This is a genomic window from Novosphingobium piscinae (assembly GCF_014230355.1).
Lineage (GTDB): Bacteria > Pseudomonadota > Alphaproteobacteria > Sphingomonadales > Sphingomonadaceae > Novosphingobium > Novosphingobium piscinae.
Map to the genome: position 1 here is coordinate 343,314 of NZ_JACLAX010000001.1, position 114,926 is coordinate 458,239.

95 protein-coding genes and 4 pseudogenes (2 of these 99 cut by a window edge) are annotated in these 114,926 nt (G+C 67.4%); 53 read left to right on the plus strand and 46 right to left on the minus strand.

Annotated elements, in window-relative coordinates; genetic code table 11:
- From H7F53_RS01440 to H7F53_RS01455, 4 genes are all read left to right on the plus strand, one after another.
- Window positions 1-1,334, plus strand: partial view of an ABC transporter permease gene (locus tag H7F53_RS01440; RefSeq protein ID WP_185677677.1) — the 3' portion only. Its footprint begins 112 nt before the window's first position; 1,334 of the gene's 1,446 nt are visible here — the last part of the coding sequence; its start codon lies off the left edge, out of view; its stop codon occupies window positions 1,332-1,334.
- Entirely contained in the window at window positions 1,334-2,611 is a 1,278-nt protein-coding gene (locus tag H7F53_RS01445; protein ID WP_221773505.1) for a DUF3526 domain-containing protein, read from the plus strand. Before H7F53_RS01440 ends, H7F53_RS01445 begins: the two co-directional genes overlap by 1 nt.
- 123 nt (window positions 2,612-2,734) lie before the next feature.
- Window positions 2,735-3,049, plus strand: coding sequence for a hypothetical protein (locus tag H7F53_RS01450; RefSeq protein ID WP_185677678.1), 315 nt, complete (start codon window positions 2,735-2,737; stop codon window positions 3,047-3,049).
- Window positions 3,046-3,258 (plus strand): hypothetical protein, encoded by a 213-nt coding sequence (locus H7F53_RS01455; RefSeq protein WP_185677679.1) that lies wholly within the window; start codon window positions 3,046-3,048, stop codon window positions 3,256-3,258. The genes H7F53_RS01450 and H7F53_RS01455 overlap by 4 nt, the downstream gene beginning before the upstream one ends.
- Window positions 3,259-3,287: 29 nt before the next feature.
- On the opposite strand, the gene H7F53_RS01460 is transcribed toward H7F53_RS01455, so the two are convergent.
- From H7F53_RS01460 to H7F53_RS01470, 3 genes are read right to left on the minus strand one after another with little or no spacing between them, the layout of a single operon-like run.
- Window positions 3,288-5,420: a TonB-dependent siderophore receptor gene (locus H7F53_RS01460; RefSeq protein ID WP_185677680.1), complete on the minus strand. Its 2,133-nt coding sequence runs from the start codon at window positions 5,418-5,420 to the stop codon at window positions 3,288-3,290.
- Window positions 5,417-5,635 (minus strand): hypothetical protein, encoded by a 219-nt coding sequence (locus H7F53_RS01465; protein ID WP_185677681.1) that lies wholly within the window; start codon window positions 5,633-5,635, stop codon window positions 5,417-5,419. Before H7F53_RS01465 ends, H7F53_RS01460 begins: the two co-directional genes overlap by 4 nt.
- On the minus strand, window positions 5,632-6,756 hold the full coding sequence (locus H7F53_RS01470) for a PepSY-associated TM helix domain-containing protein (RefSeq protein ID WP_185677682.1): 1,125 nt from the start codon (window positions 6,754-6,756) through the stop codon (window positions 5,632-5,634). The genes H7F53_RS01465 and H7F53_RS01470 overlap by 4 nt, the downstream gene beginning before the upstream one ends.
- A gap of 273 nt (window positions 6,757-7,029) precedes the next feature.
- Here H7F53_RS01470 and H7F53_RS01475 point away from each other — a divergent pair, with 273 nt between their 5' ends.
- Window positions 7,030-9,345, plus strand: a complete 2,316-nt coding sequence (locus H7F53_RS01475) for a TonB-dependent receptor (protein ID WP_185677683.1) — start codon at window positions 7,030-7,032, stop codon at window positions 9,343-9,345.
- A complete protein-coding gene (locus H7F53_RS01480) occupies window positions 9,345-10,769 on the plus strand; it encodes an alkaline phosphatase family protein (RefSeq protein ID WP_185677684.1) in 1,425 nt (474 codons plus the stop codon). The genes H7F53_RS01475 and H7F53_RS01480 overlap by 1 nt, the downstream gene beginning before the upstream one ends.
- Before the next feature lie 100 nt (window positions 10,770-10,869).
- Here the strand turns inward: H7F53_RS01480 and H7F53_RS01485 are convergent.
- A pseudogene (locus H7F53_RS01485) lies at window positions 10,870-11,334 on the minus strand (nuclear transport factor 2 family protein); the annotation flags it as partial.
- 175 nt (window positions 11,335-11,509) lie between these two features.
- On the minus strand, window positions 11,510-13,672 hold the full coding sequence (locus H7F53_RS01490) for a PKD domain-containing protein (protein ID WP_185677685.1): 2,163 nt from the start codon (window positions 13,670-13,672) through the stop codon (window positions 11,510-11,512).
- 272 nt (window positions 13,673-13,944) lie between these two features.
- Between H7F53_RS01490 and H7F53_RS01495 the strand changes: the two genes are divergently transcribed.
- Together H7F53_RS01495 and H7F53_RS01500 are read left to right on the plus strand one after the other, a co-directional pair.
- A complete protein-coding gene (locus tag H7F53_RS01495; RefSeq protein ID WP_185677686.1) occupies window positions 13,945-14,379 on the plus strand; it encodes an MAPEG family protein in 435 nt (144 codons plus the stop codon).
- A gap of 4 nt (window positions 14,380-14,383) precedes the next feature.
- Entirely contained in the window at window positions 14,384-15,256 is an 873-nt protein-coding gene (locus H7F53_RS01500; RefSeq protein WP_185677687.1) for an SDR family NAD(P)-dependent oxidoreductase, read from the plus strand.
- Between the two features lie 99 nt (window positions 15,257-15,355).
- Here the strand turns inward: H7F53_RS01500 and H7F53_RS01505 are convergent, their stop codons facing one another.
- From H7F53_RS01505 to H7F53_RS01535, 7 genes are all read right to left on the minus strand, one after another.
- Window positions 15,356-15,856 carry a MarR family winged helix-turn-helix transcriptional regulator gene (locus H7F53_RS01505; RefSeq protein ID WP_185677688.1) on the minus strand — a complete coding sequence of 167 codons (501 nt, stop codon included), beginning with the start codon at window positions 15,854-15,856 and terminating at the stop codon, window positions 15,356-15,358.
- Window positions 15,857-16,058: 202 nt separating this feature from the next.
- Window positions 16,059-17,399: a DUF1552 domain-containing protein gene (locus H7F53_RS01510; protein WP_185677689.1), complete on the minus strand. Its 1,341-nt coding sequence runs from the start codon at window positions 17,397-17,399 to the stop codon at window positions 16,059-16,061.
- A gap of 18 nt (window positions 17,400-17,417) precedes the next feature.
- Window positions 17,418-19,103: a DUF1592 domain-containing protein gene (locus H7F53_RS01515; protein WP_185677690.1), complete on the minus strand. Its 1,686-nt coding sequence runs from the start codon at window positions 19,101-19,103 to the stop codon at window positions 17,418-17,420.
- Window positions 19,100-20,284 (minus strand): hypothetical protein, encoded by a 1,185-nt coding sequence (locus tag H7F53_RS01520; RefSeq protein WP_185677691.1) that lies wholly within the window; start codon window positions 20,282-20,284, stop codon window positions 19,100-19,102. The genes H7F53_RS01515 and H7F53_RS01520 overlap by 4 nt, the downstream gene beginning before the upstream one ends.
- A 12-nt stretch (window positions 20,285-20,296) precedes the next feature.
- Window positions 20,297-21,106, minus strand: a complete 810-nt coding sequence (locus H7F53_RS01525) for a COG4315 family predicted lipoprotein (RefSeq protein WP_185677692.1) — start codon at window positions 21,104-21,106, stop codon at window positions 20,297-20,299.
- A 2-nt stretch (window positions 21,107-21,108) separates the two neighbouring features.
- Window positions 21,109-21,564: a cytochrome c gene (locus H7F53_RS01530; RefSeq protein WP_185677693.1), complete on the minus strand. Its 456-nt coding sequence runs from the start codon at window positions 21,562-21,564 to the stop codon at window positions 21,109-21,111.
- Between the two features lie 109 nt (window positions 21,565-21,673).
- Window positions 21,674-22,453: a sulfite exporter TauE/SafE family protein gene (locus tag H7F53_RS01535; protein ID WP_185677820.1), complete on the minus strand. Its 780-nt coding sequence runs from the start codon at window positions 22,451-22,453 to the stop codon at window positions 21,674-21,676.
- A gap of 186 nt (window positions 22,454-22,639) precedes the next feature.
- On the opposite strand from H7F53_RS01535, the gene H7F53_RS01540 reads away from it, so the two are divergent.
- A complete protein-coding gene (locus H7F53_RS01540; protein WP_221773506.1) occupies window positions 22,640-23,530 on the plus strand; it encodes an MBL fold metallo-hydrolase in 891 nt (296 codons plus the stop codon).
- Here the strand turns inward: H7F53_RS01540 and H7F53_RS01545 are convergent.
- Complete coding sequence (locus H7F53_RS01545) at window positions 23,527-26,685, minus strand: autotransporter domain-containing protein (protein WP_185677694.1); 3,159 nt, start codon at window positions 26,683-26,685, stop codon at window positions 23,527-23,529. The genes H7F53_RS01540 and H7F53_RS01545 overlap by 4 nt on opposite strands.
- Before the next feature lie 242 nt (window positions 26,686-26,927).
- Between H7F53_RS01545 and H7F53_RS01550 the strand changes: the two genes are divergently transcribed.
- The 3 genes from H7F53_RS01550 (at window position 26,928) to H7F53_RS01560 (ending at window position 29,401) form a co-directional block, all read left to right on the plus strand.
- A complete protein-coding gene (locus H7F53_RS01550) occupies window positions 26,928-27,551 on the plus strand; it encodes an RNA polymerase sigma factor (RefSeq protein ID WP_185677695.1) in 624 nt (207 codons plus the stop codon).
- Window positions 27,548-28,228 carry a hypothetical protein gene (locus H7F53_RS01555; protein ID WP_185677696.1) on the plus strand — a complete coding sequence of 227 codons (681 nt, stop codon included), beginning with the start codon at window positions 27,548-27,550 and terminating at the stop codon, window positions 28,226-28,228. The genes H7F53_RS01550 and H7F53_RS01555 overlap by 4 nt, the downstream gene beginning before the upstream one ends.
- A gap of 231 nt (window positions 28,229-28,459) precedes the next feature.
- Complete coding sequence (locus tag H7F53_RS01560) at window positions 28,460-29,401, plus strand: DUF808 domain-containing protein (protein WP_185677697.1); 942 nt, start codon at window positions 28,460-28,462, stop codon at window positions 29,399-29,401.
- Between the two features lie 60 nt (window positions 29,402-29,461).
- Here H7F53_RS01560 and H7F53_RS17595 read toward each other — a convergent pair whose 3' ends face one another.
- A complete protein-coding gene (locus tag H7F53_RS17595) occupies window positions 29,462-31,696 on the minus strand; it encodes an SDR family NAD(P)-dependent oxidoreductase (protein WP_246438388.1) in 2,235 nt (744 codons plus the stop codon).
- 377 nt (window positions 31,697-32,073) lie between these two features.
- On the opposite strand from H7F53_RS17595, the gene H7F53_RS01570 reads away from it, so the two are divergent.
- Both H7F53_RS01570 and H7F53_RS01575 read left to right on the plus strand, forming a co-directional pair.
- A complete protein-coding gene (locus tag H7F53_RS01570) occupies window positions 32,074-33,663 on the plus strand; it encodes a SulP family inorganic anion transporter (protein ID WP_185677699.1) in 1,590 nt (529 codons plus the stop codon).
- Between the two features lie 27 nt (window positions 33,664-33,690).
- Window positions 33,691-34,329, plus strand: coding sequence for a carbonic anhydrase (locus tag H7F53_RS01575; protein WP_185677700.1), 639 nt, complete (start codon window positions 33,691-33,693; stop codon window positions 34,327-34,329).
- Between the two features lie 129 nt (window positions 34,330-34,458).
- Here the strand turns inward: H7F53_RS01575 and H7F53_RS01580 are convergent, their stop codons facing one another.
- Entirely contained in the window at window positions 34,459-35,856 is a 1,398-nt protein-coding gene (locus tag H7F53_RS01580) for a M20/M25/M40 family metallo-hydrolase (protein ID WP_185677701.1), read from the minus strand.
- 186 nt (window positions 35,857-36,042) lie between these two features.
- Window positions 36,043-37,578 carry an LVIVD repeat-containing protein gene (locus tag H7F53_RS01585; RefSeq protein WP_185677702.1) on the minus strand — a complete coding sequence of 512 codons (1,536 nt, stop codon included), beginning with the start codon at window positions 37,576-37,578 and terminating at the stop codon, window positions 36,043-36,045.
- 107 nt (window positions 37,579-37,685) lie between these two features.
- Here H7F53_RS01585 and H7F53_RS01590 point away from each other — a divergent pair, with 107 nt between their 5' ends.
- Window positions 37,686-38,231 (plus strand): MarR family winged helix-turn-helix transcriptional regulator, encoded by a 546-nt coding sequence (locus H7F53_RS01590; RefSeq protein WP_185677703.1) that lies wholly within the window; start codon window positions 37,686-37,688, stop codon window positions 38,229-38,231.
- Here H7F53_RS01590 and H7F53_RS01595 read toward each other — a convergent pair.
- The 3 genes from H7F53_RS01595 to H7F53_RS01605 form a co-directional block, all read right to left on the minus strand.
- The gene (locus tag H7F53_RS01595) at window positions 38,228-39,040 is read right to left on the minus strand and encodes an SDR family NAD(P)-dependent oxidoreductase (protein WP_185677704.1); all 813 of its coding nucleotides are present in this window, start codon (window positions 39,038-39,040) and stop codon (window positions 38,228-38,230) included. The genes H7F53_RS01590 and H7F53_RS01595 overlap by 4 nt on opposite strands.
- Window positions 39,041-39,106: 66 nt before the next feature.
- A complete protein-coding gene (locus H7F53_RS01600; RefSeq protein ID WP_185677705.1) occupies window positions 39,107-39,943 on the minus strand; it encodes a 23S rRNA (adenine(2030)-N(6))-methyltransferase RlmJ in 837 nt (278 codons plus the stop codon).
- Window positions 39,944-40,259: 316 nt separating this feature from the next.
- Window positions 40,260-41,336, minus strand: a complete 1,077-nt coding sequence (locus tag H7F53_RS01605) for a helix-turn-helix transcriptional regulator (protein ID WP_221773507.1) — start codon at window positions 41,334-41,336, stop codon at window positions 40,260-40,262.
- 253 nt (window positions 41,337-41,589) lie between these two features.
- Between H7F53_RS01605 and H7F53_RS01610 the strand changes: the two genes are divergently transcribed.
- A complete protein-coding gene (locus tag H7F53_RS01610; protein WP_185677707.1) occupies window positions 41,590-43,749 on the plus strand; it encodes a TonB-dependent receptor in 2,160 nt (719 codons plus the stop codon).
- A 74-nt stretch (window positions 43,750-43,823) separates the two neighbouring features.
- Window positions 43,824-45,536 (plus strand): amidohydrolase, encoded by a 1,713-nt coding sequence (locus tag H7F53_RS01615; RefSeq protein ID WP_246438390.1) that lies wholly within the window; start codon window positions 43,824-43,826, stop codon window positions 45,534-45,536.
- Between the two features lie 198 nt (window positions 45,537-45,734).
- Here the strand turns inward: H7F53_RS01615 and H7F53_RS01620 are convergent, their stop codons facing one another.
- From H7F53_RS01620 to H7F53_RS01640, 5 genes are all read right to left on the minus strand, one after another.
- On the minus strand, window positions 45,735-47,159 hold the full coding sequence (locus tag H7F53_RS01620) for a TolC family protein (RefSeq protein WP_185677709.1): 1,425 nt from the start codon (window positions 47,157-47,159) through the stop codon (window positions 45,735-45,737).
- A 14-nt stretch (window positions 47,160-47,173) separates the two neighbouring features.
- Window positions 47,174-50,224, minus strand: coding sequence for an efflux RND transporter permease subunit (locus H7F53_RS01625; protein ID WP_185677710.1), 3,051 nt, complete (start codon window positions 50,222-50,224; stop codon window positions 47,174-47,176).
- A gap of 27 nt (window positions 50,225-50,251) precedes the next feature.
- Complete coding sequence (locus tag H7F53_RS01630) at window positions 50,252-51,313, minus strand: efflux RND transporter periplasmic adaptor subunit (protein WP_185677711.1); 1,062 nt, start codon at window positions 51,311-51,313, stop codon at window positions 50,252-50,254.
- A gap of 126 nt (window positions 51,314-51,439) precedes the next feature.
- On the minus strand, window positions 51,440-52,090 hold the full coding sequence (locus H7F53_RS01635) for a TetR/AcrR family transcriptional regulator (RefSeq protein ID WP_185677712.1): 651 nt from the start codon (window positions 52,088-52,090) through the stop codon (window positions 51,440-51,442).
- A gap of 353 nt (window positions 52,091-52,443) precedes the next feature.
- Window positions 52,444-53,055 (minus strand): lysophospholipid acyltransferase family protein, encoded by a 612-nt coding sequence (locus H7F53_RS01640; RefSeq protein ID WP_185677713.1) that lies wholly within the window; start codon window positions 53,053-53,055, stop codon window positions 52,444-52,446.
- 518 nt (window positions 53,056-53,573) lie between these two features.
- Here H7F53_RS01640 and H7F53_RS01645 point away from each other — a divergent pair.
- The 4 genes from H7F53_RS01645 (at window position 53,574) to H7F53_RS01660 (ending at window position 57,544) form a co-directional block, all read left to right on the plus strand.
- On the plus strand, window positions 53,574-54,113 hold the full coding sequence (locus tag H7F53_RS01645; protein ID WP_185677714.1) for a heme NO-binding domain-containing protein: 540 nt from the start codon (window positions 53,574-53,576) through the stop codon (window positions 54,111-54,113).
- Complete coding sequence (locus H7F53_RS01650; protein ID WP_343061848.1) at window positions 54,110-56,098, plus strand: putative bifunctional diguanylate cyclase/phosphodiesterase; 1,989 nt, start codon at window positions 54,110-54,112, stop codon at window positions 56,096-56,098. Before H7F53_RS01645 ends, H7F53_RS01650 begins: the two co-directional genes overlap by 4 nt.
- A gap of 106 nt (window positions 56,099-56,204) precedes the next feature.
- The gene (locus H7F53_RS01655) at window positions 56,205-56,681 is read left to right on the plus strand and encodes a RidA family protein (RefSeq protein WP_185677716.1); all 477 of its coding nucleotides are present in this window, start codon (window positions 56,205-56,207) and stop codon (window positions 56,679-56,681) included.
- A gap of 101 nt (window positions 56,682-56,782) precedes the next feature.
- Window positions 56,783-57,544 carry a YkgJ family cysteine cluster protein gene (locus H7F53_RS01660; protein WP_221773508.1) on the plus strand — a complete coding sequence of 254 codons (762 nt, stop codon included), beginning with the start codon at window positions 56,783-56,785 and terminating at the stop codon, window positions 57,542-57,544.
- A gap of 61 nt (window positions 57,545-57,605) precedes the next feature.
- Here the strand turns inward: H7F53_RS01660 and H7F53_RS01665 are convergent, their stop codons facing one another.
- From H7F53_RS01665 to H7F53_RS01695, 7 genes are all read right to left on the minus strand, one after another.
- A complete protein-coding gene (locus H7F53_RS01665) occupies window positions 57,606-58,454 on the minus strand; it encodes a 3-keto-disaccharide hydrolase (RefSeq protein ID WP_185677718.1) in 849 nt (282 codons plus the stop codon).
- Window positions 58,455-59,033: 579 nt separating this feature from the next.
- Complete coding sequence (locus H7F53_RS17600) at window positions 59,034-59,435, minus strand: c-type cytochrome (protein WP_185677719.1); 402 nt, start codon at window positions 59,433-59,435, stop codon at window positions 59,034-59,036.
- Entirely contained in the window at window positions 59,432-61,018 is a 1,587-nt protein-coding gene (locus tag H7F53_RS01675; RefSeq protein ID WP_185677720.1) for a flavin monoamine oxidase family protein, read from the minus strand. The genes H7F53_RS17600 and H7F53_RS01675 overlap by 4 nt, the downstream gene beginning before the upstream one ends.
- A gap of 237 nt (window positions 61,019-61,255) precedes the next feature.
- Complete coding sequence (locus H7F53_RS01680; protein WP_185677721.1) at window positions 61,256-61,567, minus strand: ArsR/SmtB family transcription factor; 312 nt, start codon at window positions 61,565-61,567, stop codon at window positions 61,256-61,258.
- Entirely contained in the window at window positions 61,564-64,776 is a 3,213-nt protein-coding gene (locus H7F53_RS01685; protein WP_185677722.1) for an efflux RND transporter permease subunit, read from the minus strand. Before H7F53_RS01685 ends, H7F53_RS01680 begins: the two co-directional genes overlap by 4 nt.
- On the minus strand, window positions 64,773-65,741 hold the full coding sequence (locus H7F53_RS01690) for an efflux RND transporter periplasmic adaptor subunit (RefSeq protein ID WP_343061851.1): 969 nt from the start codon (window positions 65,739-65,741) through the stop codon (window positions 64,773-64,775). Before H7F53_RS01690 ends, H7F53_RS01685 begins: the two co-directional genes overlap by 4 nt.
- Before the next feature lie 26 nt (window positions 65,742-65,767).
- Window positions 65,768-66,109, minus strand: a complete 342-nt coding sequence (locus H7F53_RS01695; RefSeq protein WP_185677724.1) for a rhodanese-like domain-containing protein — start codon at window positions 66,107-66,109, stop codon at window positions 65,768-65,770.
- A gap of 154 nt (window positions 66,110-66,263) precedes the next feature.
- Here H7F53_RS01695 and H7F53_RS01700 point away from each other — a divergent pair, with 154 nt between their 5' ends.
- The 7 genes from H7F53_RS01700 (at window position 66,264) to H7F53_RS01730 (ending at window position 72,043) form a co-directional block, all read left to right on the plus strand.
- On the plus strand, window positions 66,264-67,538 hold the full coding sequence (locus H7F53_RS01700; RefSeq protein WP_484549415.1) for an NAD(P)/FAD-dependent oxidoreductase: 1,275 nt from the start codon (window positions 66,264-66,266) through the stop codon (window positions 67,536-67,538).
- Between the two features lie 12 nt (window positions 67,539-67,550).
- A complete protein-coding gene (locus H7F53_RS01705) occupies window positions 67,551-67,754 on the plus strand; it encodes a YgaP family membrane protein (RefSeq protein ID WP_185677726.1) in 204 nt (67 codons plus the stop codon).
- Window positions 67,755-67,771: 17 nt separating this feature from the next.
- Complete coding sequence (locus H7F53_RS01710; protein WP_185677727.1) at window positions 67,772-69,043, plus strand: TolC family protein; 1,272 nt, start codon at window positions 67,772-67,774, stop codon at window positions 69,041-69,043.
- Window positions 69,044-69,068: 25 nt separating this feature from the next.
- Window positions 69,069-69,425 (plus strand): carboxymuconolactone decarboxylase family protein, encoded by a 357-nt coding sequence (locus tag H7F53_RS01715; RefSeq protein WP_185677728.1) that lies wholly within the window; start codon window positions 69,069-69,071, stop codon window positions 69,423-69,425.
- A 121-nt stretch (window positions 69,426-69,546) separates the two neighbouring features.
- Window positions 69,547-70,941 (plus strand): cytochrome ubiquinol oxidase subunit I, encoded by a 1,395-nt coding sequence (locus H7F53_RS01720; protein WP_185677729.1) that lies wholly within the window; start codon window positions 69,547-69,549, stop codon window positions 70,939-70,941.
- Complete coding sequence (gene cydB, locus H7F53_RS01725; protein ID WP_185677730.1) at window positions 70,938-71,936, plus strand: cytochrome d ubiquinol oxidase subunit II; 999 nt, start codon at window positions 70,938-70,940, stop codon at window positions 71,934-71,936. The genes H7F53_RS01720 and cydB overlap by 4 nt, the downstream gene beginning before the upstream one ends.
- Complete coding sequence (locus H7F53_RS01730; protein WP_185677731.1) at window positions 71,936-72,043, plus strand: DUF2474 family protein; 108 nt, start codon at window positions 71,936-71,938, stop codon at window positions 72,041-72,043. The genes cydB and H7F53_RS01730 overlap by 1 nt, the downstream gene beginning before the upstream one ends.
- Before the next feature lie 172 nt (window positions 72,044-72,215).
- On the opposite strand, the gene H7F53_RS01735 is transcribed toward H7F53_RS01730, so the two are convergent.
- Window positions 72,216-72,857, minus strand: a complete 642-nt coding sequence (locus H7F53_RS01735) for a TetR/AcrR family transcriptional regulator (RefSeq protein ID WP_185677732.1) — start codon at window positions 72,855-72,857, stop codon at window positions 72,216-72,218.
- 148 nt (window positions 72,858-73,005) lie between these two features.
- Between H7F53_RS01735 and H7F53_RS01740 the strand changes: the two genes are divergently transcribed.
- From H7F53_RS01740 to H7F53_RS01755, 4 genes are all read left to right on the plus strand, one after another.
- On the plus strand, window positions 73,006-74,145 hold the full coding sequence (locus H7F53_RS01740) for an ABC transporter permease (RefSeq protein WP_185677733.1): 1,140 nt from the start codon (window positions 73,006-73,008) through the stop codon (window positions 74,143-74,145).
- Window positions 74,142-74,849 carry an ABC transporter ATP-binding protein gene (locus tag H7F53_RS01745; RefSeq protein WP_185677734.1) on the plus strand — a complete coding sequence of 236 codons (708 nt, stop codon included), beginning with the start codon at window positions 74,142-74,144 and terminating at the stop codon, window positions 74,847-74,849. The genes H7F53_RS01740 and H7F53_RS01745 overlap by 4 nt, the downstream gene beginning before the upstream one ends.
- 3 nt (window positions 74,850-74,852) lie before the next feature.
- Window positions 74,853-75,845 (plus strand): HlyD family secretion protein, encoded by a 993-nt coding sequence (locus H7F53_RS01750; protein WP_185677735.1) that lies wholly within the window; start codon window positions 74,853-74,855, stop codon window positions 75,843-75,845.
- 110 nt (window positions 75,846-75,955) lie between these two features.
- Entirely contained in the window at window positions 75,956-77,290 is a 1,335-nt protein-coding gene (locus H7F53_RS01755) for an efflux transporter outer membrane subunit (protein WP_185677736.1), read from the plus strand.
- Between the two features lie 123 nt (window positions 77,291-77,413).
- On the opposite strand, the pseudogene H7F53_RS01760 reads toward H7F53_RS01755, so the two are convergent.
- Together H7F53_RS01760 and H7F53_RS01765 are read right to left on the minus strand one after the other, a co-directional pair.
- A pseudogene (locus H7F53_RS01760) lies at window positions 77,414-77,562 on the minus strand (integrase core domain-containing protein); the annotation flags it as partial.
- Window positions 77,563-77,594: 32 nt separating this feature from the next.
- Window positions 77,595-78,554 carry a LysR family transcriptional regulator gene (locus H7F53_RS01765; protein ID WP_185677737.1) on the minus strand — a complete coding sequence of 320 codons (960 nt, stop codon included), beginning with the start codon at window positions 78,552-78,554 and terminating at the stop codon, window positions 77,595-77,597.
- A 349-nt stretch (window positions 78,555-78,903) separates the two neighbouring features.
- On the opposite strand from H7F53_RS01765, the gene H7F53_RS01770 reads away from it, so the two are divergent.
- The 9 genes from H7F53_RS01770 (at window position 78,904) to H7F53_RS01810 (ending at window position 90,511) form a co-directional block, all read left to right on the plus strand.
- Complete coding sequence (locus H7F53_RS01770; protein ID WP_185677822.1) at window positions 78,904-80,508, plus strand: GMC family oxidoreductase; 1,605 nt, start codon at window positions 78,904-78,906, stop codon at window positions 80,506-80,508.
- A 50-nt stretch (window positions 80,509-80,558) separates the two neighbouring features.
- The gene (locus H7F53_RS01775; RefSeq protein ID WP_246438395.1) at window positions 80,559-82,979 is read left to right on the plus strand and encodes a TonB-dependent receptor; all 2,421 of its coding nucleotides are present in this window, start codon (window positions 80,559-80,561) and stop codon (window positions 82,977-82,979) included.
- Between the two features lie 65 nt (window positions 82,980-83,044).
- On the plus strand, window positions 83,045-84,508 hold the full coding sequence (locus tag H7F53_RS01780) for an aldehyde dehydrogenase (protein ID WP_185677738.1): 1,464 nt from the start codon (window positions 83,045-83,047) through the stop codon (window positions 84,506-84,508).
- Window positions 84,509-84,543: 35 nt separating this feature from the next.
- Window positions 84,544-84,942 (plus strand): carboxymuconolactone decarboxylase family protein, encoded by a 399-nt coding sequence (locus H7F53_RS01785; protein ID WP_185677739.1) that lies wholly within the window; start codon window positions 84,544-84,546, stop codon window positions 84,940-84,942.
- Window positions 84,939-85,814 carry an NAD(P)-dependent oxidoreductase gene (locus H7F53_RS01790; protein ID WP_185677740.1) on the plus strand — a complete coding sequence of 292 codons (876 nt, stop codon included), beginning with the start codon at window positions 84,939-84,941 and terminating at the stop codon, window positions 85,812-85,814. The genes H7F53_RS01785 and H7F53_RS01790 overlap by 4 nt, the downstream gene beginning before the upstream one ends.
- Entirely contained in the window at window positions 85,811-87,289 is a 1,479-nt protein-coding gene (gene nov2, locus H7F53_RS01795; RefSeq protein WP_185677741.1) for a lignostilbene-alpha,beta-dioxygenase NOV2, read from the plus strand. The genes H7F53_RS01790 and nov2 overlap by 4 nt, the downstream gene beginning before the upstream one ends.
- Before the next feature lie 23 nt (window positions 87,290-87,312).
- Window positions 87,313-88,242, plus strand: a complete 930-nt coding sequence (locus tag H7F53_RS01800) for an NAD(P)H-binding protein (protein ID WP_185677742.1) — start codon at window positions 87,313-87,315, stop codon at window positions 88,240-88,242.
- Between the two features lie 59 nt (window positions 88,243-88,301).
- Complete coding sequence (locus H7F53_RS01805; protein WP_185677743.1) at window positions 88,302-88,811, plus strand: DUF3237 domain-containing protein; 510 nt, start codon at window positions 88,302-88,304, stop codon at window positions 88,809-88,811.
- On the plus strand, window positions 88,811-90,511 hold the full coding sequence (locus H7F53_RS01810) for an acyl-CoA dehydrogenase family protein (protein WP_185677744.1): 1,701 nt from the start codon (window positions 88,811-88,813) through the stop codon (window positions 90,509-90,511). The genes H7F53_RS01805 and H7F53_RS01810 overlap by 1 nt, the downstream gene beginning before the upstream one ends.
- A 12-nt stretch (window positions 90,512-90,523) precedes the next feature.
- Here the strand turns inward: H7F53_RS01810 and H7F53_RS01815 are convergent, their stop codons facing one another.
- The 4 genes from H7F53_RS01815 to purU form a co-directional block, all read right to left on the minus strand.
- A complete protein-coding gene (locus H7F53_RS01815; RefSeq protein WP_246438397.1) occupies window positions 90,524-90,997 on the minus strand; it encodes a Saro_0803 family transcriptional regulator in 474 nt (157 codons plus the stop codon).
- Window positions 90,998-91,095: 98 nt separating this feature from the next.
- A complete protein-coding gene (locus H7F53_RS01820; RefSeq protein WP_185677745.1) occupies window positions 91,096-92,607 on the minus strand; it encodes an aldehyde dehydrogenase family protein in 1,512 nt (503 codons plus the stop codon).
- A 107-nt stretch (window positions 92,608-92,714) separates the two neighbouring features.
- Window positions 92,715-93,116: a dihydroneopterin aldolase gene (locus tag H7F53_RS01825; protein ID WP_185677825.1), complete on the minus strand. Its 402-nt coding sequence runs from the start codon at window positions 93,114-93,116 to the stop codon at window positions 92,715-92,717.
- 2 nt (window positions 93,117-93,118) lie between these two features.
- Entirely contained in the window at window positions 93,119-93,973 is an 855-nt protein-coding gene (gene purU, locus H7F53_RS01830) for a formyltetrahydrofolate deformylase (protein WP_343061854.1), read from the minus strand.
- Between the two features lie 136 nt (window positions 93,974-94,109).
- Here purU and ligM point away from each other — a divergent pair, with 136 nt between their 5' ends.
- The 3 genes from ligM to folD all read left to right on the plus strand — a co-directional run bounded on the left by ligM (window position 94,110) and on the right by folD (window position 97,396).
- Complete coding sequence (ligM, locus tag H7F53_RS01835; RefSeq protein WP_185677747.1) at window positions 94,110-95,519, plus strand: vanillate/3-O-methylgallate O-demethylase; 1,410 nt, start codon at window positions 94,110-94,112, stop codon at window positions 95,517-95,519.
- Window positions 95,520-95,630: 111 nt separating this feature from the next.
- On the plus strand, window positions 95,631-96,506 hold the full coding sequence (locus tag H7F53_RS01840) for a methylenetetrahydrofolate reductase (RefSeq protein ID WP_185677748.1): 876 nt from the start codon (window positions 95,631-95,633) through the stop codon (window positions 96,504-96,506).
- Between the two features lie 20 nt (window positions 96,507-96,526).
- A complete protein-coding gene (folD, locus tag H7F53_RS01845) occupies window positions 96,527-97,396 on the plus strand; it encodes a bifunctional methylenetetrahydrofolate dehydrogenase/methenyltetrahydrofolate cyclohydrolase FolD (RefSeq protein WP_185677749.1) in 870 nt (289 codons plus the stop codon).
- A 54-nt stretch (window positions 97,397-97,450) separates the two neighbouring features.
- Here folD and H7F53_RS01850 read toward each other — a convergent pair whose 3' ends face one another.
- The gene (locus tag H7F53_RS01850; protein ID WP_185677750.1) at window positions 97,451-97,864 is read right to left on the minus strand and encodes a hypothetical protein; all 414 of its coding nucleotides are present in this window, start codon (window positions 97,862-97,864) and stop codon (window positions 97,451-97,453) included.
- 174 nt (window positions 97,865-98,038) lie between these two features.
- Here H7F53_RS01850 and H7F53_RS01855 point away from each other — a divergent pair, with 174 nt between their 5' ends.
- The 6 genes and pseudogenes from H7F53_RS01855 (at window position 98,039) to H7F53_RS01880 (ending at window position 104,102) form a co-directional block, all read left to right on the plus strand.
- On the plus strand, window positions 98,039-98,494 hold the full coding sequence (locus H7F53_RS01855) for a hypothetical protein (protein WP_185677751.1): 456 nt from the start codon (window positions 98,039-98,041) through the stop codon (window positions 98,492-98,494).
- Window positions 98,495-98,600: 106 nt separating this feature from the next.
- A pseudogene (locus H7F53_RS01860) lies at window positions 98,601-99,723 on the plus strand (IS3 family transposase).
- A 734-nt stretch (window positions 99,724-100,457) separates the two neighbouring features.
- Entirely contained in the window at window positions 100,458-101,957 is a 1,500-nt protein-coding gene (locus H7F53_RS01865; RefSeq protein ID WP_185677752.1) for a flavin-containing monooxygenase, read from the plus strand.
- A gap of 33 nt (window positions 101,958-101,990) precedes the next feature.
- The gene (locus H7F53_RS01870; protein WP_185677753.1) at window positions 101,991-102,851 is read left to right on the plus strand and encodes an SDR family NAD(P)-dependent oxidoreductase; all 861 of its coding nucleotides are present in this window, start codon (window positions 101,991-101,993) and stop codon (window positions 102,849-102,851) included.
- A gap of 145 nt (window positions 102,852-102,996) precedes the next feature.
- Window positions 102,997-103,635 carry a TetR/AcrR family transcriptional regulator gene (locus H7F53_RS01875; RefSeq protein ID WP_185677754.1) on the plus strand — a complete coding sequence of 213 codons (639 nt, stop codon included), beginning with the start codon at window positions 102,997-102,999 and terminating at the stop codon, window positions 103,633-103,635.
- A gap of 56 nt (window positions 103,636-103,691) precedes the next feature.
- Entirely contained in the window at window positions 103,692-104,102 is a 411-nt protein-coding gene (locus H7F53_RS01880; RefSeq protein ID WP_343061855.1) for an acyl-CoA thioesterase, read from the plus strand.
- A 66-nt stretch (window positions 104,103-104,168) separates the two neighbouring features.
- On the opposite strand, the gene H7F53_RS01885 is transcribed toward H7F53_RS01880, so the two are convergent.
- From H7F53_RS01885 to H7F53_RS01905, 5 genes are all read right to left on the minus strand, one after another.
- Window positions 104,169-105,140: an alpha/beta hydrolase gene (locus H7F53_RS01885; protein ID WP_185677755.1), complete on the minus strand. Its 972-nt coding sequence runs from the start codon at window positions 105,138-105,140 to the stop codon at window positions 104,169-104,171.
- Between the two features lie 32 nt (window positions 105,141-105,172).
- Entirely contained in the window at window positions 105,173-106,141 is a 969-nt protein-coding gene (locus H7F53_RS01890; RefSeq protein ID WP_185677756.1) for an alpha/beta fold hydrolase, read from the minus strand.
- Window positions 106,138-106,962: an SDR family NAD(P)-dependent oxidoreductase gene (locus H7F53_RS01895; protein WP_221773509.1), complete on the minus strand. Its 825-nt coding sequence runs from the start codon at window positions 106,960-106,962 to the stop codon at window positions 106,138-106,140. Before H7F53_RS01895 ends, H7F53_RS01890 begins: the two co-directional genes overlap by 4 nt.
- Window positions 106,959-109,661: an alpha-L-rhamnosidase gene (locus H7F53_RS01900; protein ID WP_221773510.1), complete on the minus strand. Its 2,703-nt coding sequence runs from the start codon at window positions 109,659-109,661 to the stop codon at window positions 106,959-106,961. The genes H7F53_RS01895 and H7F53_RS01900 overlap by 4 nt, the downstream gene beginning before the upstream one ends.
- A 270-nt stretch (window positions 109,662-109,931) precedes the next feature.
- Window positions 109,932-112,190 (minus strand): TonB-dependent receptor, encoded by a 2,259-nt coding sequence (locus H7F53_RS01905; protein WP_221773511.1) that lies wholly within the window; start codon window positions 112,188-112,190, stop codon window positions 109,932-109,934.
- 243 nt (window positions 112,191-112,433) lie between these two features.
- On the opposite strand from H7F53_RS01905, the gene H7F53_RS01910 reads away from it, so the two are divergent.
- From H7F53_RS01910 to H7F53_RS17780, 3 genes are all read left to right on the plus strand, one after another.
- Window positions 112,434-113,114: a TetR/AcrR family transcriptional regulator gene (locus tag H7F53_RS01910; protein WP_185677758.1), complete on the plus strand. Its 681-nt coding sequence runs from the start codon at window positions 112,434-112,436 to the stop codon at window positions 113,112-113,114.
- Window positions 113,115-113,513: 399 nt separating this feature from the next.
- Window positions 113,514-113,870 (plus strand): AMP-binding protein, encoded by a 357-nt coding sequence (locus H7F53_RS17885; RefSeq protein ID WP_246438398.1) that lies wholly within the window; start codon window positions 113,514-113,516, stop codon window positions 113,868-113,870.
- Complete coding sequence (locus tag H7F53_RS17780) at window positions 113,770-114,132, plus strand: AMP-binding protein (protein WP_343061856.1); 363 nt, start codon at window positions 113,770-113,772, stop codon at window positions 114,130-114,132. Before H7F53_RS17885 ends, H7F53_RS17780 begins: the two co-directional genes overlap by 101 nt.
- A gap of 314 nt (window positions 114,133-114,446) precedes the next feature.
- Here H7F53_RS17780 and H7F53_RS17785 read toward each other — a convergent pair.
- Together H7F53_RS17785 and H7F53_RS17960 are read right to left on the minus strand one after the other, a co-directional pair.
- A pseudogene (locus H7F53_RS17785) lies at window positions 114,447-114,677 on the minus strand (transposase); the annotation flags it as partial.
- Window positions 114,678-114,695: 18 nt separating this feature from the next.
- On the minus strand, window positions 114,696-114,926 hold the final stretch of the coding sequence (locus tag H7F53_RS17960) for a transposase family protein (protein ID WP_185677759.1). The gene runs 270 nt beyond the window's last position; only the last 231 of its 501 coding nucleotides appear in the window; the start codon falls outside the window, past its right edge — the gene reads right to left on this strand; its stop codon occupies window positions 114,696-114,698.

A 114,926-nucleotide genomic window follows, 5' to 3' on the forward strand; every position in this document is an offset into this window, starting at 1 on the left:
CCGCCGTGGCCCACCGTGACGACAGCAATGCCCTGCGCGCCCGGTTCCAGCAGCAGGCCGACCGGGCCTTCGACGGCCAGCCCGCGCGCCACCCGCACCGCATGGTGCATTACGGGCACTTCGTGTTTCGTCCCCTCCCCGCGCTGGCGGGATTCGACCCGGGGGTCGACGGCTTCACCGGCAACACCATCTTTCTTGAGGGCCATCGCCAGAACAGCGCCAATTTCGGCGATGTGCGCCAGTCCTCGCTGCTCGCCCGGTTCGGCCAGCTCACCCCGGCCTTCGTGCTCCAGGCGCTGGCGCCGCTGGTGCTGATCTTCGTGGGTTTCGGACTGATCGCCAACGAACGCGAGCGGGGCACGCTGCGCCTGCTCCGGGTTCATGGCCGCTCCGCCGCCGAGGTGCTCGGCGGCAAGCTGCTCGCCCTGGGCGGGATCGCCGCCGTGCTGCTGACCCCGGCGCTGGCGGCGCTGATCTGGCTGGTCGCCAGCGCCCGCGCCGAGCCGCTCGCCGCCGGCTTGCTGGCGCTCGGCTATATTGGCTATCTCGCCCTGTGGGTGCTGGGGATCGTGATCGTCTCGGCCCTCGTGCGGTCCGCCCGCGGCGCGCTGATCGCGCTGCTCGGCCTGTGGACCCTGACCACCATCCTGGTGCCGCGGATCGGACCCGACATCGCGCTGCGGCTCGAACCCCAGCTGACCCGGCTCGAGACCGATATCGCCATCCAGCGCGACCTGCAGCGCCTGGGTGACAGCCACAATCCCGACGACCCGCATTTCGCCGCGTTCAAGGCGAGGATCCTGGCGCAGTACGGGGTCTCGCGGGTGGAGGATCTCCCGCTCAACTACCGTGGGCTCGTCGCGCTCGAGGGCGAACGCCTGACTGCGAGCCTGTTCGACCGCTACGCCACGGCCCAGTTCGCGCAGCAGCGCCGGCAGGGCACGATTGCCACCAGGCTCGGCCTGCTGAGCCCGGCCGTGGCGATCCGCAGCCTGTCGATGGCCCTTGCCGGGACCGACCTCGAGGGCCACCGGCGATTTCTCCAGCAGGCCGAAGCCTATCGCTACGGCATCGTCCAGCGGCTCAACCGGCTGCAGGCCGAAACCGTGACCTATGTCGACGACGGCAACCGCAACCGCGATCCCGAGGCGGCCCGCCGCGTGCGGATCGATCCGCGGCACTGGCAGGAGGTGCCCGACTTCACCTACCGGCCCGCCAGCCTGGCCGAACGGCTCGCCGCGGCGGCGCCGGGCGCCGGGATCCTGCTGGTCTGGCTCGGGTTGGCTGCGGCCGCGGCTGTCGCCGCGATCCGCCGTCTCGAGGAGACGGTCTGATGGGGCCGGGGGTGATCGGACTGTGGCGCCACGAACTGCGCCTGTTCCTGCGCCAGCCGATGGCGCTGCCGCTGCTGCTGCTGGTCGTGCTGCTGTCCGCGGGCAGCGTCTGGGCCGGGCTGGCCGAGGTCGCTCACCAGCGCGAGGTGATTGCCCGCATCCAGCCCCAGCAGGCCGCGGACGTGGCGGCGGTGGCGGCCTCGGCGGCGGCCGACGGCGATCCCGGCAACGCGGCCTACTACACGCACCATGTCACCTGGGACCCGCCATCGGACCTGGCCTTCATCGCGCTTGGCCAGCGTGACGTCGCGCCCTTCGTGCTGCGCGTCCGCGCGCTCGCGCTGGAGGGCCAGATCAACGAAAGCGAGACCTACAACGCCGAGCTGGCGCTGCCCGGCCGGTTCGACTGGGCTTTCGTGCTGACCTATCTTGCGCCGTTGTTCGCCATCGCGCTCCTGCACGATCTGGTGGCCAGCGAACGCGAGGCCGGCCGGCTTGCGCTGCTGGGGGCGATGGCCCGATCGCGGCGCGGGCTGTGGGCGCGGCGCGCGCTCCTGCGCAGCGGGCTGCTGTTCGCCGCCCTGACCCTTCCGTTGATCGTCGGCGGCCTGATTGCCAACAGCGGCTGGGCGCTGCTGGGCGTGATCGGACTGGCCGCCGCCTACCTTGCCTTCTGGACCCTGGCCTGCCTCGCGGCGGCATGGCTGAGGCTCGGCTCGGTGAGTGCGGCGGCCGCGCTCGCCGCGGTCTGGCTGATCGTCACGCTCGTCCTGCCCGGACTGGCGCTGGTGGCGATCAATGCCGCGATCCCGGTCCGGCAGGGGGTCGAACTGACCCTGGCCCAGCGCGAGGCGGTCCACGGCGGTTGGGACAAGCCCAAGCCCGCCACCATGGCGGCCTTCTTCCGGGCCGAACCGGCGTGGCGCAACACGGCCCCGGTGCGCGGCGGGTTCCACTGGAAATGGTACTATGCCTTCCAGCATCTCGGCGATCTCAGCGTGGCCGAACCGGTGCGCGCCTATCGCGCCGGGTTGGAACGGCGCGATGCCCTGACCCGGCAGGTCGGCTATGTCCTGCCGCCGGTCGGGCTGCAGCTGGCGCTCCACCGCCTCGCGCGGACCGATCTGCAGGCGCAGCTCGCGTATCAGGACCGGATCCGCGCCTATCATGCCCAGCTGCGACGGTTCTACTATGGCTACCTGTTCACCGATCGCCCGTTCCAGGCCGCCGACTTCGCCCGCGCTCCGCGCTGGCCCGAGCCGCCGCCACAGCCCTGACGGCGCCGCGCCCCTTGTAAGCGGCGCGGCAGGCCCCATATCCAGCCTATCGGCTCATTCCCTTGTGCGTAGGCGCGGCCGGCTGAGAGACCATCGCGCTCCCGCTTACATGGAGAGCCCGCTATGGTCGCCGACCCGCCGATCCCTGATTCCCAGTCCGACCTGTCGTCCCCAGCCCGCAAGCCGGGCCGCTTCATCCGCCCCCGCCGGCAGCCGTCGCCGCTGTCGGCCGAAGCCGCGACCCGGCAGGGCACGATCATCCGTCTGGTCTGCGCGCAGATCAGCCCGGTCGATCAGGCGCGGCTGTTCCTCAATACGCACCATGCCGGGCTCGGCGCGGTTCCGCTCAACCTCGCCGGTGAGAGCCCTGCGGGGCTGGCCGTGGTTGCGGCCGAGGTGGCCCGGATGAGCCTGGCCGCCCGGGGACACGGCGCATGAGCCGCGCGATGAACATCGCCCTGCCCGAGCAGAAGGTGCGTGACATGTGCCAGCGGGGCGGCGTGACGATCAGCGCGATCGAGACCCTGCCCGATGGCGGCACCCACCTAGTCTGCCTGACCTCGGAAGGCGCCGAGGAGATGCGCACCAAGCTCGGCAACCACCTGATCGCCCACCGCGTCAAGCGCTTCGCGTTCTACCGCGCCTGACCCTGTGGCAGGATCAGGCGCGAGAGGGTTCAGAAGTCGATCGAGGCGCTGGCCCGGACCGTGCGGGGCTGGCCCTGCAGCAAGGCTGCGGAGAACACGTCGAACGCGGACGCCCAGAACCGCCGGTTGGCCACGTTATCGACCCCGAAGCGCAGGGTCAGTGGCTTGTCCGCGACCACCGCGACATAGCGCGCGCCCAGATCGAAGCGGGTCCATTCGGGCAGGCTCAGCGTGTTGGCGACATTGACCGCCTGCCGTCCGGTGTGCACGACCCGCCCGGTCAGGGTGAACCCGGTGGCCGGCACGTCCCATTCGAGGCCGGCGTTGGCGGTCCATTCGGGCACGCCCACGGCGCGGTTGCCCTGGTTGACGCCCCCGCTGGTCCGGCGCAGCCGCGCATCGACCACCGACAGGCCGCTGATCACCCGCAGCCCCGGCACCGGCTCGCCATTGGCGGTGAACTCGACGCCCTGGTTGCGCTGCTCGCCGAACAGCCCGAACCGCTTGAGCCCGCCGCCGGCATCGACCGCATAGCCGACCGGCAGGTCAATGCGGAACAGCGAGAGGCCCAGATCGAACCCGCCCGCGCGCAGCTTGCCGCCCACCTCGTACTGGATCGACCGGACCGGTGCGAAGACCTGGCCAGCATTGATCACGGTGGCATCGAGCGGCGCGGTAGGACCCTGCTGCAGGCCCTCGATGCGGTTGGCGAACAGGGCCAGCCCGGTGACCGGCTTGATCACCAGCCCCGCAACCGGGGTCAGCGCCGAGCGGTCGTAGACGCTGTCGAGCTGGCCGCCGTTGTAGTAGTTGTAGCTCTTGACCAGCATGTCCTGCAGCCGCACGCCGCCGGTCAGCAGGATGCGGTCACCCCACAGGCCCACCGTGTCCGCGGCGAAGGCCGAGAGCAGCCGGGTGCGGCTGATCGGGAAGGGATCGGCCAGGTTGCCGCCGACAAAGGCGGAGGCCGGGATCGCCACGGTCGCCGGGTTGGTCAGGTTGGTTGCGAAACCGGCGAAGCCCGGGCCATAGAGGAAGTCGAAGGCATTGCGGTTGACCTGCCATACCGCGGCCCCGCCCAGGTTGATCTCCTGGGTGACAGCCTGCCCAAGCTTGACCCGCAGGCCCGCCTGGAACGCGGCATTGTTGTCCGTCCGCGGGACGTAGAGCGCATTGCCGTTGGCCGCGCCGGTCGCCGCGTCGAGCACGGTGATGCCGCCATAGATGCCCTCCTCGCGGCCATCGCGCAGACCGCCAGTGGCATAGAGCATGGCCTTGTCGCCCAGATCCTGCTCGATGCGCAGCACCCCGAACAGGTCGCGCAGCCGGGTATAGGTCCAGGGCTGGGCATAGTTCGCGCTGGCGGCCGGCACGGCCGGCAGGGTGGCGGTGCCGATCGTCACCTTCGGCCGCAGGCCGCGCACCTCGACGTTCTGGTAGCCAAGGTCGAGCGCCACCCTCGTATTGTCGTCACGCCAGTCGAAGGCCGCGCCAAGCGTCGTCGTGCGGCGGAACTCGCCGTCGATCGCCACGTCACCACTGCGGTAGGCGCCGTTGATCCGCACCCCGAAGGCCCCGTCCGCCCCGAACCGGCGCGACAGATCGAGGCTGCCGCCGACGTGCCGGTCGCCGGTATAGCCGAAAGTCGCGCGGGTCAGCGGCTGCTCGCCGGCGCGCTTGAGCTGGAGGTTGACGCTGCCGCCCACCGCCGATCCGCCGGGGGCCGCGCCGTTGAGAAAGGCCGAGGCACCGTTGAGCACCTGCACGCTCTCGAACAGCTCGGGGGCGATCAGCTGGCGCGGGGCGATCCCGTACAGCCCGTTCAGCCCGACATCGTCGCCAAAGAGCGCGAAACCGCGGATCACGAACTGCTCGGCAGCATTGCCGAAGCCATAGCTCGTGCGCACCGTCGGATCGTTCTCGAGCACCTGGCCGAGCGTCAGCGGCTGCTGGTTGAGGATCAGCGCGGCATTGTAGCTGCGGACCATGAAGGGCACGTCCTCGCCGCGCTTGGCTCCGAGCACGCCGAGCGATCCCTCGTCGCTGACCGCCGTCGCATTGGTGCGCTGGGCGGTGACGACGATGTCGGCGGCGGGTTCGTCGGCGAGAGCCGTCGTGGCCGGGACGAACAGGCTGGCGGCAAGCAGAGGGGCATATTTCACGGGCTGACTTTCCGGTTGGACCCGCGCCGCTTCGGGCGCTGGCGGGTGAGGTGGAGGGAGAACAGGGCCAGCGGCAGGGCCAGCGCGGCGGTGCAGACCAGGTCGCGCCAGCCATCCCCGGTCAGCCCGAGGACCAGCCCGCCGAGCGACAGGGCCGCCAGCAGCAGCGGGACCGCAAGCACGGCAGCGGGGCGGCGCGTGGCCGGGCGGGTCATGACATCCCCTGTGAGCGCGGCCGGCGCTTGCCCCACCACAACAGCAGACCGGACCACAGCACCCGGATCGTCGCCAGATCGAGCAGCGCCCAGACGAGCTTGAGCCCAAACCCGCCATAATCACCAAAATGCAGCGGCCGCGACAGCATCAGCGCCTGCATCGAGACCGGCATGGTGCGCAGCGCAGCCAGCCGGCCGGAGACCGCATCGACAAGCGCCGGGGTCAGCAGATGGCTGGTCAGCGGGGTATCGCCCTGGAAGAAGATCGCATAGTGGCGGCCGCTGCTCCAGGCCCCGCCGGGAAAGCCGATGAACTGCGGCAGAAGTCCGCCCCTGGCGGCCTCCGCGGCGGCCAGCGCCCGGTCGACCGAGCCGTAGCGGACCGGGTCGAGCCGCGGCGCCTGCCCGGCTCCGGCCACCATGCTGGACAGCTCGCGCTGCCGCCAGGCCGCGGTCAGCGGATCGGCGAAGGCATTGAGCGCGCCGGTCGCCCCGATCACCAGTGTCCAGCCGAGGATCACGATCCCCAGCAGGTTGTGCTCGTCGAGCCTGGCGATGCGGGACGAGCGTCCCTGCCGCAGCGTGCCGAACGGCAGGCGGCGCATGAACGGCACGTAGAGCACCACGCCCGAGATCAGTGCGATCAGGAACAGGATCCCCATGACGCCCAGGAACAGCATCCCGGGCAGCCCGAGCAGCAGGTCGGTGTGGAGCTTCAGCAGCACGGCCATCAGCCCGTCGCCGCGCACCTCACCCAGCGCCTGCCCGGTCGCACGATTGTAGGAATAGAGCCGCATCTCCGCCGGCGCCGCAGCGGGGTGCGGCCCCACGGTCACGGTGATTTCAGGCGTATCGGAGCTGAATCCGACAAACAACGGGACACCCCGACTGCCGCGATCGGTCCGGTAATCGCCGAGTGCCGCGGCGATGATCGCATCGAGCAGCCGGCCGCCGCGGGCCGAAGGCACCCCGCTCAGCTCTGGCCGAGGGCCCAGCGCGTCCAGTTCGTCATGGAAGATCAGCGGCAGGCCGGTGAGGCACAGCAGCAGCAGGAAGGCGGTGCAGACCAGACTGGTCCACCGGTGGGTCCATTCCCATGCCCTGATCGTGCAGCTCCGCATCGGCGCTGCAGCTAGGCCAGCTGCGCTCCTGAGTCAATGCGAATGACTCGCAATAGCATTATTTCGAGACAAAGCGGACCATCGTGGCCAGGGGCAGCATCGCCGCCGGGCTTACAGTCCCTGTCAGATCGCGGTCTTGGCCATGCCGCAGAACCGACCCCGAGCGGTAACCGAACTGGCATTCGGCTGTCACCTCCACCGCCTAACGCCGGCCAGCCCAACGGGCGCGGCCGGGTCGGCGCGCCACCGGGCCACACACAGGGAGGTCCTTTCATGCCGAAGTTCATCGCGTTTCTGCTCGCCACCAGCGCCCTGCTGCCGCAACTGGCCCGTGCCGCGGAGCTCGCCGACGAGGCGGAGGGCGAGGCCGCGGGTGAGGCCGCGTCCGAAATCGTCGTGTTCGGCCAGGGCCAGACCCGCCAGGTCCAGGAGATCAAGGCCGCCGACATCCAGGTCCTCACCCCGGGCAGCAGCCCGCTGCGGGCGATCGAGAAGCTGCCCAGCGTCAACTTCCAGTCGGCCGATCCGTTCGGCGCCTATGAATGGTCGACCCGGGTGACGATCCGCGGCTTCAACCAGAACCAGCTCGGCTTCACGCTCGACGGCATTCCGCTCGGCGACATGTCCTATGGCAACTACAACGGCCTGCACATCAGCCGGGCGGTGTCGGGCGACAACATCGGCCGTACGTTGGTCTCGCAGGGCTCAGGCTCGATCGACACCCAGTCGACCAACAACCTTGGCGGAACGCTGCAGTTCTTCACCGCCGATCCGGCCGACGTGCTGGGGGTGACGGCCCATGTCACCGGTGGCTCGTCGAACACCGCGCGCGGCTTCCTGCGGGTCGGCCTGGGCCAGGCCGACGGGCTGCGCGGGTTCGGCTCGGTGCAGTACTACAAGACCGACAAATGGAAGGGCGATGGCCAGCAGCGCCAGTGGCTGCTCAACGCCAAGATCGTCGCGCCGGTGGGCGATTCGACCATCGAGGCCTATGTCAGCCATTCCGACCGGGCCGAGCAGGACTACCAGGACCTTTCGCTCGGGATGATCAGTCGGCTCGGCTATGACTGGGACAACTTCGGTCCGTCCAACTATGCGCTGGCCGTGCGCGTTGCCGATATCGGCGCCAACCGCGGCGACAGCGGCACCACCCCGCTCAACCCCGCCGCCGGCACGACCTATCCGGCGCCGATCACCACACTCGACGACGCCTACTACGATGCCTCGGGCCTGCGCCGTGACACCCTCGCCGCGATCGGGCTGACCTCGCCGTTCGGCGAGCAGGTGACCTGGGCCCTCAAGGGGTATTGGCACCACAACCTCGGCCAGGGCACCTGGGGTACGCCCTATGTCAACAGCCCGACCGGCGTGCCGATGGCGGTCCGCACGACCGAATACGAGATCAACCGGGTCGGCCTGTTCAGCACGGTCAAGGCGCAGCTCGGCTTCAACGACCTGACGATCGGCGCATGGTACGAAAGCAACGACTTCCAGCAGGCCCGCCGGTTCTATGCCTATGCCAGCCGGACCAACCCCGGGCTGGATCACCGCAAGTTCATGCGCAATCCCTTCTTCACCCAGTGGGACATCCAGTTCGTCACGCGCACCTTCCAGTACTTCGTCGAGGATACGATCGATCTCGGGGCGGCCAAGATCAATCTGGGCTGGAAGGGCTTTGCCGTGACCAACCAGGCCACCCCGACCGTCCTGGGAGGACGGACCGTGGGCAAGCTCAAGACGATCGACTGGTTCCAGCCGCATCTCGGGGCCACCTACAAGGTGACCGACGCGGTCGAGGCCTTCGCCGGCTTCACCCAGGTCACCCGCGCCTTCGCCTCGGCCACCACGGCCGGGCCGTTCTCGTCAACCCAGCTCGGCTTCGACGCGATCAAGCCGTTCCTCAAGCCGGAACAGTCCGACACCTACGAGGCCGGGCTGCGCTTCGGCGCGGGCGGGTTCCACGGCGTGCTCGCCGGCTACTGGGTAAACTTCCGCAACCGTCTGCTGACCATCCCGACTTCGGTCGGCATCGTTGGCGCGGCCAATGCGCTGCAGAACGTTGGCGGCGTCCAGGCAAAGGGGATCGAGGCCAGCGGCGAATACAAGCTGGGCGCCTGGACGGTGTTCGCCAGCTATGCCTACAACGACAATACCTACCAGGACGACGTGGTGATCCGCAACGCGGCCGGGGTGGCGACGTCGGTGATCCCGACCAAGGGCAAGACCGTGACCGATTCGCCGCGTCACATCGCCCATGCCGAGATCGCCTACGACGATGATGCGCTGTTTGGACGGATCGGGGTCAACGCCATGTCGAAGCGCTTCTTCACTTATACCAACGGCCTCGTCACCACGGGCGACGGGCTGGGTGCGGTGCCGGGCCAGACGATCGTCGATGCCACGCTGGGCTACCGCTTCGATATCGGCCTGGGCAAGCCGGTCGAGCTGCAGCTCAATGCCACCAACCTGTTCAACAAGCGCTACATCGCCACGATCGGATCGAACGGGTTCGGCAACGTCGGCGACAACCAGACCTTCCTTGCCGGTGCGCCGCGCCAGGTCTTCGCCACGCTCAGGGTCACCTACTGATGCGCCGCGCCGCGCTGGCCGCCCTTGTTCCGGTCCTCGCCCCGGTCCTGGCACCGGTCCTCGCCCCGGTCATCGCCCTCGCCCCGGTCCCGGCCGGGGCGGCACCGGCCAGCGCGGCCTCACCGCCCCGCGCCGGGCAGCCCGTGCTGCTGGTCTCGATCGACGGGCTAAGGCCCGACGACGTGCTCGCCGCCGAAGCCCGCGGCATCAGGGTACCCAACCTGCGGCGCTTCGTCGTCGCGGGCAGCTATGCCACAGGGGTCACCGGGGTCCTCCCGACGCTGACCTACCCCAGCCATACCACCCTGCTCACCGGCACGGCACCGGCGCGGCACGGCATCGTCAACAACACCACGTTCGACCCCACCCAGATCAACTCCGGCGGCTGGTACTGGTACGCCGCCGACCAGCGCGCGCGGACCCTGTGGGACGCGGCGCGCGAGGCCGGCTGGACTACCGCCAACATCCACTGGCCGGTGAGCGTCGGCGCCGCCAACCTGACCTGGAACCTGCCGCAGATCTGGCGCAGCGGGCACGACGACGATCGCAAGCTGCTGACCGCCCTCGCCACCCCCGGGCTGGTCACCGTGCTCGAACAGGCTTGCGGCGAGCCCTATGCCCAGGGGATCGACGAGACCCTGGCGGGGGATCGCAACCGCACCCGCTTCGCCGCCAGTCTGATCCGCCGGCACAGGCCCGGCCTGGTCACCGTCTACCTGGCCGCGCTGGATCACGAGGAGCACGCCTCCGGTCCGGGCAGCCCCCAGGCCGTGGCCGTGCTGGAGGCGATCGATGCCCTGGTGGGCGAGCTGGCCGAGGCCGAACTGGCCGCGCATCCCGATGCCGTGATCGCCCTGGTCAGCGACCATGGCTTTGCCGCGACCGATAGCGAGGTGAACCTGTTCCGCCCCTTCGTCGAGGCGGGCCTGATCACCGCCAACGCCGAGGGCAAGATCACCGCCTGGGAGGCGATGCCTTGGCCCTCGGGCGGATCATTCGCGATCGTGCTGGCCCGGCCCGACGACGCCGCGCTGGTCGCCCGGGTCCGCGCACTGCTTGACCAGGTCCGGGCCGATCCAGCAGCCCGCATCGCCAGTGTCAGCGACGGCACCGGAATTGCCGCGGCCGGAGGCAATCCGCAGGCGAGCTTCTATGTCGAGCTGGCGCGGGGTGCACTGTCGGCTCCGTGGCGCGGTGCCTCCGCCCCGCTGACCCGCGCCTCGACGTACAAGGGCATGCACGGCTACTTTCCGCAAAGTCCCGAGATGCGCTCGACGTTCATGATCCGCGGCCGCGGCATAGCCGCGGGGCGCAACCTTGGCGTGATCGACATGCGGGCGATCGCCCCCACCCTGGCCGGGCTCATGGCGGCCCGGCTGCCAGGTGCCGAAGCAGCGCCTGTCGATCTGGCTCCCGCGAGGTAACAGCCACGGAACGACGGGCCAAGCCGACCAGCGGCCCGGTGCCCCAGCGCCGCGGCAACCGGGCCTGGCTCGCCGGCGGTAGCGAGCCGGGGCACCCCTCTCACCAGCGCTCGCCGTCGCTCCCCACCTCGATCGGGCGCTGGTAGCTGCGGTCCTTCTTGCTCCAGACCGAGCGCAGGAAACCCTTGCACATCGGGCCGTTGACCCAGTCGGCCGGGCCATCGAGCGACATTTCGACGGTGCAGCGCCGGTAGAGCAGGCGCCACTCCGGCGTGCCGTCCGGACCGGCGCGGCGCTCGAGCCGGTCGAAATAGCGCCCCGGAGCGATCTTCATGGTCGCGCGGTCGGGCGAGAGCATCGTGCCGATCACATAGGTCTCGCAGTGCGCCGTATCGCCTGCGATCTCGCAGGTGTGGGTGGTGATGTTGTGCATGGTCGCCGAGAAGAACCGGGCATGCCCCAAGTTCGCCCGCGCCGGATAGTCGGGCGCCGGGGTCACGATCGGACCATGCTCGTCCACGCCGTCAGGCCACCAGCAGGCGGCAATCAGGTCTTCGTCCTGGCGATCGCGACCGCGGGCCTAGCGCATGATGCAGTCAAGGATGTCCTGTCGCGCCTTGAGCTCGCGAACCGTGGCGGCGAGCGCGGTGAGATCGGGCGTGGGATCGGATGGGGTATCGGTCATGGCTTGCTATCCTTGCGGGCTGGCGGACGTCAGCCGGCCACCGCCGCGCTCCCGCTCATTGCACCACCACGCGCACGCGATCGAGGTTCTGCAGCAGGGCATAGGGGGTGCCGTGGGCCACCGGGCGCTGCGCCGCGCCGCGCAGGGTGACGAACCAGGTGCCCGGCTGGGCGAAGGTGTGGCTGGCGGTGACGGTCACCGCCTTGCGCCCGCGACCGACCCGACCGGTGGTGGCGAAGCGCCCGGAACCGTCGAAGTCCCATTCGGCGGCGGTGATCGTGCCGCCTCCCGGGGCGGCGGTGATCGCGCCGACGAACTGCACCGGCTGCCCGGCCTTGACCACGGCCCGCTGGCCGCCGTTCACGGTCAGCCGCACCACCGGCTGGATCCCCTGACGCTGCGCCGCGGTCGGGGCGACGATGACCTGGCCGTCCTCCACCCGGTACTGCGTCGAGGGGGGTGGCGCCACACCGCGCTCGACCCAGGCCGACAGGTCGCGCAGCGCCTGCTGCAGCGGGCCGTTGTAACTGACCGTGCGGGTGCGATCCTCGATCCCCGGCTCGTCGCCGTGCTGGGCATAGTCGGTGTACCACAGGCGCACGTGCTGATCGGCCGTGGCGCCGAAGTGCTGCGCGATACGCTGGCGGTACCAGTCGGCCTGCCACGGCATGGCCTCGCGGTCCCACAGCGAGGACATCAGGATCATCTTGCCGGTGAACACCCCGGTCTGCATCGGCCCGAAGCTGGCGCGCATGAAGGCCGGACCCATCAGGAAGGGACGCTGCGGATAGAGCGGCTTGCCGTCCGCCCCGCGGAACTGGTCCCAGACCTTGAAGTCGGCGCTCGGCACCTGGTGCCAATGGTAGGTTTCGAGCGCGAGGAAGTTCGAGTTGTCGAGCCGCACCTCGTCCCCTGCACTCAGCTTGGCCACGACCGTGGGATCGGTCACCCCCAGCACGGCCATGTCGCCGATCACCCGGGCCACCGGGATCAGGCTGCCCTTGGCATTGCCGCCCAACACCGCCAGGTCCCCGCCCAGGAACTTCACCTTGGGCGGCATCGCGCTCAGCCGGACGGCGACGATGCGCCTGGCCTCCTCCTCGGCGCGCGCCTTGAACGCGGTGTCGACCCCGCCGCGCTCGCGGTTGCTGCTGGCATCGGTGTTCAGCCCGAGCCGGACCGCCTCCGCGCCGGTGATCAGCGCGCCGATCGTGCTGGTGAACTGTAGCCGGGCATCGGCGAACTGTTCCGGGTGATCGAAGCCGAGGTAGCCGGGCTTGGTCCAGAAGTCCGAGAAGTAGGCCGCATCGACCATCTTGATCGCCGGGTAGAGCGCGGCCAGCCCATGGATGCCCATGGTCTTCCACCCGAACCACGAGCGCATCGGGAAACCCATCCGGGTCACCTCGCGCAGCACCGCCGCCTCCGCCGGGGACAGCCCGGCATAGGGATCGCCGCTGCCGCCCGGCTCGATCGCGTCGACGATCTGCGGGAACTTGTCATCCAGGATGCGCATCGCGCGGATGCGGGCGGTGAACATGTTGGGGATGGCCACAGGAGATCCCGGCACATAGGGCACGGCGCCGTCCCAGACGCCCGGAGCGCTCTCGAACCCGACGATCGTGCGGAAGGCCCCGCCCGAGCCGCCGTAGAGATAGCCGTAGGGCCGCTGGCCCGCGTAGCGTCCCGAACGGTACATGGCGCGGGCAACGGTGCGCGAATAGAGCGCCGCCGCCGCATTGGCCTTGTAGGCCGTCAGCGAGGGATCGGGCTGGCGCACCGCCGAGCCATCGCCGAGGTTGACCGTCCCGCCGCCGTTGGTCTCGACGAAGTAGGCCCCGCTGGCGATCGCGAAGCCGATCTTGTTGAAGGCGCCGGGGGGCATGGTCTGACCCTCGTTCTCGCTCCCCGGAACCGGGGTCACGTGCTGGAAGAAGCGGCCCTGGTACTGCCCCGGCGGCGGAAAGTAGAACGAGAAGCGCGCATCGGTGCCCTTGAACCCGCCATGGACATAGCGATGCCGCACCGGCTGGTCGCGCCACTCGTCCTGGTCGATGTAGGGCTCGGCGAAGACCTTGTAGGCCGGGTCCGACAGGCGGACCTCGGCGCTGGACGCGGCGCTTGCGCCGGTCCCGGTCGGCACCGCGTCGCCAAGCGCAGGGGCAGCGAGGCCGGCCAGCAGCAGGGCGGCGAGCGGGCGGTAGAGCTTGGCGTTCATGATGGCATCCTGCGAAGGCACGGGGGTTGACCGTTGCCGGGGTGGGCAGGCCAGGGTCAGACGTGGGGACCCTGCCTGCCCGCAGCCGCCATACGTTAGGCCATGCCCGGTCACCGGGCGATGCGGTCCGGTGGGATAACGCCGGGACGATGCCTTGTGCCCGCCCGGCCAAGCCGATTGCATTCCGGACTTGCACCGGATCAAGCTCGACGGAGACAGGCTCTTCCCCTGATCGCCGCAGTCGGGGCAGAAGGCCGGAACGGGAGAGTCCGATGGGTGAAGCGCAGACGCCGCTGGCGATCTTCCTGCCGGTGCTGCTGGTGGTGGCGCTCACCTTTGTCGCCTTCGTGAAGATGGCGATCGAGCGCGCCGCAGCGCTCAGGGCCGGGCAGGATCCTGCGTTCTACCGGGTCTACCTCGGCGCGCCGGAACCGGAGAAGACCCGGGCGGCGGTACGCCACTGGGACAACCTGTTCGAACTGCCCACGGTGTTCTATGCGGGCTGCCTGACCGCCTTCGTGCTGGCCGCCGTCTCGGGCTGGACCCTGCTGTTCGCCTGGCTCTTCGCCATCGGCCGCCTGATCCAGAGCCTGGTCCACATGTCCTACAACAACCCCAACCACCGCGGCGGCGCCTTCACCCTGTCGGTGCTGGGGTTGCTGGCGCTGTGGGTCGATCTCGGCCTGACGGTCGCGGGACGGCTGTGACGCCATGAGCCAGGCCCGACCGCCCGTCGCGATCGTCACCGGAGCCAGCCGGGGCGCCGGGCGGGGCATCGCCATGGCCCTCGGTGCGCATGGCTGCACGGTCTATGTGACCGGGCGCTCCGCCCGCGCCGGCGACCATGCCCTGCCCGGCACGATCGCCGAGACCGCCGCCGCGGTGACGGCGGCGGGCGGACAAGGCATCGCGGTGCGGTGCGACCACGCCGACGACGCCCAGGCGGAGGCGCTGGTCGCGCAGGTGCTGGCGCAGCAGGGGCGGATCGACATTCTCGTCAACAACGCCGCTGCCGTCCACGACGAGCTCACCCACCCGGGCAACTTCTGGGAGAAGCCGCTCAAGCTGGCCGACATGATCGACGTGGGTCTGCGCAGCTCCTACGTGGCGAGCTGGCTGGTCGCGCCCACCATGGTGGCGCAGGACAGCGGGCTGATCGTGTTCACCTCGGCCTCGGGCGCGGCGCACTACTCGATGGGCCCGGCCTATGGCGCGCACAAGGCCGGGGTCGACAAGCTGGCCTTCGACATGGCGGTCGATTTCCGCGCGGCCGGAACGCAGGTCGCCGCGCTGTCGATCTGGATGGGAGCCCTCGCCACCGACCGGCTGAAGGGCATCATCGCCGCCAACCCTGACAAGTTCGGCCATCTGCTCGACCAAACCGAGACGCCGGAATTCACCGGCCATGTCATCTGGGCGCTGTTCAACGACCCGGGCCTCGCCGCCCGCTCGGGGCAGACCCTGATCGGCGCCGAAGTGGCCCGCGCCTTCGGGATCACCGACGCCGGTGGCCGAGTCCCCCCATCCTACCGCGACACCCACGGCGTCATCCCGCTGGAGTACTACGGCAACGTGGTGCGTTGAGCGTGGGCACCCGATCCTGGCGGAACTGCGCCGTGGCGTGGACGCTCGAGCAGCCGATCCGGGCCAGGATCGCGTCCACGTCCGGCCACACCGGTCGGGTCAGGCGGCGGGATCTTCCTGCATTTGCAGGAGCATGGTGGCGAACAGCTCGACCTGGTCGCGGCTGAATGCGGCCAGCCGGGTCTGCACGAGATCCGTCACGCGCGTGCGGAACTCCGCGGTAACCTTGCTCCCTAGCGGGGTGAGCCGCAACAGCGAGCGCCGGCGATCGTCGCCGGTCTGCGCCGCGATCAGCCCGGCATCGGTCAGCCTGACGAGTTCGGCGGTAACCAGGCTGCGGCCAATGCGCAGCACCAGGGCCAGATCCTTGGGGTATTCGATGCCCTTGTCGATCAGGCTCAGGATGAAGGCCCCGCGCGGCCCCAGGCTGTAGCGTTCGGTCACCGCGCTGCCCGCGGCATTGATCGGGCGCTGCGCGAAGACCAGCCCGGTCACGATGCGCGAAAGCAGCGCCTGGTCCAGCGCCTCTGGCGCGGGCTTCGCATTGTCCGCGCGGCGCAGCAGGTGCTCCAGCAACTGGTCGCGGCGATCTTGGGGCATGCGGCTGGGATCCCGGATCGGTTGAGCGCGCTCCCCTACCAAGCCTGCCGGCGGCCGCAAGCCGAAGTTGGCCCGGCCGGCACCGGCCGTTATCGGACAAGCCCGCAGGCACCGCCCTGCTGGCCTTGCGCGCAAAGCCCTCGATCGCGGTGGCGGGGAGCAGGCGGCCGCCGCCCCGCCAGCCCGGTCAGGCCACGGCGGATCATGCCAGGATCTCGCCGATCGACTTGCTGGTGGCCATGCTCTGGGTGCCCCAGCTATCGACCGACACGCCCATGGCCTGCTGCAGGGTCAGCCCGACGCGGCTCACCGGCGTGCCCATGCCGTCGACATAGAGCCCGGTCCTGACCCGCCCGCCGGCGCTGCCGGCGGTCATCATCGGGATATTGTCGATCGTGTGGAACTTGGCGAACTCGGTTTCGGAGTGGGCGAAGACCAGCGTGTTGTCGAGCAGCGTGCGCGGCCCCTCCTGGATCCGGTCGAGCGCGCTGACGAAGTAGACCCAGGCCTCGAAGATCCGGCTGAGGAAGTAGCTCGCCTCGGGCTGGTAGCCGAGGCGGTTGTCGAGCGCCTCCTCGTGGGTCAGCTGGTGGTGGGTGATCGTGCTGCCGATCCGGGTCAGCGACGAGGCCCCGTTGTTGAACATCATGTTGAACACCCGGGTCTGGTCGCAGGCCAGCGCCATGACGAGGAGATCGGTCATCAGTGCATGGTTGACCACCACGTTCTCGATCTCGGCATTGACCGGCCGTTCCTTGACCGGGGGCAGGACCCGGCAGGCCTGCAGCGGTTCGGGTCTGGTCAGCTCGACCTCGAGCTGGTTCTCGAGCTGGCGCACCGAGGTGAAGTACTGGTCCAGCTTCTCGCGGTCCGCGGCGCCGACCGCACGTTCGAGGGCGCGGCGCTGCTCGCCCACCGCCGACAGCACGCTGCGCCGCGCCATGACCACCGGATCGGGCACGAAATCGGCGCTGTTCGGGTCCTTGAAACCGATCCCGAACAGCCGCTGGTACAAGGCGCTGGCCGAGGTCTCGGACGGGTTGAGATTGCCGCCGCCGCGCCCGCTGAGCGAATTGCGGGCATCTCCCGCCGCCGACATCTCGAGGCTGCGGAAGCGCGTGCGGGTACCGATCCGGTCGCCGATCGTGACGTCGAAGCTCTCGCCGGGCAGGCCGCGCTCGGCGGTGAGCGCCCGGCCCGTCCGGATCGCCGCCCCACCCGAGGTGTGCGGGAGATTGGGAGCTCCATCCAGCATCACGTTGAAATTGCCGAGGATATTGATCTTATGCGCGAAGGGCCGGATCGGCTCGAGCTCGGGCTTGAGATCATAACCGGGCCCGGGCTTGTCGGGGAACCAGCGGGTGGGATTGACTCCCAGCCCCCAGAACCAGGTTCCGAAGCGCACCGGAACCGGACTGCCGGTGGCGGCCATGGCCTCGCCGTTCCCGTCGAGAAAGGCGTCGAGCAGCGGCACCCCGACAGTGACGGCAGCGCCGTGGAGCAGGCCGCGCAGGGCCGAGCGGCGGGTCAGATCGATAGCCATGGGGCGTCCTCCGTGACGTTACCGGCGCCGGCTGCGCGTGGCCGTCCCGGACAGGGGCGCGGCATCGACGGCATAGGCTTCGGGCATGGTGACCACATCCAGAAACAGCTGGCGGATGCGGTGGTTGCGGGCGGCAAAACGGTCGGTCAGAGCATCGACCCGGGCGGAGTCGTCAACCGGCTTGCCGGTCGCATACTCCAGCGCGCGCGAGGCCACGCAGGTGGCGGTGTCGCGGCTTTCGGCCAGGGCCTGGCCAAGCCCGGCCGCGCCTTCGAACAGCTTGCCATCGATGCTGCCCGAGACATCGATCGGCGCGTCGTTCTCCCGCGTGCGCCGGGCGCCGATGCCGTCGAAGCGTTCGAGCGTCAGTCCGATCGGATCGGTGATCGCGTGGCAGCCGGCGCAGACCGGATCGGTATTGTGGGCGTCAAGCCGGATGCGCGCGGTCGGCATCGCCCGGTTGGCGATGTCCTGGACCGCGGTGAAATTCACGTTGCCAGGGGGATTTGGCACCGGCTGGCACATCAGCAATTCGCGCACCGCCCGGCCGCGCAGCGTGGGCGAGCTCCGCCCCGAGTGCGAATACATCGCCAGGAACCCGGCCTGGCCCAGCAGGCCGGCCCGGTCGCTGCCTTCGGGAAACTCATAGCGCACCCAGCCCTGCGACCGGGAGACCGGAACCTGGTAGAGCGCCGCCAAGGGCCGGTTCATCCAGGTCTGCCGGGTGGTGAACAGCTCGCGGTAGTCACCGTCCCGGGTCAGCAGGTGATCGGTGATCGTGAGCAACATCTGTTCGGGCAGGGCCTGGGCGACCGCCGGATTGAAATAGGGAAAGACCAGCGGATCCTTGGCCAGCTCGTCGAACCGCTCGAACAGCAGCATGTCCGCGAAAAAGGCGCGGATGCCGCTGGCGAAGCGCGGCGAGGCGACCATCTGCCCGGCCATCGCCCGCAGCCGCGCCGGATCGGTCAGTTCGCCCGCCGCGGCGGCATCGAGCAGGGCGGCATGGGGCGTCGTGTTCCACAGGGTGAAGCTGAGCCGGGCCGCGCGCGAAGGGTTGTCCAGACGGAACCTGCCGGGCGCCGCAGGGTCGGGCTCGGCCCGCTCGATCACGTAGAGGAAATGCGGCGAAACCAGCATCGCGGCGAGCGCCAGCTCCAGCCCGCGGTCGACCGAGCCGCCGGCCGTGGCCGCGCGATCGGCCAGGTCGGCATAGAACGCGCCCTCGTCCGGGCTCAGCGGCCGCCGGAACAGGAGCCGGCCCAGCCGGTCCAGCGTCGGCCGCAGGCAAGCGCGGTCGGGTGTGGCACCGCTGCCCCCGGGACAGACCACGAACTGGTCACGGTGCGCCGGATCGAACACCTGCGCCGCAATCTGCCGGGCCATGGCGTCGAACTGCTCGAGCCCGGCCGGCGAGATGCTGGCCGCGCGCGCGCCGCTGGCGATCAGCTCGTGGGCAGGCCGGACAATCGGCTCGAACCGTCCGGCCACCCGGATGTCGGTGCCGAAGATATCGGCGATGGTGTTGCGGTACTGGGCTTCGGTGAGCCGCCGCATGCCGACGATGCGCCAGTCGGGACCGGCCGGCGCGATGGCGCGCTGCGCGGCCGGCGCCGCATCGAGCGGCTTGGCCGCCCACACGGTGCCAAGGGCCGCGGCGCAGGCCAGGCCGAGCGCAAGGGTGGGGTGACGCAGCTTGATCATCGCGCGCTGGCTCCGGTCGCGGCGGGAAGGTCGTTGACGAAGGCGGGGATCGCCACCACGCGCATGGCGCTCGACACCGCGGTGCACTTCCCGGTCTTCCGGTCGCGCACGCCATCGGCATAGTGGAGCAGCGTGGCCAGCATGCCGGCGCAGTCGATACCGGCCGTGGTCGCCGCGCCGACCCCGCCGATTGCCGGACTCTGGATGACCTCGAAGGCCGGCCGATAACCGCCCAGCAGCCCTTCGAGGCGGCCGTCCGGACGGAACACCAGCCGCAGCCGGCCCTGGTTGAAGGTATAGCGCGACCGCGAACCGCGCAGGTCGCGTGCGCCACCCTGGCCCCAGGTCTGGGCAAGGACGATGGTGGTCGGCTCCGTGGTGAGCACGCCCTTGTTGATGCGGCCTTTGAGCACGTTGCGGTGGCGCGGGCCGCTGTTGCTGACGGTGAAGCTGGCGCCCGGCAGGAAGCGCCCCTTGGCGTCAGCCGGCGGACGGTCGGCTGTGTTGGCGTAGATCACCTCGACGTCGTCGTCGCGGTCGAAGCTGTCGATCCCGCGCAGCAGCAGCACCTGGGTCCATTCGCCGGAGGCATGGAACTGCCGTAGTCCGCTGGCGATATCGCCGGCGATCCCGTCCTTGCCGCGCCACTCCAGGGTGCAGCCCATCACCCGGTATTCCTGGTTGTCGATGCCGGTTTCGCCAGCGGGCGAGGTGAATTCGCCGTGCTCGCAGCTCTCGCCGCCGGCCCCGCGATCGAGGTCGAGCCCCTGGGCCGTGGGGCTCTGGACCGTGCGCAGCAGCGGCCGCCGAAACCGGTCGGGCTGCGAACAGATGTTGGTGTTGCCCGGCCCCACGGCGGTCGCCTGCCACCGCCGGGTGAACTCGGGCTCGTTCTCCTTGAGCGCCAGCCGCGCCCGCTCCGCCTCGGGCAGGGACGCGAGGTAGGCCTCCTTGAGCTTGGGCACGGTGCCGTCGGGGCAGGCCTCCTTGCCCTGCACCACCGGCGGGGCGAACTCCTCGACCACGAACCCCAGCTCGCCATTGGCCGGCGGGGGTGGCAGCTCCGGGCTGCTCTGGGCGATCACGGTGCCCGGTTCGCCGGGGGTGACCGCAGCAAATCCGGCGGCCAGCCCGGCCAGGCCGGTCAAGAGGGTCAGGGTGGTGGTCTTGAGGCTGGTCACTGCGGGACTCCGTCAGGGTTGCAGCGGGTGGGCGCCCGCCGGCAGCGACGCGGGATCAGCGTGGTCCGCGACGAACACCGGCTGGTTGCGGTGGGCCCATTGCGCCGTGTCGCCAGAGCGCTCGACCGACCACTCGCCCACCCCGGCGCTGGCCAGCGGGGCGGGGAACGGGGCCCAGCGGCACGGCGCGGTGCACGGGCCGGTGAACAGCAGCCGCCCGTCGGTGTCGGTCAGCCGGTAGGCCCCGGCGATGAACCGGGTGGCAACACTGGGCGGTACGGTCAGGCGGGGCCGCGGCGGGATGTATTTCAGCGTGTTCCAGGTCCGGTCGTCAGCGCCATCGTGAACGGTCGAACGGCTGTCCGCGCCGCGGCGGACATAGACCATGTGCCAGCCCTTATAGACCCACTGCGGACCATCCGGGCCGGCGATGATCGTCCAGTCGGGCGCGGCCTGGGGCAGAACATATCCCGGCGCCGTGCGGGGCAGGCCGTCGGCGGGGAAGCGGATGTTGGGCACGCTGCCCTTGGGCGCGCGCAGCGGCTCCCATGTCTTGCGGCAATCACGAGTGCAGTACTGCGCAGCGTCGGGAGACCAGCGCAGGACCGTGCGCATGTCCATCCCGTAGAGCACCCGCCCGGCACGATCGGTGTAGACCGCCTGTCCCTCGCCGGTCCGCACGACGACATCCGCCGGGAGCGGCGAGCCATCCGCGGGAGGGAGCGGAAAATCGGCCGGCTGGGCGGCCGCGCCGGCCGGCATCACGGCGCCAGCGCCGAGCAGGACGGCCAGCAGGTGCAGGGGTCGGACGCGGCGGATCATGGTCAGTCCGTCCGCGTGCGGAAGCTGTCGTGGCAGCCCTTGCAGGTCTCGCCGAGCTTGCGGGCCGCGCCGCGCATGGTCTCGGCATTGCCGCTGCCAACGGCCTGCTGGAACCCGGCGGCCGCAGCGGCAAAGGCATCCTGGGCGGCCTTGAAGCGGGCCGGCTGCCGCCAGATCTCGGCCTTCGCCTTGGTCTTGCGCCCGGGCGCCGGGCCCGATCCGGCAGGGAACAGCCCGTACTGGGCCTGCGCGACAGTGCGCATGTGGCGCGCCGCCTGGGCGAGCAGGACCGGCTGGACCTCGTCGGTGCGCAGGCCATCATTGACCGCCTTGAACGAGGCGCCGAGCTCCCGGTAGGTATCGATCCGTGACGCGATCGGATCCGGCGCGGCTGCGACCAATGGTGCCGCGAGCATGGCGGCGGTCAACGCGGCCACCCCGCAATGTCTGCGTGCCATCGGTCAGGTCCTCTCGTGTTCTTATCGTGAGGCCGACAATAGTTCATTTATTGAATTATGCAACACCGCTCCTCGCGGTCCAACCCGGTGGCCCGCGCCCCGGGGGCGACTAGACCGCAGCCACCGTCACATAGAGCCCCACCGCGATCACGACCGCAGCGAAACCCCGCTCGAGCAGAGCCTTGCGGCGGCTGAGCACCTGTCCCAGCGCGATCCCCGCCCCGGTGCCGAACAGCCCACCGACGACCATCAGGCTGGTCACCGGCCAATTGACCAGACCCGAGGCGGCATAGGAGGCCGCGGTAGTCAGACCCAGCGCGCTGACCACCACCAGCGAGGTGCCGATCGCGTTGGACAGGGGCATAGCCGTGGCCAGGATCAATCCGGGCACGATCAGGAACCCGCCCCCGATCCCGAAAAAACCCGCCGCGAGGCCGACGAGCAGCCCGAGCGGGAGGAGCCGGGGCAGCAGGGTTGCGGCACTGTCGCGGGTCAGGCGCACATCGGGTGCGTCCGCCTTGCGGCGCGGATGCAGCAGCGACAGGCCCACGCCGATCATCAGCAGCCCGAACAGGGCCAGCAGGCGCGTGCCATCGACCGCCTTGCCGAGCTCCGCGCCGAGTGCCGCGCCGAGTGTGCCCGAGAGCGCGAACACACCGGCACAGCGCCATTTGACCCGCCCTGCCCGGGCGTGGCCGACCAGACTGGCCAGGGCATTGAGGGTCACCGCAACGGCCGCGGTGCCGATCGCGGCATGCGGCGATCCCACCCCGACGCCATAGACCAGCAGCGGCACGGCGAGGATCGATCCGCCCCCACCGACCAGTCCCAGCACCAACCCGATCAGGGCCCCGGATGCCAGCGCGGCGAGCATGGTGGCGAGGGCCATCACGGTCTGGGCCTTACCGCTCCGGTCCCGGGGCAGGATCCGCAGCAGCCGCGCCATCCCGCACCCGCCCGGCCTTGGTCGCGAAGGTTGTGAGGTGCATCGGCGAATTCAGCATGGGCCCACTCCGTTGGCACTTGATATATTAGATTTGTCTAATATATTGTCAAGGCATCACAGGAACCGATCATGCCGCTGACGACAATCACACCACCCTTCATCGAAGCCTTCTTCGACGAGGCCACCAATACCGTCAGCTATCTGGTCGGCGATCCGGACACACGCACCGCGGCGGTGATCGATCCCGTGCTCGATTTCGACATGGCGAGCGGCGTGGTCGACACCCGTTCGGCGGACCGCATCCTGGCCTTCGCCCGCGACCAAGACTGGCACGTCGCCATGGTGCTGGAAACCCACGCGCATGCCGACCATCTTTCGGCCGGCGCGATCATCAAGGCGCGGACCGGCGCCTGGATCGGCATCGGGCGGCACATCCGCGATGCGCAACGCGTCTTCGGGCCGGCCTTCGCCATGACCGACCTGAAAATGGACGGGTCTGATTTCGACCGCCTGTTCGACGAGGGCGATGCCATTCCCCTGGGGTCGCTAACGATCGGGGTGATGCACCTGCCCGGGCACACTTCGGCCGATGTCGCCTACCGGATCGGCGACGCCGTGTTCGTCGGCGACACGCTGTTCATGCCCGACTACGGCACCGCCCGCACCGACTTTCCGGGCGGCGATGCCCGCACGCTCTATCGCTCGATCCGCCGGCTGCTGGCCCTGCCGGACGAGACGCGGTTGTTCCTGTGCCATGACTACAAGGCGCCGGGACGGGAGGACTACCGCTGGGAGACCACGGTGGGCGAACAGCGCCGCACGAACATCCATGTGAACGACAGCGTCGACGAGGCCGCCTTCGTGGCTCTGCGCGAAGGCCGCGACGCGGCGCTGCCGGCACCCAGGCTGCTGCTGCCGTCGATCCAGGTCAACATCCGCGCCGGCCGCTTCGGCGCAGCCGAGCCCAATGGCGTGAGCTACCTGCGCATCCCGGTGAAATGGCGATCAGCGGGCGCCTAGAAAGCCACGCTCAACCCGGCGCGTAGCGACAGGTCGGTGCCGCCGAGCGTCTTCTCGGCCGCAGCAGCCAGTTGCCAGGTGTAGTCGAAGCCGCCCTGCAGGATCCGCGCCTCGCCCAGCCAGCCGCTTTTCAGCGCGTCTGGCGTGATCGCAAAGCTGGCGCCATCGGTATAGTTGGCCGTGGTCACGCCCATCCGGCCCGCCAGCTGGTTGCGGCGGCCGCCTTCGAGTTCGATCGTGAACGGCCGTCCGTCGTGCGAGGATGCCCCGAAGCTCCACCCGGCCGTCAGCGTGGTGCGTGCGGTCAGCGCACTGCTCCGGCGCCGGCCGACATTGAGCAGGATGGCGGCCGAGCCGGTTTCCGTGTGGGCATTCTCGCGCAGGCCGACGAAGTCCACCGTGGCCATCGGCTTGAGCGTGAAATTGCCCGGCAGCGCAAACTTGTACGAAGCACCGCCGCTGCCCGAGGCCCACCAGCCCGACCAGCTCGAAGCCGCGGTATAGCTGAGCGCGCTGCCGCTGCTGGTCCCGGTGAAGGTGCGGGTCGACGCGGCCGTGACGCGGCCAAGGCTCGTGCGGGCGAAGGCGTAGAACGGGCCCTTGCTGATCCGCCAGAACGCGCCAAGCTCGTAGCTGTTGGTCTTCACGGCCTGGGCAGCACCGTTGTGGATGGTGCCACCGAACCAGGCACCGGTCACCCCCAGCATGCCAATGGCGGTGCCCTTCTCCCAGCCCCCGGTGAGCCCGAAGGCGCTGCTGGTCCAGCCCGCCGTACCGGTGGCGGTCTTGCTGCCCCGGAAATAGGCCGGTTCGAGCCAGGCCCCGACCTCGCTGATCTTGTAGAGCGAGGAATCGTCGGTGACGTGCCGGGTGGCGAGGCGCGATCCGCGGGTCACGAAATCGAAGACCCCGCCGGCATGATCGGGCAAGAGCGCATCGAACTGCGTCGCCAGGGCGGTCTGGCCATCCACCTCCAGCAGGCTGTTGGCCAGGGCGGAATAGTTAGTCGCATTGGCATAGATCGCATCGTAGCCCGCGCCCTGGCTGCTGGTCAGCCCCAGCTCGCTCGCCGACTTCCGGGCGATGGTCAGCACCAGATCGTTGCCCTCCGCCGCCACCGCGCCCTTGAACAGCAGCGGCAGCACGGTGGTGCTGTCGGTGAAGGTCGGCGTCCCGCTGAGGGCTCCGGCTGTCAGGATACGATATGAGCCGGGTGCCTTGGCGAGCGACGAAACCGTGGCCGAGACCTTGGCGCCGGTGGCGAAGCTGGCCGTGTTCGCCTGGATCAGCGAGCTCGTCCCGGCGCTGCCGTCGATATAGGCCTGCAGCGTCCCCCCGGCATTGACGGTCAGGTCGTTGATCGCCAGCGTCGTGGCCGAGGCCGCGCCGAAGCTGCCGCCGTTGACCGCGACCGACAGCGCCGAGCCCCCGGAAATCGCCGTGCCGCTGAAGACCGCGCTGCCGCCGATTGTGAGCAGGGCGGGTTGCCCGCTCAGGCTCAGCGCGCCGGTGAAACGGGCCGTATCGCCAAGGGTGATGTCGGCGCGGCCGGAGCCGAACCGGAGCGTTCCGGTCCAGCGGGCATCGCCTGACAAAGCCACGCGGTCGCTGCCGCCACCGAGCACGGCGGTGCCGGTGACCGTGCCCGACTGGATCGCGATCGTGTCGTTGCCCGACCCGGTGAGGATGTCGCCCAAGGTGCTGGTGTAGACCAGCGCCGTGTCGGCGTCGTAGGTCGCGGCCGCCTGCTCCACCTTCTGTTGGGCCTGTTGGTAGGCGGTCAGCGCCTGGGTATAGGTAACCCCGCTCGTATTGGCCGAAAGATCGAGCGCCACGCTGGCGATGCCGGCGGTCGCCGAGATCGTGCCGCTGTTGACCACGCTGGTCAGGCTGCCCGACAGATCGCGCACGGCATAGGCCCCGGTCCCGCCAGTCTGGCTCAACGTGGCCTTGATGGACCCGCCATTGGTCAGCTGGCTGACCGTGCTACCCGGATTGATAAGGACAGCGGTGGCGGTGGCGTCGATAGCCGTGGCGCTGATGGCTCCCGTCACGCCGATGCCGCCGGGCAAGGCCACCGTGCCGCCCCGCCCGCCGATCACCACACCGAAGGCATCGGTCGCGCTGTATCCTGCGGTCGCTCCGACCGTACCGTCGATCGCAAGCGAATAGGTGCTGCCGTTGATCGAGGCGGCCCCGGCACCGATCACGGTGTTGCTGGCGCCGCCAATCTGCAGGGCCGGATTGTTGCCGTAGGCGGTCAGGTAGGCCGCCGAGGTGGTCGTGCCGGTCGAGGTACAGGAGACCACGGAGTTGACGGTCGTGGCGGTGCAGGGAGCATAGAGCACAATGCCCTTGGCGACATTGCCGGCGATCTCGACCAGCGCCTTGTCCTGTTTCAGGGCAGCGGCGGTCAGCAGTTGGGTGGTGCTGGCATCCGTGGTGTAGGACGTCGCCTGGGCGAACACGCCGGACAGCGCGACCCCGCCGCCGATGTCACCGCTGGCGACCACGGCCTGGGTGCCCGATCCTGCCACGGTGATCGTGCCGCCCACGGCGAGATCGCCCGTGACTGACTGCACGCCCAGCCCGACGCTGCCATCGCCCTTGACCGCGATCGTGCCGGTATTGGTGATCGTCCCGGAATAGAGCCCGGTCACGCCGATGCCGGCCGAGTTGAGCCCCTTGACCGAGATCGTGCCGGAGTTGCTCAGGCTGCCACTCGCCGGCCCGGTCACAAGGATGCCATACCGGCCCGTCGTGTTGGCGATCGGTCCCGCTGCGGCGCTGGTGCCGGTGATCGTATCGACCGTGTAGCTCTCGCTCGCGGTGATGACGCCGGCATTGCTGACCACGCTGTTCGTTCCGGCATTGACCAGGATACCGCCGCCGTTGCTGACCGTACCGGTCGCCAGCGTCGCTCCGCTCGCAACGGTCACCGCATTGTCCGAGGCCACGATGATCGCCGGTTGCCCCGACACGGCAATCGACCCCCCGCTCGCTACGGTCACGTCGCCGGCCGATGGCGTGGCCAGCGGCGTCGTGGTGGCTGTACTGACGGTGGTGGACGCGAGCGCCGGCACGCCCGCCGCTCCGGCCAGCGCGGGGATCAGCACCAGCGAGGACAGGCGGGTGGGGTGAAACATAGTCTTCATGTCGGATCCTCGATGACTGTCCGGCGGGACGTGCGTTGCCTGGGCTGAACGGGGAAGCCGACCAAACCCTTCGATCGATCGCGACTTTTTTTGGCGCCTTGCGGCTGCCGCGCGGGAACGCGACTGCGACGACGTAAATCGACGGTTCATTCTCGCCGCCCGATCAGGCGTAACCGGTCCGGGTGCGGACACCCTGCCGGCCGAGACCTGCCAGCACGAGAGCCGCCTTGATCCCATCCGACATGACCATCCGCGGCGCCGGCGCGGGCGTGCCCGAGACCAGCGAGAGCGTCGAGGATGCGATCCTCATGCGCGCGGTCGCCCGGGGCGAGACTGAGCCGTTCGCCGTCCTGGTCCGGCGCCATGGCAGCCGGCTCTACCGGATCGCCCTGCGGATGACCGGCGACGGAAGCGAGGCGGAAGACATCGTCCAGGAGTGCTTCACCCGGCTGTGGCAGGCCGCGCCCGGCTGGCAGCCTCGTGGCGCCGGGCTGGCCGGGTGGCTCTGCCGGGTGACCATGAACCTGTGCCGCGATCGCCATCGCCGGCTGCGGATCGTCGCGGACGGGGCCATCCCCGAACGGGCTGACGACCAGCCGTTGGCCGATCGCCAGATCGAGCTGGTCGAAGCCCAGCAGGCCTTGCTGCGCGCGCTGGCGGACCTGCCCGAACGTTACCGTGGCGCGCTGGTCTTGTGCTACTATGAGGGGCTCTCTAACGTGATGGCCGCGGACATCCTCGACCTGAGCGTCAAGGCGCTCGAATCCCTTCTGGTACGCGCCCGCAAGCAGCTGCGGACCTTGCTGGAGCGGGAACAGTACCGGATCCGGCACGTCAGGACCGAAGTAGGGGAAGAGGCAGCGTGATCGAGCAGCAAACCCGCCCGGACCGCGATCCCGATGACGATAGCGACCTGATCGCAGCGCTCGCCGCCCTGCCGCGCCCCGAGGCGCCGCCAGCCCTGCTCGCGCGGATCGTGCAATCTGTCGAACCACCGGCAGGTGCCGCGGCAGCCCCGCCATTGCGGCCGGCACAGCGGCTGGCTCGCGGGGCAACCTGGGGGGCCGTCGCAGCCGGCCTCGCGCTTGGCCTCATCCTGTTGCTGGGCCGTCAGGCGCCGCCCCCCAGCGCTGCCCCGCCGCCGGGTGCGCAGGTTGCCGCACAGCAACTCCCCGCGGCCGGCGCGGCGCAGGCCCCGTTGGGCAAGACCGAGACAGCACGCAGCGCCCGCCTTGCTGCGGCCGGGCCGGTCACGTCCCGGGCAGCGGCCGGACGAACCGGTCCGGAGGGCCAGGCCCCCCTGATCAGCATGGATCGGCCGGCTTCGCCGCCTGCTGTGGCCGAAGCCGAGACGGTACCCACCGTCCAGCGGGGCGCCGAGCCCGAAGCCGCCACACCAGTGCCGCAGCCGGTGCTGGCCCAGCCGGCCGTGGATGAAGCGATGCCGCGGCTCGTCGAGGCGCCCAGCTTCGGGCCCGCTCCCGCACCGCGTCCGACTGCCAGCCAACGCCCGCCGATGGGCTTCCGCCCCGCCGGCAACTGAGCCGCCGAGCCGTACCCGGGTGCGGCGCCCGTCCCCGCCGGGAGACGAGCGCCCCGTGCAGACCTTGATCGGACAAAGCGGAAGTCAGCGGACAACCGAACGGTCAATTCGCCCATGGCCTTGCCCGCCATGGAACGATATGGCGCGGGCTGGAGCGCGGGGATCCCGACACGCGTCGGGTCTTTCCCCTCGCTCCGCCGCACTTGCTGCTCTTGACGGATATCCGCCCTTATGCCCACCGGTCTGGTTGCCCTGCTTGACGACGTGTCGCTGATTGCCCGCACTGCCGCCGCATCGCTCGACGATGTCAGCGCGGCGGCGGCGCGGGCCGGGAGCAAGGCGGCGGGCGTTGTGATCGACGATGCCGCGGTCACCCCGTCCTACGTGACCGAGTTCACCCCCGACCGCGAGCTGCCGGTGATCGCCCGCATCGCCCGGGGCAGCCTGTTCAACAAGCTGGTGATCCTGCTCCCGGCTGCCCTCTTGCTCAGCGCGTTCCTGCCGGCCGCGATCACGCCGCTGCTGATGGCTGGCGGCCTTTTCCTGTGCTTCGAGGGCGCGGAAAAGCTGATCGAGAAGCTGACCGGCGAGACGCACGGCGAGACTCTCGCCGACCACCCTGTCGATACGGTCACGTTCGAGAACGCGCGCGTGGCCGGGGCCGTGCGGACCGACCTGATCCTCTCGGCCGAGATCATGGCCATCGCCTTGGCCGAAGTGGCCGATCAGGGGATCGTGCAACAGGCGGTGATCCTCGCGCTGGTCGGCCTCGCGATCACGGTGATCGTCTATGGCGCCGTTGGCGCGATCGTGAAGATGGACGATGTGGGCCTGCATCTGACGCGGCAGTCCTCTGGCGCGGCCCGCGGGGTGGGAACGTTCCTGCTGCGGGCGATGCCGGTGCTGCTGGTCTTCCTCTCGATTGTCGGCACCGCGGCGATGCTGTGGGTTGGCGGCAGCATCATCCTGCACGGGCTCGAGGTCCTGGGCATCGGCGGTCCCGCCCACGTCGAACACGCCGCGCGCCACTGGGTGGAGCAGGCCACCGGGCCGCTCGGCGGCCTGTTCGGCTGGTTGACGCATGCCGGGCTGTCGGCCGTGGTCGGGATCGTGCTCGGCGGAGCGGTCGCGCTAGTCGTGCACCTGGTGGCGAAGCGCAAGGACCGGCACTAGGCCCCGGCAGGGGCTCGGGCAGCCGGGCAACCGGGCAGCCTGCGCCGCCCCTGTAGCCGGTCAGCCGCGCGCCACCCGGTCGAGTGCGGCGCGCACCAGCCGTTCGCTCTCAATCCAGAGCCGGTCGCGCACCGCCTGGTCGGCCACGGTCGGGTTGGGTGTGCGCCGGGCCCGCTTGTGCCAGTAGTCGCCATTCGACTCCGCGGCGTCCGCTGCGGTGGCGAGCCAGACCAGCGTATCCGCGCCCTCGGCTTCGCTCAGCTTCTCGAGGCCCTTGAGGCGGGCCTGCGTCTCGGGTGAGGCCCCCGCGAAGAAATTGCTGTCAACTGCTCCGGGATGCACCGCGTGGGCGACGATGCCGTCCCCGTCGAGCCGGTCGGCCAGCGCCCGTGTGAACAGCACGTTGGCCAGTTTGCCCGTGCAATAGGCCCGCCCCGGATTGTAGGCGGCCAGGCCCTGCAGATCGTCGAGATCGAGCTGCGGGATCATCTCGCTCGCATCGGACGAGGTGTTGAGAATGCGCACCGTCCCATAGGGCCGTCCGTTGGCCGTCTGCCGCAGCAGCGGCAGCAGCTCGCAGGTCAGCAGGAACGGCCCCAGATGATTGCCGGCGAAGTTGGCATCGAGCCCTTCGCTGGTCAGCACCAGTTCGCTCGCCATGCCCCCGGCATTGTTGACCAGCAGGTCGAGCCGCCCGGTCAGGGCCTCGACCTGCCGGGCCAGGGCCAGCGTCGCGCCCATCAGCGACAGGTCTGCGGCGAGCATGTCGGGAGCCGGCCCGGTGGCCACCGCGCCGATCTCGGCCGCGGCCTCCCGCATCCGCGCGGCGTTACGGCCCGTCCCGATGACCCACCAGCCGTCAGCCGCCAGGGCCATGGCGACATGCTTGCCAATCCCCGAACTGGCCCCGGTGACCAGCGCGACCCGCGGACTGTCCATGTGCGGCGCTCCCTCCTGCCAGTCGGTGCTCAGGCCTGCTCGGCCTGGCGCTCGTCGCGCATGCTTCTTGAACATCGCCATGACGTCGCCCGAGGTCACCGGCCGCGGCGGCTCGCCATCGCCCACCGGGCGCGCGCCGCCAGACGACTTGGGCGTGGTGTCCACGCCCTTGGCCCGGGCCCGGGCGCGGCAGGCCCCGACGGTCATGTCCTCGCGCCGGTTGTGTTCGAGGAACGCGTCGAAGCGGAACCAGCGGATCGCGTTGCCGTGGGTGACCTTGTCGATCTGTGCATCGCTCAGGTGCTGGACCGAAGCCCACAGGTATTCGGGCACTTCCGGCCACAGCGTATCGGAATGCGGGTAGTCGCATTCATAGGCGACATTGTCCTCGCCGATCTCGTCGAGATGCCGCAGACCGAAGCGGTCGTCGACGAAGCAGTTGAGGAAGTGGCGCCGGAACAGTTCGCTCGGCTTCAGATCCTGGAAGCGCGAATGGGTCCAGGCCTTGTGGCGCCAGTTCGAGAAATCGGCCCGTTCCATGAAATAGGGCACCCAGCCGATGCTCCCTTCCGAGATCGCGATGCGCAGATCCGGATACCGGTGCAGTTCCTCCAGCTGGAGCCAGTCGGCGACGCCTTGGGCCACCGACAGCGGCATGGTCGAGATCCACGCCTCGATCGGAGTCTCCATCGAGGCGTGCGGCGCGGGATTGCCGCTGCCGATGTGGAGCGCGATGGTCAGGTCGGTATCGGCCACGGCCTTGAACAGCGGGTCCCAGTAATCGTTGTGGATGCTCGGCAGGCCCTGAACAGTGGGATTCTCATTGAGTTGGACCGCACGGAAGCCTTTCTTCGCCAGACGATGGACCTCGGCGACCGTCGCGGGCATGTCCCAGGTCGGCAGGACGCCAAGCGGGATGAAGCGGCCGGGATAGGCCATGCACCATTCCTCATAGTGCCAGTCGTTCGCCGCCTGCATGTGGCGCAGCGCCAGCGCCTTGTCCGGAGCCTGATGGAAGGTCTGTCCGTCGAACACGATCGAATTGCCGAAACAGAGTGAGGCGGCAATGCCGTTGACGTCCATGTCGTCGATCCGCGCATGGACGTCATAGCAACCGTCGCGCAGCTGGTCGAGCGAGGTCGGCTCCATGCCATATTCCTCAAACGGCCGGCCCACCACGGCATTGAGCCCGACCGAGCCCTTGAGCCGCCCCTGATACTCCCAGTAGTTCTTGCCATTGCGGTCGACCCGCAGCTTCGGTGCGGTGGCGAGCAACTCGCCCGACAGCTGGTTGTCGAACATCGTTGGCGGTTCGCAGATGTGATCGTCGACGCTGATCACAACCATATCGTCCATTTGCATGGCGTTCTCCTTCCCGATCCGGCCACGGCCCGTCTGCGCGGACTCCGCCCGGTCAGAACAATACCCGCGATGGCCGGCTTGGCCATGGACCAGCACCGGACATCGCCCGGGCGGTAGCCCGGGGGCGCGGCTGCGCCATCTCAGCCTTGGCACCGTGGTGTCGTCGGGCGCGCTGCCCACCGCCGGTTTCGCCCGCGATCAGAGATTGGCGCTTGATCGCAGGTCCATGCTGGTTCACAACCCATGTAACACCGCAACACTGAGATGCCCCGGCAGCAAAAGACGCCGGCTCAGCTCTGCCTTATTCATTGGCATCGCCCTGATTTGGTCACAGAATCCCGAATAATGGTGGATGGAACTTAGCGGACCCTATGGCAGACACACAGTACGGCAAGACTGATTTAGCGAATTGGCGAGCGGATTTACCGTCTTCGATCGTGGTGGCACTGGTGGCGCTGCCCTTGTGTCTGGGGGTTGCCCTCGCCTCCGGGGCGCCCTTGTTTTCCGGACTGGTGTCCGGGATCGCAGGCGGACTGGTGGTGGGCTTCCTCAGTCGCTCGCCCCTCTCGGTCAGTGGTCCTGCGGCCGGCCTCACCGCTATCGTCCTGGCGGCAATCGAGGGCCTCTCGAGCTACGAGGCCTTTCTCCTGGCCGTCTGCCTGGCAGGGGTGCTGCAGATCGGCTTTTCGTTCCTGCGGGCCGGGATCCTGGCCGAATTCGTGCCATCCTCGGTGATCACCGGCATGCTGGCGGCGATCGGTCTGATCCTGATCCTCAAGCAGCTGCCCCACGCCATCGGGTATGATGGCGACCCCATGGGCGATTTCGCGTTCGGTCAGCGTGACGGCCAGAACACCCTGTCAGAGATCATCAGCTTGCTGCGCAATGACATCCAGTGGGGCGCGGTCCTGGTCGCCCTGGTCAGCCTGGGCTTCCTGTTCTGGTGGGACAAGGCCCGTCCGCGGGACGGGGCCTGGCGGTTCCTGCCCGGCCCGCTGGTGGTGGTCGTGTTCGGTGTGGCGGCCAATGCGCTGTTTGCCCGGCTGGCCCCGGTCCTGACGATCGCGCCGACCCACCTAGTGGCGGTCCCGGTGGCGGGATCGATGTCGGGCCTGCTCGCCCTGCTGCGGCTGCCCGAGTTCACGGCCATCGGTCAGGCCGAGGTGTGGACCGCCGCGGCGACGATCGCCATCGTCGCCAGCCTGGAATCGCTGCTGAGCGTCCAGGCTGTCGACGAAATCGACCCGCAGCGCCGCGTCACCGACAAAAACCGCGAACTGCTGGCGCAGGGTTGCGGCAACATCGCCGCGGGGCTGCTGGGCGGGATCCCGGTGACCTCGGTGATCGTGCGCAGCTCGGCCAATGTCGATGCCGGGGCCCGCTCGCGCCTGTCGGCGATCCTGCATGCCGTCTGGCTGCTGGCCAGCGTGCTGCTGATCCCCTCGATCCTGAACATGATCCCGCTCTCCGCCCTGGCGGCAGTGCTGATCGCCACCGGATGGAAGCTGGCCAAACCCAGCCTGTTCGTTGAACGCTATGCCCAGGGCTGGTCGCAGTTCATCCCCTTCATCGTTACCATCCTGGCGATCCTGTTCACCGATCTTCTGGTCGGCATCGCCATCGGCATCGCGATCGGGCTTGGCTTCGTGATCTGGCGCAACATCCAGAACGCGGTGACGGTGGTCTCGCACGGCGATGACGTCATGGTGCGCGCACGGCTGAACCTGTACTTCGTCCACAAGGCGCAACTGCAACAGGCGCTGGCCTCGATTCCGGACAACCGTACTGTCCTGATCGATCTGTCGGCGACCAACTATGTCGATCCCGACAACATCGACATCATCAACGCGTTCGCCAAGGCGGCGCCCTATCGCTCGCTGCGCGTGGTGATCAAGGGTGACGCGCGGGGCGAGACGGCCAGGCTGATCAAGGCGCCGCTCACCCGCGCGCGCGCCACTTGACGCCCGCGCCACAGCAGGATTGCAACCATGCAGGAAATTCCCCAGCTCTTGCTTCACAACCGCGCCTGGGCGGCCGAACAGCTGGAAGAGGATCCAGAGTTCTTCCGGCGCCGGCTGGACGGCCAGAAGCCGGCTTTTCTGTGGATCGGCTGCTCCGATAGCCGCGTTCAGCCCGATCACTTCACCCAGGCCGCGCCGGGCGGGCTGTTCGTTCATCGCAACATCGCCAATCTGGTGCGGCATGATGATGCCAACCTGATGGCCGTGCTCGAATTTGCCGTCATGACCCTGGGCGTCAACGACATCGTCATTTGCGGCCACTACGGCTGCGGCGGTATCGCCGCGTCGCTCGGAACTTTGCCCTCAGGCCCGGTAGGGCACTGGCTCGAACACGTGGTGAAGGTGCTGGACGATCACCGCGGCACGGTGGAGTGTATCCATGATCCGGACGAGCGGGTGAACCGCCTGGTCGAGATCAACGTCCGTGACCAGTTGCTTCATCTGGCGCAGACATCAACCGTGCAGGCAGCCTTTGCAGCCGGTCGGCCGCTGACCCTCCACGGCTGGGTCTACGACCTGCGCGACGGGCTGATCAAGCCCTTGCTCGACATCGACCGCACCACGGTGCTCGACGATGTGGGCACGCCTGAGCGGGTGCTGATCTAGAGCGATCCGTCCGATACGATCGGAACGGATTTCGCGCCAGGTGCCTGGCCGAGCGCGGCGGGATGGCCTGCACCCCGCCGATCGCAGCAACGGGGCGGGATCACTCGCCCCCTTGGCGTCCGACCGCAGTCACTTCACGCCGGCGTAGACCTTGACGAGATCGAACAGATAGTCGCGTTCGGTGTAGAGTGCGGCAACGGACTTGCGTTCGTTCAATCCGTGCATCCCGTCACCGGTCGGCCCGAGCATGGCGCCGGGCACCCCGTAGGTCGGGATGCCGACCGCATTGAGAAAGCGCCCATCGGTTGCGCCCGGCAGCAGGGTGGGCAGCACCGGGACGCCCGGATAGTACGTCTTGGCCAGGGCCAGCGCCGGGCGATAGATGGCATCGGTCAGCGGCGGCGGCGGCGGAGTCGGACTGATCGGCTCGACCGGGGTGACCGTCACCGCCGGATTGCCGATCGCCTTCACCAGTTGGGCGCGGACATTGTCGATCGGATCGCCGGGAAACATGCGGCAGTTGACGTTGGCCGTGGCGCGCTGCGGCAGGGCGTTGTTGGCATGTCCCGCGTTCGCCAGCGTCGCCACGCAGGTGGTGCGCAGCATCGAGTGGAGCGAGGGATTGCGCGAGACGATGGCGTTGGCCGCATCGTCCCTGGGATCAGCCAGGAGCCGGGTCATCGCCGCACCCATCTCGCCGCCGTCGATCTTTGCGCGCGCGGCAAAATAGCCCCGCGTTGCATCGGTGAACTGGACCGGAAACTCGTAGGCGCCGATCCTGAGCAGCGCGGCGGCAAGATCGTACAGGGCATTGTCCGGACGAGGCAGACTGGAGTGGCCGCCAGGGTTGGTCGCCTCGATCCTGAAGTCCTGGAACACCTTCTCGCCGGCCTGCATGGCGAGGCTGATCGGCTTGCCGGCCGCATCCACGGCGCCGCTGCTGCCCTCGTTGAGCGCGAACTCGGCGTCGATCCAGTCCTTGTGCTCCTTCGCCAGCCACTCCGCGCCAACGATGGTACCGCCGCCCTCCTCACCGCAGGTCAGCGCCATCCGGATGGTTCGGGCAGGTGGCTTCCGGGCCTTGAGCCGGATCAGCGTGTCGGTCCAGATCGCAGCGTGCGGCTTGTCATCGACCGTACCCCGGCCATAGAAATAGCCGTCCTCCTCGATCAGGGTGAAGGGATCGCGGGTCCAGTCGGCGCGCTTGGCCTCGACAACGTCGATATGGGCCAGCAGCAGCATCGGCTTCAGTCGCGGATCACTGCCCACAAGTGTGGCGACGAGGCCGCCCTCGCGCGGATGACCGGGCGGCTCGAACAGGCGGATCTCGCTCTCGGCATAGCCCGCGGCGCGCAAACGGGCCGCCACCTTCTCGGCCGCCGCCGTGCAGCTTCCGCTCGAATAGGTGGTGTTGGTCTCGACCAGCTCCTTGTAGATCTGCCGGAAAGCGACCTGGTCGGGGCGCAGATCGGCCGCTGCCGCCGGAGCAGACAGCAACAGGGCGATAGCCGTGAATGCGAACTTCATCAGACCTCCGAACGGTTCGCCCGCCACGCTGGCCGGGACCAGGCGGTCGGCTGCGGTTCGGTGGGGCTTTGGCCCGGCAGGATAGTGGGTCCTGCCGGCCGAGCGGTCAAGCCGGCGCTGGACGCGCGGCCGACCGTGCGGTGCGACCTCGGTTGCACAGACTCCGGCAAAGGCGGAGGCGGAACACTAGAGGCCAAGGCGCTTGCTGGCCTTGGGCTCGAATTGCAGGACCTTGAAGCCGCCGGAATCAGCGAAGAAGATCAGCCTGCGGGCGGGATCGTAGTAACCCACGCCGGCATGGGTCGGCTCTCCGTGGTTGAAGTAGGCAACCTCAACCGGATTGTGCGGATCGCGCATGTCGAAGATGCGCAGGCCCGCATCACCGAAGTTCAGCGCCGCAAACTTCGCGTTCAGCGGATTGTCGATCAGATGATAGGCGAGCCAGGGGTCCCGGCCCGAGGCCTTTCTGACCTGGCAATAGGCAGGCAGGTTGATGGCCAGCTGTACCATGGCCACGTTTCGTGCCTGCGCCGGGTCGGTCACCTCGCTGACGATCGCCTCAAACCCCCAGCCCAGTCCCTGTGGCCGCGGATAGGGCTGGCATGTGGTGCTCGTGCTGGGCTGGTTCATGATCCCCCTCGTCCCGCCTTCATTCGAATGCAGCAGATAGTCGCGCCCACCCGCGCGGAACCAGTCCAGCCCGTGCCCGGGACCATCGACCCCGCCCATGACTCTCGGCGCAGTGCCGGTCAGGTCGATGATCCGAACCTTGGGCACGGGGGCCCAGAGCGCGCTGGTTCCCCCGGCCTGATCGCCGACATAAAGGCGGGTGTCGTCGGCGTTCAGATCAGGCGAGTGGGACAACTGCGGCCACAGCAGCGATGCCTGCAGGGGGCTGCTGCCCAGCGCATAGTTCGCCCCCATCGGTGCGGGACGGGTCGCGTCGTTGCACAGGCTACGCCCGGCGCGGACCGACTGGCGATGGATGTCCTGCCAAGGCCCCGGAACTTGGGCGGCCAGATCGCAGCGATAGTCGGTGATCGTCCAACTACCGGGATCCCGCAAATTGGTGATATCGGCCATCCACAGGCCGAACGTGGCATAGACCTTGGTGCCGGTCCGGTTGATCCGCATGTCATGGGGGAAATTCTTTCGGGCGATGCCCGGCAGCGTGGTATCCGGCCACTTGATCTCGCCGGCCAGCTTAGGATGGAGGCAATCACGGATGTCGTAAACCGAACTGCCGGACACCAGAATCGCGCGTTCCGCAGTAACCACGGTGCGCATCGTCTCCGTGCTATTCCTGACTGGCAGGGGCGCTCCGACCACGACCGGCTTGCGCGGGTTCCGCACGTCTACAACGGAAACAAGCGCTTCATCCTGCATGAAGCCAGGGCCCCGTGCCCGGACATAGACGCACTGGCCGGCCCCCGCGACATTGCCGCTGATGGGCAACTGGCCGATCTGTTTTACCCCGCAGTTGTAGTGCGGCGTGGCTCCCGCCGGCACCTCGCCCTGGATGCCCGGTTCGCGAAGGTCTCCAGCCTCGCACAGCGCTGGGGACATGCCGCCGGAAGGGCGCTGCACAGCGGTGGCGGGAGGCGGCCCTGGCTGGGCGAAAGTGGGAATGCCGCCCAGCACCGCACCAGCGGCAGCAACGGAGACGATAGCCCACCGATGACGAAGTTGAGACGTGCGCGCACCCCGGAACGGTATGACCATTCAAGCTCTCCGTTGGTGATCGGCTACCCAGCGCGGGCGTGGTGCCGGTTGTCCTGACGATACTCATATGTTACATTATATAAGTCAATAGTCACACAGGACCCAGCATGCGCCTTGCTGACAACCACCCCGCCTCGCCCGCCGAACGCGGCGAAGAGACGACGGCCGGACTGGCAGATGATCCCATGTCCGGTACGCTGCACTACGAGTTGCGGCGTGCAGCGGGCGCGCTATCGGCCCTGATGACGCGGCTGTTCGGTGAGTTTGGTCTCAAGCCGAGCGAGGCCACCATGCTGATGACCATCGGCCGCAACCCCGGCTGCACCCAGAGCGAGATAGCCCGGACGCACCGCAGCCAGCAGGCCAACCTGGTGCCGCTGATAGCCCGGCTGGAGCGCGAGGGCCTGATTGCCAGAACACCAGGCAAGGGTCGGATCATGGGCCTGGCCACCACGGCACGGGGTGACGCTTTGCTGGGTGCGGTGGAGGACCGGTTCGTACGGATCGACCATTGCCTGGCCGGACACCTCAATGAGCCTGCCCGAACGGCGCTGGTCCAGGCCCTGCAGGAGATCTGCCGCAATGCCTGCCACTTCGAGCGGCAGCCCAATCCCGTCGCAAGCGGGCGTGCCTCTGACGGAACCCCTGCCTAAAGCAAGGCGCCCCCATCGACCTGCAGGACCTGGCCCGTGATAAAGCTGGCCCGATCGGATGCCAGGAACACGACGGCGGCAGCCACCTCCTCGGGCGCCGCGAATGGCTTCGGCAAGGCCCCCTGCCGCATCCGCTTGGCCGCATCCTCAGCGCTTGATCCGGCGAAGGCCCGGCGGAAAAACGCGTTGTCAGGGTGGAACCGACTACCCCGACTAAGCGCCTGCGGATCCTGCGGGATGGTACCGAAGGGTGCGACCGCGTTAACGCGAACGCCGAACTGCCCCGCTTCCTTGGCGATGGCCCGGGTAAAGCCATGCACCCCCGCCTTGGCCGCCGAGTAGATCGCCAACTGGTAGTCGGCGGCCACTCCCGCCGTCGACCCGAGGTTGACGATCGCACCGCTGCCGCGTCGGGTCATAGTGCCGAGGACCGCGTGGGTCATCCGGATCGTAGTCAGAAGGGTGATGTCAAGGTCGGCCTGCCACGTGGCCGGATCGGACCCGGTGAAGAGGCCAGCGCCGACATTACCGCCGACATTGTTTATAAGCACGTCGACGCCGCCGGCCTGCTCGGCCGCCGCGACGATCCGGGCGGGGGCCTTGTCTTCCAGAAGGTCGATGGCCAGGAACTCGGCCGAGCCGGCCCCGAGCTCACGCGCCTGTTCGACCACCTGCGCTCCCGCCGCCAGATCGCGTCCCACCAGCAGCAGTCGAGCACCCTCGCGTGCGAAGTCGAGCGCGACGGCCCGACCGATGTTCGCGGTCGCCCCGGTGACGACCACCGACTTGTCCTTCAGCCCCAAATCCATCGCGTCCTCCCCTTATCGAACCCGCTCCGCGTCCAGCCGAGCCTGTGTTCGCAGGACACTGCCGGCTCACCTCTCACCGCTCAACCATTCGCAGGTGAGCCTACCGCGATGCCCCTCTGGCGCCAGCGCGGCCCGCAAGGCCTCCAGCAGGGGTGGCAAGGCCTGGGTGAAGGCGTATGGCGGGTTGACGATGAACAGGCCGGCGCCGTTGTAGATGCCGGCCTGATCGTCGTCGTAAAGCCAGTGTTCGACCGACAGGATCTTCGGAATACCGAGTTTACGGAGCTGCTCCTGCCACCGGCCATGCGCGGCGCGGTCTTTCAGCGGATACCAGATCACCGTCACGCCATGCGCCCATTTGCGGTAAGCTGCCGCGAGGGTAGCCGTGATCCGGGCGCGTTCGTCGGTCTGCTCATAGGGTGGGTCGACCACCACCACGCCGCGCGCGGTACGCGGGGGCAGCATTGCCAGCCATAGCTCGTAGGCGTCGCGCGCATGCACGGCCGCGGGTGTCGTGCGCATCGCGATGCGCAGTGCGGTCACGTCCTCGGGGTGTTTCTCGTTCAGGACGAGCACGTCCTGCGGACGCAGCAATTGCGCCAGAAACTGCGGCGAGCCGGGATAAAGCTGGAGCGCAGGCCCGACATTCACCGACCGGACGGCAGCGCGATATGTGTCCAGCAAGGGGTTCCCATCAGCAAAGACCTGCAGCACACCCTGGGCCGCCTCGCCCGTGCGCTGGGCCTGACCGCTGCCGAGGTCGTAAAGCCCGCAGCCGGCATGGGTATCGATCAGGGTCAGCGCCCCGGGCTTGTGCTGCAGGGCCTGCACCAGCGTGATCAGCAGGGCGTGCTTCACGACATCAGCGCTGTTTCCAGCATGGAAGGCGTGGCGATAATTCATGAAACTTCAGGTTCCTGACGCTCTGCCCGGGGGGCAGATTACGGGGCGATGGAGCCGGGCGAGAAGCAGCGAGCCATACCCAGCGAAGACGGTTATCGAATCGGACAGGAGCCCTCAAAGCACGTCTGCGCCTGCCTTCAAACCCGGGTCGGTGCAGAGCCCGTCCGTCTGGCCTGGGCCTCGGCTGCAGCAGCCGTGGCTGCTGCAGTCAAGGCGATGCCGGGACGCGCAGCGTCCGTGCGCGGCCTGGTCAACCCGGGAGTGCGCTAGGCGGGAGTCTCCGCTCTGGTATCCGCGGGGGCGGCGCGGTGAACGGTCAGTCCCCTGCGCGGAACCAGCGCGACCGGCTCGTCCATACGAGCCGTCCCAGCTGGGCCTGTCGTCGCGCGCCAACCTTGGCCATCACGGACTTGAGCTGGGTGCGCGCGGTATGGATCGAAATCGCACGCTGGGTGGCCACTTCGGCGATATCCGCGCCCGCCGCGATCCCGCCAAGAACCGCGGTTTCCGCAGGGGTCAAACCATAGCACCTGGTCCATTCGGCATCCGGCAGACCCGCCTGCTCCTCTGGATCGAAAATGGCCAGCAGCCAGGTCTCAGCTGTCCAGCCGATGCGCTCTGCGCCTTCCGGCGGACCGAACAGGCGTTCGGTGAAGATGTGGAGATGCCGCTCACCAGCTTTCCAGCAAACGAAGCCCTGCGGGCCCGTTTCGGCAATCCGCGTCTGGAGCGACGGCGGCAGACCCGTGGCCGCAGCGGACAGGCCCAGCAGTTGCCGTGCCGCCGGGTTGATCGAGAGCACCCGGCCATTGGCCGAGAGGGTCACCAGCCCTGCCCGCATCCGGTCGAAGGTCGTACGCAGCGCCTGATGCTCACGAGCGCCGGTGTCGACCCTGGCCGCCAGCAGCACGGTTTCACGCAGATGGGGCATCAGTCCGACCATGAGATCGCTGGCGCCCGCGTCCATCACACTGCCGTCAATCTTGGCGTGAAGCGCCAGGCCCACCTCCCGATCCTGATCGAGCGAGACCCTGGCCGCAATGAAGCGACCCATCCCCTGCACCCGCAACTGTTCCTGCCAGCGCTGCAACTGCGGATGCAGGACCTCGGGCAGCCCCGCGTCCTCGATCAGACAGGGGATCGTGCTCGGGGGGTTGAGCGCACTCAAGATCCGGGGGTTCTGATCATCCAGCATGGCCATCGAGTAGGCGGAGGTCGGGGTGTGCGAACAGGAATGCTGCCACTGGTGCCTTAGCCGGATCGCGGATCGCTGGAACACATGAAGCGTGGCCGATGTGGCATTGGTCAGCTCGCGGACGCGATCCAGCGCACGCGTCAGCCGCGCGCGATCCACGGTGGCGGCATAGAAGTCTGCCAGAAGATCGGCCTGCACCATTGGCACTCCCTGCCTGGTGGAAAGTCATGCCCCCACCCCGGCTCTCGCTATCGCACCTCCGCACTCCGGCAGCCACGCTAACCGGACCTGCAGACCCTGCGCTTATCGGATGCGGCCATTTCTGGATCGAACCAGCGCGAGGCCTCTTGTCCATACACCATCTGGGCGATGCGCACCCCCTCCCCAACGCGCAACGACCACGGGTTAGCGGGTCCGAAAACTGGGCCGAATTCAACAGGGAGCTTGATTCATGTGTGCGAACCTTTGCCGTCAAGCCTTGCTCGCCGGCCTGTCTGCCACGGCACTGCTGTCCACGCCGGCCCTGGCGCAGCAGACCAGCGAATCTGGCGCCACACATGATGACGGCGGACTAGAGACGATCGTCGTGGTCGCCCGCAAGCGGCAAGAGAACGTCCAGTCTGTGCCGATTTCGATCACCGCCCTGACCGGCGCCGGCCTGCAGGAGCGGGGCATCGCCCGCGTTGCCGACCTGGTCGGCAACGTCCCCAATCTGACCCAGGATGGCGGTGGCGCCGTGCTGGGCGCCATCGGCATCCGCGGAATCGTCTCGCAAACCCGCAACATCGGCTTCGACAGCGGGTTGGGCGTGTACATCGATGGCGTGCTGACAGTCCGCCCGAACGGGTTTGATCAGGAATTGCCCGATATCGCCACGCTGGAAGTGCTGCGCGGCCCGCAGGGCACGTTGTTCGGCCGCAACACCACCGCAGGGGCCATCAACATCACCACCCGCAAGCCGGATCTCGACGCCTTTCATGCCGAAGGTCGGGCTGCGATCGGCAACCTTGGCCAGCGCGAGGGCAGCGTCCTGCTGACCGGGCCGTTGATCCCCGGCAAGGTGGGGATCAAGCTGGCAGGATCGATCGCCAGCCGCGATGGCTACATCCTCAATGTGTTCAACAATCAGAAGCTCAACAATCTGAACCGCAAATCCCTGCGCGGGTCGCTGCTGTGGGAAGCGAGCGAGAACGTGGACGTGAGCCTAACGGGAAGCTGGCTCAAGCAGGCCGACCGTCTGCTGCTCGGGCAGATTGCCAGCAACACCGTTGGCGGGCTGGCCGGGCTACCTGGCTTTTTTGCGGATCCCTACACCGTTTCGCAGGATGCTCAGAACCTGCAAACCCGCGAGATCTGGACGACCAACCTCAACGTCGACTGGCGCATGGGCGATTACACGCTGACCTCGATCACGGCCTACGGCGACAACCAGTCCCAGCTGATCGACGATGACGACGGTCGCCCCCTGCCCCTTTCGGCGTCGAACTTCCAGGATGGCGCCCGCCAGTTCACGCAAGAGTTGCGCCTCGCCTCGCCCACCAATGGCCCGGCGGACTACCTGATCGGTCTCTACTACCTTCATCAGGATGCCGATGCGGATCGTCGCACCGCAGTTTTCGGCCCGCCCGGACCGGGCGCATTCCTGGGGGCCATTTCGAGTCTTTCGACACTCAAGACCAATGCCTATGCCGCCTTCGTCAGCGGCAACTGGCGGCCCGCCCCCGGACTTACGGTGAGCGGCGGCCTGCGCTACAACATCGAAACGCGCAGGCTGGACTTCCGGCAGACGAACACCGCCTTCGTCCCGCTGCCAAACCTTACCGCCCTGCTCGAACGGACCGACAAGGACTTGTCCGGCAACCTCAGCGTGACCTGGCAATTCACCGAAACCGCGCGGGTCTATGCCAGCGCCGCGCGAGGCTTCAAGAGCGGCGGGTTCAATCCCGACATCGTCGGCAGCACAGATATATCCTTCGGCCCGGAGAACGCCTGGAGTTATGAGGCCGGCCTGAAGGCCGATCTGCTGGACCGCAAGCTGCGCGTCAACGCTGCGGCCTTCTACACCGACTACCGCGATCTGCAGGTCTCGGCGCTGGTCGGTGCGGCCTTCCAGATCCGCAATGCCGCTGCGGCCAAGATCCAGGGGTTCGAACTGGAAGTGACCGCCAAGCCGATCAGCGCCATCGAACTGAACCTCGGCGCGGGCTATACCGATGCGACCTACGATGATTTTCCCGGCTGCGCCCCGGCAACCAACTGTGCCGGCAATCGCCTGCCGTTCGTGCCCAAGCTCTCGCTCAACGGCGGCGCGCAGGCCCGGGTACCGGTCGGCAATGGCGAGCTGACGCTGCGCGGCGACCTCTCCTGGCGCAGCAGCATCTTTTACGAGGCTGCCAATGTCGCCGACGGCCGTTTGCCGGGTTACATGCTGGTCAACGGACGCGTGGCCTATGCCTTTGCCGATGACCGCATCACCATCGCGGCGTTTGGGCGCAACCTGTTCGACAACCGTTATCGCGACTTCTCGTTCTTCCTGGCGCCGTTCAACCAGCGGATGGTCCGCTGGGCCCCGCCCCGGACCTACGGGCTGGAAATCTCTACCCGCTTCTGAAACGTGACCCCGGCAGCCGCCCAAGCGGCGGCCGGGGCCGCAGCCACCCAAGACCATTCCCGGGAACCATGCCCATGCGCCTGCGCTTCGCCTCTTCGCTCACGGCCCTGGCCCTAGCCTGCACCGGCGCTGCCGGTAGCGCCCAATTCCAGGATGCAGTCGGGCCGGCCACCCCGCTGCCGGCCGACGTGATCTACGTCCACGGCCACATCGCGACACCGGAGGGCTGGCGCGAGGCCATCGCGGTATCCGGGGCGACGATTGTCGCCACCGGCAACGAGGGCGACCTCGCCAAGCACAGAACCGCGCAGACACGCGTGATCGATCTGGGGGGCAGGACCGTCCTGCCCGGCCTGATCGACATGCACGTCCACGCGGTCGATGCCGGTCTGCGCGAAGCCAGCTGCGCCTTCCCGCAAGGGGCCAACCTTTCCGCAGTGCTCGCCACGATCAAGGCCTGCGCCGCCAAGGCAAAGCCCGGCGCATGGATCGAGGGCGGCCAGTGGGATGCCACTTCTCTTGGCAAGACGCCGCCCCACCGCAAGCTGCTCGATGCCGTATCCGGTACCGTTCCGGTGGTGCTGCATGACATCAGCCTGCACAGCGTCTGGGCCAATTCCGCCGCGCTCAAGGCAGCCGGCATCACCCGAGATACGCCGAACCCGGCTGGCGGCGGGATCATCGAGAAGGATCGCACGGGCGAGCCCACCGGCATCCTGCGGGAAACGGCGGCCATCGCCATTCTCAACAAGCTGCCACCCCCTTCGCACGACGAGCGGGTCGCCGCCTTGCGGACGGCAACCCGAATGATGCTGGCCCAGGGGATCACCGCCTATGAAGAGGCGCTGATGGCCACGCCCAACGCTCGCGCCTATGCCGCGCTGGCCGATCGCGGCGAGCTGGTGCAACACGTGCGCACCTGCATGTGGGACAACGATCAGACGCTCATCGCCCAGCGGTCGCTCTATGCCCGGCCCGGACTCGAGATCAGCTGCGTCAAGATGATCCTCGATGGTGTTCCGACCGATGCCCATACCGCGGCCATGCTCGAACCCTATGCCGATGCCAACCATCAGGGTGAACCCGCCAGGATCAAGGGCGAGCTCATGGCGACCCCCGAGGCAATCGCGGCCAAGCTCATTCGCTACGACGCGGCTGGGCTGACCGTGAAGCTGCACGTTGCCGGTGATGCTTCGGCCCGCGCGGCACTCGACGCCATCGGCGCGGCGCGCAAAGCCAACGGTCCCTATGGCCAGCGCCACGAACTGGCCCACGCCAACTTCATCACGCCCGAGGACATGGCCCGCGCCACCGGCCTGGGCGCGACCTATGAGTTCTCCCCCTACTTGTGGTTCCCGAGCCCGCCGGTGCGCGACGTGATCCGGTCGGTCGGCACCAAGCGCATGGAACGGTTCACTCCGGTCCGCGACGCGCTGGCCGCTGGCACCCATGTGGTGCTCGGGTCGGACTGGCCGGTGGTCCCTTCGATGTCGCCCTGGGTCGCGATTGAAACGCTCGTCACCCGTCAGGCACCGGGTGGCAGCACCGAGCAGCTGGCGCCGGGGCAAGCCATCACGGTCGCGCAAGCCGTCACGTTGCTGACCGCCAATGCGGCAAGGCAGCTGGGTATCGGCGATCGGGTCGGCACGCTCGAACCGGGCAAGCAGGCCGACTTCATCGTGCTGGATCAGGACATCTTCAGCGTGCCAGCCACCGCCATCCACCGCACCCGCGTGCTGCGCACGGTGGTGAAGGGCAAGGAGGTCTACGTCAGCCCCAACCAGTAGGCAGGTCGTGCGGGGGCTGGGGGACCAGCGTCCCGCAGCCCCCGCAGCCGTTCTGCGCCCCGCGCGAAAGCCACGTCGGCCAGACGTCCGGCTCACGGGCCAAGCCCCGCGCGACCGTCAGCATGAACCGGCTCGGGACGGGCCTGCTCGATCCTCCAGTTGCACCCCGTTGAACGCCGATCAGGGCGTGGCAGCCGGTTACCGGATCGGGGTGTGTTCTGCCCGCCAGCCGGCTCCAAGCGCGAGATTGGCGATGGCCCAGGCTTCCCGTTCGTTGGCTTCGGCGATAATCAACGCCGTCTCGGCGGCAAGGTGATCGGCCTCGCCCCGCAACCGTTCCAGGGTGCTGACGATCCCTGCCTGATGGCGTGAGCGGACAGCCGTCAGCGAGACAGCGGATTCAGCCCGTGCGCTCCGCGTCGCTGCGGTGCTGCGCCTTGCCTCCAACCAGCGGTCGATAGCACCGTCCGCTTCCTCAACCGCGGCCAGCAAGGTCTGCTGCCACTGCGCAGCAGCCGCTTCGCTGGCGGCATCGGCTGCCGCGATGCCCGCCTTGACCCGGCCAAGATTGAGGATGCCCCAGTTGAGCGAGGGGCCAACCGCAAAGCGGAAGGCTCCGGGCGATCCGATATCGGCCGGGGTCGCGGCCACGCCTGCCGAAGCGCCCAGCGAGAGGCTGGGATAGAGCGCCGCGCGCGAGGCCCCGGCGCGCTCGAATGCAGCCTCGAGCTGGGCTTCGGCTATCTGCACGTCGGGGCGCAGCCGCAACATGATCCGCGGATCCTGCGCGGCCAGGGCAGTGGGTGTTTCCATCCGGGTATCAAGCGCGACGCTTTCGCGAACGAATGCGATCGGGTCGCGGCCGGTGAGCACAGCCAGGCGGCGCAGCGCGTTGCGCTGGGCGGCGTCCAGCACGGGACGCTCGGCAGCCAACCCCTCACGCCCCTGGCGCAACACAGCGACATCCGCCACCGTTCCGCCGCCGCGGTCCGTCCGGCGCTGGGCCAGCGCGATCACGTTGTCGAGCGCGGCGAGCCGCGCGTCGATCTGGGCTCCAAGCTGGCGACTCTGTGCGAGATCGAGCCACGCCCGAACGACTTGCGCCACAACGGCGGCTTCAACGTTCCGTCGCCGCCACAGCGCGGACTTCGCATCGGCCAGAGCAGCGCGCGAGGTCTTGGCGCGGGCACCGACAAGATCGACTTCCCAAGCAAGCTCGCCACCGATCGTTGCGATCGTCATGTCCGGAAACGCGCCGGGTATACGGAAGATCGGCGGCTGGGTCGCGGACGGTTCGCGCAGACGCTGGACGCCGGCGCCCGCACCGCCCTGCGGTTGGCGCGCGAGCCGCGCCTCGCGCGCCAGGGCCGCGGCGGCGCGCAGATTGGCATCGGCCGCAGCCAGATCGAAGTTGGCGGTTCGCGCCTCGTTGACAAGCTGCGTCAGCGCAGGCGAGCCGAAGGCGCTCCACCAGTCAAGCCGAACGGGACTACCTAGCAGAGCGGGGTCAAAGGTGCTCCAGCTGGCAGACGGCGGAGCTGGGACAGGCTTGGGCGGCGGGGCGCCAGCACAGGCGGTGAGCACCGTGGTGAGCACGAAGACCGGGAAGAGGGTCCGGCGCATGGCTTGAGACTCCGTCAGGCTGCGGCCGGCACGAGCCGGTCGCGGAACAGCAGGGCATAGAGGGCGGGAATGAGGACCAGGGTGATGAGCGTGCCAAGCGCCAGACCGCCGATCATCGCTGCGGCCATGGGCCGCCACAGGTCGCCACCAAACAGGTAAAGCGGGACCAGGCCCATGATGCAGGCAAGCTTGGTCATCACAATCGGGCGCAGGCGGACTGCGGCGGCGGTGGCAACAGCATCAGGCAATGGCAGGCCTGCCTCGCGCTCTTCCTGAATGCGTTCCAGCAGAAGTACCGCGTTGTTCACGATGATGCCGGCCAGCGCGAGCAGCCCCAGCGTCGCCGTAAAGCTCATCGCCTCGCCGCTTAGCTTCAACCCGAGCGAGGCCCCGATCAGGACGAACGGGATCGAGGCCATGATGATCGCGGTCTTGCGGACGGAGCCGAACTGCCAGAGGAACAATGCCATCATGCCAAGCAGCGCAAACGGGAAGTAGCGCTTGATGCTGGCGTTGGAGGTTTCGCTCTCCTCGATCTCGCCACCGAGTTCTACCGTATGGCCCGAGGCAAGCTGGAGCTTGGCCAGATCAGCTGCGATCGCGTCAACAATCTCCTGGGAGGACAGCTCCGGATGACGCGCCGTGACGGTCAGCGCCGGGCTCTGATCGCGGCGAACCAGCACGCTGGGCTGGCTGGCAATGCGCACCTTGGCGATCTGGCCAAGGGGAACCGCGCCCTGCGGCCCAAACACCGGCAGCGCGGCGAGACGCTCGGGCGCCGTGCGTGCGTCCTGCGAGCCGCGCAGCAGCACCGGCACGAGGACGTCGCCCTGGCGCAGTGCCGTTACCGGGCGGCCGGCCGTCACGGTTTCAAGCGCCCGGGCAACCGCAGCGGACGAAACTCCTGCGGCAAGCGCGCGGCCCTGGTCGACATCGACCACGAGGCGCGGAATCCGTCCTTCGGCATCGTCGCGGATGTCCACTATGCCGCCTATCCGGCCTAGCGCTTGCTTCAGCACCGCAGCTCCACGCTCCAGTTCGTTGCGGTCCGGTCCGGTGAGGCGCAGCGCGGCCGTGCCTGCTTCCGATACGCCAAGCGAGAAGCGCTTCGGCTCGATTCGGGCATCGGGAAAGCGCGACTGCAGCGCGCGGCGCAGCTTGGCCTGGGTTGCCGGGAGATCGGCCTGCTTGGCAAGGTTGACCAGGGCATAGATCCGGTGCGGAGCCGGCGGCGGGGGATTGAGGCCGAGAATGAAACGGGGGCCGCCGTCGTTCACGTAAATCGCATTGCCGACGATCTCGGGGAACTGCCTACGATCAGCCAGCAGCCCGGACATGTCGAGAGCAAGCTGGTAGCTTGCGCGGGTGGAGGCTCCGACAGGGAGTTCGACGGGGATCTGCAGCTGCGGGCGTGCCGACGCGGCCAGCAGTTGCGGCGGGATGGTGGCAAAAAGCCCGAGCGACAGGACGAGCAGCCCCGCCATGCCGGCGACCACGGTGCGCGGCCGCTGAATGATGAAGCCGACCCGGCCTTCGTACCAGCGCCGTACATGTGCCAGCCAGCCCTTGTCTTCATGCGAACCATCGTGTGCCCCGGCAAAGCTGCGCGAAAGCAGCGGGATCAGCGTGAGCGCGAGGAACAGCGACAGCAACAGGGTGATGGCAAGTACGATCGCGAGGCTGCGCATGTACTCGGCGGTGTCGCTGGAACCCGCGGCAAGCGGCGCAAATGCGAAGATGATCGCGAGGCTGGAGGTCAGCAGCGGCGCCGCCATGGTGCGACCCGCAGCCTCGGCCGCCGCGGTCGGGGCTTGGCCCAGTGCAAGGCGGCGCTGGTAGTCCTCGACCACGACAATGCCGTTGTCCACGAACAGGCCAAGCGAGATGATCACCGCCGCGATCGAGACCATGTGCAGCTCGATGCCGAGCAGGCGCATGGCGACCAGCGTGCCCATCACCGTCATCGGCACGATCACCCCCGTTACGAATCCGGCACGCCAGCCGAGGAACAGGACGACCACCAGCATGACGACGACCACCGTCTCGATGAAGGTCTGACCGACCTTGGTAAGGTCCTTCTCGACCACCTGCGCCTGGTCGGTGATGCTGGTGAGTTGCATGCCAGCGGGAAGCGTCTTAGCAAGTTCAGCAATGCGCTCATCGAGCCGTTCGGCAAAGGAGAGCACATTGAGCCCACTGCGCATCGAGATACCCAGCACCACCGCCGGTGCGCCGTTCACCACCACCGCGGTCTGGGGCGGATCGACCGGCTCCTGACTGATCCGCGCCAGCGCGCCGAGCGGCAGGCTGCGACCCGGGCCAAGCGGGATCGGGACGCTGGCCAGAGCAGCAATGTTGGGCAACTCGCCACTGGGCTCCAGTGCCAGGAGACGGCGGCCGGTGTCGATTTCGCCAGCTGCCGCGACAACATTGCGTTCAGTCAGGTGCTGCGCGACCAACTCGTAGGACAGGCCAGCGGCGCCCAAACGCGCCGGGTCGAGATCAACGAAGACGCGTTCCTCGCGAACGCCATGCAGCGAGATGCGCTCGACACCGGACACGGTCTGGAGCCGTTCGCGCGCGATCCGCGCCCAGTCCTGCAACTGACCGGCGCTAAAGCCCTTTCCCGTCAGCGCGAGGCTTCGCACGGCGACACGGGCGAACTCGTCGTTGATCAAGATCGGTGGCATCCCGTCGGGCAGCTGCGCGCGCAGGTCTTCCAGCTTGACGCGCACCCGCTGCCAGATCGCCGGAAGGCGCTCGGCCGGTGTGCCGTCATGCAGGGTGATCGCAATGAACACGGCGCCGGGGCGCACCGTGGTCTCCAGCGTCTTGATTTCCGCGACCTCGCGCAGTCGCTCCTCGATAGGCTTGGCGACCAGCTGCTCGGTGCGTTCGCTGGTGGCGCCTGGCATATAGGCCTCAACCGTGGCCGCGCGCACCTGAACGAAAGGTTCTTCGGTGGAAGGGAAATCGAACAGCGCGCTTAGCCCGGCGAGAAACAGCGCCAGTGCGGCGACAACGGTGAAGCGGCTGCGCTTGAGCGCTACGGCGGTGATCGACATGGGGGAATCCTGGCTTGAGCGCGGCGATCAACGCACCGCGAAGACTGGACGAACGCGCTGACCCGGCGTCAGGAACTCGCCGCCGGCCGCCACGATGACCTCGCCGGGGCTGATGCGTCCGGCAACCAGCGCGCCCGCGCCCGCCAGGCCAAGCAGCAGGACCGGAACGCCGCGAACCTGGCCTCTCGGGTCGACGACCAGCACCATGCGGCTGCCGTCGCGGCGTTCGAGCAGGGCGGCCTGCGGCACTCGAGCGGTGGCGTCACGACCTTCACCCGGCAAGGCGAGCTCGACGGGGGCGCCGGGTGCGGCGTTGCCAGCCGTTATGGCGAAGCTTGCCTCGTGGCCGCCTGTGCCGTTTTCGCGGGTACTGATGCCTATCAGCCGGGCCGTGCCGGTCGTCTCTCCCGCGCGGAACGGTATGGTCTGTCCCGGCACGAGGCGCTGCGCGGTCGTCGCCGGCAACGCGGCGCCGATGAGACGCTCGGTTCCGCTCTCGATCTCGAACGCGGGGGCACCGGGCGTCAGCACCGCCGATAGCTGCGCCATCCGCACAGCGATAACCCCGCTTACAGGGGCGCGCAGCACGGCAAGGCTGCGGTCACGGCGAGCGAGTTTGACCTGCGCCTCGGCCTGGCGGAGCACGGTGCGGGCGGCTTCGGCTTCGGCGGCGGCCGCATCGCGTTCAGCGGGCGAGGCCGTCCCGTCCGCCAGCAATCGGCCCAGACGCTCCGCATGGCGCGAGCGCTCGGCCGCCATGGCGGCTGCCCGGGCCCGCTCCGCCTCGGCAACCTCCACGCGCAGCGCCTGAGCGCTGACATCGAGGCGGGCGAGCACCTGCCCGGCCGCAACGCGGTCACCGACATCGGCGTAAAGTGCCAGAACGCGACCACCCGCTTCAGCGGAGATCACGTCCATTCGGCCCGAGCGGACCGTGCCGATCACGGTACTGGCCGCGCCGGATGCCGGTTCGGCACGGCTCACCAGTGCGGTCGGGATTTCCGCTGCTTCCGGCGACGCTGGCGCAGGCGAACAGCCTGACACGGCCAAGGCGCAAACCGTGATTAAGATATGGGATGCCTTACTCATATAAATACTCCGCACGTTGCAGGAGGGGCAACGCAAACGGCCTCCCTGGTCATTGGCAGTCAGCTTAGTGGGTCATTGGGCGCGCCGATGCGGCGCTGCCCAGGCTCCATGATCCTTCAGCCAAGGTCACATGTCTGGGTCAGGCACTGCTCGCACGGCTGCAAGCGCACGCACGATGAAGCTGTCAGCAGCGGCCACCAGTTCTGTCTCCGCGGCCGCCCCAAAGGCAAGGCGCCCAATCAACCCATCGTAGAGGGACACGATCAACCGGGCTGCATCCGCTGCATTGATCTCGGGGTGAATTTCGCCGCTGTTCTGATACCGGACGATCAACGCTCCGAGCGCAGCTACGAGGTGGTCATCAGCTTCCCTCACCACCGCGGCGATCTCAGGATTGCGTGAGGCCTCGGCGAGCACCTCGAGCCGGAGCAGGCCGTCATCGGTCATTGCCGGGTCGGCGAGGACCAGTTGTGTGGTCATCTCAAGCCCCCTGCGGAAGCTGCCCGCAGCCTCGACCATCCCGACAAGATCGAGATCACTGGTCAGGTCTTCCTCGATCAGGGCCTTGATGAGGTGATCCTTGGTGGGAAAATACTGATAGAGATTGGCAACACTAACCCCGGCCTCGGCGCTGATTTCAGCCGTGGAAGCGGCGTGGAACCCCTTGCGCCGGAAGCAGGCTCGCGCACCGCGCAAGATCTGTTCCCGGCGCATGGCGCGGGCCTCCGGATTGGCGGGGCGGCCAAGGGTCGAGGATTTGGGAGAGCGACTCGGCATGGCTATTTATATAAATGACCCCTCACTAATGTCAAGGACAAGGCCATCCGGTTAGGACGTCCCTTGAAGTTCCTCAGCGCTCCTGCACGATAACAGGCGCTGGTTTGCCATCGTCGTCGCTTCCTGCGCTGGCACTTTGCCATGAGGTGAGACCAGCCTCTGCTGCTTTTTGCTGTCCCACGACCATGAGGCCGGAGCTTGTGCGTGAATGCGCAGACCGCGGCAGATGGAAGAGCGCAATCCCAGCCCCTACCCTGCACGTGAGCTCAAGGCGTCAGGTGTCCTGGACTCGGCAGGATGGCCTGGACTGACCTGCGATGCGAACCGTCGCTGGCAGACCTAGCGGGTCGTGCTCAAGGTTCGTCCAGGGTCGTCTGCCCGGCGTTCTTGCCCGTGATCCCGCGATAGAAGGCAAAGGCCGGCGCCATGTCAGCCTCGTAATCGCCGGTGGGGACAATGACCGGGCCGAGCCCGGAACGGCGCGTCGCGTAGTCCATGTAGCCGCACACGATCGGCACCCCTGCCCCCAACGCGATCTGGTAGAAGCCGGTGCGCCAACGCGTCGCGCGGCCCCGCGTCCCCTCAGGCGCGATCGTCAGGACGAACTCGTCGCGGCGGGCAAATTCCTCGATCATCTGGCTGACGGTATCCGTCGCTGTCGCCCGGTCGATCCGGACGCCGCCGACCTGGCGCATGAAGCCGCCCAGTGGCCAGCGGAACAGTGACGCCTTGGCCATGAAGTGTGCACGAATGCCCAGCGCCTGCGTCACGCCCAGGAAATTGGGGAAGTCCCAATTGCTTGTATGCGGCACGGCGATGAGGACGAAGCGCTGCGGTTCGGGCACCGTGCCTGTCGAGGTCCAGCCACCATGTCGATAGAGCGCGACGAGCAGACGGCGCAGCAGGCGGGCGGCCAGGCCGGGGACTGCATCCTCGACCACTGCCTGTCGTGCCCCCGCGGCCATGATACTCTCCCGATGCGAACGGCTTCGGTGCCGCCACGGCGGCATAGCGGGCCGCGGTCGGTACGGCCATAGCTTTGCATAGCCGATACCCGGCCAGCAGCGACGGCGGCGGTCATCAGCGGACAATGGTCCACACGCTGGCCGAAACGTGCAGGCTCCACCGGTTCGAGCGTGCCGCCAGGGTGCGCGACGTCACCTGATGCATCGCGGCCGGCCACCCCTGCCCCAATGCCATGATCCGCCGGCGTTGAGCTGGGCCGCTAGAGATCGCTCGGCGGCCCGCGGTGCCGGCGCCGGATGACGATCATGGCGCGATGCTCCCCCGGGCACAGCGGCCGTGGTCCTGGTGGGCAGGACGCGGCGAACGAGCAAGGCCGAACCCGTGGCCGCGCGCCCGGTATGGTTACACGCAGCGGAGCTGGCCTCCGTGGGTCACCGAGGGCAGCGGTTAAGCAGAAATGCGAGGCTATGGCTTATCCCGCGCGATGGGATCAGCAAACCGCGTGGAACTGCACCGCATGAAAGGTATCATCCTCAATCTGCTCGAGGAGGCAGTGATCGCTGAATTCGGCGATGCGGCCTGGCCCAATCTGATCGATCTGGCAGGGGTAAGTGGGGTCTACACCTCGCTCGGCAGCTATCCCGATGAAGACGTCTATGCGCTGGTCCGTGCCGCGTCGGAGGCCCTGACAACCTCGCAGGAGGAAATCCTGCGCTGGTTCGGTCGCCGCGCCATTCCGCTGCTGGCTGACCGCTATGGGGTGTTCTTCGAGCACCATCGCACAGCGCGCAGCCTGATCCTGAGCCTCAATGAGATCATCCACCCGGAAGTGCGCAAGCTTTACTCGGGCGCGGGGTGTCCGCACTTCCAGTTCTCCGATCACGCGGATGGACGCCTGGTGATTGGCTACCAGTCTCCACGCAAGATGTGCCAGCTGATGCATGGCTTTGTCGAAGGGACCTCGACATACTTCGCGGAAACGGTGGAACTTGAGCACCTCGCATGCATGCAGGACGGCAGTCCGCAATGCCGGGTGGCGGTGCACTGGGCGGGGTGAAACACCTTCAATTCACGATCCCCGAGGGCGATGAAGACCGCGTCCTTCGCCTGGAGCGTCAGCTGGCCCGCGAACGCGAAGCCCGGCTCGCGGCGGAAGCGATTGCCGAGAAAGGGCTGCGCGATCTCTATACCAGCCAGCAGCGGCTCGCTCTGCTTCAGCGCATCACCGAGCGGGCCAACAGTTCGGACGATTTCCAGACTGCCGCGGCCTATGCGCTGAAGGACATCTGCACCGAGATGGAGTGGGACTTCGGCAACTCCTATGTTGTGCCCGACGATGGCAGCGCTGCCCTAGCCTGCGACTGCTGGTTCCTTGCCAGCCCGGATGGCCTGGACCCGTTTGTCGAAGTCTCGCGCTCGATCCGCTTCGCCGCGGGGATCGGCCTGCCCGGCCGGGTGCTGACCGAGACCCGCGCGCACTGGGTGCAGGACGTCCGCGAGGACACGAACTTCCTGCGCCTGGCCATCGCCCGCGAATGCGGCGTGGTTGCCGGCTGCGCCTTTCCGATCATGGTCGGCAAGCAGGTCGTGGCGATCTTCGAATTCTTCTCGCGGCGTACCATCACCCCGGACGAGGGCATGGTTGAGACGATGGCCCAGATCGGCATCCAGCTCGGTCGCGTGGTCGAACGGGTGCGCGCTCGCGAGGCGCTGCTGCATGACACGTTGCACGATTCGCTGACCGGACTGCCTAACCGCGTGCTCCTGGCTGACCGGGCGACACAGGCCTTCGAGCGCCGCTCCACCGGCGGGCCCGGGCTGGCCGTGCTGGTGATCGATCTCAACGGGTTCAAGACGATCAACGACAAGCATGGACACCATCTCGGCGACGAGGTGCTGGTTGCGGTCAGTCGGCGATTCTCCGCTGCCCTCGGATCTTGGCAAAAGGAGGGCGGGTCGGAGGTTGAGGCCCTGCTCGCTCGGACCGGAGGGGACGAGTTCGTGGTGCTGCTCGCCGGTACTGTCGAACCCACACTGGCCCAGCACGTCGCCGAGCTGTTGCAGTCTGCCCTCGATGCGCCATTCCGGGCCGGTGAGGAAGAGGCCCCGATCAGCGCATCGATCGGGATCGCCCTGTGTGCGCCCGCCTATGGTCACGTCGACCAGGTGATCCGCGATGCCGACCTCGCGATGTACGAGGCCAAGAGCGGCGACCATGCGAACATCGTGATGTTTACCCCGAGCCTGGGCAACCGGGTCCGCAACCGCATGGCGCTCGAACAGGAGATCCGCGAGGCGATCAGTGCCCGCCAATTTGTCCTGCACTACCAGCCGATCGTCGGGCTGAGCTCGGGCCAGGTCAGCGGCTTTGAAGCCCTCGTGCGATGGAATCACCCGCTGCGCGGCCTGATTTCGCCCAACGAGTTCATCCCTATCGCCGAGCAAAACGGCTCGATCGTCTCGCTTGGCGAATGGGTGCTGCAAGAGGCCTGCGCAGCGCTGGCGCGGCTGCACCGCACGATGCCTGCCGGATTTCTGCCCAGCGTCGCCGTGAACATCGCCCCCGTGCAGTTCCTGCAGCCCGATTTCATCGCGCAGCTGCGGGCGGTGCTGCGCGAGACCGGGGTACCACCCGCGTGCCTCAAGCTCGAGGTGACCGAGGGGGTGGCGATCATCGATTCGGAACGCACCCGCCGCACGCTCGAGCAATGCCGCGATATCGGGGTGCGCACCGGCCTCGACGACTTCGGAACCGGCTATTCCTCGCTCAGCTACCTGCACTCGCTGCCGTTCGACACGCTGAAGATCGACCGCAGCTTCATTGCCGCCATGGAGCGTCCCAAGAGCCTGAGCATCGTCCGCACCATCCTCGATCTGTCGAAGAAGCTGGGCCTCAGCGTGGTGGCCGAGGGGATCGAGACCGACCGGCAGAGCCTGAGCCTGGCGGCCTGGGGCTGCGAGTTTGGCCAGGGTTATCTGCTGGGCCGGCCCGAGCCAGAAGCCACAGCGTTCCGCTTCAACCCGGCGCGGCCGATCTTGTAGGCCCGGCAACTCCCGCCTCGGACGCTCTGGTGGCAGAATGACGAATGGTTGCCCGAGGCCCGTCCCGCTTAGGATCGATCGATCGACGGTCCACGGAGGTAGCAGGATGAAGCATCGAGCACTCGCAGGTTTGGTCCTGGCGGTCGCGATATCGGCCCCCGCGCTGGCACAGGCGGACCGGACCCATTTCCAGCGGCTTCCCGCCGCAGCTGCAGGCGCGGTCCCCGCAACCCCCGCCCCGCCCTTCAGTTCAGCGGTGCTGGTTGGCGACACACTCTATATCTCCGGCGCGACAGACGTCGATCCGGCAACGGGCAAGCCGCCGGCTGATCCCAAGGCCGGAGCCAAGCTCCTGCTCGATGGCCTCAAGCGCACAGTCGAGCGTGCGGGCATGACCATGGACGATCTGGTGTGGGTGCAGGTGTTCGCCACCAACCTTGCCAACTATGCTGCCTTCAACGAGGTCTATCGACCCTACTTTGCCGGACCGCTGCCGGCCCGCGCTTTCATCGGCGCTGGCAGTCTGCTCAACAATTCGAACTTCGAGATCATGGGCATCGCTCAACGGCGCCGGCGAAACTAGAACGCGCGATGAGGCCTCGCCGGTCACCGGTGGTGCATCCAGACCAAATGGTCCATAGATGGCTGTGAATGACCGTGGGGCTGTGAGACCTTAGAGTGCCGATGGACCTCCACTTCGAGTGCACCCAATGCGGCCAGTGCTGTCACGGGTTGAGGCTGACGTTGAGTGTCGACGAGGCGATCGCATGGGCCGATAATGGTCACTGCGTTGAGGTCTTGACTGAGGCCTTGCCCTATCACCCCGACGACCATGGCGAGACCGCGCAGGCTGGATACGACCGCAGTCGCTCTTTTCCGGCAGTCAGCGGGGAAATGCCGCTCCGGATCGCCGCGGTCCTGGTCGCATTCCACGAAGGCGCTTGCCCGCATCTGCGACCTGACATGCGTTGCGGCAACTATGCGGCCCGCCCTCGGATCTGCAGGATCTATCCGCTCGAAAGTCGGCCGTTCATGAACGTGTCGCCCGAACGAAGGCTTTGCCCGCCCGAAGCCTGGGCGCCGAGCAACCCCTGCCTCATGCGAGGCGATCACATCGCAGACCCGGCCTTGGCCGAAATCGTCGCTGACCACAGGCGCACGTTGATGGACGACGTACCGGTGGTGGCATCAGCCTGTGCAGCGCTGAACATCTCGACGGCCGCATTCGCGAACGAGGGTTTCGCGGTGCATCAGCCCGATGGGCGATACCTATCAGCAGAGCTCAAGCGCGCCAAAAGCGCTCAGAGCGGTGGACCAACGCCGCAGCCGTGGACCGTCGTGACGAACCGCGAAAGCACGAGGTCATTGCTGGTAGAGGCGGGCTGCATCGCGTCAACCACTCGCCGCGGCCCAAGCTATCTCGGGTCGTTTGCGGATGACGTTTGAGCTGTCCGCGAAGTAGGCTCCCGGGGGGCGGATAGAAGTCAGGCGACCTTGGCGCTGGCTGCTAGCCTTGCTTGAGGCGCGCGATGAGCGAATCGTCCAGCTGCCTGATCCGGACATTCCGGAACATCACTTCCGCTGCCTCGAATTCGAGAGCGATCCGGCCCCCGGTCAACGGCCTGACCTCGTCCGCAGCGCCATGACTGTTGATCATCGAGAACACGGTCAGGACGATCCGGCCATTGACGAGGTGTGCCGCTTGGTCGCCGATCGCATAGAGATCCAGCGTGTTCCACCCGGTCAGGTTCTCGTAGTTCCCGGAATGACGGAACCATTGCCGGGCTATGCCGCCAGCAACCTGTGGCTGGTCATAGGTCGTGGGCAAGGCCGGTATCCAGTTGGGCCACAGCGGCGTCCCGCCAAGCAGAGGTCCCGGAAGTCCCCTGGTATTGACCATGATTGCGTCGCCGACGTCACCCTCTTCAACCTGGAACTCGACACAATCGGGGAAAAGGCGGTCCCGCTCCGGACCCATGTGATACAGGATACCGCTGTTCCGTCGTTGGAGACTGCGCGGCGAGTAACGTTCCTCGCCCCACTTGAAGTCTAGCCTCAAGTGATAGTTGCTCCACTCCTTGGTGGTCGCAATGTGCCCCATGGTAGATTTCTGTGCGCGGTCAAAGCGGGGGCCGAGGAAGTGCAGAATGCCCTGCTCAATCGAAACGACGCGATGCACGTCGCGGTCGCCGACCTTGTCGTGGTAGAATGTCCACCCCTCAAGGTCCCGACCGTTGAACAGCGACTGCCACTCCCCAGCAGAGCGACCTGGCGGCTCGGCAAGGAGGCGAAGCGGCAGCATGCTCGACATGCCTGCCAACCCAAAAGCCTTCATGGCTGAGCGTCTGTCGAGCATGTCCTCTCCATTATTAGAACGGATATTCTACATAATTTGTTCAAGCATGTCGAGCGCTCCGCCAAACCAAACCCGTTCCTCTGGAGTACACAAGGGCCCCCGTGTGTCGGTTCACTTCGAGCGCCGAAGCGCCCCAATGAGGGGGACTGGCCAAATCCCACCATCAGAGAGCCAAGTTCGACAACCGTGCCGCGCTTGACCAACGCCCCCAGCCTGTGCGCCGAGCAGCCGGTGATGGCGGCGATGACTGTACTCGCTGCCCCGTGAAAGGGATGCTCGCCGGATTGGTCCAGCACCAGGCGAACAGCACGCTCAGGAACATCTGGTGCTGACCAGTCCATCGTCTTGCCCGTCCTGGACCAGAGCACTCCGAAGTCAGGGCATCCCGCCATGCCGGTGCGGTTCAAGTCGGTGATTCAGGCGCACCACCTTGAGGGTCCCGCATCGGCGCCGATCCGCGCGCCACGCAGTGGCTGACGGCGGGCTCGCACCCACTTCCGGCCGCGAGCGCGGCTAGTGTGCGGTCTCAGAACTGGTATCGGTTCCGCCGCGACCGGCCTTGTTTGTCACGGCGTTCGATCAGCTTTCGGGAGGCGGCGCCAGGCGCTTGACGTCAGCTGTGGTGATCGGTGTGGAGTAGGCATTACCGAAATGGGTCCGCACATAGTTGGCAACATCGGCCGTCTGCTCCGCCGTCAGCAGTTCGGCGAAGGCTGGCATGCCGGCGCGGCCACGCAGGATGCGGGTGAGGACATAGTCCGGATCGCCTAGCCGCGGATTGGCGGCCAAAGCGGGGGCGGCACCCGGGCCGGTGCCGCCTTGGGCCTCAGCCATGTGGCAGGCCTGGCAGATCTCGCGATAGGTCTGCTCCCCGCTCGTGGTGGCGGCACCCGGGCTACCGTTGCTGGTGGTGTCGCCCAGCGACTGGGCGGCGGCGGCCCCGGCCGTGGCCAGCAACACAAAAGCCAGCGCGCGCCTCACGCTGCCAGGGCTCGCTGGTGCAGCCGCGTGATGGCGTCGATCGCAGACAGCAGGGAAGCCTCCATCCACGCCCCGATGTAGGAGCAGTGCTCCCCTGCCAGGACAATGCGGCCATCGACCGAAACCAGGTTCTGGTAGTGCTCGCGGCGCAGGTCCTCGCTCCAGGTCGAGGCGCAGGACGTGATCCATGGCAACTTGGTCCAGGCAACCGCCACGCCATTGGAAAACTCCTGGCGGTACTGCTTGTGGAACACGGATCCCTGCTTGAGGGCAGTTTCGATCCGCTGGGCCGGAGTCATCGCGGCAAAGGTGTAGGCGTTGGCGCCACCAGCATAGGCGCCCAGCAGAACGGCCGGGCCTGGCTTGAAGAAACCGGTGCTGGGGTAACCCACCTCGCCAATCGGTTGGGTGGTGAAGCTGTGACCGCCAAAGATGGCCTCGTCCTGTTCCCAGAAGCGGCGCTTCATCTCCAGGCCGACCTTGCACGATGAATGATAGGGCAGGCTCTTGATCGCCGCCTGCTTGGGCGCGGAGACCTGCACCTCGATCTGGCTGAGCAGCGGCAGCGGGATGGTGCAGACGCAGTAGCTGGCCTTGGCAACACTGGCCTTGCCGGTCACCGTATCCACGTAATCCACCGTGACCCCGGCATCGTCCTGGGCAATCTTGGTGACCCGCGCGTTCAGACGGATCAAGCCGGCCAGCTTGCGGGCGAAGGCTTTGCCGATCATGTCGACCCCGCCCACCGGCTGGAACATGGTCTGCTGCATGGTCCGGCTGAAGAAGCCGCTGACCGTGCCCCAGACCCTGGGATCGAGCGTATCGGACAGGCTGGCGATCTGGGACGGGGTCGGGGCGCCGTTGACCCCGCCTCCCGGCGGCCGGTCGTAGCCCCGCTGCGCCGAGGTTTGCAGGCTGGTGGTATAGGCCATGTTCTTGTCAAGCAGGCCCCACCCGCGCATGGCTTCGAGCAACCGTGCCTTGTCCTCGGCCGTCACGGTATCGTCGAGGGCTCCCTTGTTGACAGCCTTGGCGAGCAGTTCGGCAACGTGGCCCTTGTAGTCCACGCCCACCTCGGCGATGCGTTGCGGCACTCCGCCATAGGCCTTGTCGCTGTGGATGTAGCCGTTGAGGTTGATCTGGACGAAGGGCTCAAGCGCAACGCCAAGCTCGGAGCAGTAATGCAGCAGGGCCTGATGATGGAACGGAATGCGCCAGGGTCCGGGATTCAGGTAGTTGCCGGGGGCAAACTGGACCTTCTGGACCGTTCCGTCGGTTTCCTTGATCACATCCCCGCCGCGCACGGTGTAGTTGCGACCGCCCGGGCGATCCTGGAACTCCAGGATCTGCACCTTGTATCCCGCCTTCTGCAGCTCAAGCGCCGCAACCATGCCGGCCAGACCCGAACCGAGCACCACAACCGACGCTCCGGGACGCGCACCCGACAGTTTCGGCGGCCCGGCGAACTGGGTCGGCGCCGCGTGCCCAAGGGCTGTCATGGCCTGGTACAGGGCGACGGCTCCGCCAGCCTTGCCAATAGCGGTCAACAGCTCACGCCGGCTCGGCTGCTCAAACTCGATCATGGTAACGTCCCCTGGGAGCTTAGTTGCCCAAGACAGCGGTGAGAGAGACCATGGGGTTTGACCATGCCGCATTTTGCGTATTCAGCGGCAGGCTGCCCATCAGGGAGGGGATCTGATCCCTCGATCAAGGGCGGCACGCTCACCACCCCATCCCGGCCAGTCGGCGAGATCCTGAGCAGCAGCCCCGTGCCGTTGACAGGTCAGTCCTGGGCAGATGTCGGCAGGGCCCTGGCGGTCTCAGACGCAGTGCTGCTCGCACAGGTCGCACAGCGCGTGGATCGTGCCGCGCACGATCGGATCGCTCAGGCTGTAGAACCGGGTCTGGGCCTCGCCGCGGATCGAGACCACGCCCTCGTCGCGCAGCAGGGCCAGATGCTGAGACACCGCGGATTGGGACAGGCCGGTGAGCCCGACCAGCTCGGTCACCGAGACCTCGCCCTCATCCATGCGGCACAGCATCAGCAGCCGCTCGGGGTGGCTCATCAACCTGAGGCGGCCGGCCATGCGGGTGGCGTTGACCTTCAGTTCGGCAAGATCGGTAGGCTTCATGGCTGGATATCCGTCAACGTTCGGCCATCATCGCGCAGCACGACATAGATCGCCGGGATCACCAATACGGTAAGCAGGGTCGATGAGGCCAGTCCGAACAGCAGCGAGATGGCCAGCCCCTGGAAAATCGGATCGGTGAGGATCACCGCAGCGCCGATCATCGCTGCCACGGCCGTCAGCACGATCGGCTTGAAGCGGATCATCCCGGCCTCCAGCAGGGTCTCGCGCAGGCTCTTCTCGGCGCAGCGGGTGTGGCGGATGAAGTCGACCAGCAGGATCGAGTTGCGCACGATGATGCCGGCCAGCGCGATGAACCCGATCATCGAGGTGGCGGTGAAAGGCGCGCGGAACAACAGGTGGCCCAACACGATCCCCACGAGGGTGAGCGGCACCGGGGTGAGGATCACCAGCGGCAGGGTGAAGCTGCGGAACTGGCCGACCACCAGCACATAGATCCCGAGCAGCGCGACCATGAAGGCCCCGCCCATGTCGCGGAAGGTCACCCAGGTGATCTCCCATTCGCCATCCCACAAGACCGATGCCCTGCTTTCGTCATCGGGCTGGCCATGGAGGATCACCGCCGGTTTCTCCAGCCCGTGTGCCGTCCAGTCGAACCTCTCAATAGCGGCGTCGACCGCCAGCATGCCGTAGATCGGCGCTTCGTAGCGGCCGGCCAGCTCGGCGCTCACCATGGTGGCACCGCGTCCGTCGCGCCGGAAGATCGCCGGGGCGCCCGGGGTGATCGACGCGGAGACCAGTGCTCCCAGCGGGATCAAAGTGCCTCCCGGCGTGGCCGCAACGGGCGTCGCCGCGAGCGCCGCGGACCACCTGCGCTGCGACTGGTCGAGCGCCACTTCGATCGGCAACGGATCACGCTCGCCCTCGCGCGGAGCATAGCCGACCACCTGGGTGCCGAGCAGTGCACCGATCGAATCGAACAGCTGCCTTTCCGAAAGGCCGTAATGGTCGAGCTTCGCCCGGTCCGGGATCAGCCGCAACGTGGGCCTGGGCTGGCCGAAGCTGGTATCGACGTCGACAATGTAGGGGATCGAACGGAAAATCGCTTCGAGCTGGGTGGCGGTCTTCTGCCGGGTCATCTCGTCCGGGCCATAGATCTCGGCCAGCAGGGTGGCGAGGACCGGCGGCCCAGGCGGGGTCTCGACCACCTTGAGCGATCCGCCCGCAGGCAGCGACACCGCTCTCAGCCGGTCGCGCAGGGCGACGGCGATCTCGTGGCTCGATCGCGAGCGGTCCTCCTTGGGCAATAAGGCGACCATCAGGTCGCCCATCTCGGGCTGGCTCCTCAGGAAGTAGTGGCGCACGAGCCCGTTGAAATTGAACGGGGCGGAGGTGCCGGCATAGGCCTCCATCGACACCACCTCGGGCACTGTGCGCGCCAACGCGGCGGCCTGTTCGAGCACGCGGCCGGTGGTCTCGAGGCTGGTGCCTTCGGGCAGGTCGGCGACAAGCTGGACCTCGCTCTTGTTGTCGAACGGCAGCAGCTTCACCGTCACCGCCTTGAAGTAGAACATCGAGCAGGCCACCAGCGTGGCCACACCCACGCCGATCAGGAAGCGTCTGGCGCTTTGCCGGGTGGCGATCACCCGGGCGGCATAACGGCGATAGAACGCCCCCAGCTTGCCGCCGTGGGCGTCCTCGTGGCCATCGGCCAGGGCCTCGCGGGCGAAGCGGACCATCAGCCAGGGGGCGATGATCACCGCGACGAAGAACGAGAAGATCATCGCCGCCGAGGCGTTGATCGGGATCGGCGCCATGTAGGGCCCCATCAGCCCGGAAACGAACAGCATCGGCAGCAGCGCCGCGACCACGGTCAGGGTGGCAATCACCGTGGGATTGCCGACCTCCGCGACCGCATCCACCGCCGCGTCGATCCGGCTGCGACCGTCTCGCATGGCCCAGTGACGGGCGATGTTCTCGATCATGACAATCGCATCGTCGACCAGGATGCCGATCGAGAAGATCAGCGCGAACAGGCTGACCCGGTTGATGGTGAAGCCCATCACGTTCGCGGCGAACATCGTCAGCATGATCGTGGTCGGAATGACGATCGCGGTTACCCCCGCCTCACGCCAGCCGATCGCGAAGCCGATCAGCAGCACGATCGAAACCGTCGCCAGCGCGAGGTGGAAGATCAGCTCGTTGGCCTTCTCGTTCGCGCTCGCCCCATAATTGCGGGTCACGGCCACATCGACCCCGGCCGGGATCAGCGTGCCCTTCAGCCGATCGAGCCGCTGCACCACGGCAGCAGACACGGTCACGGCGTTGGCGCCGGCGCGCTTGGCCACGGCAAGACTGACCGCCGGGGCCATCGACCACTGTCCCCGGCCGTCCCTGGCCCAGCGCCAGGCGCGCGCCTGATCCTGGGTCGGAGACTGCTCGACCCGCGCGACGTCGGCGAGCAGGACCGGCGCGCCGGTTGCCGACCGCACGGTCAGGGCGGCCAGCTCCCGCGCATCCTTGAGCGTCTGCCCGGCAACCACCAGCGCGGCCTGTCCGCCCTCGCGCACGGTCCCGGCCGGAAAGGCGCGGTTGGCCTGGCTCACGGCCTCGATCAGATTCCCGAGCGGAACACGATAGAGCGCCAGCTTCGCCGGATCGGGCACGACGCGCAGCGCCATCCGCTGCCCGCCGGTGATGAAGGTCAGGCCCACATCGTCCACCTTGGCAATCTCGGAGCGCAGCTTGCCCGCCAGTTCGCCAAGCGCCTGGTCGTTCCATTGCCCCGCCGCGCCCGGTCTGGGCGTCAGTGTCAGCACCACGATCGGCACGTCATTGATCCCGCGCACGGTCACCTGCGGCGTGGGAATGCCCACCGGGATGCGATTGCGGTTGGCCTCGATCCTCTCGGTGATGCGGATCGCTGCATCCTCGGGGTTCGACCCCACCAGGAAGCGCGCGGTGACCATCACGCCGTTGTCCTGCGCCTGGGTGTAGACATGCTCCACCCCGTCGACGCTCTTCACGATCGTCTCCAGCGGCTTGGCCACCAGCTCCACCGCCTGCGGTGCGGAAAGCCCGGGCGCGGCCACCATGATGTCGACCATGGGAACCTTGATCTGCGGTTCCTCCTCGCGCGGGATCGTGATCGTGGCGATCAGCCCGACGATCATCGCGGCCAGCAGAAACAGCGGGGTGAGCGGCGACTGGATGGTCGCGCGGGTCAGCCGGCCCGAGATGCCGAGGTTCATCGGCCGGTGCCGATCAGCACGTCGCCCGCCGCGGCGCCGGACAGGAGTTCGATCTTGCCGGGTTCAGCCGCCGGGGCGGTCTGCACCGGGACCTGGGCGGCGCTGCCGTCTTTCGCCAGCACCAGGACATAGTCGATGCCGTAGCGCGTGGTCACGAAGCCGGCCGGGACCAGCAGCGCCTTGCGGTGCCCCGTCTCGACCCTGGCGGCGACGCGGCGGCCGATCAGCGTGCTATCGATGCCGGGCAGGTCGACATCGGCGCTGACCGTCCCGGCCTGCACCGATGGATAGACCTTGGTCACGCGGCCTTCGTTCAATCCTGCCGCGGTCACGCGCGATCCGGCGTGGACTCTGGTGGCGAGCGTTTCGGGCAAGTCGAGACGAACCACGGTGGGTCCGGCGGTGATCGTGGCAATCGCCATGCCGGGCGCAACGGGTGCCCCCGCCGGGATATCGGCGCGCAGCACGCGGCCGCTCGCCGGGGCGATCACGGCCCCCTGTCCGGCAACCGCGCCGACAGCCGCGTGCTGCGCCGTGGCCGAGGCGGCCATGGCCTCAGCCTGTTCGAGCCGGGCCTTGGCATAGACGCCGTTCTGGTAGAGGAACTTTACCCGTGCGAGTTCGGCGCGGGCCTGCGCGGCCTGGGCCCTTACGGCGGCCGACTGGTAGCCGAGCTGGCTGTCGACCACGCGGCCGATCGCCTGCCCCTGGCGGACGATGTCTCCCTCGCGAACCGTCAGCGAGGCCAGAATGCCCGGAATTCGCGCAATGACCTGGGCTTGATCCACCGTGGTGATCTCTGCGCTGACCGCTTGCCAGTCGGCCGTGTCCTGCGCGACCAAAGTCAGCCGCGGCCCGGCCGGCGCCTTCGCCTCGGTCGCCGGACCGTCGATCGACTCGCTGCACCCCGCTAGCGGCAGGGTCAGCGCGCCGATCGCAGTGAGCAGCGGTTTGGTCCCACGCATGGCCATCGATCCTCCCGATCAGCGCGTCAGCGGGCCACCGGCAGGCCGGCGGCCTGCCAGGCGTTGAACCCGCCCGCGACATGCGCGTCGACCGACGCCTGCGCGGCCTGGCACTTGTCGAGCGCCAGGCCTGAGCGCTTGCCGCCAAGACAGTTGAGGACAAGGGTCCTGTCACCGGCATCGGGCAGCCGCGAAGGCTGGAACGTCGACAGCGGCATGTTCACCGCGCCGGGAATGTGCCCGGCGGCGAACTCGTCGACCTCGCGAACATCGATAATCAGAACCTGATTCGCCGCGAGCATCGAGGCGAGGTCCGTTACGGCGATTTCGCGATGCTGGGGGCGGGTCTTGCCGAAGCCGAAAACCATGATCTGAGCCTTTCTTCGAGCGGTCCTGCGCGTAAATCAGGACGTTCTAACATTATAGCTTGCTCATATCGCACATCTCTTATATTAGTCAAGCCGGATGGAGCGGCGGCCGATGCGTTGCTCCATCCACACAGGGGAGACGCACGCCATGCCAATGCCGAAGATCATCGTCCTGGGGGCCGGGCTCGGCGGCACGATCGCCGCCTACGAGATCCGCGATGCCGTCAAGGGCAAGGCCGAGGTCATGGTGGTCAACGATCAGGACGACTACTGGTTCGTCCCCAGCAACCCTTGGGTGGCAGTTCGCTGGCGCGAGCCCGAGGCGATCAAGGTCCACCTCCCGCCGATCATGAAGCGCAAGGGCATCGGGTTTACGTCGATCGGCGCCAGGCGCGTCCACCCCGCCGAGAACCGTGTGGAGCTCAACGACGGCACTTCGCTGGCCTACGACTACCTGGTCATCGCCACCGGGCCAGAGCTGGCCTTCGACGAGATCGAGGGCCTGGGGCCCGATGGCTACACCCAGTCGGTCTGCCGCACCGATCACGCCGTTCATGCGGCCGATGCCTTCGACCGCTTTTGCCAGGCCCCCAAGCCGATCGTGATCGGCGCGGCGCAGGGCGCCTCGTGCTATGGCCCGGCCTACGAGTTCGCGCTGATCCTCGACACCGAGCTACGTCGCCGCAAGATCCGCGATCGCGTGCCGATGACCTATGTCAGCCCCGAACCCTACGTCGGCCACCTGGGCCTCGACGGGGTTGGCGATACCAAGGCCCTGCTCGAAAGCGAACTGCGCAACCGCCACATCAAGTGGATCACCAGTGCCCGGATCACCCGGGTAGAGGACGGGACGATGCACATCGAGGAGGTCGCGGAAGGCGGGACCGTGACGGCCAGCCATGCCCTGCCCTTCGGCTATTCGATGATCCTCCCCGCGTTTCGCGGCGTCTCCGCGGTCCATGGGATCGAGGGGCTGACCAACCCGCGCGGCTTCATCCTGGCTGACAAGCACCAGCGCAACCCGACCTTCCGCAACGTCTATTCGCTGGGTGTCTGTGTTGCGATCCCGCCCGTTGGCCCCACCCCGGTGCCGGTTGGCGTGCCCAAGACCGGGTTCATGATCGAATCGATGGTCACCGCGATCGCGCACAATCTCGCGCTTGAACTGGCCGGCAAGGAGCCTGAGGAAGAGGCCACCTGGAATGCGGTGTGCCTGGCCGACTTCGGCGATGGCGGCGTCGCCTTCGTGGCGCAACCCCAGATCCCGCCGCGCAACCTCAACTGGTCTTCCAGCGGCAAATGGGTGCACCTCGCGAAGATCGGGTTCGAGAAATACTTCCTCCACAAGGTCCGGCGCGGAACCAGCGAGCCCTTCTACGAGAAGCTCGCCATGCACGCGCTCGGGATCCGCAAGCTGCGTTTCAAATAAGGAGTGACTGACATGACCCTCGATTCTGCCGTGCTGCGCTTTGCCGGCGTCGTTGTCCTCGTGAGCCTTCTGCTCGCCCACTACGTCCACCCGAATTGGGTCTGGCTGACCGTGTTTGTCGGTGTGAACCTGGTCCAGACCAGCTTCACCGGATTTTGCCCCGCAGCGATGATCTTCAAGAAGCTGGGCGTGCGGACAGGCAGCGCTTTCCACTGATCTGACCGAGACCGGATATGCGCCGCCTGCACTCTACCCTGCTGAGCTTGTCCTGCGTGCTGGCCGTGACCTCGGCTCCGGCCAGCGCGCAGGAACTGGCCGTCGTCATCGCCGATGCTTTGGCTCACGCCCCCCTGCTGGAGGCAGCGCAGGCTGGCGAGGCGGCGGCGCGGGCGCGGTTCGATCGCGCCAAGGCCGAGCGCAATCCGCTGCTGCGGGTCGAGGGGTCGGTTGGCACGGGGCGCATCGACAACGGGCGGTTTTTCGGGATTGCCCCGGCAAGCGTAACCCCCCTGACCGTGCAAGCCACGACCGAAATGCCGCTCTATACGGGCGGCCGGCTCTCCGCCGCGATCGCCCAGGCCGGGAGCGGCGCCGAGATGGCGCGGTTCGGGACCGAACAGGCACGGCTTCAGACCATCGTTCAGGCCGTCAGCGGCTATGCCGAGCTGCTGACGGCCCGCAAGCTCGAGGCGCGGTTCGGCCAACTGGTGAACGAACTTGCCGAGGTCGAGCGGCAAGCGGGCCTCCGCTTCAAGGTGGGCGACATTGCCCGTTCTGACCTGGCCCAGGCGCAGGCGCGGAAGGCCGAGGCCATGGCCGGCTTGGCACAGGCGCAGGGTCGCCGACAGTCCGCCGAGGCCGCCTTTCTCCGGCTGACCGGAAAGCCGGCCGAAGAGCTGGCTCCGCTGCCCCCCATTCTCTTGACGCCGCCGACGATCGATGAGGCGCTGGACCGCGCGCGCCAGAGCAACCCCGCGCTGCGTCAGGCACGCGCCGCAACCGAAGCCGCCAAGGCCGCCGAGCGCGGCGCCAGAGCCGAAGCCAGGCCGACGGTTGGCGCCTTCGCCGAAGCCGCCCATGTCCGCGACCAGTTCTTCTCGGGCTACAAGGCCGACTCGGTCGCCGTGGGCCTGCGGGGCCGGTGGACGCTGTTCAGCGGCGGCCGGATCGCCGCACGCACCCGCGAGGCCAGCGCAGATTTGGACGCTGCACAGGCCATGGTACGACAAGCTGATCACATGCTCGAAGGGCTGGTGATCGACGCCTGGCAAAGTGTGATCACCGCGCGCCGCATGGTCGACGCCTCGCGCCTCCGTCTGGCAGCGGCCAGCGAAGCGCTGCGCGACACCCAGCTTGAGGCCAAAGTGGGAGCCAAGCCCATGCTGGCCGTGCTCGACGCCGAACGCGAAGCCATCGAAGCCGAGGCAGCGCTGGCCGAGAGCGAGGGGCGCCAGACCGTCGCAGCGTGGCAGCTCAACGCCTTGACCGGCTCGCTGCCCAACTAGGCTTTGCCCATGAAGGAACCGAACCATGCACAAGGACTGGCCCGCGTTGGCGCGCGAACTGGCCGGCGCGATCAAGGAGGTGCGGCTCGGCACGCCCGAGGTGATGACGGCCTTCTCCACCATGGCGCAGGCCGCAACCACCGGGGGGGCGCTCGACACCAGGACCAAGGAGCTGATCGCGCTGGCCATCTCCGTTGCCATTCGCTGCGATGGGTGTGTCGCTTTCCATGCCCAGGCCGCCGCCAAGCACGGTGCCACCCGCACCGAAGTGATGGAGACCATGGGTATGGCGCTCTACATGGGTGCCGGCCCAAGCCTTATGTACGCGGCCCAAGCGGTCGAGGCCTATGACCAGTTCGCAGCAGCTGCGACCGCAATCTGAGCCAGCGGGACCAAGTCCGTGCGCGTTGCGCTGCACGCGCCGAGACATGCAGACAACGACATTGCAAACACCTGATCCGGGGTTCAACGTCACCGGATAACGCGAATGGAGAGCATTGGTCATGGACGCCCTGATCCTAGCGCGGGCTCAGTTCGCTTTCACAGTGAGTTTTCACTTCCTCCTGCCAGCCTTTTCGATCGGTCTGGCCAGCTATCTCGCCGTGCTTGAAGGACTGTGGCTGCGCACCGGCCGTGGAGTCTATGCCAACCTATACCGCTATTGGCTGAAGATCTTCGCCGTGGTCTTTGCCATGGGCGTGGTTTCGGGGCTGGTTATGTCCTACGAATTCGGCACCAACTGGTCGGTCTTCAGCGACAAGGCCGGGCCGGTGATCGGACCCCTGATGGCCTATGAGGTGCTGACGGCTTTTTTCCTGGAGGCCGGGTTCCTGGGCGTGATGCTGTTCGGGATCAACAAGGTGGGCAAGGGCCTGCATTTTGTCGCCACTCTGGCCGTGGCCGTCGGAACATTCATTTCCGCGTTCTGGATCCTTTCGGTGAACAGCTGGATGCAGACGCCCGTCGGCTATGAGATTGGCGCCAATGGCCAGTTCCTCCCCGGTTCGAGCTGGACCGCGATCATCTTCAACCCCAGCTTCCCCTATCGCCTGGTCCACACGGTCATTGCCGCCTACCTGACGACCGCCTTCGCTGTTGGCGCAGTCGGGGCATGGCACCTGCTCAAGGACCGCGCCAACCCCGGCGCGCGCACGATGTTCTCAATGGCGATGTGGATGGCGGCCATTGTTGCGCCGATCCAGATTGCCGCGGGCGATGCCCACGGGCTCAACACCCTGGAGCACCAGCCCGCCAAAGTCATGGCCATGGAGGGGCACTTCCAGAGCCATCCGCACGGCGCGCCGCTGATTCTGTTTGGCTGGCCCGACCAGGCCGCCCAGACGGTCCGGGGCACGATCGAGATCCCCAAGGCCTCGTCGCTGATCCTCAAGCATGATCCCGATGCAGCCCTGATGGGGCTCGACACCATCCCCGGGGCTGACCAGCCACCGGTAGCCATCGTGTTCTGGGCGTTCCGGATTATGGTTGGGCTAGGCTTTGCCATGGCAGGGTTGGGGCTGTGGACCCTGATTGCCCGGCTGCGCGGCCGGCTTTACGACAGCCCCCTGCTCCACCGTGCGGCCTTGGCCATGGGCCCGGCCGGGTTCATCGCTGTGCTGGCGGGTTGGACCGTCACCGAGGTCGGCCGCCAGCCCTTCACCGTCTATGGGCTTTTGCGAACGGCGGACAGCGCGGCGCCGCTTGCTGCACCCGCCGTGGCGGCATCGCTGGCGGCCTTCGCCGTGGTCTACTTCACGGTGTTCGGCGCAGGGTTCTGGTATGTCGTCAAGCTGATGGGCCACGCCCCGCACGCCGGCGAATCCGGGCTAGACGGCGCGCCAATCCGCACCGCCGGAATTACCCCGGCACCCGCCCTTACCGAGGGAGAGCCGGCATGATCGATCTCACGGTCATCTGGGCGCTGATCATCGGCTTTGCGATCGTGGCCTATGTCGTGATGGACGGGTTCGACCTTGGCATCGGCATCCTGTTTCCGGGATTGGACGTTGGTCCCGAGCGCGACACGGCGATGAATTCGATCGCCCCGGTGTGGGACGGCAACGAGACCTGGCTGGTGCTGGGTGGCGGCGGGCTGCTCGCGGCCTTTCCACTGGCCTATTCGATCATCCTCCCCGCGCTCTACGCGCCGATCATCGCGATGCTGCTCGCGCTGGTGCTGCGCGGTGTGGCCTTCGAATTCCGCTGGCGCGATCCACGCCACCGCGCCTTCTGGGACCGTGCGTTCCACACCGGGTCGCTGGTGGCCACCGTCGCGCAGGGCATTGCGCTGGGCGCCTTGCTCCAGGGTATTCGCGTGGAAGGCCGCGCCTATGCCGGGGGCTGGTGGGACTGGCTGACCCCGTTCTCCCTGCTCACTGGGGCCGGAATGGTGGCAGGCTACGCGCTGCTGGGATCTTGCTGGCTGGTGTGGAAGACCGAGGGCTCGCTGCAGGACAAGGCCTATGCCCGCGCGCGCGCCGCCGCCGTCCTGCTACTCGCCGCACTGGGTGCAGTCAGCATCGCGACTCTCGGGCTTGAGGCGAAGTACCACCAGCGCTGGCTGGCCTTTCCGGGTATTCTGGCAACCGCACAGGTCCCGCTGGCGACCGGGGTGGTCAGCGTGTTGTTCTTCCGCGCACTGGCCGCCCGTCGTGAAGCGCTGCCCTTCTTCCTGGCCTTGGCGCTGTTCGGGCTGGCCATCACCGGCCTGGGCATCTCGATCTGGCCCGACGTAATCCCGACCCGGGTCACCATCTGGGAAGCTGCCGCGCCGGAACGCAGCCAGTGGTTCATGCTGGTTGGGGCCGGCGTGATGGTCCCGATCATCCTGGCCTACACTGGATGGGCCTATTGGGTGTTCCGCGGCAAGGTCGGCCATGAGGGTTATCATTGATGGCAGCCCCGCGGCTCAAGCAATGGCTGTGGTTTGTTGGGCTGTGGGCTGGCAGCGTAACCGCGCTGGGGATCGTTGCCGGTGCGTTGCGCGCGGTGCTCAGGTAACCGTAAGCCAAGGCTGGCGATCAGTTCATCGCGATTGAGACCCGATGCTGCCGACAGGTTTCGGTGTGAGCTGACCTTCAATTCCTTGCGGCAGACTGTCCTGAACCGGGCGATCGCTTCCCGGATCCGGTATTCCAAGCGTTCCAGTCCCAGCCAGCCCCGTCGCAGCGGCTCAGCGTGCCTTGTAGGCCCGCAGGAACACCGCGGTTCCATGGCTGACCCGCTGGTCCACATCGGCCTGGTCCAGGCCGCCGCGAACACCGAACTTCAGTTCCACATCGACCAGGCCCTTCCATAGCGCCATCAGGTCCTCGGCGGCGATGGCCGCATCGGCGAAGCTGATCTCACCGGCGATACGTCCTTGCTCAAGCAGCTCCGCCAATTGGATGCGCGAGAGCCCCGGACCTGAGGCGTAGAACCGGTGCGCCATCTCGGGCTGATGCGCGATCTCGAGAGGAAGCATGCGGTCCAGCGCCACGTGATGCGATGCGAACAGGAACATCAGGAGGCTGCGACCGAAGGCGTTGAGCCGGATTTCCAGCGTGCCGTTGCTCTCAGCAGGCCCGGCAGGGACGGCGCTGGCAATCTGCTCGGCCTGCTCCTTGACTACTGCCTCGAACAGCGTCTCCTTGTCGGTGAAGCGGTTGTAAACGGTGACCTTCGACACGCCGGCGCGCGCAGCGATCTGTTCGATTGTCGCTGCGTTGAAGCCCTGCTCGAGGAAGATGCCGAGGGCAGCCTCCATGATGGCGGCATGTTTGGCCGGATCGGGTGGCCGTCCCGCCCGGGCCTTGCGTGGTGCCGTGTCCGTCATGCTCTCCGCCCGGTGATGGCCCTGCCCAAAGGGTCAGGTTCGGCGCAAGTCAATAACTTTACGTTGACGTTCATTAATTAGCCCATATTTTGAACGCGAGCGTACAGCATGATTCGCCGTGCGCCAACCGTCCCAAAGGGTTTCTCCGATGAAATGGATCGCGATCCGGATGCTCACGGGCGACCGGGTGAAGTTCGCGGGTCTGGTCTTCGGCGTCGTATTCTCGACGCTGCTGATCACACAGCAGCTTACCATCTTCGTGAACTTGCTGCTGCGCGGCGCGGCCGCGGTGCATGAGGTGCCCAGTGCCGACATCTGGGTGATGGATCCTGCCGGACGCACGCCGGATGTCACTGTTCCCCTTCCCGCCACCAGCTTGCAACGGGTGCGCGGCGTCGCTGGCGTGGCATGGGCTGCCCCGCTGATGCGGGCGGGTGCGAGCGTGCGGACGCCGGACGGCGCGCTCGAGCCGGTAACGGTGGTGGGCGTAGACGATGCGACGCTGACCGGCCTGCCGCGCACGGTCCAGCTGGGCCGTCGCGCGGCCCTGCGCGAGCCGGATGCGGTATTCATCGACGCGATGGGCGCCCGCCGGCTGTTCGGGACCGAACGGGGCGCGCTTGACCAGCGGCTCGAGCTCAACGACCGGCGTGCCGTGGTGCGCGGGATCGTCGACTCCGAGCCGACCTTCACCAACAGCGTGATGCTCTACACCCGGTATGCCAACGCGCTGGAGTTCCTGCCCGGTTCGCGCAACCGCCTCTCGTTCATCCTCGTGCAGGCCCAGGCAGGCGCGAACCCCTTCGCGGTGGCCCGGCAGATCACCGCGGCGACGGGGCTGCGGGCGCGCGTGGCCGGGGATTTTGCGCAGGACGGGATCGACTACATCATCGACAACACCGGAATTCCGATCAACTTCGGCATTACCGTCGCGCTCGGGGTGATTGTGGGGATCGCCATTGTCGGGCTGACCTTCAGCCTGTTCATCCGGGACAACATCCGCCAGTTCGGCGCGCTCAAGGCGATTGGCGTGACCAACGGGACGATCCGCCAGATGGTCGCCGCGCAGTCCGCGCTGGTCGCCTTGATCGGCTATGGGCTCGGCCTGGCCCTGGCGATCGGCTTTCTCGAGCTGGGCCGGATCTATTCTGACGCCTTCAAGGGCTTCTATACCCCCTGGCAGATCCCGCTGATCGCCGCGGTCATGGTCGCCTGCATGATCCTGCTAACCGGCCTCATCGCGCTGCGGCAGGTGCTCCGGACCGAACCCGCGGAGGTGTTCCGATGAGCCCGCAGCTTGCTGTCCGGGTCTCGGGCGTCACCAAGGACTTCGCGTTCGGGGAGGAGCGGCTGCGGGTGCTGCACGGCATTGACGTGTCAGTCCGCGCCGGTGAGCTGACTTACCTGGTAGGGGAATCCGGATCGGGCAAGACCACCCTGATCTCGATCATGGCTGGAATCCTGTTCCCCAGCGCCGGGGCGGTCGAGGTCTTCGGCACCGATCTCTACACGCTGAGTGACCGCGATCTGGTGCGCTTCCGCCTTGCGACGATCGGGTTCATTTTCCAGCAGTACAACCTCATCCCTTCGCTCACCGCGGCGGAGAACGCCGCGGTCCCGCTGATCGCAGCCGGAACCCCGCGCGAAGTCGCGGTGGCGCAGGCCCGTGAGCTGCTTCACCGGCTCAACATCGGGACCCAATGCGACAAGCTGCCGCGCCAGCTCTCCGGCGGGCAGCAGCAGCGGGTCGCTATCGGTCGTGCGCTGATCCACGCCCCCCGCCTGGTGGTCTGCGACGAGCCGACCGCCGCGCTCGATGCCGGCTCCGGCCGGCGGGTGATGGACCTGCTGCGCGACGTGGCGCTGGCCGCCGATCGCGCGGTCATCGTGGTCACGCACGATAACCGCATCTTCGATCTCGCTGACCGGATCCTCGCGATGGAGGACGGCCGCATCACCCACGATGGCAAGCATATGCCCAAGGATCACTGAACCATGGCCAAACTCAGCATCTCCCGCCAGGTCCTGCCAGCCCTGGCGATCGCTTGTATCGTCTCCTCCGCCGCGATCATCGCCGAGACCCAGCCCGATCGCGAGGCCGGCCCCGTGACAGAGCGGCCGCCGCAGGCCCCGGTCGACCAGCGCAACGGCAGCGTGGCAGGGGCCGGGCTGGTCGAGCCAGCCAGCGAGCTGATCGCGATCAGTCCAGCCGTGCCTGGCGTGGTGGAGCGGGTCCATGTTGCGGTGGGCGATCGGGTTGTCGCCGGACAGCCGCTGTTCACCGTCGATAGCCGCGATGCCAGGGCCGCCGTGGCCGAGGCGGCCGCGCGCCTGGCGCGGCTAGAGCGGACCGCCGCGGTGGCCACGAGTGTGGCGGCGACGGCGCGGGAAAGGCTGGCGCTCTACCGCGAGGCCGGAGATCCCCGGGTCTTGGCCCGCCAGGACGTGATCGATCGTGAGGGTGCGGTGCGCGAGGCCGCCGCCCGGCTCGCCGTGGCCCGGGCCGAGGTGGCGGAGGCCCGCGCCCAGCTGGCGACAGCGCAGACCGGTCTGGCCCGTCTGACGGTGCGCGCGCCCCGTGCGGCGGAGGTGCTGCAGGTGCGGACCAGGGCGGGGCAGTATGCTCCTGCGCCGGGCGGTGGCACGGCGGCGGACGCGCTGATGACGCTTGGCGAGACCCGGCCATTGCACGTGCGGGTCGACATCGACGAGACCGAGATCGGCCGCACCGCGATCGGCCAACCGGCCACCATCTACGCGCGGGGGGCGCCATCCCGGCGGATCACTGCCCGGTTCGTCCGCGCGGAACCCCTGGTGGTACCCAAGCGATCGCTCACCAATGCTGCGGGCGAGCGGGTCGATATCCGCGTGCTCCAGCTGGTCTATGCCCTCCCGGAGCACGGCCATGGTCTGTTCGTTGGCCAGCAGGTGGATGCCTTCGTCCCTGCCCGAGCAAGCCAGGTTCCGGTCAGCGGAGCCGCACGATGAGGCGGCGAAGCTGCGCCCCCGCCCTGCTCCTCGTCGCGTTCACAACCGGCTGCGCGCCGGCGATCCGGCCGCCCGAGGCAGCCAGCGTCGTGCTACCCGACCGCTTCGCCTTGCAGCCAGCCGGCTCGACCCGAGCGGCCACGACGGCGATCGCCGCGCTTCTGCCGGACCACGACCAGGGCTTTCGCGCGCTGCTGGCCCGCGCTCTGGCCGAAGCGCCCGATCTGGCCGTCGCGGCCGCGCGGATCGACGCTGCCCGCGCGGGTCTACGGGAAGCCGGGGCTGCGCTCCTGCCTCAGGTGGACGCAAGTGGCCAGGCGGCACAGCAGCGGATCAGCGCTGCACAGTTTGGCGGTCTGCCGGGGTCGATCCGGATCGATCCCACCCAGGGGCGGTTCAGCACGTCGGTCGATGCGCGCTGGGATCCGGATCTGTTCGGTCGGCTGCGCGTGGCACGCCGCGCCAGTGCCGCGCGGCTCGATGCGGCCAATGCCGATGCCGCGGCGGTTCGCCTGGCGCTGATCACCGATCTGGCCAGCGCGGTGACCGATCTGCGAACGATCGACCGGCGCAGCGCGCTGCTGACGGACGACCTCGCGGAGGCGGCGTCATTCTCGGCCTTGACCCGCCAGCGGGCGCACGCCGGGTTGGCCGCGGAGGCCGACCTTGTTCCCGCCCTTGCGCTTGAGGAACATGTGCGCAGCCGGCTTGCCGGGCTCGCCGCGGAGCGAGCGGGCGTGCTCGGCCGCCTCGTAACCCTGACCGGTCTGCCAGCCACGACGGTGCTTGCGGACCTGGCAAAGGACGACCGCGATGCCGCCTTCGCGCCGCCGCTCGCTCAACCGCTCGCGATATCGACAGCGGCATTGTTGGAACGGCCCGATGTCCGTGCAGCCGAGCGGCGCCTGGCCGCCGCCGATGCCGAGATCGCGGCCATCGCCGCTGAGCGCTATCCGCGTTTCGACCTCACCGCCGGGCTTGGCCTGATCGCCCTGGCGCTTGGCGACCTGTTCACAGAGCAGGCCGTCATCGGCTCGGTGGGCGCCAGCCTGTCGGCTCCCTTGCTCGACTTCGGGCGGATCGGGGCCCGTCTGCGCCAGCGGGAAGCCGCCGGTGCCGAAGCCTTTGCCACTTACCGCAAGACGGTGTTCGTGGCGCTGGGCGAGACCGAGGCCGCATTGGGAAGTCTTGCCGCTGCCGCCAGGAGCGCCTCCGCCCTGAACCGGCAAGCGGCCCTGGACCGTGACAGCGCGGATCTGGCCGAGGCCCGATACCGGCAGGGCTTGATCGGCTTTCTGGATGTGATCAAGGCCAGGCGAGCCAGCCTGACCTCGCGGGAGCTTGCCCTGGTTGGCGATGCCGACGTGCAGCGCCGCCGGATTGCGCTTTATCGTGCCGCGGGCGGGACATCGACGGTCCCTGCCCGGTCGGCGAGTTTGCGTTAGCCAGCTGGCCGCAGCGCGAATGGTCTGGTTGGGCTGCCGTGTCGGCCATTGGAACGGCGATCCAAGGAGGATGATCCGACACCATTCTCTGGACCACCCCGGGTTAGAGCTTCCCGGCCAGGGTCACGGTGACGGGCTGGGTGCGTCACCGGGATTCATCAGCGTGATCGGGGGTTTGTTGCCGATGGCACCGTGCGGCCGATCTTCGTTGTAGCAGCTGCGTCATCCCTCAACTCTTCGCGGGCATCCGCAAGCGCCAGGAACCAGTGTTCAGCCCTGCGGCGCAAAGTCGGCGTGATCGACGTCAATTGTTGGTGCCGAGCATCTGCCAAGCCTGCCGACGGGTCGTGGTCGCCTTTACCCGGTACTGATTGGCCAGATACTCGGCCGCGATCCGCAACCGCGGATCCTGATCGAGATCGGCGCGGGTCAGCAGGATCACCTCGGGGGACGGGATCAGGAAATCGAGGTCGAGCGGTACCAGGCGGTGAGTGATCGCGTCATGCAGGCCGGTCTCGGTGAACATGCAGGCCATGCCGTGACCGGCGGAAACCTCGCCGAGGATCTCCAGGTAGTTGTCGGTCTCGAGACAGCACCGCAGCCCGCCCAGCCCGCAGCGGGCCAGCATCCGGTCCACCATGGCCCGCAGCGGATGGCCGGGTGACAGCTTCATGATCGGCACTGGCAGCAGATCGGCCGGAGTCAGCCGCTTGCGCTGGGCCAGCGGGTGCGATTCCGCGATGAAGATCGACAGCGGCTCATCGATGATGACCTGCTGCTCCAAGCCCGGCGCGGCGATGCCGGTAGCGGCATCGTCCATGCACAGCACTGCCAGATCGAGCAGACCGTCCGCCACCAGCTCGGCCAGGCCGACATCCGACGATTCCACCACGATGTCCCGTTCGGGAAAGCGTTTGCGCAGGTCCGAGACCGGACCGACGAGATGGCGCGAGACGAACGGAATGATGCCGATCCGCCAGGGCCGCTGCCGCCCGGGCGGCGCCAGCTCCTGCTCCAGCAGTTCGACCGACTTCAGGATCTCGCGCGCGCGCTCGGCCGCGATCTGACCCGATGGGGTCAGCGCCGGGCAGCCGCCCTGCTGGCGCTCGAACAGGTCGGTCCGCAGCCGCGCCTCCAGCATGCGGACATGTTCGCTGACCGACACCGGCGACATCCCGAGATGACCCGAGGCGCGGCGGAAGCTGCCATGGCGCACGACGGCCAAAAAGACCTCAAGCTGGCGCAGCGTGATGTGTGCACTCATCGGCTCGCAGATCCTCTGGCGGTGCAACCGGTCGCACTCTGGTGTTAGGGATTATCCTAACACCTTGTCGGATGAATCGCAATTCTTTGGCGGCTTGTCCCATCCTACACAATCGCTCGATCGGCCCCGCCAGTTCGTACGTGTTGCACACAAAGAACCGAGCAAGGGCCACGAGAGGATGATGACATGGCTCACGCCGCCGCCTTGCCGGCCGGACAGACTGGGAAAACCGTGCTGCCGCAACCGGCGCTCGATCGCCCGCGCCCCGCACCCGCCGGGCTGGTGACCTCGGAGCAGGGCTGATGAGGCCGTACCACATCCCCGGCGCGCCGGAGGCCCGGCCATGAGCTTGGGCACCCCCGACATCATCGTCGCCGGAGGCGGATCGGCCGGCTGCGCACTGGCGGCGCGGCTGGCGGAAGGCGGGCTGCGCACCCTGCTGGTCGAAGCCGGCGAATCCGACCTCGACCTGCGCTGCATGGTCCCCGCCCTGACCGTCGCGGTGGTCAACAACCCGGCCTATGACCGGGGCATCATGACCGAGCCCGACGAGACGATCGGCGGCCGGAGCGACTACTGGCCGGCGGCGCATCGGCTCGGCGGCGGCAGCGCGATCAATGGCATGATCTACGTGCGCGGCCATCGTCAGGACTATGACAACTGGGCCCGGATGGGCGCGACCGGCTGGTCCTTCGACGAGGTCCTGCCCTACTTCCGGCGGCTCGAGACCAACAGCCGCGGGGGCGACGCCTGGCGCGGGGACAGCGGTCCGATCGGCGTGTCCGACAATCTCGTCTCCTACCCGATCATCGATCAGTTCATCGCGGCCGCCCAGGCGGCGGGGATCCCGCGCAACCCCGATCACAACGGCGAGAACCCGGGTGAAGGCACCGACTATGCCCAGGCCAACCAGGCCGGCGGGCTGCGTGCCAGCGCGGCGCGGGGCTATCTTCGCGGGCGACTGGACGGCGCCAACCTACGGGTGCTGACCGGAATCCGGGTGGAGCGGGTGCTGATCGAGCAAGGCCGCGCGACCGGAATCGTCGTCCGGCAGGACGGGACCGAACGCACCTTGCGGGCCCGGCTTGGGATCGTGTTGAGCACCGGGTCGCTCAACACCCCGCGCCTGCTGATGCTCTCCGGCATCGGCCCCGCCGCCCATCTGCACGAGCATGGCGTCGAGTGTCTGGTCGATCGGCCGGAAGTGGGGGCCAACCTGCAGGACCATGCCGGGACGCACGTGGTCCTCGGCACCACGGTGCGCAGCATCAACAGCGACACCCGCGGGCTTGCCGCGCTGGGCCAGGGTCTCGACTTTCTGCTCCACCGGCGCGGGGTGCTGACCTCGTCGATGTGCCACGCCCAGGCCTTTGCCCGGACCGCGCCTGGCGAACCGATCCCCGACGTGCAGATTTCGATGACCGCCTTCGCCTTCGAGTTCGGCCCGGACGGACGCGCCGTCCTGCTCAAGCGACCGTCGATCACGATCACGGTCTGCCTGGCCCGTCCCGAAGGGCGCGGCCGCGTCAGCCTGCGCTCGAACCGGCCCGAGGACCCTCCGGTCGTGGCCCATCGCCTGCTAGGCACCGATCGCGATGTCGAACGCATCGCCCGCGGCATCGAGATCGCCCGCGACATCCTCGCCCGCCCGCCGATCGCGGATTCGATCGAGGTCGAACTGCGGCCGGGCGCCGAGGTGACCGGCGCGGCCCTGCGTGAGCACGTCCGCCGGGCCTCCGTACCGCTCTATCACCCGGTCGGCACCTGCCGGATGGGGTCTGACGATGGCGCCGTGGTCGATCCCGAACTGCGGCTGCGCGGGATCGACGGACTGTGGGTGGCCGACGCCTCGGTGATGCCGCGCCTGCCGATCGGCAACACCAACGCCACCGCCATGATGATCGGCGAAAAGGCCGCCGACCTTATCCTCAAGCAGGTCGGAAGAAATCAATAAGGCATTGTAATTTATATTTTTTCGTAAAACAAAGGCAAGGGGAGAATGTCATGATCATGTCTTGGAGCAAGTCGATCCGCTGGAGCCTGACGCTCACGACCGCGCTGTGTGCCCTGCCCGGCTGCGCCCAGGCCCAGGCCCAAACGCCAGCCCAGGCGCCGGCTGCATCCGATGACAGCCAGCCGGAGGCGATCGACGAAATCATCGTCACCGCCCAGTTCCGCAGCCAGTCGCTGCAGAATGCCCCGCTGGCGATTTCGGCGATCAAAGGGGAGACCCTGGCGGCACGCGGGCAGACCACCATCACCGACGTTGGCCGGACCGCGCCGAACGTCAACCTCCAGCCGGCCACCGGACTCAACGGCAGCGCCGTGGCCGCCTTCATCCGCGGCATCGGCCAGTCGGATTCGAGCTTCGCGCTCGAACCGGGCGTGGGGATCTACATCGACGATGTCTACTACGGCACCACCTATGGCGCAGTGATGGACCTGACCGACCTCGACCGGGTCGAGGTCCTGCGCGGTCCGCAGGGCACCCTCGCCGGCAAGAACTCGCTGGGCGGCGCGATCAAGCTGTTCTCGGCCAAGCCCGATGAGAACGGTGGCGGCTTCGTCGAGGGCACCTACGGCCGGTTCAACCGGGTGGATCTGCGCGCCAGCGCGGGCTTCACCATCCAGGACGGCATCTACCTGCGCCTCTCGGGCGTCTCGAAGCATACCGACGGCTACATGACCCTGCTCGACTATGGCTGCGTCAATCCGACCGGGGGGATCCCCCGCACCGGCGGCAGCAACGACTGCAAGCTCGGCACCGAGGGCGGAATCGACGTCAAGGCCCTGCGTGCGGCGCTGCGCATTGCCCCGGCCGGATCGCCGCTCGAGATCAACGTGATCGCCGATTTCGCTGACGACCGCTCGGAACAGGTCGCGACCAAGCTGGTCTTCGCCGACAATCCCAGGACGCGCAGCTACGTGGCCGGCAATGCGGCCGGGGGCATTCCCTTCGACAGCCGGTTCCTGACCTGCAGGACCTGCTACACCTCCTATGCCAACTACCAGAGCGGCGGGAACTACACCTCGGGCTTCCCGCCGGTCGCGCCGTTCACGCTGTTCCCCAACCTGCAGCAGGCTCCAGGGGGGTTCTCGACCCGGCCGATCAGCCACGTGCAGAGCTGGGGCGTGTCGGGCACCATCGACTACCAGCTCGGCGAGAACCTGAGCCTCAAGTCGATCAGCTCGTACCGCTCGGCCAAGGGCACCAGCGGCATTGATCTCGACGGATCGCCCCTGGCAATCCTCCTGCAGGAGTTCGGCTACAGTCACCGCCAGTTCACCCAGGAGCTGCGCCTGTCGGGCCGGATCGGGACCCTGGTCGATTTCACGCTGGGCGGGTTCTACTATGACGCCCGCGACCTGCTGACCGGACGCGCCCAGATCCCCGACGTCGCGTTTGACTTCCTCAACAACGACCCGGTCAAGAACGTCAGCAAGTCGGCCTTCGCCCATGTCGAGGTGCACGCCACCGACCGCCTCAACCTGATTGGCGGGCTGCGCTACACCCGGGACGACAAGACCTACACCTTCGGCCGGCGCAATGCCGACGGCACGGCGATCACCCCGGCGCGGTTCCCGACCAATATCCTGCTGCTCGGCCTCGACGGCGCCAGTTCGACCTTCACGGGCGACCGCTTCGACTATCGCCTTGGCGCACAGTACCGCTGGAACGACGCGCTGATGACCTACGCCCAGGTCTCCACCGGGTTCAAGGGCGGCGGCATCAATCCCCGGCCCTACTTCGCCAGCCAGGTCGTGTCCTTCGCGCCGGAAACGCTGCGAACCTATGAAGTGGGCTTCAAGTCCGACCTGTTCGATCGCGTCCTGCGCCTGAACGGTGCGCTGTTCTACAACGAATACAACAATATGCAGCTTTCGCTGCAGGTCTGTCCGGCGCTGGCCAACCCCTTCCCCTGCGCTGCTATCGCCAATGCCGGCAATGCCCACGTCAAGGGCGTGGAACTCGAGGGTACGCTGCGGCCGGTCGATGGCCTGACCATCGAGGGCTCGGTCGGCTATCTCGATTTTGGCTACACCTCGGTCAATGCCAACACCGGGATCACCCGGACCATGGTGGCGCCCTTCACCAGCGAGTGGCAGGCCTCGGCCTCGATCGCTTATGACGCCAGGCTCGGCGGCGGCGGAACGCTCACCCCGCGGCTGGACTGGGCCTACCAGTCGAGCTTCTACTACAATGCCGTCAACACCCCGCTCGATCTGGTTGCCGGGCGCGGCCTGCTGAACGCCCGCCTGACCTACCAGGATCCGCAGAAGCAGTGGTCGGTCGCGCTCGGGGTCACCAACCTGACCAACCGGTTCTACTACAACGGGACCAGCTTCAACGCGACCTATGGGGTGGCGAGCGGCGCGGTCGGACGGCCGCGCGAGTGGTCGGTCACGGTGCGCCGCAACTTCTGATCCGCCTGTCCCGTCGTCTCCCCCCCCCCGGCCCGCGGCCGGGGCGGGCCCTTCCGGAGAAAACCATGCCGGCCCCTGCCCCCGTGACCCCGCGATTGGCCCATCCCGATCGCCTCTACATCGACGGCGCCTGGGTGCAGCCGGCCGCCGGCGGGCGGCTGGAGGTGGTCAGCGCCCACTCGGAAGACGTGTTCGCGGTGGTCGCCGAAGCCGGGGTGGCCGACATCGACCGCGCCGCCCGGGCGGCACGCCGGGCCTTCGACGACGGGGCGTGGAGCGGGCTGAGCCCGCTCGAACGCGCCGAGCATGTCGCGCGGATCGGCGAGCACCTCGCCGCGCGCCTGCCCGAGCTGGCGCGCGCCTGGATCGACCAGATCGGGGCGCTGGCCAGCGTGGCACCGATGGTCGTCGGCGGTGGCCGGTTCTGGTTCGACTATTACGCCGGGCTGGCCCGGACCTTCGCCTGGGACCAGCCCGCGCCCCGCTTCGGCGGGCAGGGCCAGGCCCATGTCGTGCGCGAACCCGCTGGCGTCGTCGCGGCGATCGCGCCCTGGAACAATCCGTTCGGGATCATGGCGGGCAAGGTGGCACCGGCGCTGGTGGCCGGCTGTACCGTGGTCATGAAGCCCGCCCCGGAAACCCCGATCGAGGCCTACATCTTGGCCGAGGCGGCCGCCGCGGCGGGACTCCCGGATGGCGTGCTCAACCTAGTCTGCGCCGATCGCGCCGCGTCCGACGCGCTGGTCCGGCACCCGGCGATCGACAAGGTAAGCTTCACCGGCAGCGTCGCGGCCGGACGGATCATCGGCATGGCCTGCGCCGAACGCTTCGCGCGCTGCACGCTTGAACTCGGCGGCAAGTCCGCCGCGATCGTGCTCGAAGATGCCGACATCCCCGCCGCGGCCGCCGTGCTGGCCCAGGTCATCACCATGTCAGCCGGCCAGGTCTGTGCCACGCTCAGCCGGGTCATCGCGGTCGGCGCGGTGCACGACCGGCTGTGCGAGGCGGTGCGGGCGGAACTGTCGCGCATCACTGTCGGCCACCCCGACGATCCCGCCGCGGGGATGGGCCCGCTGGCGATGCGGCGCCAGCGCGACCGGGTGGCCGACTATGTCGCGATCGCCCGGGCCGAGGGCGCGCGGCTGGTCCTCGGCGGCAGCCCGAGCGCGCACATGACGAAGGGCTGGTACTTCGATCCGACGCTGTTCGTCGATGTCACCCCCGCCATGCGCATCGCGCGCGAGGAAGTGTTCGGCCCGGTCCTCGCGATCCTGCGCGCCGCCGACGAGGCCGAGGCCGTGCGCATCGCCAACGACAGCGACTTCGGGCTCTACGGCGCGGTGTTCTGCGCCGATCCGGCACACGCCTACCGCATCGCCCGGCAGGTCCGCACCGGAACCATGGCGCACAACGGCTTCCACTTCGATCCCTCGCTACCGTTCGGCGGCTTCAAGCATTCCGGGGTCGGCCGCGAGGGCGGCGAGGCCGGCTTGCTGTCCTTCACCGAAACCAAGGCGATCATCCTGTGAGCGCCGTGCCCCCACCCCGTCCGACGGAGACAGACATGGAAACGATGTTCGACAAAGGCATGCAGGTGCGCCGCGAGATGTTCGGGCCCGAGCTGGCCGAGGTCGCGTGGAACACGGCAACCGACTTCACCCGGCCGTTCCACGACCTGATGACGCGCTACTGCTTCGGCGAGACCTGGGGCGACCCGGAACTGGGCCGGCGCGAGCGCAGCCTGGCCACGCTGTCGATGCTGATCGCGCAGGGCAAGGAGCTGGAGATCAAGATGCACGTCAAGGCCGGGCTGACCAATGGCCTGACCTTCGAGGAAATCCGCGCGCTGGTACTGCACGCGATGATCTATTGCGGCGTCCCGGCCGCGTTCACCGCACTGCGCGCCGCCGAGGCGGCCTTCGCGGAACTGGCGGCGGCCGGGGCCGGGAGCCAGCCGGCATGAGGATCGCCTTCATCGGGCTCGGCATGATGGGCCGGCCAATGGCCGAACGCCTGATCGCCGGCGGCTTCTCCGTACGGGTGAACGATGCCGACCTGGGCCTGGCCGATGCCTTCGGCCCGGCCTGGGCCGGGACACCCGCCGAGGCGGCGCGGGAGGCCGAGGTGCTTATCACCATGCTGCCGACCGGCGGCATCGTGCGCGAGGTGCTGCTTGGCACCGGGGAGGCTGCGCTCGCGCTCCCGTCCGGTGCGGTGGTGATCGACTGCTCCTCGTCCGAGGCCGCCGGCACGGTCGCGCTGGGGGCCGACCTGGCCGCGCGTGGGATCACCCTGGTCGACGCGCCGGTTTCGGGCGGCGTACCGCTGGCCCGCGAGGGAAAGCTGACGCTGATGGTGGGCGGCACCGACGATACCCTGCTCGCGCGGCTCGGGCCTATCCTCGGGCAGATCGGCGGACGGATCGTGCCGGTCGGTCCGCTCGGCGCGGGACATGCCGCCAAAGCGATCAACATGGCCATTGCCGCCTGCACCCTTGCCGCGACCTGCGAGGGGCTGGCGCTGGGCGCCCGCTTCGGCCTCGATCCGGCCACCCTGCTCGAGGTCATCAACAACTCGACCGGCCGCAGCGCGGTGGGCGAGACCGTGATCCGCAACCATGTCCTGCCCCGCACCTATGCCCAGGGCTTCGCCCTGGCCCTGATGACCAAGGACGTCGGGCTGGCCGATGGCATGCGCGGGTACCTGGGACTGCATCTGCCGCTGCTCGAAGCCACCCATGCGCAGTGGCGCGACGCCCTGGCCGAACTGGGCACGGCGACCGACTTCTCGGAGTACAACCGCTACGTCGAGAACCACCTGGAAGACCCGGCATGAGCCTCTCGCCCCGCTACCCCGATACGGTCCACTACCGCGGCCTCAACCGGCCGACCCATATCGAGGCGACCGCGCACGATCTCTACGTGGAAGGCACGATCCCGCCCGAGATCGCGGGCACCTTCTACCGCGCCGTGCACGATCCGGCCTATGTGCCGCGCTTCGCCGACGACAACATCCTGTCGCGCGATGGCATGATCAGCATGATCGCGTTCCGCGATGGCCGGGTGGACACGGGGATCCGCTATGTCCGCACCGAACGCTTCAAGGCCGAACGCGCGGCGGGCAAAGCGCTGTTCGGGAGCTATCGCAATCCCTTCACCGACGATCCAAGCGTGGCCGGGATCGATCGCACCGTCGCCAACACCACGCCCTATTTCCACGCCGGGCGGCTGTTCATGGCGAAGGAGGACGGCCTGCCCTACCAGATCGATCCCGACACGCTCGAGACGATCGGCCGCTGGGATGCGGCAGGACAGATCCGCGCCGAGGCACTGACGGCGCACCCCAAGTTCGACCCCGAGACGGGCGAGCTGTTCCTGTTCGGCTACGAGGCGGATGGGCTGGCCAGCCGCAAGGTCGCTTATTACGTGTTCGCCCCCGATGGCACGATCACCCACGAGGTCTGGTTCGATGCGCCCTATGCCGCGCTTCAGCACGATTTCGCGATCACCGCCACGCATGTGCTGTTCCTGATCTATCCGACCATCGCCGACCTAGAAGGCATGAAGGCCGGCGGTCCGCACTGGATCCACCATCAGGACGAGCCCAGCTGGATCGGCGTGATGCCGCGCCACGGCACGGCCGACGAGCTGGTCTGGATCGAGGGGCCGCGCGGGGTGCACAGCTTCCACGTGATGAACGCCTTCAACGAGGGGACGCGGATCCACCTCGACCAGTGCCTATTCAACACGAACTTCTTCCCCTTCGTGATGGAACCCTCGGGGATCGACCTGCCGGTGGAAGGGGCGCTGACCCGCTGGACGATCGATCTGTCCCAGCCCGGCGCCGGGATCAGCTCGCGGACGATCGGGCCGTTCTGCGAAATGCCGGTCATCGCCGCGGCCGACGTGGGCCGCCCCTATGCGCGCGGCTGGTACCTGACGGTCGACCCGACCAAGCTCACCATGCTGGCGAACGGGCCGGGCGAGGTGGTGTTCAACTGCCTGCAGCGGGTCTCCTTTGCCGCGGGCGAGCCGGATGGCCGGATAGACACCCTGTCCGAGGGGCCCGGTCTGGGCTTCAACGAACCGGTCCACGTGCCGTCGGCCGATCCGGCGCACGGTGGCTGGCTGCTGATGATGGTGGACCGGGTCATCGCCGCAGGCCACATCGCGCAGGAGCTGTGGATTCTGGAGGCCGACGCCATCGCCAGCGGCGCGGTTGCGCGGGTGTTCATGCCGTTCACCACCTGCGAGCAGGTGCACGGGCACTGGGTTCCGCACGCCCGTCACGCGCCCGCCGCGCCGCGCTGACCGTCATGAAAGGACCAAGGCCCATGAAGATTGCCATCACCGGCGCCTCCGGCCAGTTCGGCCGCATGGTGGCGGACCGTCTGCTCGAGGTCATGGCGCCGCAGGACCTGATCCTGCTCTCGCGCACGCCCGACCAGCTCGCCGCCTATGCGGAGCGCGGCTGTGCGACGCGGGCGGCCGACTTCGACCATCCGGCCGGGCTGGCGAGCGCGATGGCCGGAGCAGACCGCCTGCTGCTGATCAGCGGCACCCGCGTCGGGTACCGGGTTCCCCAACATGGCGCCGCGATCGCCGCGGCGCAGACGGCCGGCGTGGGCCATGTCGTCTATACCTCGTTCCTCGGCGCGGGCGACCCGGACCATCCCTCCGAAGCAGTGGTCGATCATCGCGGCACCGAGGCGCTCCTGATGGCCTCCGGCCTGGCCTGGACGGCGCTGCGCAATGCCCAGTACGCCGATGCCGTGACCGACGTGATCGCCCCCCAGGCCGCGACGGCTGGCGTCCTGCTCTCGGTGGCGGGGGACGGGCGCATCCCCGTGATCTGGCGCGAGGACTGCGCGGCCGCGGCAGTGGCCGTTCTTCTGAGCGACGGCCATGCCAACCGAGCCTATGACATCACCGGACCGGACCGGCTCTCCTACCGCGAGATCACGGCGATGATCGCCGAGTTCAGCGGCCGCCCGGTCCGCTTCGAACTGACCGACGAGGCGGGGCTCTACGCGATGTTCGACGCCCTGGGGATTCCGCGCGAGCCGGTCGACAATCTGGTGGTCGGCGGCGTGCCATGGAACTCGAACGACATGGTCAGCTTCGAGGTCGGCATCCGCGACGGCCATTTCGATGTGACCTCGAACGACTTCGCGGTCCTCACCGGCCATGCTCCGCGCAGCCTGCGCGCGCTGTTTGGGGCCCGCGCCGAGGCGCTACGCGCCATCGTGGCAGCCCAAGGCTGACGCGCCGACCCGCGCCAGCTCCGTCCGAACCATCACATCCTGCCAACCGGAGGCTCGTCTTGCCCTACTTCACCGAAACCTCCCGCCCCGATGAGCCCCGCTTCGAGTTCCTGTTCGAGATCGCCCTGACCTGGAAGGCGATCCAGTCGATCCCGAACATGCCCTCGGGCGCCGGTCGCGGCGCCACCTACCTCGATACCGGGACGATCACCGGTCCCCATCTCAACGGCCGGGTGGTCCCGCAGAGCGGCGCGGACTGGGCGCTGTTCCGCCCGGACCAGGTGCTGGGCCTCGATGCGCGCTACATGCTGGAGGCCGAGGACGGCACGCTGATCCTGATGCGCAACACCGGCTATCTGGCCGGACGTGCGCCTGATGTGATCCCGCGGATCCAGAAGTGGATGTTCGAGAACGGCCCGCCTGTTCCTTTCGAGGACTACTACCTGCGAACCACGCCGACGTTCGAAGTGGAAGAGGGCCGTTACGACTGGTTGATGCGCACCGTGGTGGTCGGTATCGGTACCCGCCAGCTGACAGGCAACACGATCCGCTACTTCGCGCTGCTGTGATGGACACCTCCTACGCGGGCCAGGCCGCCGCGCTGCGCCGGCATCTGGAGATCCTCCCGTTGCGCGACCGCGCAGCGCAACTGGCGCCCGAGCTAGTCGAGCCAGGCCTGGCCGACATGCTGCTGGACCAGGCGGCCCGGTTCGCAAGGGACGTGCTGGAGCCGTTGGCACCGGACCTGGACCGCGGAGCGGTGACCGTCGAGGGCGGGCGCGTCCGTACCAGCGCCGCCTACCGCGAGGCCTGGCAGTCCTTCGCTGCGATGGGTTGGCTGGGCATGGCGGCGCCAGCCCCCCATGGCCAGGGCCTGCCGTTACCGTTTGTCACGGCCTGCGAAGAGCTGTTCAACCGCGGCTCCGCGGCCTTCACCATGCTGGCTACGCCAGGCCGCACCGGGGCCACCCTCTTGCTCGAGTGCGCGGCCCCCGCCCTGCGCGAGCAATGGGTCCCGCATCTGCTCGACGGGAGCTGGGCGGCGACAATCTGCATTTCCGAACCCGATGCCGGTTCAGACGTCGGGCGGATCCGCACCCGCGCCCGGGCTGATGGCGACCGCTGGCTGGTCTCCGGCGAAAAGTGCTGGATCTCGTTCGGGGACCATGATCTGGCGTCCCGTATCGGCCACCTGATGCTGGCCCGTAGCCTCGATGCGCCCGGCGCCCGAGGGCTCAGCCTGTTCCTCGTTCCCTCGACCCACACGGACGGCAGCCCCAACGGGGTCCGCCTACACCGGGTCGAGGAAAAGCTCGGCCTCCACGGCTCGCCAACCTGCGTGCTGGGTTTCGCCGAGGCCGAAGCCCAGCTGATCGGTCCCGAAGGCCGGGGGCTGCAACAGATGTTCCGGATGATGCTGTTGATGCGCCTGTCCTGTGGCCCTCAGGGTTCGGGCGTGGCCAGCGCGGCACTGGACACCGCCTGGGGCTATGCCCGGGACCGGCGTCAAGGTGGCCGCCCGGATCAGCCGCCGCTGCCGCTGGTGGCTCACGCCGATGTGCAGCGCCAGCTGCTGGCCATGATGGCCCGGGTCGAACTTGCCCGCGGACTGAACCTGATCACCGCGCTTGTGATGGAACTCGCCGATCGAACGGCAGAACCGGCCGAACGGGAAGAGCTGCTGGCGCTGGTCCAGTTCCTGCTGCCGCTGGTCAAGGACGGCGGCGCCTGGGCCGCGTTCGACGTGGCGAGCGGTGCCCTGCAGGTGTTGGGGGGTGCCGGCTACACCAGCGAATGGCCGGTGGAACGGCATCTGCGCGATGCGCGGGTCTTTCCGGTGTTCGAGGGCACCACAGGGATCCAGGCGATCGATCTGGTTCATCGCCGGCTGTGGAAAGACCGCGCTTCGGGGATTACCGCCTTCCTCGCCATGGCGCGTGCGGACAGTGCTGATTGTCCGGAACTGTCCGCGGCTCTTGACCGGCTGGAGCGCACCGTGCGAGCCCTTCGGGATTGGGAGTCCGATCCCCGAAACGCCGAAGCCGGCGCCACGGCCTTTCTTGACCTGTGCACGGCCTGCGCACACGGCTGGGTAGCCGCCCGGATTCAGCGGCTGGCCGGGGATGACGATACCGGGACATCGATGGCGGCCGCGGCGCAGTTCCACCTTGCCGAACTGGATGCACACAGCGCGCGGATGGCGCAGTTGGCAACGCTCGGGGCAGACCGACTCACTCCGCTCGCACGCGCCGCAGGCCTGACGCCATGACCGCTGCGGCGCTCAGTCGTGGATGCGCGTCAACAGCTCGATCAGGGTTCTGACCTCTTTGGCGGTGAACCGCGACTTCAGCCACTTCTCGTGTTCGGCAATGGCCGCCTTGGCAACAATCAGGGCCTGCCGCCCCGGCTCGGTCAGGTTGAGCGTCTGCTTGCGTCCGTCGACCGGAGACTTGCCGCGGACCAGATAGCCCCGGTCCTGCAGCCGGTTGACGATGGCCATGGTCGTCGCCCGGTCCATCCGCATGCGCTGGGCCAGATCGGTCTGGGCGATATCCGGGTGGTCGTCCACCAGCCACAGCACCGAAACCTGCTTCTGCGTCAGGTCGAGATGGGCGAAGGTCTCGCAGAAATGGCGGTAGACCGCACCGTGGGCCAGACGGATGTGGAACCCCACGATGTCGCGGATGGCGCCGATGTCGTCATCGCCCTCGACATGGGGCGTGGTCGGAACCAGCGTTTCCTTCATCGGTGCCATGCGATCATCCTGCGCCGCGCTTCGCAGGTCGTGCCGCAAATGTCGAGAAAAAGCGATCCGGGACGCGGCGGTCAAGGCCGCGCCCCGGATGACACCGGTTAGAGCTGGACGATGACGGTCTTGGTTTCGAGATAAGCATCGACCCCCTGACGGCCCTGTTCACGCCCAATCCCGGATTCCTTGTAACCCCCGAACGGCAATGCGGTGTCAATCACCCCGTGACAGTTGCCCCAGACAGTTCCGGATTTGATCTTGCTCGCCAGCCGATGGAGTGTCGCCACATCCTTGGTCCAGACCCCGGCCCCAAGGCCGAAGCAGGTATCATTCGCAGCCTTGGCAACCTCGTCCAGATCATCGAAGCGCTGGGCCACGACCACCGGGCCGAAAATTTCCTCGCGCACCACGCTCATCTGGGGATTGACGTTCACCAGCACGGTGGGGTTCACGTAGTAGCCGTCCGCTGCCGGCGCATCACCGCCCACAGCCACACTGGCACCATCGCGCTTGCCCGCTTCGATGTAGCCCATCACCCGGTTGAACTGCTCTTGCGAGACCAGCGGGCCGGTGTGCCCATCAGGATCGAGCGAGGGCCGCGGCGCCCAGAACGCTGAGGCCTCGGCAATCCCTTCGATCACCCGGTCGAAGATCGATCGATGGGCGTAGAGGCGCGAGCCGGCCACGCAGACCTGCCCAGAATTGAAGAAGATCGCCCCCGCTGCGCCGGCCGACGCCGCGGCCACATCGACATCGGGCATGATCACCACCGGCGACTTTCCGCCCAGCTCCAGCGTGACGCGCTTGAGCGTGTCCGTCGCGGTGCGGTTGATCAGCTTGCCAATCTCGGTCGATCCGGTGAAGGCCACCTTGTCCACGTCCGGGTGCCGCACGAGCCGGTCACCCGCGGTGTGCCCGTTGCCGGTGATGATGTTCAGCACCCCGGCGGGCACGCCCGCCTCGGCCACGAAGTCGGCAAGGCGCAGGGCCGTAAGCGAGGTCTGCTCGGCAGGCTTGAGGATGATGGTGCATCCCGCAGCCAGGGCCGGGGCAATCTTGAGGCAGGCCATCAGCAGCGGGAAGTTCCATGGCACGATCTGCGCACAGACACCCACCGGTTCGCGCAGGGTGTAGCTGAACACGGTGCCGCCCGGCATCGTGTAGGGCGCCGTGGTCTCGCCGCCGATTTTGCTGGCCCAGCCCGCCATGAAGCGCAGCTGGCTGATCGCTCCCGGCACGTCGACCGCCGCGGCCATGCCCTTCGGCTTGCCGTTGTCGACCGCCTCGATTTCGGACAGTTCGTCAGCATGGGCCTCAAGCAGGTCGGCCAGCCGATGCATCACGCGTTCACGCTGCATCGGCGCAAGGCCCGACCAGCGCCCATCGTCAAAAGCTAGCCGCGCGGCTGCGACCGCCCGGTCAACATCCGCATCCGAGGCGTCTACGATTTGCCCGATGACCTTGCCGGAGGACGGATCCTCAACGTCGAGCAGCGCCCCGTGGCTGGACTCGACCCATTCGTTGTTGATGAACAACCGGGGCTTGCGCGCTAGAAACTGCTGCAGAGCCGGCGAATAGGCGGGCTGCAAGAATCGGGCGGAGGTCATCTCGTTCATGGCTTCTCCCTTTTCGTACTGAAGCAGCAACGGTCGAGTCGGGCCGCCTGCCTTTTAGTAGGTATTGCATACAATTTTCTGCAGCCGATGCAAGCCTTGCCAGCAGCTCAGCCGATGGCCGATCCGCGCACCAGGCTGGCGGTTGCGCGGGCGGTGCCGTTGGGCAACGCGCCCGGCTTGACGACGACCACCTCGACCTGGAGCACCCGGGGCTCGGCCAGCAGCTCCTCACCGAGCCGCCGGGCGAAGGTCTCGATCAGGCCGATGCCCTGCTCGGCCAGGCTCCGGCTCAGCTCGACCACGCGGTTGTAGTCGATCGTGCTGGCGATCGTGTCGCCGTCCGGCGGCACGACGCCGAGTGTGGCGCCGATCACCAGCGACTGTCGGCGGTCGAGCTCGTGGCCGTGCACGCCGATAAAGGCCTCAACCCGAATGTCGCTGACCGCGATCGTCTGCCGCAGCGCCACGGCCAGCGCGGCCGGGCGGATCGAGACATCGCTGCCGGCCATGGTCACGCGCTGAACACCACGGTCTTGTTGCCGTCGACGAAGACCCGGTCTTCGAGGTGCAGCTGCACGGCCTTGGCCAGGACGCGCCGCTCGATGTCGCGGCCCTTGGCGACGAGATCGTCTGGCAAATCGGCATGGCTGATCGCCTCGACGTCCTGATGGATGATCGGGCCCTCGTCGAGATCGGCGGTGACGTAGTGCGCGGTGGCGCCGATCATCTTGACCCCGCGGGCATGGGCCTGGTGGTAGGGCTTGGCGCCCTTGAAGCCGGGCAGGAACGAATGGTGGATGTTGATGCAGCGCCCGGTGAGGAAAGCGGCCATGTCGTCCGAGAGGATCTGCATGTAGCGCGCCAACACGACCAGTTCGGCCCCGGACTGTTCGACGATCGCCTGGATCGCCGCTTCCTGCTCCGGCTTGGTGTCCTTGGTGATGGGCAGATGATGGAATGGCAACTCGCCGATCAGCGACACGTTCAGGGCCTCGCGCGGATGATTGCAGATGATCCCCACCACCTCGATGGGCAGTTCGCCGATGCGTTGGCGGTACAGCAGGTCGCCCAGGCAGTGGTCGAACTTGCTGACCAGGATCAGCACCTTGCGGCGCTCGGCAGTGGCCCGCACGCGCAGGCTGAGGCCGAAACGCTCGGACAGGTCGGCGAAGCGCGCGGCGATGCCAGCCGGGGTGGCCTCGGCGCAGTCGAAGCCGATCCGCATGAAGAAACGTTCCGATTCAATGGCGTTGAACTGCTGGGATTCGCGGATGTTGCCGCCGATCTCGGCGAGCCGGGTGGTCACCGCCGCGACCAGACCGGGGCGGTCGGCACACGACAAGGTCAGCACGAATTCCTGCTTCACGTCCATCTCTCCCGCTAGCGCCGTCCCGCGGCCGGCTTGATCCAGCTTTCAAAAACTGGTTTGCATTACATACAAAATACCGTATGTCTTGCGCAACAGTTTTGTTGCGCAATGGCAAAGCCTGGGAGAATGTCTGATGCCTGCCACCACCCTTGAACAGCTGCTCTCCACGCAGGGGAACATCGTGTCGATGCTGCGCAATTCGCAGCTTGGCGCCTATGTCTATCCGGTCGTCGCGCCGGAGTTCTCGAACTGGCGCAGCGAGCAGTGGGCCTGGCAGCATTCGGCCGTCCTGTTCGACCAGTCGCACCACATGGTGAACCTCTACATCCGCGGCCGCGACGCTCTGCGGCTGCTGACGGATACCATGATCAACAGCCCCAAGGGCTGGAGCGTGAACAAGGCCAAGCAGTACGTCCCGACCACGCCCTACGGCCATGTGATCGGCGACGGCATCATCTTCTGGACCGAAGAGGAAAGCTTCACCTACGTCGGCCGCGCCCCGGCGTCGAACTGGCTGCGCTTCCACGCCGCCACCGGCGGCTACGACGTCGAGATCGAGCTGGACGATCGCTCGCCGATGCGACCGATGGGCAAGCCGGTGACCCGCAAGGAGTGGCGCTTCCAGATCCAGGGGCCGCAGGCCTGGAACGTGATCGAGAAGCTCCACGGCGGCCCGCTGGAGCAGCTCAAGTTCTTCAACATGAGCACGATGAACATCGCTGGGAAGACCGTGCGCACCCTGCGCCATGGCATGTCGGGCGCGCCGGGTCTGGAGATCTGGGGCCCTTACGAGGAGCAGGAGGAGATCCGCGCCGCGATCCTCGAGGCCGGCAAGGAGTTCGGCCTGATCCCCTGCGGCAGCCGCGCCTATCCCTCCAACACGCTCGAATCCGGCTGGATCCCCTCGCCGCTTCCGGCGATCTACACCGGCGACAAGCTGAAGCCCTTCCGCGAGTGGCTGGGGGCCGACAGCTACGAGGCGACCGGCTCGATCGGCGGTTCGTTCGTCTCCGAGAACATCGAGGACTACTATCTGAACCCGTGGGAGCTGGGTTACGGCAACTTCGTCAAGTTCGACCACGACTTCCATGGCCGCGAGGCGCTCGAGGCGCTCGACCCGGCCAAGCAGCGCAAGAAGGTGACGCTGGCCTGGCATCCCGAGGACATGGCCAAGATCATGGCGAGCCTGTTCGATCCGGACGGCGAGAACTACAAGTTCTTCGACGTGCCGCTGGCGAACTACGCCAGCTCGAACTACGACGCCGTCACCGATGCCGATGGCCGGCCGCTCGGGTTCTCGATGTTCACCGGCTATTCGTTCAACGAGCGCCAGGCGCTCAGCCTTGCCACGATCGATCCGTCGGTGCCGTTCGGCAGCGAGGTCCGGGTGGTCTGGGGCGAGGAGAACGGCGGGACCCGCAAGACCACGGTCGAACCGCACAAGCAGCTGTCGGTCCGCGCGATCGTCAGCCCGGTGCCCTACAGCCGGGTCGCCCGCGAAACCTACCAGGAAGGCTGGCGCACCGCGCGCGTTGACGCCTGATGGTGTCGGGCGGGGCGCCACCGCGCTCCGCCCCGGTCCTGTCCCTTCCCCGTTCCCGCCAACAGGTGGCCAGCGCGGCCGGTCCGGTGGCGGCTGGCGAAAGCGTTGTGCATGGCAAACCCGCTGATCCATCCCAACTGGGATCGCCCCCCGGTCCGTATCACCGAGGGCTACTCGCTCGAGATGACCGCCAAGGACGAGCCCTCGCTGCGCGATGCGGCGCCGCTGATCGCTCCTGACACCCCGATCGCGATCACCTATCTGCCGGGCGAGGCGATGGCCGCACGGGTCGCCGCGACCGTCGCGGTGCGGGATCTGGGCTTCGAGCCGATGCCGCACTTCTCGGCGCGGCGCATCCTCTCGCAGGATGATTTCGGTGGTTACCTCAAGGCCGTGGTCGAGCAGGCCGGGGTGCGGCGCTGCTTCATCGTGGCCGGCGATCCGCCGGCACCCGAGGGTCCCTATGCCGATACCATGGCCCTGCTGGCGACGGGGGCCTTCGAACAGGCCGGGATCCAGGCGATCGGCATCGGCGGCCACCCCGAAGGCCACCCCAACATGACCCCGGCCGAATGCTGGGACGTGCTCGGCCGCAAGGTGGCCGAGATCGAACGGCGCGGCATGGCACCGCTGATCGTCACCCAGTTCGGGTTCGATCCCGATGCCTTCCTTGGCTGGCTCGAGCAGCTGCGCGCCCGCGGCATCGCTTGCCCGGTCCGGATCGGTGTGCCCGGCCCGGCCGGAATCAAGCGCCTGCTGGCCTATGCCGCCCGCTGCGGGGTCGGGGCCTCGACCGCCGTGCTGAAAAAGTACGGGATCTCCGTCGCCAATCTGCTCGGCACGGCCGGACCGGACCGGCTGGTCGACGCCTTCGAGCGCGGCCTCGGACCGCAGCATGGCCGCGTGCGGCTGCATTTCTACCCGTTCGGCGGCATGGCCAAGACGGTGCAGTGGATCGCCGAGCGCGATGCCCGGACGGCCGGCTGAGCGGGGGCAGGACCAGGCCGATGGCACGGATCATTGACGGCAAGCAGATGGCCGAAGCGCTCCTGGCGCAGGTTGGGACCGGGATTGCCGAGCGTCTGGCCCGGGGGCAGCACGCCCCGGCCCTGGCCGTGATCCTGGTCGGGGACGATCCGGCCAGCAGCATCTACGTCGGTCGCAAGCTGCGCGCCTGCGCCAAGGTCGGGATCACCTCGCGGCAGTACCGGCTCGACCGCGCCGTCAGCCAGGCCGAGCTGTGCGACCTGATCGACCGGCTCAACGCCGATCCGGACACCCACGGCATCCTCGTGCAGCTCCCCCTGCCGGCGCAGATCGACGCCAACGCCATCCTCGACCGGATCGTCCCGGCCAAGGACGTCGACGGGTTCCATCCGGTCAATGTCGGGCGGCTCTCCACCGGCAAGGGCCAGGGGCTGGTGCCCTGCACCCCGCTGGGCTGCATGATGCTGCTCGACAGCGTGATCACCCAGTTCCGCGGGCGCGATGCCGTGGTGATCGGCAAGTCCAACATCGTCGGCAAGCCGATGGCGCTGCTACTGCTCGAGCGTGAATGCACCGTGACCGTGACCCACATCGCCACGCAGGACCTGCCCGGGATCGTCCGCAAGGCCGACATCGTCGTGGCCGCGGCCGGCCATGCCGGACTGGTCCGCGGCGACTGGGTCAAGCCGGGCGCCGTGGTGATCGACGTGGGGATCAACCGGATCGCCCTGCCCGACGGCACCACCCGCATCGTTGGCGACGTGTGCAGCGATGAGATCGCCCACGCCCGTGCCTATACCCCGGTACCAGGCGGCGTCGGGCCGATGACCGTCGCATGCCTGATGGCCAACACACTCGCCGCCGCCCAGGATCTGGACCGGCCGGGCTAGATGGCGTGCCGCGCGCGTCCTCCCGCCCTGTCCAACACGGCCGGCGCGTCGTGGTCAGAGCACGATCGGCGCACCGTTCATCAGGCAGATCGCCTTGGTAAATTTGCCCTCGTGCCTGTGGTAGTGGATCAGCTGCGGCAGGTCGAAGCGCTGCCCCGCCTCGATCGGATAGAGTCCGCTGAAGCCGGATTCGCGGATCCGGTCAGCCGAGAGGGACTTCAAACCGGAAATCCGCACGCGGGCCTCCATGAAAACGTTGGCGTCGTCCGCCAGATAGCGGTCGACCAGGATCTCTTCGGTGATGTGGTCGTGCAGGAAGCCGTAGAAGGCCTTCAGTTCTGCGCCATTGGAGAACATGTTGATCCCGCCGATCTCGCATCGAAAGGCGGGTGCCCAGTACGTGAGCACGTCGTCGTAGGCACGCGCTCCGAAGGCCTGTGCATAGGCCAGGTATTCTCCAAGCTGCATCACAAAGTCCTCATCAGATCAGATCTGATCAATATATATTTAGGATAATAAGTATCTCAACATTTATTTCTATGAATAATAATACATTTCTTATCTACGATTATTTTAAATATTATATAAGAATTATGATTTTCTCTATATTGAATAATACACCCAGTTCTCGAGAGGTGTTGAATGAGGATAGTCTACGGCACATGTCGCATCGCTTTCGGAGGATGGTACCTATTTTCGGGCCTGTGGCATTTCCTGTGGCCCTGGCTGCAGCCGATGGGCTCAACGCCCGAAGCCATCGCCTTCACCCGCGCGATGCTGGCCAGCGGCCTATTCGACTGGGTCAAGGCCATCGAGGTGGTAACCGGGTTGCTCATCCTCGCCAACCGGGCGATGCCGCTGACGGTGATTGCCATCACCCCACTCAACGCCGTTATCGTGTTCTGGAATCTCGTTCTCGACCAGGGCCTGATCGACTACGCCTTCGCGGCATTCACGGTTGTCGCCAATGCTGTGCTGGCCTGGCCCTGGCGCATGTCCTACTTGCCGCTGCTGGTATGGACCGGCCGTCCCGACTATGGCTTGCGGCCCACTGGAGCTATCAGCCCGCTGGACCCGGACCAGTGCTCTAGAACCTGAACACTGGATCGCCGTGAGGTGGAGTTGAGCTGATCCGGGCAAACCGGATCACTTTAAGTGGCAGTTTTCTTACCGTAATCTCCCTGGCTGGGAGGAGCGAAGGACGGTGAAGGCATCGAAGTTTTCTGACGCCCAGAAGGCGTTCATTCTGAAGCAGGGGGCGGACGGCGTTCCCGTTGCGGACATCTGCCGCAAGGCCGGCATCAGCCAGGCGACGTACTTCAACTGGAAGAAGAAGTACGACGGCATGCTGCCGCCTGACATGCGCCGCCTGAAGCAACTCGAGGACGAGAATTCGAAGCTGCGCAAGCTTGTTGCCGACCTCTCCCTGGACAAGGAGATGCTGCAGCACGTCATCCGCCGAGCCGAAGGCCAGCGCAGCTAAAGTTGTGAGGCCTGCTCGCAAACGCGAGCTGGTGAACGGGTTTCGCAGTGACTGGGGCGTGTCGATCCGCCGGGCTTGCCGGGTTCTCGAGATGGACACCTCGACGTACCACTACAAATCCCGTCGCCGCGAGCAGGCCGGCATCGAAGCCCGCATCCGCGAGATCTGCGAGACCCGCGTCCGCTATGGGTATCGCCGCGTCCACGTTCTTCTTCGCCGCGAAGGCTGGGAGATCAACATGAAGCGAACCCACAGGATTTACAACGAGTTGGGTCTGCAACTCCGCAACAAGACGCCCAAGCGCAGGGTGAAGGCGAAGTTGAGGGAAGACCGCTGCGCGGCCTTCCGCGTCAATGATGTTTGGGCCATGGACTTTGTCCATGCCCAGCTGGCAACGGGTCGCAAGATCCGCGTTCTGACGGTGGTGGATACGTTCTCCCGGTTCTCCCCGGTGCTCGATCCACGGTTCAGCTACCGCGGGGAAGATGTCGTGCAGACCCTCGAGGCGACCTGTGCCGTCGTCGGCTATCCAAGGACGATCCGGGTCGACCAGGGCCTTGAGTTCATCAGCCGGGACTTGGACCTGTGGGCCTACACCAACGGTGTGACTCTGGACTTCTCCCGGCCCGGCAAGCCTACGGACAATGCTTACATCGAAGCCTTCAACGGGCGCTTCCGGGCCGAGTGCCTGAACACCCACTGGTTCCTGACGCTTGCAGATGCCCGCGAAAAGTTGGAGGAGTGGCGCAGATACTACAACGAGGATCGGCCGCACGGTGCCATCGGCAACAAGCCCCCGATCACGCTGATGAATCCCGGTGACGCACCCAGCCCGTCACCGTGACCCTGGCCGGGAAACTCTAACCCGGGGTGGTCCAGAGAATGGTGTCGGATCATGAAGGAGCGAGACTCTACCTCTGACCGGTAACAATCAGGGGAGCACGTCACGGGCCGCCGCCGCCCGGCAGCTCAGCCCGCTATCGATCGCTGCGACAACCCTGTCCCGAAGATCCTGTGAAAGCGTCCGAGCCATCCATGCTGGCCTCCTGCCACCAACAGGAAGCCTGAATCACGACGAGCCCGCAAAGGGAATCCCAATCGATTCAGAACGTGTGGAAACCGCTCTAGAAGCCGTATCCAGCTAAACACTTCTTGGCCCGCATCAGACGATCCCTGCGCCAAGGCCCACGACACTGCGCAGTTGGGCCTTGCGATCACGGTACTGGCTCTCGCGGTAATGCGTTCGGCTCAATTTTCCTCCTCGACAAGGCATGCCCATCGCTGTTAGGAAACCCACGGGTTTCCAATCCGAGTCTGGTGATATCAGGCTGTTGCAGGGGAAAGCCCAAGCGGCAGTCAGTGCGCCTCAAGGGCGCCTGGCCTCTGCACATTAAAGTGTTGTTTTATAACCATTGGCCGTCTTGCGGCGGCGCTACGGAGAGGGTGACGCTCGCCCCACACATCGACATAGAACCACCCGACGTGACGATTTATGTCGGCCCGAATGAACATGCATCGACGCAGAGGCAAACCTGCAGCCTGCTTCGATCCGCACATCGAAATGAGGCGGCCTGAGAGATGAAGAACGAGCAAGATCTTGAGTCGAAAGTGTACGACGTTATCATTATCGGCGCGGGCATCTCCGGCATCGGCTGCGCGGCCTACCTGCGCCGGAAACAGCCGAAGAAGACGTGGTGCATTCTGGAGGGCCGCGATGATCTCGGCGGAACCTGGGACCTGTTCCGCTATCCTGGCATCCGCTCGGACTCCGATCTCTACACCTTCAGCTACGACTTCAAGCCGTGGAACAGCGACAAGGCGATCGCTGGTGCCCGAGAGATCAAGGACTATATCGCCGAGACGGCCGACGAATATGGAATCCGGCAGCAGATCCGCTTCGGCCGCAAGGTGTTCGCTTGCCAATGGCGCAGCGCGACAGGCCTCTGGACGGTCACGGCGACGCGAACCGACACCGGCGAAGAGGAAACGTGGCAGGGACGCTGGATTTTCTCGGCGACCGGTTACTATGACTATGATCAGGGCTATCGACCTGACTTCCCGGAAGAAGAGACTTTCTCAGGCCCGATCATCCACCCCCAGCACTGGCCGGAAGACCTCGACTACGAGGGCAAGCGAATCGCGGTTATCGGTTCGGGCGCAACGGCGGTAACGCTGGTCCCGGCGCTGGCCGCGACGGCGGCGCACGTCGTCCAGGTGCAGCGCACGCCATCCTACGTCATGCCCCTGCCCGAGCGCGATGGTCTGCTGACCCTCGCGCGCCTGCTCCCTTCCAGGAACCTGACGCACCGCCTGATGCGGACCAAGAACATCGTTCAGCGCCACCTGTTCTGGGTCTTGTGCCAGCGGTACCCAAAGCTGATGCGCAAGCTCATCCGCCGGATGAACGCGGCCAATCTGCCCAAGGACTTCGCGATCGACGAGCATTTCAACCCGCCGTACGATCCCTGGCAGCAGCGGCTTTGCGCCGTGCCGGACGGCGATCTCTACAAGAGCCTGTCGAGCGGCAAGGCCTCCATCGTCACCGGACACATCAAGCGGTTCGTCGAGAACGGGATCGAGATGCAGTCGGGAGAAATCGTCCCGGCCGACATCATCGTCACCGCGACCGGCCTGAACATCAAGATGGCAGGCGGGATCGCCTACGCGGTCGACGAGAGGAAGATCGTCTGGTCCGAGCACGCGATTTACCGCGGCATGCTGCTGGACGGGATCCCCAACTTCGCGCTGTGCATCGGCTACACCACCAACTCCTGGACGCTGAAGGTCAGCCTGCTGTGCGAGTATTTCTGCCAGCTGCTCGGCGAGATGGACCGCCTCGGCAAGGCCGTCTGCGTCCCCGAGCGGCCCAGTGGCGGCATGGAGCTCAAACCCCTGCTCGATTTCGGTGCCGGATACGTCCAGCGCTCGATCGACAGCCTTCCCAGGCAGGGCAACGGTTATCCCTGGATGATGACCTTCAGCTACGGCGGCGATGTGAAGATGATGAAACGGTCGTCGGTCGTTCGGCCGGAGATGAAGCTCGCCGACGCGCCTCAGGGATCAGCGACACCGAATTGAGCCGGCTGGCACTCCACCTGTGAGCCTGGACCGATGAACGAGGACGACGAAATGCCGTATAAACTGGCGGGCCGCGTCGTGGCCCTCACGGGATCGACCGGTGGTCTCGGCCGGGCTCTCGCGACCGAGCTGCGCGCCCGTGGCGCGAGACTGGCCTTGCTCGATCTCGACCCCGATGCCGTCGCGAAACAGGTTCTCAGCCTGGACGGCGGCGGCGACGTCTGGGGAAGCCACGTCGATGTGCGCTCCTGGGCGACCGTGCAGCAGGCCATCGATGCCGCGGCCGCCCATTTCGGGGGGATCGATATCGTGATCGCGAATGCCGGAATTGCCATCGCCTCGCCGATGGAAAAGCTGGCCCCGGAGGCGTTTGACCGCGTCATCGACATCAACCTCAATGGCGTGTGGCGTACCTTCAAGGCCGGTCTTCCGCACGTCCAGCAGCGCCGTGGCTATCTGATGGCGATCTCTTCGATGGCGGCGTTCGTCCATTCCCCGCTCCAGGCCCACTACACCGGGAGCAAGGCCGGTGTCTGGGCCATGTGCGACAGCATCCGCCTCGAAGTCCGGCGTCTGGGCGTCGGGGTTGGCACCGTGCATCCGACCTTTTTCGCGACCGCCATGATGGACGAGGTCCTGGCTGATCCGGCAGGGGTGAAGATCTGGGGCGGCAACAGCGGCGGGCTCTGGAAAATGGTGCCGCTCGACGATGTCGTCGCTGGCATCGTCAACGGCATCAGGCACCGACAGGACCTGATCGTCATCCCGCGCCAGAACACCTTGCCCGCCAAGGCGCCAGGCTTGTTTCGGCGGATTCTCGAACGCATCGGCTTCCGGGATACCGAGATCGCCTCGGCCATCGCCTTGGCCGGCGACGGGCGTACTCGACCATGATCGCTTCGTCGGTGTTTGCCCGTCAGGCCCGCTAGTGGCTACCTCGAGCGAGCTCGCTGCGAGCACCTTGGCCGAACACGAAAACGATGGCCTAGCGCCTCCCCACCGGGTTGCCTATCCCGTCGAGTCACGACAAGTCTGAGGGATGGATCAGACAACCACGCATGCGCGCCTGCTCGCGGCTGCCGAAGGGGCCTTCCTGCGCAATGGCTATGGCGGGGCGAACATGGGCGAGATCGCCCGGCAGGCCGGCATCTCGAAAAAGACGATCTACAAGCTGGTGGCCTCCAAGGCTGACCTGTTCTCGGCGGTGGTCAGCAATGCCATCGCCCTCGAGCGCCTGACGCGCCATCTTGGCGACGTGCAAGACGGTGACATCGCCGGCCCGCTGCGCGCGTTTCTGACGGCCTATGCCAAGCTGTCGCTATCTCCGCGCGGCACCCAGGCCGACAAGCTGGTGACGGCCGAAGCGCACCGCTTTCCCGAGCTTGCCAAAGCCTACGCCGAGAGCGTTGAGGCTGCTGCGACCCAGCCCCTGATCGCGTGGCTGGGGCGGCAAGCGGATGCGGGTTACATCGCTGTCGCCTGCCCGGACAGGGCGGCACGGATGCTCGCCGCCATGGTGATCCTCGACCCCCTAAAGTCGCTGATGCTTGGCCAGCATTCGCAATTCGAGGGCGAGGACATCGAACGCATGGTCGATGAAGCCTTGAGCATCTTCCTGAGGGGCGTGCTGACCCGGCCCGACAGCAGAATCACGGCGGCAAGCGCGGAGGAAAGATGATGGCCGTATCAAGAAAATCGTGGGTGAACCCGGCGAGTTCAGCTACTGACACTCATGTGAACAAGCCGGCACCCTTCCTCGTCCAGATTCCGGTCGATCCGGCCGATATTGACTTCATGGGGCACGTGAACAACGCCTCCTACCTCAAGTGGGTGCAGGACGCGGTGATCGACCACTGGCGCAGCCTGGCTCCTGCTGAGGCGGTGGCTGCACATCTCTGGGTCGCGCTAAAGCACGAGATCACTTATCGCCGGCCCACGTTTCTCGGTGACGAGGTCATGGCGACCGTCCTGCTCGAAAAGGTTCAGGGCGCGCGGGCGTTCTACGAGACCATCCTGCGCCGCGGTGAGGAAGTGCTCGCGGAGGTGAAGTCCAGCTGGTGCTGCGTCGATGCGACCACCTTGCGCCCGGCACGGTTGGCCCGTGACGTCCTTGCACGCTTCTTTCCCGACACGATTGCCTCGTAATCCTGCGCGGTTCTGCAGGCCCGCCTGGCTTCGGCGGCCCACCTGCGGCACCAGCGCCGGATCGGATTAGCGCAGGAAGGCCGCGGTTTCGGCATGGAGCCGCTTGGCTTCGCGCGTGGTGAGGACCGACCAGGCATGGGTCATGCGCTCCCCGATCACCAACCGCATCGCACAATTCGCCCGCTGTGCCCTGGCAATCAGGTCCAGCGAATCCGAATGGAGCAGATCCGCAGTCCCGCTGAACACCAGCGTGGGCGGGAGGCCGCGGATGTCTCCCAGAACCGGGCTGATCCGCGGATCGTCGAGTGGAGTCTCGCCGGCCCACTTCTGCGCACTCCACACCAGGACCGGGCGGGCAAGCATCGGATCGTCGCAGTCGAGCGCCGCCTGTGCCGGGTTGTCCTCGCGCAGGTCCAGCCAGGGCGAGAACAGTACCAGCTTTGCCGGGAGTGGTTGGCCCTCGTCCCGCAGAAGCTGGGCGAAGCTCAGGGCAAAACCGCCGCCGGCCGAATCTCCGGTTAAGGTAATCTGGTCCGCACCAACCTCGGACAGCACACTCTCGTACAGCGCCATCATCATGGCGAAGGCCGGCCGCCAATCGTGCTCCGGAGCCAGCGGATAGTGCGGGACGATGACGCGGGCGTCATTCCACGAGGCCAGTCCCTCTACCAGATGCCACTGGTGGTACATCAAGTGGGCAACGTAGGCGCCGCCATGGATGTAGATGATGGTGCGCTTTGCCGTTCCGCGTTTCGGCTCGACGAACAGGGCCTTGGCCCCGGCAAAAGTCTTCTCGGTGATCTTGTACCGCCGTGAGACCCGCGCCGGCGGGGGCGTTTCACCCTTGAGACGGGTCCTCGCCAGTTGGCGCGCATGCCGGTCGACATCCCGCAAGACCTGCTTTGACCCTATCAGCGGCAGGATCACCGTCCGGATGAGGCGGGAAAACAGGCTTTCCCCCTCCCACACTGTTATCGTGGGCGTTGGCACCGGTGCTGCCTCGTGCGCGAGGTCCGCCGCAGGGAAGTCGGTCGTCATGGCCGCAGGCTCCGTTGGATGGTGAACGCTAATCATGCCGCGCCGCTCTGCTCCTGACGGGATGCACTCGCACGCCTGATCCACGCGGCGACCGCATCCGGTCGGGTCGCAGGGATCATGTGTCCGCCGTCGATCATACTCAGATCGGCCTTCGGGAGTTTTCCGGCGGTGAGCTGACCGTGGAGCACGGGATCGAGCACCGCATCTTCCCGGCCGTACAGGATCGAGACCGGTATGTGCACCTCCGTCAGGCGATCGGCGATGTCCTGCATTTCGGCCTGGACTGCCAGCACCTCGCGCGACGCGGTCCGGAACACGCTCGCGCGGTCTTTGAGCATGGCGCCGCCGCGCGTCGCGTAATCGGTTGGAACCGGATCGGGAGAGAACAGCATCCTCGCGATCTCGGCCCGCTTGAGCTTTCCGACCGGAACGGCGAGCGTGACCGAGAGGAGCCAGCGCTTGAGATCGGACTCGATCAACAGCGGCGCGAACATCGGCGGTGCGTCGCCGATCGGCTGGGTCAGCGGGCAGATCAGGGCGAGGCCCGAGGCGATGTCCGGGTGGTCGATTGCACATTTCAGGGCCACGGCCCCGCCCAACGAATGGCCGACGATCATAGGCTTGCGGAGATCCATGCCCGCGATGAACGCGTGCAACATGCCAGCATGGGCCGCCAGTCCCCGGTCCCCGCCGCGGCGCCAGGTGGAATGGCCCGATCCGGGCCGGTCGAACAGGAACACCTGATGGTCCTGCGCGAGCTTTCCGGCCAACGCATAGGTGAAGTCGCGAAGCTGGCCGGTCAGACCATGCACCAGCACGACCGGCGCGCCCGCGCCCATCGTGAGGTAGTGAAGCCGAGCATCGGGCAGTTCCAGAAAACCACCCAGCGGCGGAACGCGCCGCTCGGCCTGCCGGCCAAGCAAGAACGAGATCAGAACAAGACCGCCCGCCAGCGCAGCGACCGACCCGAGCGCCCCGGTGAGGATTGCCGCGGCACTCATGCCAGGCCCAAACGGGTAAGCAGTTGCCAGTAACGGACCGGCATAAGGCGTTCGATCAGTGCCACGATCTTCGCATCGGTCCCGGCCAGCACCCGGGGGCGCCGCGCGGCGAGTCCGCGGACGATGATCTCGCCCGCCTGCTGCGGCGGCATCTTGAGCACCGCGGCGAAATGGGTGCGCTGCCGGCGCTCTTCCTCCGGGTCGACATGTGCCGGGACCCGCGCATTGTTCGCGATCGCGGTCTTGATCCCACCCGGATGCACCACGGTGACCCCGACGGGAGAGTCGGTCATCGCCAGCTCGTTGCGCAGCGCTTCGGAAAAGCCGCGCACGGCGAACTTCGATGCCGCATAGGCCGCCTGCCCCGGTGGAGCGATGATCCCGAAAATGTTCGACAGGTTCACGATCTGCGCTTCGGAGCGCTGCTGCAGGTGCGGCAGAAAAGCCCGCGTCACGGCAACCACACCATGGAAGTTGATCCCAATCAGCCAGTCGAAATCGGCTTCGCTGACCTGTTCGAACCGACCGCCCAGCGCGACGCCGGCGTTGTTGACCAGGATGTCGACCTGACCGTGCGTCGCTGTCACGATCGCCGGAAACGCCGCGACCGCATCGCGGTCGGCAACATCGAGCCGGTGCAGGCTGATCCGCACCCCGGAACCCAGCGAGGCGGCCGTTTCGGCCAGCCCGGCCTCGTTCAGGTCGGCCAGGCCGAGATGGCAGCCCCGCGCCGCTAGCGCGCTCGCGATGGCGCGCCCGATCCCACTTGCAGCGCCTGTCACCACGGCGACCTTGCCGGCCAATTCCATCACTCCGCTCATGTCACCCTCGCCACCGGTACTGCCGACATGGACGTGCCGTCCGGATCGGGACGTTGCCAGCGGAATGTGCTGCGGCCCGCGCGGACACTGTGCTGCTCGCCCCGGTCCAGCACGACCTTGCCCGTGCATCCCGGCGGAACGGTGACCGCCAGCTCGACCATGTCACCATCCACCCGCCAAAAGCTCGACGCCGGTCCGTAAGGCGTCACGATCTCGGCGCCCGCATGGGTCAGACCTCCGCCAATCGTCGGTGCGAAGCGAATATGCCGGTAACCCGGCTCGAGCGGTCCGATCCCGGCAACCCCTTCGAACAGCCAGGCCACCACCGCTCCGAACGCGTAATGGTTGTGGCTGTAGCGGGCATCGCCCTTGCTGGTATAGCCTTCCCAGCTCTCCCACGTGGTGGTCGCCCCCCGCCTTACCTGACCCAGCCACGACGGATCGCTGTCCTGCAGGAGCAGGCGGAACGCCACGTCCGGGCAGCCGAACCGCGCCAGCACAGGAAGCAGCAGGGGCGTACTCAGGAACCCTGTGCCGAGGTGACAATCGGCCGCCTCGATGAGCTCGACCAGCCGGTGCAGCGCCGCGGGTCGTTCGTTCTCGGGCAGCAGGTCGAAGGCCAGCGCGCGTACATAGTCGTCCTGCCGATCATGCCCGATCCGGGCCCCGCTGCGGCGGACGAAGGCTGCATGCCAGGCCCGCACCACGTTGGCCGAAAGCTCGGCATAGCGGGCGGCGTCGGCGTTATGCCCGAGGGTGCCGGCGATCTCGGCAAGCTGCCGCGAGGAGTGCGCCAGATAAGCAGTGGCAACCGACGCCGGCGCACGCAGACTGTGCTTCACATAGGTCAGCGGCATGCTTTCGCCGGGACGCAGCCATTCGCCCCAGTGGAAACCGCTATCGACGATGTAGCGCTCGAGCCCGCCCAGACGGCGCGGGAAAAGCCGCCCTCGACCGGGCCACCGGCGCGCCAGTGCGGCCAGATGATCAACCCAGCGTCGCATGCTGTCATACTGCCGGTCGAGAACCTGACGATCACCGAAGTGCCGGTAGAGCACACTCGGCAGCAAGACGCTGGCATCTCCCCAACCCGCGGAATCGACCGTCTGTCGCATCCACCGCGGGGCGGCACCGGAGTGACGGGTGACGTCCCCCGGGATATAGGGCGGGATCGCGCCGTTCTCGTGCTGCTCGAGCGCCAGGTTGCGCAGGTACCGCCGGAGGTATGGCTGGATATCGGCAAGGTATGCCGCCGTCTGAGCGAACACCTGGATGTCCCCGGTCCAGCCCGAGCGTTCGCGCGTCGGACAATCGGTCGGCGTATCGACGAAGTTGGAGATCATGCTCCAGCGGACGTTGCGCACCAGCTGGTTGATGCGATCGTCCGAGCATTCGAAGGTGCCGTTGTAATCCAGCACCGTGGTCAGCACGATTGCCTCGAAGTCGGCAGGGTCCAAGTAATCGCCAGTGCCATCCACCTCGAGGAAGCGGAACCCGTGGATGGTGAACCAGGGTTGCCACCACTCGGTCCGCCCGGCGCTGATCACCTCGTCACGCTGAGGGGGATGGCGGGCCATGTCGCCGAACAGATACCCCGTATCGAGCTCGCCATCGCGGCCGACGACCTCGCTGAACGTCAGCGTGAGCCTGGTCCCCTCTGGCTGCGACAGGCGCATCCGGACAACCCCGGCAAGGTTCTGCCCGAAGTCGACGAGCAGCTTGCCCTTGGGTGAGCGCCACACCCGGGTCGCGGGCAAGCTGCGATAGGCGTCGACCCGCTCGACCTCCTCAGCCACCATCTGTCGGGTCGGCGGGGTGAGGATGGTGGCTGGCCCAAAGCGTTCGGGAGGCCGGGGGTCAGACAGCCAGTCTGACTCCGGTAAGCGCAGGTCGACCAGCTCGCCGCGCTTCGGATCGGACCGGATGATGCGGCCAGAGCCAGCGTGCCAGTCAGGACCGGTCCCGAAGGTCTGCACACTGCCATCGGTAAACTCAATGAACACCTGGGCGAACCCTGCCAGCCGGTCACCGAAGGTCTGGCGCTTGTCAGCGATGCCGCTGTGGCCCCGATAGCGCCCATCGCCGACGGCCATGGCGAGCAGGTTCCGTCCGGACCGCAGCTCGGCAGTAAGGTCATAGACCTGATATTCGAGGATGTGGTCGCTATGGGTCCACCGGGGCACCTGCGCCGACCCGGTCAGGTCGTGGCCGTTCACGAAGAAGCGGTACCACCCCAGCGCGCTCACGCAGGCCCGGGCGCGCACGACGTCGCGACGCAGATCGAGCGAACCGCGCAGGTAAAGCGCGGCGCGGTCGGGGATGTCCCCGCCGATCCAGGCCGCGGACCAGAGCGCCGGATCGAGCACCCCGGTTTCGAATGAGGCGGGTTTGCTCCAGGGGCCGGCCATGTCACCGTTCCAGAGCCGGACCTGCCACGCGTAGCTGGTCAGGCTGTCCAGCGGTGGTCCCGCGTAAGGGATATCGAGCATATCGCCCGACGGCACGATCGCGCCGGTCCAGAGCGGGCGGGCTTCGTCTTGCCCCGCACCATGCAGCACGCGCAGCTGATACGCGGTCTGGACCGACCCGGAGGCGAGCCGCCACGAAAAGGCAGGGGCCGGATTGTCCAGACCGCACGGCGCGCAGCGCCGATCGGTGCGCAGGTTGATCGCACTGGGCTGGATATTCTCGACCGACATCATAGCCCTTTCCGGAGAGCGATAAACGGTCGCTGGCAAATCATGTGGAGCGGCCTCATTAGATCCAGAATCCTACGCGGTCGGTAACACGCGGGCCGCAGCGCAATCCGGAAAGGGCGGGCCTGACCGCTTCCACAGTCAGGCCCGCTACCTATCACGCCTCGCTCGACCCGAACGATGGCGGCGTGAACAGGTGTTTGGCCCCCCTGCCGACACTTGCACCCGCCGTGTGCCAGCCCCTCGCCCGGAGATCGCGGGCCGGCACCAGGATCAGAAGCTGGCGTCCAGCGACAGCCCCACCACCCGGCGCGATTCGGCGCCGGCGAACTGAGCGAAAGAGGCCGGATCAAGCTGCTGCGCGGATACCGGCGTCGAGAAGCGCGCACCCGACCGGAACGTGTCGAACAGGTTGCGGACAAAAACGGACACGCCGAACCTGTTGTTCGACGTCTTCACGCCGATCCGCCCGCCGACTGCAACCCAATCGTCCACAGAAAGCACTGCGTCGCCGGCGGCGTTGGAGTACTGGCGCGGGGTCCTGACCACGTCGGTCTGCACGAAGCCGTTGAGCCCCGCGCTGAGCGGCACCGTGTACTCGGCGCTGCCAGTCAGCTTGAGCGCGCCGCCGGGCCGGAAGCGACTGACGTCGACGATCTGGCCGGCCGCGTTCTGCGCAAAATAGCCGGCCCCATACCGACGCACGAGGAACGTCGCGCCCAGGTTCAGGGTCAAACCGGTGACCGGGCGGCCGAACAGGTTGGCGGTCGCGCCCCAGGTCCGATACGTCGGGGCGTTGCCGAAGACGAGCAGATTGACCGCCGTCGAGGTGTCGACGAAGTTCGCCTGAAAATCCTTGATGCGCGTGTAGAACCCGGTCGCATTGAAGGCGATGTTGCCATCCATGAGAGAGGACTTGAAGCCACCCTCCATGGACGTGGGGATCTCCGGCCGAACGATCAGCTGGCTGCCGCTGACGCCAGCAGCCTGATCGTTGACGGCCGGGCCCTTGTAGCCGCGGGTGATCGTAGCGAACACCATCAGGTGCGGGGTCAGGTCGTACTGCAAGCCGGCGCGGTAACCGAAATAGGTGTCGGTGGCCTTCGCGTTGATCGCGGGCAGCGGCGTGATCTGGCCAACGGCGCCGGGCGCCAGCGTGGTCGCCGCGGTCTGCGCCTGAACGCTTTCGTGACCCAGCCGGAGACCCAGCACGACCCTGAAACGGGGCGACAGATTGAGCGTCGCTTGACCGAAGGCGGCATAGCCTTCGGTCTGAACGGCGGTGTCGCGGACCTGCCCGAACGGCAGCGCGCACAGCGCCGGGCTAGGCAGCGGGCATGCCCCGATCAGCGGCAGATCGGCCAAGATGTTGCCGACCTGGGTCACCGAGTTGGTCAGTCGCTGGTTCGAATAGTAGAGCCCGGCCACACCTTCGATGAAACCGCCGTTGGGCGTCGAGAGGCGCAGTTCCTGGCTGAGGTTGCGCTGCGAACCGGTCTGCGGCTGCGTGTAACGGTTGGCCGTGGTGCTGTCGATGTCGACCAGTTCGTTGATGGTGCGGCGGCGGATCGCACTGACCGAGGTCAGCGTGAGGTCACCGAGTTCCAAATCGATCTGGCCGGACGCACCGAAAACCTTGTGGTCGCTGCGGTTCGTGCCCGCGCAGCCATCCGTGTTGGCGGGGCCGACGACGACGCCGCAACCCGCGAGTCGCGCCGTCAGCAGGCTGGTGGGCGACGACTGGTACACGGCCCACTGCACGCCGCCATTGTAGTGGTTGTGCGTGTAGTCGCTCGACAGGTTCACGGTCAGCCGGTCAGTGGCCTTCCACAGGAAACGGCCGCGCACGGCATCGCTCTGCCGCTTCTGCCACGAATCGTCGGCGAGGTTGTGCTGAACCTTGGGGTCCTGGTTGAAACCGGCGGCTACCCGCAGGGCGGCATTGTCGCTGACCGGCACGTTGACCGCCACCCGCCCGATGTAGTTGTCGAGCGTACCCACATCGGTATGCGCGATGAGCGCGAAACGGCTCGGGTCGGGCGCGGCCGTGACGACGTTGATGACACCGGCGGACGAATTGCGCCCGAACAGCGTGCTTTGCGGCCCTTCGAGCACCTCGATCCGCGCGATGTCGAACAGGAGCGGCGGATCGATCGAGGTGTTGGCGAGGGCGACGTTGTCGATGACGACCCCGACGCTGCCTTCCGAGCTCTGCGCCAGCGAGATGCCGCCCACGCCGCGGATGCTCAGCGCACCGTAGCCCGTAGGCCCGGCGATATCGAGCGCGGGCGCCGAGCGCGTGAGGTTCTCGACCGAGTTGACGTTCTGACGGACCAGTTGTCCGCCATCGACCACGGTCACCGCGATGGGCACCTTCTGCAGGCGTTCGGCACGGCGATTGGCGGTCACGATAATCTCGCCCGCGTTCATCTCCGCAACCGCGCCATCCGCGCCCGACGGTTCGCCGCCGGCCGCGCCAGCGGATTGGGCGTGCGCCGGAACCGCCAGAGCCAGCAGGCTGCAACCGATCAAAATGGAACCAAGTCTCATGTTATCCTCTCCCGCTGGATCTATGTCCCGAGCTGCCACAGAAATAGGATCGGCATTTACAAACTGTCAAGTCAGTAAGTTTGTTTGGCGAGAGAGGGGGCAAGTCGCTATGCAGGTCGAGGCGGAAACCACGATGCGGCGCGCCGCTCGCGGCAAGGCGTCCAACAGCCCGCACAGAACGGTCAGAAGAGTCCGTCGTAAAACCGGAAGGAAGCCCATATAGCTATGTTGATGGAGACCGTTTCGCCGCCCGAGCCCAAGCTTCGCCGCCGTCAGGAGGATCGGAGCGCCGACTCGCGCAAGCGGATCATCGATGCGACGATCCGGTGCCTCTACCGGTTTGGCTACAGCGGCACGTCCACGGCTTTGATCGCCAAGGAGGCCGGGGTCAGCCGTGGCAATATCTTCTACCACTTCGCGACCTACGCGGACCTGATGATCGCGGTGCGTGATGCCGTCTATCACGAGGAACGCCAGCTGATCGAGGATATCAAGCAGCGCCTCGGGACAAGGGCCTATCTCGCCGAGGCGCCGCGCTATGTCCTCGCCGGCATGCGCCGCGAGCCGGCGATCGCCGTCGACGAGATCCTGCTCGCTGCGAGGTCCGATCAGGAATTGAGCGCCAAGCTGCGCGAGACCGAGAAGACAATCGACCAGCGGGCCATCGCCGATTTCGCCGACCTCTACACTGAACTGGGGCTCAAGCCGCCGTACAACCTTCCGATCCTGGTCAGGGTGTCCATCGCTGCGTTCCGCGGGCTGGCGATCGCGGAACTTGTCCAGGGCCAGGATGCCCAGATCGAGGAGTGCATCGACTACCTGATCTACCTGCTCCAGATCGGCGAGAAGATCGAACCACCCACGTCCTATGGCACAGCCAACCTGCCCGTCACTGGTGGGGGTTAACCTGGCCTGCGGCCGGCCGCCGCTCGTGCCCCGGGCCACGATCTGCGCCTTTGCCGCCCTACCGCCTCAAGCGGGTTGAAGCCCCACCGAGCGATCAACCGCCCCGACCAGTCGATGCGCCCCCGCCGGGTAGTGGCGCCGGGCGCTGACCGTCGCGACGCAACTTGGAGAATGTCATGGCCACGTCAGTTTCATAGCGCGCGGAAGCCGCGCCGCACCTTTCGTCCCCCTCCCCGTCTTCCCACTCCCTGTCTTCCCAGCCCCTGCCGACACGGCGTCTGCTGACGGAGCTGCTGGATCGGGCGACCGGGGCGCACCCGGGCCGGACGCGATCGACTTCTTCGGCAAGACCTGGACCTATGGCGAGCTGGGCACGCTGGTCGACCGGGCAGCGCGTGGATGCAGGATCGAGGGCTGCGCCGCGGCGATCGTTTCGGCATCTGCCGGCCCAATTGCCCCTATTTCATCTTGCTTTATTTCGCTGCGCTGCATGCCGGCGCGACCGTGGTCAGTTTCAATCCGCTCTACACCGAACGCGAAATCAAGCACCTAATCCGCGATTCAGGCGCGCGCATGATGGCCGTTCCCGACCTTGCGCGGTGCATGGCAAGGTCGAGGCGGTCGCGCGCAGGACCGGTATCGAAACGATCGTGGTGTGCGAAATGTCGGCCATGCTGCCGCTGGGCAAGGCGCTGGGCTTCACCCTGTTCAAGCGGGGCGACCATGCCCGGATCGGCAATGTCGCGCTGCACGTGACGATGCACAGGCCGCTAGCGAGCAGGGGGCGACGCAATCGGTCGATGTCACGCCCGCGGACATTGCCGTGATCCAGTACACCGGCGGCACCACCGGCGTGCCGAAGGGCGCGATGCTCATGCTGCGCGCGATGGTCCGTGCACTCAGCCCCGCACCGCCTGTGTGGCCAAGTTTCTCGTCGCGACGCCGGCGGGTCGCCCACTCGCTGACCACGCGCAACGAACCGCCAAACCCGGCTTCCTTCAGTCGCCGCCACAATTGAGCGCCGACCCGGCAGCCTGCATTCCATTCCGCCTCGAGTGTCAGCGACCAGGCATCAAGTGAACTCTGGCGCATGCGGAAGGTGTCGTGACGCTGGCCGCGCAGGACCTTGCGTATGGTCTTGCGCGACACTCCGGTCGTGCGCGCCATGACCCTGATCGGCACCCCTTGTCCGGCCAGATCGAAAATCTGGCGGTTGAGGGCCTCGCGCAATTGGTAGCCATCCCACTGAATGCGCTCGGCACGGGTCAGGGTCGCCGGATCGACCGGCCCCGTCGGCGCAAGTGCGCGCCGCAAGCATGGCATTTCCGAGCGTACCGCGGCCAGAAATGCTGCCGAGGCGTTCTCGACCAAGTGCCAGCGGTCAGCCACCTGCTGCGCCTGCGGCGCAGCCTCGTTGGCGGCCGCACCATAACCCGGACCGCGGTCGCGGCAGATGATTTCGACTTGCGGGTTCTGTCGCAGCCAGGCGACCACAGTGTCGCGCTGGCGATCGGGCAGCAAATCGATGACCTCGCGGCGCTCGAGCTCGACCACGATGTTCCCGTAGCTGTGGCCGAGGCGTCAGGCGAAGTCGTCGATGCCCACCACCCGCGCAGGTGGCGGCGGTACGGTGGCAGGGTCGCTGCGTCGTACAACTCGGAGCATCGTGTCGCGCGACCAAGGCGCCGACAGACGCGCCATCATCCGCGAACCCGGTCTGCCTCCCAAAGCCACCGCCACCGCACGCACCAGCGCGTCGCAACGCTCTACCCTGCGGCCATATCGGCGGCCAACCGGCGGAGCCAGCGGCTC

Excerpts from the sequence above, each read along its gene's own strand:
- H7F53_RS01445 (WP_221773505.1), top strand. The coding sequence starts at position 1,334 with ATGGGGCCGGGGGTGATCGGACTGTGGCGCCACGAACTGCGCCTGTTC.
- H7F53_RS01450 (WP_185677678.1), top strand. The coding sequence starts at position 2,735 with ATGGTCGCCGACCCGCCGATCCCTGATTCCCAGTCCGACCTGTCGTCC.
- H7F53_RS01455 (WP_185677679.1), top strand. The coding sequence starts at position 3,046 with ATGAGCCGCGCGATGAACATCGCCCTGCCCGAGCAGAAGGTGCGTGAC.
- H7F53_RS01465 (WP_185677681.1), bottom strand. The coding sequence starts at position 5,635 with ATGACCCGCCCGGCCACGCGCCGCCCCGCTGCCGTGCTTGCGGTCCCG.
- H7F53_RS01470 (WP_185677682.1), bottom strand. The coding sequence starts at position 6,756 with ATGCGGAGCTGCACGATCAGGGCATGGGAATGGACCCACCGGTGGACC.
- H7F53_RS01475 (WP_185677683.1), top strand. The coding sequence starts at position 7,030 with ATGCCGAAGTTCATCGCGTTTCTGCTCGCCACCAGCGCCCTGCTGCCG.
- H7F53_RS01480 (WP_185677684.1), top strand. The coding sequence starts at position 9,345 with ATGCGCCGCGCCGCGCTGGCCGCCCTTGTTCCGGTCCTCGCCCCGGTC.
- H7F53_RS01490 (WP_185677685.1), bottom strand. The coding sequence starts at position 13,672 with ATGAACGCCAAGCTCTACCGCCCGCTCGCCGCCCTGCTGCTGGCCGGC.
- H7F53_RS01495 (WP_185677686.1), top strand. The coding sequence starts at position 13,945 with ATGGGTGAAGCGCAGACGCCGCTGGCGATCTTCCTGCCGGTGCTGCTG.
- H7F53_RS01500 (WP_185677687.1), top strand. The coding sequence starts at position 14,384 with ATGAGCCAGGCCCGACCGCCCGTCGCGATCGTCACCGGAGCCAGCCGG.
- H7F53_RS01505 (WP_185677688.1), bottom strand. The coding sequence starts at position 15,856 with ATGCCCCAAGATCGCCGCGACCAGTTGCTGGAGCACCTGCTGCGCCGC.
- H7F53_RS01510 (WP_185677689.1), bottom strand. The coding sequence starts at position 17,399 with ATGGCTATCGATCTGACCCGCCGCTCGGCCCTGCGCGGCCTGCTCCAC.
- H7F53_RS01515 (WP_185677690.1), bottom strand. The coding sequence starts at position 19,103 with ATGATCAAGCTGCGTCACCCCACCCTTGCGCTCGGCCTGGCCTGCGCC.
- H7F53_RS01525 (WP_185677692.1), bottom strand. The coding sequence starts at position 21,106 with ATGATCCGCCGCGTCCGACCCCTGCACCTGCTGGCCGTCCTGCTCGGC.
- H7F53_RS01530 (WP_185677693.1), bottom strand. The coding sequence starts at position 21,564 with ATGGCACGCAGACATTGCGGGGTGGCCGCGTTGACCGCCGCCATGCTC.
- H7F53_RS01535 (WP_185677820.1), bottom strand. The coding sequence starts at position 22,453 with ATGGCCCTCGCCACCATGCTCGCCGCGCTGGCATCCGGGGCCCTGATC.
- H7F53_RS01540 (WP_221773506.1), top strand. The coding sequence starts at position 22,640 with ATGCCGCTGACGACAATCACACCACCCTTCATCGAAGCCTTCTTCGAC.
- H7F53_RS01545 (WP_185677694.1), bottom strand. The coding sequence starts at position 26,685 with ATGAAGACTATGTTTCACCCCACCCGCCTGTCCTCGCTGGTGCTGATC.
- H7F53_RS01550 (WP_185677695.1), top strand. The coding sequence starts at position 26,928 with ATGACCATCCGCGGCGCCGGCGCGGGCGTGCCCGAGACCAGCGAGAGC.
- H7F53_RS01560 (WP_185677697.1), top strand. The coding sequence starts at position 28,460 with ATGCCCACCGGTCTGGTTGCCCTGCTTGACGACGTGTCGCTGATTGCC.
- H7F53_RS17595 (WP_246438388.1), bottom strand. The coding sequence starts at position 31,696 with ATGGACGATATGGTTGTGATCAGCGTCGACGATCACATCTGCGAACCG.
- H7F53_RS01570 (WP_185677699.1), top strand. The coding sequence starts at position 32,074 with ATGGCAGACACACAGTACGGCAAGACTGATTTAGCGAATTGGCGAGCG.
- H7F53_RS01575 (WP_185677700.1), top strand. The coding sequence starts at position 33,691 with ATGCAGGAAATTCCCCAGCTCTTGCTTCACAACCGCGCCTGGGCGGCC.
- H7F53_RS01580 (WP_185677701.1), bottom strand. The coding sequence starts at position 35,856 with ATGAAGTTCGCATTCACGGCTATCGCCCTGTTGCTGTCTGCTCCGGCG.
- H7F53_RS01585 (WP_185677702.1), bottom strand. The coding sequence starts at position 37,578 with ATGGTCATACCGTTCCGGGGTGCGCGCACGTCTCAACTTCGTCATCGG.
- H7F53_RS01590 (WP_185677703.1), top strand. The coding sequence starts at position 37,686 with ATGCGCCTTGCTGACAACCACCCCGCCTCGCCCGCCGAACGCGGCGAA.
- H7F53_RS01595 (WP_185677704.1), bottom strand. The coding sequence starts at position 39,040 with ATGGATTTGGGGCTGAAGGACAAGTCGGTGGTCGTCACCGGGGCGACC.
- H7F53_RS01600 (WP_185677705.1), bottom strand. The coding sequence starts at position 39,943 with ATGAATTATCGCCACGCCTTCCATGCTGGAAACAGCGCTGATGTCGTG.
- H7F53_RS01610 (WP_185677707.1), top strand. The coding sequence starts at position 41,590 with ATGTGTGCGAACCTTTGCCGTCAAGCCTTGCTCGCCGGCCTGTCTGCC.
- H7F53_RS01615 (WP_246438390.1), top strand. The coding sequence starts at position 43,824 with ATGCGCCTGCGCTTCGCCTCTTCGCTCACGGCCCTGGCCCTAGCCTGC.
- H7F53_RS01620 (WP_185677709.1), bottom strand. The coding sequence starts at position 47,159 with ATGCGCCGGACCCTCTTCCCGGTCTTCGTGCTCACCACGGTGCTCACC.
- H7F53_RS01625 (WP_185677710.1), bottom strand. The coding sequence starts at position 50,224 with ATGTCGATCACCGCCGTAGCGCTCAAGCGCAGCCGCTTCACCGTTGTC.
- H7F53_RS01630 (WP_185677711.1), bottom strand. The coding sequence starts at position 51,313 with ATGAGTAAGGCATCCCATATCTTAATCACGGTTTGCGCCTTGGCCGTG.
- H7F53_RS01635 (WP_185677712.1), bottom strand. The coding sequence starts at position 52,090 with ATGCCGAGTCGCTCTCCCAAATCCTCGACCCTTGGCCGCCCCGCCAAT.
- H7F53_RS01640 (WP_185677713.1), bottom strand. The coding sequence starts at position 53,055 with ATGGCCGCGGGGGCACGACAGGCAGTGGTCGAGGATGCAGTCCCCGGC.
- H7F53_RS01645 (WP_185677714.1), top strand. The coding sequence starts at position 53,574 with ATGAAAGGTATCATCCTCAATCTGCTCGAGGAGGCAGTGATCGCTGAA.
- H7F53_RS01655 (WP_185677716.1), top strand. The coding sequence starts at position 56,205 with ATGAAGCATCGAGCACTCGCAGGTTTGGTCCTGGCGGTCGCGATATCG.
- H7F53_RS01660 (WP_221773508.1), top strand. The coding sequence starts at position 56,783 with ATGGACCTCCACTTCGAGTGCACCCAATGCGGCCAGTGCTGTCACGGG.
- H7F53_RS01665 (WP_185677718.1), bottom strand. The coding sequence starts at position 58,454 with ATGCTCGACAGACGCTCAGCCATGAAGGCTTTTGGGTTGGCAGGCATG.
- H7F53_RS01675 (WP_185677720.1), bottom strand. The coding sequence starts at position 61,018 with ATGATCGAGTTTGAGCAGCCGAGCCGGCGTGAGCTGTTGACCGCTATT.
- H7F53_RS01680 (WP_185677721.1), bottom strand. The coding sequence starts at position 61,567 with ATGAAGCCTACCGATCTTGCCGAACTGAAGGTCAACGCCACCCGCATG.
- H7F53_RS01685 (WP_185677722.1), bottom strand. The coding sequence starts at position 64,776 with ATGAACCTCGGCATCTCGGGCCGGCTGACCCGCGCGACCATCCAGTCG.
- H7F53_RS01690 (WP_343061851.1), bottom strand. The coding sequence starts at position 65,741 with ATGCGTGGGACCAAACCGCTGCTCACTGCGATCGGCGCGCTGACCCTG.
- H7F53_RS01695 (WP_185677724.1), bottom strand. The coding sequence starts at position 66,109 with ATGGTTTTCGGCTTCGGCAAGACCCGCCCCCAGCATCGCGAAATCGCC.
- H7F53_RS01700 (WP_484549415.1), top strand. The coding sequence starts at position 66,264 with ATGCCGAAGATCATCGTCCTGGGGGCCGGGCTCGGCGGCACGATCGCC.
- H7F53_RS01705 (WP_185677726.1), top strand. The coding sequence starts at position 67,551 with ATGACCCTCGATTCTGCCGTGCTGCGCTTTGCCGGCGTCGTTGTCCTC.
- H7F53_RS01710 (WP_185677727.1), top strand. The coding sequence starts at position 67,772 with ATGCGCCGCCTGCACTCTACCCTGCTGAGCTTGTCCTGCGTGCTGGCC.
- H7F53_RS01715 (WP_185677728.1), top strand. The coding sequence starts at position 69,069 with ATGCACAAGGACTGGCCCGCGTTGGCGCGCGAACTGGCCGGCGCGATC.
- H7F53_RS01720 (WP_185677729.1), top strand. The coding sequence starts at position 69,547 with ATGGACGCCCTGATCCTAGCGCGGGCTCAGTTCGCTTTCACAGTGAGT.
- cydB (WP_185677730.1), top strand. The coding sequence starts at position 70,938 with ATGATCGATCTCACGGTCATCTGGGCGCTGATCATCGGCTTTGCGATC.
- H7F53_RS01730 (WP_185677731.1), top strand. The coding sequence starts at position 71,936 with ATGGCAGCCCCGCGGCTCAAGCAATGGCTGTGGTTTGTTGGGCTGTGG.
- H7F53_RS01735 (WP_185677732.1), bottom strand. The coding sequence starts at position 72,857 with ATGACGGACACGGCACCACGCAAGGCCCGGGCGGGACGGCCACCCGAT.
- H7F53_RS01740 (WP_185677733.1), top strand. The coding sequence starts at position 73,006 with ATGAAATGGATCGCGATCCGGATGCTCACGGGCGACCGGGTGAAGTTC.
- H7F53_RS01745 (WP_185677734.1), top strand. The coding sequence starts at position 74,142 with ATGAGCCCGCAGCTTGCTGTCCGGGTCTCGGGCGTCACCAAGGACTTC.
- H7F53_RS01750 (WP_185677735.1), top strand. The coding sequence starts at position 74,853 with ATGGCCAAACTCAGCATCTCCCGCCAGGTCCTGCCAGCCCTGGCGATC.
- H7F53_RS01765 (WP_185677737.1), bottom strand. The coding sequence starts at position 78,554 with ATGAGTGCACACATCACGCTGCGCCAGCTTGAGGTCTTTTTGGCCGTC.
- H7F53_RS01775 (WP_246438395.1), top strand. The coding sequence starts at position 80,559 with ATGATCATGTCTTGGAGCAAGTCGATCCGCTGGAGCCTGACGCTCACG.
- H7F53_RS01780 (WP_185677738.1), top strand. The coding sequence starts at position 83,045 with ATGCCGGCCCCTGCCCCCGTGACCCCGCGATTGGCCCATCCCGATCGC.
- H7F53_RS01785 (WP_185677739.1), top strand. The coding sequence starts at position 84,544 with ATGGAAACGATGTTCGACAAAGGCATGCAGGTGCGCCGCGAGATGTTC.
- H7F53_RS01790 (WP_185677740.1), top strand. The coding sequence starts at position 84,939 with ATGAGGATCGCCTTCATCGGGCTCGGCATGATGGGCCGGCCAATGGCC.
- nov2 (WP_185677741.1), top strand. The coding sequence starts at position 85,811 with ATGAGCCTCTCGCCCCGCTACCCCGATACGGTCCACTACCGCGGCCTC.
- H7F53_RS01800 (WP_185677742.1), top strand. The coding sequence starts at position 87,313 with ATGAAGATTGCCATCACCGGCGCCTCCGGCCAGTTCGGCCGCATGGTG.
- H7F53_RS01810 (WP_185677744.1), top strand. The coding sequence starts at position 88,811 with ATGGACACCTCCTACGCGGGCCAGGCCGCCGCGCTGCGCCGGCATCTG.
- H7F53_RS01815 (WP_246438397.1), bottom strand. The coding sequence starts at position 90,997 with ATGGCACCGATGAAGGAAACGCTGGTTCCGACCACGCCCCATGTCGAG.
- H7F53_RS01820 (WP_185677745.1), bottom strand. The coding sequence starts at position 92,607 with ATGAACGAGATGACCTCCGCCCGATTCTTGCAGCCCGCCTATTCGCCG.
- H7F53_RS01825 (WP_185677825.1), bottom strand. The coding sequence starts at position 93,116 with ATGGCCGGCAGCGATGTCTCGATCCGCCCGGCCGCGCTGGCCGTGGCG.
- ligM (WP_185677747.1), top strand. The coding sequence starts at position 94,110 with ATGCCTGCCACCACCCTTGAACAGCTGCTCTCCACGCAGGGGAACATC.
- H7F53_RS01840 (WP_185677748.1), top strand. The coding sequence starts at position 95,631 with ATGGCAAACCCGCTGATCCATCCCAACTGGGATCGCCCCCCGGTCCGT.
- folD (WP_185677749.1), top strand. The coding sequence starts at position 96,527 with ATGGCACGGATCATTGACGGCAAGCAGATGGCCGAAGCGCTCCTGGCG.
- H7F53_RS01850 (WP_185677750.1), bottom strand. The coding sequence starts at position 97,864 with ATGCAGCTTGGAGAATACCTGGCCTATGCACAGGCCTTCGGAGCGCGT.
- H7F53_RS01855 (WP_185677751.1), top strand. The coding sequence starts at position 98,039 with ATGAGGATAGTCTACGGCACATGTCGCATCGCTTTCGGAGGATGGTAC.
- H7F53_RS01865 (WP_185677752.1), top strand. The coding sequence starts at position 100,458 with ATGAAGAACGAGCAAGATCTTGAGTCGAAAGTGTACGACGTTATCATT.
- H7F53_RS01870 (WP_185677753.1), top strand. The coding sequence starts at position 101,991 with ATGAACGAGGACGACGAAATGCCGTATAAACTGGCGGGCCGCGTCGTG.
- H7F53_RS01875 (WP_185677754.1), top strand. The coding sequence starts at position 102,997 with ATGGATCAGACAACCACGCATGCGCGCCTGCTCGCGGCTGCCGAAGGG.
- H7F53_RS01885 (WP_185677755.1), bottom strand. The coding sequence starts at position 105,140 with ATGACGACCGACTTCCCTGCGGCGGACCTCGCGCACGAGGCAGCACCG.
- H7F53_RS01890 (WP_185677756.1), bottom strand. The coding sequence starts at position 106,141 with ATGAGTGCCGCGGCAATCCTCACCGGGGCGCTCGGGTCGGTCGCTGCG.
- H7F53_RS01895 (WP_221773509.1), bottom strand. The coding sequence starts at position 106,962 with ATGAGCGGAGTGATGGAATTGGCCGGCAAGGTCGCCGTGGTGACAGGC.
- H7F53_RS01900 (WP_221773510.1), bottom strand. The coding sequence starts at position 109,661 with ATGTCGGTCGAGAATATCCAGCCCAGTGCGATCAACCTGCGCACCGAT.
- H7F53_RS01910 (WP_185677758.1), top strand. The coding sequence starts at position 112,434 with ATGTTGATGGAGACCGTTTCGCCGCCCGAGCCCAAGCTTCGCCGCCGT.
- H7F53_RS17885 (WP_246438398.1), top strand. The coding sequence starts at position 113,514 with ATGCAGGATCGAGGGCTGCGCCGCGGCGATCGTTTCGGCATCTGCCGG.